Here is a 113,744-nt window from a genome sequence, read left to right as displayed (position 1 = left end):
AACGAAATCATCACGCTTGTAAGAGCTTTCCTCTTTAAGGGCGGCGAGCTGCATGGTCTGGTTGTTTGGTGTCTGGGTTTTGAACTGTGCCACACAGATCGGTGCAAGAGCGGTGATGACCGCATCCTTGCTTTGATTGTTGGCCATTTCGGTTGCAGCACTACCCGAAACGACCCAGCTTGCGCTAAAGCCGATAATTGTGATGGCAACCGCACCGATGACACCGCCCCAGATTGCGGGTTTTACCCAGACTGGAATTTCCATGTTCATAATATACTCCCATTGATTTTGTGAAATTTATAAACAATTGCTCGTTTTTATTTCACAAAACTAAATCACATGGGAATAATATTAGCAAATGAACTATATTTTTATATAATTGATGTGGCTGTTGTGTTTTTGAAAATTTGCGCGTTTCGATTTTTATTGTGGATTTATTTTGGTGAATATTATGTGTGTCCAAGCAGGCTAACGATCCAACCCGCCCCACCGGCAATCATCGCATAGCGTGCGGCTTTGCCAATTGTCACCAGCACGATAAAGGGCACAAAGCGCACCCGCATGATACCGGCAAACAGTGTCAGCGGATCGCCAATGATTGGCAGCCATGCAAGCAGGAGCGACCAAAGCCCGTATTTGCCAAACCAGTGTGACGCGCGATCAAGCGCACCGGGTGATACCGGGAACCAGCGGCGATCCCTGAAATGATCGATATAAAGCCCGAGTCCCCAATTGACGCATGATCCCATGACATTGCCAAGCGTTGCCACCACGACCAAAAGCCAGACGGCATAATCGCCCGATGCGACAAGGGCCGCCAGCGCTGCCTCGGACGTGCCGGGCAGGATGGTAGCGGAGGTAAAGGCCGAGAGCAGCAACGCAAAAAGCAAGGTCTGCATTCCGTCGGGGATTGGAGGAGAATGATCAGGATTTGATGGTGAATTTCTGAATATTTACCGGCTCGGCAAGAACTTCTTCGCCGCCCTCGGCAAATGCGCGCAGATAAGGTGTGTCGAAATGCAGCGCCAGATCTTCGTCAGAACGCCAGTTTTCATACGCCATCCAGATCGCCGGATCGTCGTTGGACTGGTGGATATCGTAGCTGATGCAGCCTTCTTCGGCACGTGACGGTTCGACAAGTGCGAGAAGACGTTTGCCAAGTTCGGCTTCCTTGCCCGGCTTGGCGCGTGCGATGGCGAGAACGGTAAGTTGCTGGGACATGGATGTTTCCTGTCTGATTTATATGGCAGTTTGATTGATCAGGATCATCGGGGCAGGGGCCGGATCGGGCAACAGTTAAATGCCTTTAAAAAAATAAAAGCCCGGTGCAGGGAGAGCACCGGGCTTGGCTTCGGCAGTTGCGGATCGGGGGAGGTCCCTGCCGAAGAGGGGGAGGTTTTCGATCAGACGATGTGCGAGGTTACGTCGACATTGCCGCGGACCGAGTTGGAGTAAGGGCATATTTTGTGAGCTTCTTCGACCAGCTTTTCCGCGTCGGCCTTATCAAGGCCCGGCAGCGAAACATGCAGGTCAACTGCAAGGCCAAAACCACCAGCCGCACGCGGGCCGATGCCGACAACAGCCTTGACTGAGACATCAGACGGAACTTTCGGGCCGCCCTGGGAGGATACGAATTTCATCGCGCCGATGAAGCAGGCTGAGTAACCCATTGCGAAAAGCTGTTCGGGGTTGTTGCCTTCGCCACCTGCACCGCCGAGTTCTTTTGGCGTGGTCAGTTTGACATCGAGGCTGCCGTCTTCTGTTTTCGCACGGCCGTCACGGCCACCGGTTGCACTTGCTGTTGCGCGATATTTGACATCTACAGACATGGTTTTCTTCCTTTGTTTGAACGTGATGGTTCGAAGGTTTCGATAAACCGGCTGATCAGGGCGTTGGTTCGGTTGTGCCCCAAGTGATATGTCGCCGGGTGGGTGGGGGCGCAACCGCGCCCCCGAAAGAAGTTGCAGAAAGTTCAGATCATTCGCCGTAGAAGGCGTTCTTCAGGAACTGGCTGGCCTGGGCGGTTGCGGCCTTGGCAGCCGGGGTATCGGCAACGGCATTGAGCATGACGAAATCATGGATCGTACCGTTATAGCGAACCGTGGTAACATCCACCCCGGCCTGACTGAGCTTGCGGGCATACGCTTCGCCCTCGTCACGCAGCACGTCATTTTCATCGGTGATGATCAGTGCGGGTGCCTGTCCGGCCAGCAAATCCTGCGGGGCGTGGATCGGCGTTACTTTCGGATCGGTACGGTCGGTTCCATCCGGCAGGTACTGGTTCCAGAACCATTCCATTGCCGCCTTGGTCAACCATGGGCCATTGGCAAATTCGGTATAGGATCCGTTTTCAAAATTCGCATCGGTCACCGGGTAGAACAGTACCTGAGCGATGATTTCCGGTCCTTTGCGCTGTTCAGCCAGCAGGGAAACAATCGCGGTCATGTTGCCACCAACACTGTCCCCGGCAATCGCCAGACGGGTCGGGTCGACGTTAAGCTGTTCGCTGTGATCGGCGACATATTTGGTGACAGCATAATCCTGTTCGATTGCGATCGGATATTTGGCTTCGGGTGAACGTTCATAATCAACAAAGACGACGGCGGCATTTGCCTGTACGGCGATTTCGCGGATCAGGCGATCATGGGTTTCCTTATCGCCCAGCACCCAGCCACCACCGTGGAAGTATACGACAACCGGCAGGCGGTCGGTGTTGCCTTCGGGGCGGACGATCCGGACCCGGGTTTCACCCGTCGGGCCGACTGGGAAGACGGTATCGGTGACGTCGGCGGCGCGTTTTGCAATCGGACCTGCCTGTGCGCCGGCCAGAACGTTGCGGGCGTCAGTCGGGCTGAGCGTGTAGATCGGTGCGCCACCCGAAGCGTTCAGGACATTGATGAAATTCTGAGTGTTGTTTTCGAGAACCGGATCGGCCAAAGCGGTCGTGGCGGTCAGGGTGGTTGCCAGAGCAATCGCAGCGGAGGCAACAGTCGTTTTGAATGTATTCATGATCTTGTTCCTTTAAGCTGTCTGTTTAGAGCCGCTGTGCGGCGTTTTCCGTTTCGATGATTTTGTTATAGCGAACGATTTAATCGTGCGCGATATAAATTTGAGAATACGAGCCATGCAATTAAATCGCTTGTAATTAAGTCGTGTGCGATATATTAATGTGGGTTTGATCTCAAAACGGCCCTTACGTTAAGCCGCAAAGCAGACAATCGGAGCGCCATCCGACAGCCCGGGCCGGACAAAGGAGGACGCCACCATGGACGATCATGATAGCAACGCGCTCAGGCTTGAAAACTTCCTGTGCTTTTCGGTCTATGCCGCCAGCCACGCCTTCAACCGTATCTATAAGCCGCTGCTTGACGCGCTTGAGCTTACCTATCCGCAATATCTGGTGATGGTGACCCTGTGGGAGCAGGATGACCAGCCGGTGCGCAGCATCGGTGAAAAGCTGTTTCTGGAATCCAGTACGCTGACACCGTTGTTAAAACGTCTTGAGGCGGCGGGGCTTGTCAAACGGACCCGCGATCCCAAGGATGAACGTTCGGTGCGCATCACCCTGACCGCGGCGGGCAAGGCACTGCGCCAAAAGGCGCTTGATGTGCCACGCTGCATTGGCGAAGCGGCTGAACTTGATCTTTCAACTGTCAAACGCCTGATCGATGATCTCGGCCAGCTACGCGATACGCTTGAAGCAAACGCATCGCGGAAATAGTGGAAGCAATCCGCATGTTGTGCGCTGACCCTAGCGTTTGCGTTTGTCGTGGTGATAGGTCAGTGCCCAACCCAGCACGGTCTTAACCGGTCCTTCGGGCAGGGGGCGATCCAGCGGCAGGATGATTGCCCGGTTGCCCTCGCATTGCAAAATACCTTCAAAATGACTGCGCACCCGGTCAATCAAGTCCGTCTGGCAATTGACATAGATGGCGATCTGACCGGGCGACTTTGCTTTCCAATCAGCGCGAATGGTGGAGCCCGACCGGGACGGCGTCAACCATGCGGGTTCGCCCCATTTCAGGGTTTCGGTGATCCTGCCGATTGAGGGATCATTCGCCGCCAGTTCGAAAATCCATCCCCGGACCTCCATCAACGCCGCGCCTGCTTTGCGGGGATAGGCGGCGAATTTGGCAGCCAATTCTACAGCCAGTCCGGGCGGGGGCCTTTTGGTGTTGATGGCAGCGGTTTGGGGCAATTGGTTCATGTTTCCGACCGGAATGTCTGGTTTTCTATCCCGTCAATATAGTCCGGATAAAGAAAGGGCGCGACATCCAACCGGACATCGCGCCAAGTTTGCTGTTTTAACAGCAGGGAGGCAAAGACAGACGTTCAGGCAACCAGTTTCCGAACATGCTGGCGCATTTTTGCCAGATGATTGGTATCAAGCGGCAATTGCAGGATGCTGCAATCGTCTTCCTGGCGGGCAAGGCGGGCGCGAAGCGCATCGGGGACGTTTTGCAGGCGCAGATCGACGATTTCGCCCGGTGTCACGGCAATGGCCGGGCGCACCACCAGATGGGCACAAGAAATTTCCGTTGCATTGCCCTGCCAGTTGCCATGATCCCCATCGGTCCGGGCGGCAACCGAAATTGCATGGCTTTCATAAGTGTCGTCATCGACATCATTGCTTTGCATGGCGCTCAGGAATATCTCGACCTCGCGGCTGAGCAGGGCGGCCTCGGCAGCGGTAGTGTTGGCCGCGTTATTAACTTCCTCGGCATCGGTTTTGACGTCTTCGACGCGACCGCGAATGCCGGTGATGTTGCTGGCAACGCGACGTGCGCTTTCGGAAACGAAATCGACACTGCGCGAGATTTCCTGCGTGGTGGCGTTCTGTTCCTCGATCGCGCCGACAATGGCCGATACATACTGGTCGATGCTGTCGACGATTTCGGAGACATTTGAAATTGCCTCGGCCGAGCTGTTGGAAACCTGCTGAATGCGGGCGACGCGATCCGAAATTTCCTCGGTCGCCTTTGCCGTCTGGTTGGCCAGCGATTTAACTTCGCCTGCGACCACAGCAAAACCTTTGCCGGCATCACCGGCACGGGCGGCTTCGATGGTGGCGTTCAGCGCCAGAAGGTTGGTCTGTTCGGCGATCTGGGTGATCAACTGCACCACCTGGCCGATTTCATCAGCAACGGTCTGCAAGCTGCGCATTTCGTTTTTCGAGGTTTCCGAATAGGTGACGGCATTGCGGGCAACATCAGAAAACTGAGTAATTTGCGATGAAATTTCGCCGATGGCGGCCACCATTTCCTCGGTCGCGGCACTCAATGCCTGCGCGTTGCCAGATGATTCTTCGGCCTCGGTCGCCACAGATGTTGCGAGATTGTTGGTATCGCCCGAGTTGGCATTTACAGTGTTGGCGCGCTCGACCATTTCTTCGGAACTGCCAAGGATACGGGCAAAGACCGCACCGATCGAGGACCCAAAAACACTGACCAGATGGTTGCGTTCGGCCTGACGTTGCTTTTGTTTTTCCTCGATCCGCTTATGAGCTTCTTCAAGCTCACGGGCACGGATCATGTTTTTCTGGAAAACCTTCATTGCAACGGAAATCTCGGCAACCTCATCCTCAAACCGGCTATTGGGGACGGGGGTGTCTAGCTTGCCATCGGCAAGTTCGCTAAGTGCGAAGGTCAGCCGCTTCATCGGGATCGAAATGCTGCGGCCCAGAAGTACCGCCATCAGGATGCCGAGCAATGTCGCCAGACTGGACAGAATGGCAATCATCATCTTGCCGTTGCGTTCGTCTGCAAGGGCCATATTCATAGAGGTTTGGGTAAAACTAGAAATCCGATTGAGCAGGTTTTCAATCTCGGTATTGAGGTTTTCCTGTTCCGCTTCGGTGCGGATCACGGCCTCGATCAGGCTGGCGCTGTTGATGTCACCTTTAGCGACGCTGTCAAAGATGCTTTCGACATGATCTTCATACACGCGATGTTCCGTTTCGATCCGCTCAAGCGCGCCGGAAACAAGATCAAATTCCAGCCTTGTTTCTTCAGACAGCGAGGTTTTCAGAAATTCATCGACCATGGCGCGAGCGGCGGCAATTTCGACATCGGTCTGGGCTGCGATTTCCTCGAAATGGTGACGGACGGTGTCAAAGATTTCGGTTTCCGCATGGGCGTTGACATTGCCGATGCGCAGGGCGCGTTCCATCAGGATGGCCTGTTCGAGCTGGTGTTGGGTAATTTTCTCCAGAAGCGCATTTAGCGGCAGGTCGCGATCAGCAACTTCTTCCAGTTCGTGGCCTATTTTCGTCATGGTATAGACGCCAAATCCGCCCACCAAGACGGTCGACAGGATCAAAAAGCCGACGAGGCTGAACAGGCGGTGCGAAATCCGTAATTTCCGAATAGCGGAGATCATGAGATTTACCCTTCCCATACTGGCTTCCGGTGCAGACCGGTAAAACCGAAGTGAATTGACTAAGCGGAAGTATAGTTATTTCCGTTAGCCGCCATATCCTCATATGGGGAGGTAAATGCGATACGTGTTGTTTTTTGACTGATAATTAAATCACGGGTTGCTTTCGTGCGAGAGGGCCGCTGCTAGATGCTTTGGAACAGAAGCCAGATCGCCGCACAACCCAGCACGACATGCTGGATCACCATCGCGGGCGCAATCAGGGCAAGGGTTCCGGTCAGTGTTCCCCATGCGTGAAGAAGGCGGGCAATCACGAAGGCCGCCGCAATCAGCCAGATGATGCCCGATGTTGCCAGAACAGCCTCGAGTGCCAGGACAACCAGAATGCAGAACGGGGCGTTTTCGGCAAAGTTGCCATGAGCCCGGATCCGGCGCAGCAGAACCTTGTCCCCGCCATCGCCAAGCGAAAGTTTAAGATCGCGCCGCCGCAGGGAAACATTCAGGCTGAGCGCAATCAACATCAGGGCAAAGATGCCGGTCAGGCAGACGGTGACGGGGATCGGCAGCATGAGTGTGGTCCTTTATAGTGTTATGATGGAACAAAGCTTTGCCCGATTGGCGGTCGGATGCAAGGGCTGCATGAAAACAGGCCGGATATTTCCGGCCTGTCTAGGATGCGGACTGGACGACTGTGTTCGGGATTATTCGGCAGCGCGCAGCATTACCGGTTTGTCGGCCGCATATCGGATGCCCGTGTCCGGTTCGTCATTCTGGGCACGTTTCATGGCGGTGATGAACTCGCCGATTTTGCCGTTCAGGAAATCGGCCTGATGGGCGGTGTGATCGGCATTGTCATGCACCGTAACCGCGCTGCTGCCGACGTTCGTCACGCTGGACTGAATGGTGGTGACATTTTCCGAAACACGCTTGGCACTTTCGGACACGAAATCGACATTTCGTGCAATTTCCCGCGTTGTGGCATTTTGTTCCTCGACCGCACCGACGATGGCGGTCACGTAGTTATCGATGCTGCCGATGACCGTGCCGATATTGTTGATGGCTTCGGTGGAATTGCGCGATACGCTTTGAATACGTTCGATCTTGCGGGTGATTTCATCGGTGGCCTTGGCCGTCTGATTGGCAAGGCTTTTGACTTCGCCTGCAACCACGGCAAAGCCCTTGCCCGCATCACCAGCACGGGCCGCTTCGATGGTGGCGTTAAGCGCCAGAAGGTTGGTTTGATCTGCGATCTTGGTAATCAACTGAACGACCTGGCCGACTTCATCTGCGACTTCCTGCAAGTTTCGCATTTCCGCCTGTGAGGTGGCAGAATGCTCAACCGCATTTTTCGCAATGCCCGAAAATTGCGTGATCTGGGATGATATTTCGTCGATGGCGGCGACCATTTCCTCGGTCGCGGCACTTAGTGACTGAGCACTTGCCGATGATTCTTCGGCTTCGGTGGCGACCGCACCGGCAAGTGATCCTGCCTGTCCGCTTTGGGTTTGCATCATTTCGGCACGTGCCAGAACATCCTTGGCACTTTTGACGATATCGGCAAAGGTTTCGACAAGGGTTTCGCAGAATTCCTTTACCAGACGGTCGGTTTCAGCGCGTCGTTTCTCATCACGTTCCCGCCGGGCTACCTGTTCGGCTTCAAGCGTGCGGGCCTTCATCATGTCGGCCTGAAAGACCCGCATTGCATCAGCCATGTCACCGACTTCGTCGCGGAATTTGGAAGCCGGAACCGGCGTATCAAGCTTGCCCTTTGCCAGATCGGCAAGCGCATTTGTCAGGCGACGCAAGGGCAGGGTGATGGAGCGGCCCAGAAGCCAGGCCAGTACAATGCCCGACAGCAAGACAATACCGGACAAAGCGGTAATCAGTGTCTTGCCCATCCGTTCATCTGCAAGGGCGGTGTTCATGGAGGCGGCGGTATAGGCCGCGACTTCGGCGACAAGATTTTCAATCGCGGCATCAAGATCGTTTTGCAACCCTTCGGTGGTGATCACGGCGTCAGCAACATCCGACGGGCTTGCGCCATTATCGAGTGCTTTGAAGATATCGTTTACCTGTGTTTCGTAAGTGCGGTGATCGGTTTCGATACGGGCAAGGGCGGCTTCGACACCGGAAAATTCTGTTCGGGCCTCGTCGCTGATTGTATCTGCCAGATAGCTGTTGACCATCTGATGGGCCGTTGCGAGCTCGCTATCGGTCTGTTTTGCCAGTTCTTCAAAATGATGGCGGAGGTCGGCCTCGGCCTCGGTTTCGGTGGCGGCATGGGCATCGACATTGCGATAGCGCAGCGTTTTTTCCATCAGAATGGCTTGTTCGAGCTGATGCTGCGTGATTTTTTCAAGCATCAGGGTCAGGGGTAGATCGCGGGCGGCAACCTGTTCAAGTTCGTTGCCTATCACCGTCATCTTGTAAATCCCGACGGATCCGATCAGGCAACTGAACGCCAGAAGTATGGTCGCCAGTCCGGCCAGGCGATGAGTGATGCGAAAATTTCTGAACATGATGAGGCGACCCTTGAAGCCATAACTATTCGGGGATTATTACAACGTGAACACACTCATGCAGTTTAGTAGCATGTGCTAATTCTATTTTTGATTACAAGAGTATGTCCGGGAGAAATACAAGCTGAAAAAGTCTGATTATTGACATGAGACAAAGTCGCAAAACCAACGCTTTGTCTTCATGGACAGATTAGAATTTTTTCAGATGTCATTTTGCCGGTTTCGGGATAGATACGGCGTGGCGGAGCGCCGAACAAGGAGCGGAATGGATAAAAAGCATTCCGATTCTGCGCCGATTTCTGGAACCGAAAGGGTACGAACACGTTTTGTCCCGGGTAAGAGCTTTGCCGACAATCAGGATGGCAATATATTGCCATGATTGTCTGTCATTTCCGGCAATTCCTTCGAATGTTCAGTCTATTGTATAACAAAGAGGGCAAAATTGCATAATTACGACACGAGCATCCCGCATGCTGCTGGTCAGGAGTCCGAACATCGTTTCGGGACGGACGGTATCCGTCCGATGGATCGTCCCAGTCGCATCACCCGGTTTTTCATGGGGATTGTTTCCCGCGCAGAACGGTTGAACCGGAAATATGCAAAGTTCGGCAATCCGGCAGTTTATGACAATGCAACCTTTCCCTGGGCTGCGGAAATCGAAAAAGAATGGCCTGCCATCCGCGAGGAGCTTGACCAAATTCTGCGGCGCAAGGACGAGTTGCCGTCGTTCCATGACATTTCGACGGATGTCAAAGAAATCTCCAGCGATGCGGATTGGAAAACCTTCTTCCTGTTGGGGTTTGGTTTGAAGTCCGCGCAAAACATCCGGGCTTGCCCCGAAACCTGGCGGATCATGAACAAGATCCCCGGCCTGACGACAGTAATGTTTTCAATATTCGAACCGGGAAAACACCTGCCGCCGCATCGCGGCCCCTATAACGGTGTGTTGCGGATGCATCTTGGCCTGATCGTTCCGGATCAACCAGATAAGCTTGGCATTCGGGTGGGCAACCGGACATGCCACTGGGAAGAGGGCAAAGTGCTGATTTTTGATGATTCCTATGAGCATGAGGCATGGAACCATACGGATCAGACGCGGGTTGTACTGTTTGTCGATTTCGTCAAGCCGATGAAATTTCCCGCCCGGCTGGTGAACTGGTGCCTGATGAACCTTGCGATTTTCACGCCTTTCATCAAGGAAGGGCTTGATAACCACAACAAGTGGGAAAAGAAGTTCTATGCCGAAGCCGAAAAAATGCGTAACCAGACAGATAACTGATCGTAAAGCTTGCCTTGTTGTCTTGACCTAGCGGGCAAGCTGCTGCCGGAGCCACTGCCGGAATGTCCTGAAAGCCGGGCTGTTTTTGCTGTTTGCCCAGCACAGATAATAGTGGCGCGTATTCTGTTCGGACCATGTGTCATCGCCAAGCAATTGTATCAGACGCCCACTGGTCAGATATGGTGCGGCGTATACATGCGGGAGCCACGCGACGCCATGCCCGTCTAGTGCCGCGACGAGTGTCAGCGCGCTGGGCAGTCGGGTGATCCTTGTATGCGCCTGATGGGCAACGCCATGATCATCGAACCAATGCGACATTTCGATGTCCCTGTCCTCGTCAAGTATCCATGGCAGCCCGACCAGGTCCCGGGGCGTTTGAACAGAAACAGATTCAAGAAGCGAAGGGGCCGCGACGACGACATCCCTGCTTTCAAGAAGCCGTTCGCTGTTAAGTCCGGGCCAGTTGCCATCGCCATGCCGGACCGCGGCATCGAAATCTCCGTGTTCAAGATCATGTATGGCCGCATCGGCATTGATACGCAGGTCGATTTCCGGGTGACGTTTTAGAAACTCGCCAAGGCGCGGCAGAAGCCAGTATTGGGCGAAATGCGGTGTCACCGTGATGTTGAGGATATTTTCATCGCGCCGATATTGTTCGATGTCACCGGCAATTGCCCTGAAATTCCGAAGCAGATTTTCGGCCAGATCGGCGGCTTCGGGCAACATGACCAAGCGGTTACCCGACCGGGTAAACAATTTACGTTGCAATCGGTCTTCAAGACCGCGCAGATGCTGGCTGACGGCACCATGAGTCACGCTCAGCATTTCCGCAGCCGCCCCGACAGAGCCGGTTTCGTGAACTGCGGCGAAAGCCCGAAGGGAATTCAGCGGCAGCCACGCAATATCGTTTGACTTTATCATGATAGAAAAACTAACAGAAGCGCAGCTTTTCTGGCAAGCATGGATACTTCTGAAATGTTAGATTTATGGCATCGAAAGGCGAAGGAGAAGACAAGATGTCATGCAAATTTTCTAACAATCGTATCAAGGATGTCTCTCGCCATCCGGTTTCTGCCTTTGGTGCGGATCAGGAATCCCTTCACCAAATTCGCGAACAGGCAAGAATTGAGCGGGTAAAAGTTGTTCGCCAGGGTTTTGCAATGTTGAGGCGAGCCATATTCAGGCACCTTAACCCGGCAAATCACAGTCGCGGCAGCGAGGAAGCCCGTGAAATTTCTGACAGGCGATGTGCAGGCATTTGAAGCCCGCGGTGGTGACTTCAGTCGAAGTCTTGTGCCTCTAAAACCGAGACATTCCGAAACGACTGAAATCACGTAGCGGTTTTCGGAGCAAGGGTCCACTATCCGGACCGACGCTTTAGATATGGCGCAACCGGTCAAGGAAGTTTTTGACCTGGGTGTCGAGATTGCGGGCCTGTGCGGCAAGTTCGGTTGCCCCGGCCTGAACATTGGATGCGGCATCTCCGGTTTGTTGGGACGTGTTGCGCACAATCCCGATAGAGGATGATACCTCGTTCGTGCCCGCTGCCGCCTGTTGCACATTGCCCGAAATTTCGGCGGTTGCGGCACCCTGCTGTTCGACTGCGGCCGCGATGGCACTGGTGATTTCATTGATATTGGAAATCGTTTCAGTGATTTTTTCAATCGCGCCCACGGTATTGTGGGTTTCAGACTGGATCGATCCGATTTGCTGGGCGATATCCTCGGTCGCTTTGGCGGTCTGGTTGGCAAGGTTTTTGACCTCGCTTGCGACGACGGCAAAACCTTTGCCGGCTTCGCCCGCACGCGCGGCCTCGATGGTCGCGTTCAGCGCCAGAAGGTTGGTCTGGGACGCGATATCATTGATCAGGCTCACAACCTGACCGATGCGATCAGCGGCCTCGGCCAAGCCGGTAACCATGGCGTTGGCACGCGATGCTTCATCAACCGCATTGTTGGCAATTTCCGATGATCGTGCGACCTGCGAACTGATTTCCTGAATGGAAGCGGAAAGTTCCTCGCTCGCCGAGGCGACGGTCTGGACATTGGCACTGGCCTCGTCGGCGGCAGCGGCAACCACGGTTGCCTGCTCGGAACTTTCATCGGCCGCACGGCGCATCTGGCGGGATACCTTTTCCATGTCGCCCGCGCTATCGGTAACTTTTACAACGATGGAGCCAACCGATTTTTCGAACTCTTCAGCCATCTGAAGGCGGGTGCGGTTTCGTTCCTCGCTGGCGCGGTGTTCGGCTTCGCGTTTATCACGTTCGGCCTGCTGCATGCCTGCCGATGCCTCCTTGAAAGCTTCCAGCGCCTTGGCAATTGCACCGATCTCGTCGGAACGGTCATGATAGGGGACCGTGACATTGAAATTGCCCTTTTCCAGATCGGCAATCACACCCGCAACACGGGTCATCGGACGGGCAACCATGGCGTTGGTCGATAGCAGGATCACCGCAATCACCACAATCAGCAGAACCACACCACCGATCAGCGTTGCATTGCGCAGGCTGTCAGCCGGGGCAAAAACGGTTTCGAGCGGCACGTTGACAACCACACCCCACTGATTGGGATATCCCTCGATGGCGACCGGCACGATCAGGTGCATGATTTCGCCGTCATCAATCTGGCGCGACTGGCCCGATTTCATCGCATCGAGGATAGCGGCATCGGTAGTTTTGGCAGCATCCAGTTTGGTTCCCCGAATATCGGGATTTTCATGTGCAACCCATGTGCCCTGGGCGGAGACAAGATTGACGGTACCCGTACCAAAGGGGGCGAGTTGGGCAAACCGTTCGGAAAGTGCATTCAATTCAAGATCGACGCCCATCACGCCAAGGAACTTTCCGCCGCTGTCCTGCACCGGATAGACAAATGATGTCAGAACCACATCGCGGCCCTGAATGTCATAGGTGATGGCATCGGTCAGGTAGGGCTTATTGGTGCGTTTGGGTTCGGTGTAATATTCATTGACCTCTGGATTATCGAGCCCGGTCAGGTGGTAGGGGGTGATGCCGCCACCGAAGTTATAATAATAGGTGACGTATTTTCCGGTGCCGTCGCCAAACGGTTCGCCTTCGCCCTTGTAATCGGCATCCTTGCCATCAAGGGCATCGGGTTCAAATCCCGACCACGCCCCGGCAAGTGACGGGTTGTCGATCAGCGTGCGATTGAGGATTTCGTTATAGGCCTTGCGATCTGCGCCGCCCTGTTCACGGAGTGCACGAAATGCACCGGCAAGGTTTTTGGCAACCAGCATGCCGCCATTGAGCACGCGGCTGGCCTGCTCGGCGTGGAACTGTCCGACAGCACGGGCTTCGCCCACGGTAAGTTCTTCGGTTGTTTTGCTGGTTTGAGCCGTTTGCAGGAAGATGCCGACGATCAGGCAGAAGGCGATGGCAAGTGCGCTTACGCAGGTCAGCTTGGCGCCTAGAGACAGGTTGGAAAATCGCATTTAAAGGTCCCCTCAGATAAACCTATACCTCTGAAGTAATCCTGGTGGTCCGTCCCTGTGCTGCCTTATTCAAGGACTTGGCAGCTTTTGATAAGGGATGGTACCACGCAACCTATACTTTCGGTAAGGGGGAATTATCTGATTTGATGGCTTTTAAATGCGCGATTGTTTTATGAAATTTTCGCGTTGTGGTGTGTAACTGCGAAAAGTTGTTCGGCGGGTACAGGTTTGCTGAACAGGAAGCCCTGCAATTCGGAGCAACCCTGGGCGCGAAGGAAGTCCCGCTGTGCGGCGGTTTCGACCCCTTCGGCGGTAACTTTAAGCCCAAGGGTGCGTGCCATGGCGATCATGGCCTCGGCCAGGGCGGCATCATCGGTATTTTGTGGAATACCGTTAATAAAGGCGCGGTCAATTTTGATGCGTTCAATTGGCAGGCTTTTGATGGATCGCAGGCAGGAATAGCCGGTACCAAAATCGTCGATCGCGACCGAAACACCGACTGCACGCAATTCATGGAGCGTATCAATCATGATGTCTTCGTCCTGGATCATGCTTTCGGTGACTTCGATTTCCAGCCATTTCGGATCAAGTCCGGTATCGGTCAGAACACTTTGTACCGCTTTGGCAAAGCCCGGCGAGCGCATCTGACGAACCGAAACATTGATCGCGATGCGGATCGGATCTTGGCCTTCATTCTGCCAGCGGCTTGCCTGTGCACAGGCTTCTTCGACAACCCATTGGCCGATTTCGACAATCAGTCCGCTTTGTTCGGCGACCGGGATAATTTCGGCCGGGCCCAGCAGGCCGTTTTCCGGATGGTTCCATCGGATCAGAGCTTCAGCCCCGGTCATTTCACCAGTATGGGCATCGACCTGCGGCTGGTAGTAAAGGCTCAATTCGCCCTTTTCAAGGCCGCGTCTGAGTTCGAGGCTGCGGGTCATATAATGCGTGGCACTTTCGGTCATTTCCGATTTGTAAAACGCATAGGTACGGCGCCCCTGATCCTTGGCGGCATACATGGCGGTATCGGCCAGCCGAATAAGATCCTGCGGCGAATGGGCATTTTCGGGATAAAGGGCAATGCCGATACTGGCGGACAGTGTCAGTTCGTGACCGACGATGTAGAACGGCTTTTGCAATTCATGAATGATCTGGCTGGCAAGGTTGCCCGCGGCAGCCTGGCTATGCATGTTTTCGCGCACGATCAGGAATTCGTCCCCGCCAAGGCGTGCGATCGTATCGGTGCGATCAGTCAGTGCCTTGATGCGGGTTGAAACAATCAGCAGGACCTGGTCCCCGGCGGCATGGCCCAGCGTGTCGTTGATGTTCTTGAAATCATCGAGATCAAGGAACAGACAGGCGACAACCGCCCCGGTCCGCTCACAGCGTTCAATCGCACGGTTCAGGCGGTCAGTTGCCAGCAACCGGTTGGGAAGGCCGGTAAGCCCGTCATATTGGGCCAGATAATGCAGCTCCTGCTCTGCCTGCCGGATAGCAGTACGGTCGGAAATCATGGCGACGAAATGGGTCAGAACCCCGTCATCATCCTCGACCGCGATGATCTGCATCACGATTGAAATCGGGTTGCCCGACATATCGCGCGTATCAATCTCGCGGTGCCAGTGGCGGCGTGTGCGCAGCGTATGGAACAGTTCCTGATAGAAGGCAGGCGGAAACTGTTCGGGCACGATCATATAGGGAGGGGTGCCGGTCACAGTCAGGGGATCGGCACCGGTGATCTGGCAGTAGGCACGATTGGCACTGGTGATGTTCAGGTCCGGATCAAGGATCAGGATACCATCCTGGGTCGTTTCGAAAACCGTCATTGCCTGACGGAGTTTGTCATTGGTGATGCGCTGATCGGTGATGTCCTGCATCACACCGATGATGCGCTGGGTGCCCTTGCGGTCATTGATATAGGATTTACCGCGCGCCCGGAACCAGCATTGATGGCTGTTATCGTGGGATTGGCCGCGAAATACGATGTCGTAAAATTCGCCATTCAGGACGGCGTACTCAAATGCCTTGCGGACCATGTCCCGGTCTTCGGATGAGACACGTTCAAGGAAACCATCCCAGCTTTCGGTGATGGTTTCGGCATCATGTGTCTCGCCGGGGATGAATTTTCCAAGACCGGTGCTGTGCATTTTGCGGGTGGAAACATCAACTTCCCAGCAGCTCATCTGGGCAGCATGCATGGCAAGTGACAGCCGTTCCTGACTTTCGCGAAGGGCCAGTTCGACTTCACGGCGTTCAAGAGCCATTTGGATGGTTGCGTGCAGTTCGCGTTCGGAAAACGGTTTTAGCAAAAAGCCGTAGGGACGGGTTTTTCGCGCACGTTCCAGTGTGGTGTCTTCTGAATAGGCGGACAGATATATGATCGGGATCATCAGATGTTCAGGAATACCCGCCGCGGTTTCGATGCCGTCGAGATCGCCGTCAATGCGGATATCCATCAGGATGATGTCGGGCGCATCGGTTTCAATCGCCTTAAGGGCATTGATCCCGGCGCTATGGACCGATGTCCTGTCATAGCCCAGCCGCGCAAGCTGTTGGCGCAGATGCAGTGCGACGATCCGTTCGTCTTCAACAATCATGACATGGATCGGTTTGCGCATGGCGATCCTCAATCCTTTATCGTGAAGCGAATAGTGATACGGGTAGGACTGCCGGTATGAACCTCGAGAGTCCCGCCAAGCTGATCGGTCAGCAATTCCACCAGTTGCAGGCCAAGCCCGTTGCTGCTGTCGATACAGAAATTTTCCGGGAATCCGACACCGTCATCGGTCAGGCTGAGTTCTATCTGGTTGGGGGCGATTTCGGTTGCAAACAGGCTTATTTTACCCATCCGGTTACCGGGGAATGCATGTTTGAGCGCATTGGTGATCAGTTCGTTGGTGATCAGGCCACAGGGAACTGCCGTTCCGATCGGAAGTGACACCGAACCCAGATCGCGTTCGAAATTGATGCGGTCGGGATCGGTATTGAAGGTCACCAGCAGCGAATTGATCAGTGCATCGCAGAAATAGTTGAAATCGACGCGCGAGACATCCTCGCTTTGATAAAGGGTCTGGTGAATCTGGGCCATTGACCGGACGCGGTTGCAGCTATCGCGCAGGATTTCACGTGCCAGATCGTCCTTGACGTTTGCGGTCTGCATATCAAGCAGGCTATGGACGATTTGCAGGTTGTTTTTGACCCGGTGATGAACTTCCGAAAGCAGGATTTCCTTTTCCTGCAGGGATTTTTCAAGCCGTTCCTGACGGCTTTTACGATCAGAAATATCGACAATGGCAGCCAGAACCTGCACGCGGTCGCCTTCGGCAATAGGGTTCAGGCCGATTTCGACGGGAAACTCGCTGCCATCCTTGCGCAGGGCATAAAGATCCCGCCCCGGCCCCATTGGACGCGGTCCGGGGGCGGCGATGAAGCTGTTACGAAGGCCTGCGTGATGATGGCGGAACCTGTCAGGAACAAGCACATCGACCGGCTGACCGAGTAATTCGTCGCGCGCATAGCCGAACACCTTTTCGGTTTCGGCATTGACCATCTCGATAAGCCCGGTGGCATCAACCAATATCATCGCGTTCGGCGCATATTCTACAACGCGCCGGAAACGGTGATCCTCCTCGAAGGCGGTATGTTGTGCCGTCGCCGTACTACCCGAGCCATCGGCGTGCGGTGTCGACAAATTTCCTATGTCTGACGTCTCAGCCAATCAGCGTTTCTCCCGTGCATGGCGATAAATCGCCTGAACTGGTGGTATGTCCACCTGATTGTCGCCAGTTTCGATGACCCACTCCCGGATCTGTTATTGTTTTCTGAGTGCACGGATAGTTTGTTCATATGTCCATATCTGCGTTCGTTACGTGGTTTTCAACCACTCGTCGGTGTAGGTTTATATCTTTTCGCATTTTTGGGGTATGTTGCTGATCTGATAAGCGAATTTTGCGCATCTCATCGCCAGTACTCTCTGCCAGAGTAGGAATGAACAAGGCGCTTTACCTGTGAAATTGCGCGTTGCAGCCCGGTCATGCCCGATCCGGGCTTGATCTTGCGGGCCTGCGGGGATAGCTTCGCGCACGCGCGAAATCCGGGTGATTTCATGCGTGGCCGGATTTCCAGATAGTTCAACGATACAACTGACAAACAAGGTTTCAAAAATGACAGCCGATCTTCGTGATGCCGCACTAAACAGCAACGTCTGGGCTTTTCAGGAAGCCCGCAAGCTGGTTGAGCGGTATAAACAGAAGAAGCCTGAGAAGGGTTATGTGCTGTTTGAAACCGGTTATGGTCCGTCGGGCCTGCCGCATATCGGGACCTTTGGCGAAGTTGCGCGCACGACCTATGTGCGTCGCGCGTTCGAAACCATGTCCGATATCCCGACCAAGCTGTTCTGCTTCTCTGATGATATGGATGGCCTTCGCAAGGTACCCGATAATATCCCGAACAGGGACATGGTCGCGCAGCATCTTGGCAAGGCGCTGACCAGCGTGCCGGACCCGTTCGGTACGCATGAGAGCTTTGCGCATCATAACAATGCGCGTCTTTGCGATTTCCTTGACAGCTTTGGCTTTGATTACGAATTCAAATCTTCGACCGAATGCTATCGTTCGGGCATGTTCGATGCGGCCCTTCTGCGTCTTCTGGAGCGGTATGATGCGATCCAGAAAATCATGCTGCCGACCCTTGGCGAAGAGCGTCGCGCGACATACAGCCCGTTCATGCCGGTCGAAGAAGGTACCAACAAGGTCCTGATGGCCAAGGTGACCGAGCTTAACGTTGAAGCCGGGACCATCGTTTATGAACATCCCGAAACCGGCAAGCTGGTCGAAACCCCGGTCACGGGCGGGCGTTGCAAATTGCAGTGGAAGCCGGACTGGGCGATGCGGTGGTATGCGCTTGGCGTTGATTACGAAATGGCGGGCAAGGACCTTATTCCGTCGGTCGAACTTGGTAACAAGATCGTCAAGGCGCTTGGCGGTATCCCGCCGGAAGGCTTCAATTACGAGCTGTTCCTTGACGAGAACGCGCAGAAAATCTCCAAATCCAAGGGCAACGGCATTTCGATGGAAGACTGGCTGAAATATGCGCCGGAAGACAGTCTTTCGCTGTTCATGTTCCAGAAGCCGAAAACAGCAAAGCGCCTGTATTTCGATGTCATCCCGAAGACGGTTGATGAATATCTGACCTTTGCCGACAAGCTGAAAACCGAAACCGACCCGGAAAAGCTTTTGCAGAACCCGGCATGGCACATCCATGAAGGCAAGGCACCGGAACGTGATATTCTGTTGTCATTCGGTATCTTGCTGAATCTTGTTTCGGTTTGTAATACCAGCGACCCGGAACTGCTTTGGGCATTCATTTCGCGTTATGCCAAGGGCGCAACGCCGGAAAACGCGCCCTATCTCGACAAGCTGGTCGGCTACGCGATCAACTATTACAACGACTTCGTCAAACCGACAAAAAAATACCGTGCCGCGACGGATGCCGAAAAGGCAGCCCTGACCGAGCTTCGCGATGTGCTCAAAACCCTTGATGCCGACACCGATGGTGGTGACATCCAGACGCAGGTATTCGAGGTGGGTAAAAACCACAATTATGAAAACCTGCGTGACTGGTTCAAGGCGCTTTATGAAATCCTGCTGGGGCAGGAACAGGGGCCGCGTATGGGCTCGTTCATCGCGCTTTACGGTATTGATGAAAGCATCCAGCTGATCGACCGTGCGATTGCCGGTGAAGAACTGGGCGCTTAAGCGTTCGGGTTTAAAGACTGCCGTGAAATACCAAGCGACCCGTCATCTGGCGGGTCGCTTTTTGTTTGATCCGGTGTCATTTCGTTCAATAAGTTTAATGGCATATCCCGGATGGTGATGCTTTTGCATCTGACCAAGGTGGAGTTGACGATGGGTTTCTGGCAAAAGGCGATGATTTCGGTGGCATGCAGCCCCGCACTAAGACGTATGGGCGAGGCAGTTGGGCGGAAAACCGGGCTGGCGGCGCAATTTGTGAGTGGTTCCGATGGAGCCGATCATGTGGCACGAGCACGAGAACTGGACGGGCAGGGTATCCGGATTTCCAGTTTTTATCTGGGCGAATATGTCACAGACCCGGTGCAGGTCACGCGCACGGTTACCCAGCTTGCCGATCTGGTCCCGAAGTTGAACGAGGTTGGGCTTGATGTCCATGTTTCGGTTGATCCGTCGCAGCTTGGTTATATGCAGGACCCGGCTTTGTTGCGGAACAATGCGCAAAAACTGGCCGGGATGATTGGTGAAATCGCGGCCGGGCGAAATGACGAACGTTGCCGTCGCCTTATGATCGACATGGAAGATTTCGACATGATCGATGATACGTTGGCGTTGCATGATCAATTGCGTGATTTGGGTCTTCCGGTTGCCCAGACCTTGCAGGCACGGCTGTTTCGGACCGAAGGTGATCTGAGGCGGAAGATTGATCAGGGCGCGATGGTGCGTCTGGTCAAGGGGGCGATGGCCCCGCCTGCCAGTGTGGCTTTTACCCGACGACCCGACATTGATGCCAATTACCTGAAGCTGGCAGATATGATGTTGTCCGACCGGGCGCGTGAGACAGGATTTTTCCCGGTTTTCGGCTCACATCATCGCGAGCTGCTGGATAAAATTGCCAGCCTTGCCGACGCACGTGGCTGGCCACGCGATGCATTTGAATTTGAAATGCTTTACGGTGTCAATCAGCCGTTGCAACGTGATCTTGTTTCGCGTGGTTACCGGTTGCGGCTTTATGCCCCGTTCGGAGAAGACTGGTGGGCCTATGCCTGGCGGCGTGTCGGAGAAAATCCGCGTAACCTTGGCCTGCTGTTACGATCCGGGTTTAATCGTTAAACATGCCGGTCTGCCATCTGGTTGCCAGAATGATGGAATTGAATTTCAAACGAAATCAGGAATTTCCATTCACCGGTTTCATCGGTAGAATGCCGGTAAATGATAGTCAATATCAACGGGCAAACATCGAAAGGATGACCGCATGAATATGGTCAAGATCATGATGGCGGGTGCAATGGCGATGCTGCTGTCGGCTTGCGCGACAGGCCCGCGCGTCTATACCGATGCCGATCCGGCGGCCGATTTTTCGCGTTACCGGACCTTTGCCTTTTATGAGTCAGCCGGAAAGTCGGACGAAAAATACGCCACCCTGCATGGTCAGCGGATCGAGGATGCTGTCAGCGCCGCGTTAGAGGCGCGGGGATACAGTGTTGATATCAATACACCCGATATTCTGATCAACTATCATCTCAAGACCGAGGAAAAAACGCGGACATCGCCGCCGGTCTATTACGGGGGATATTACGGCTATCGCAGCGGGATGTATGTTGGCTGGCCGGGTTATGTCGAACCGGGATATGTTGACAATTATACCGAAGGAACGATTACGGTCGATATGGTGGATCGCCGGACAGACCAGATGATCTGGGAGGGCACGGCTATCGGGCGCATCGATAGCGAGTTTCGCAATAATCCCGATCTGGGCGTGCGCAACGCCGTCGCCGCGATCTTTGGCAAATACCCCTATGTCGCGGGCAGCAGTGTACCGGTGATGCCTGCTGCACAGTAGGCCGAGGTTGGTGGATTTGGATAGGGAACGGGCCGGGTTTATACCGGCCCGTTTCTGTTAGAGTCGCGAAGTGACATCCATGCTGGCATGCAGGATGCGTACGATCAGGATGCCGTCCTGCTCCTGAACATAAACAATCAAATGCCGGTCATATGGATGAATGCGCACAGGCGGATCAAATTCCGTGTGCTCAGTGCCAAGCAGCGGGTGATTGGCCAGCATTTGCATATGCCGATCCATACCATCAAGGTATTTTCGGCGTTGTGGGATACCCCATTCGCGCTGGGTATAGCGGCCGATTTCGACAATGTCGGTTTGTGCGGCCCGACTGACGCGGTAGTCAGGCATCTGTTGCGTCAAGATCGGCTTGAAGGGCATCCATGCTGAAGTTTTCGACGATACCGCTTTCAATTCCTTCGCGAATCATTTTTTGCATCAGCGCACGTTTTTCGGCCCGCTCCTGATCGCGGCGGATCAGATCGCGGACGTAGTCGCTGGCATTGCTGTATTTGCCTGTGTCCGCCTGTGCTTCGACCCATTCTTTCATGAGCTCGGGCAGGGATACATTCATCGTCGCCATGTTATCCTCCATTGGCGTGATTATCCCATTTTTTGGCAAAGTTTGTCAAAAGCAAAGCGGCCGGAGGGCTGTCACCTTTCCGGCCGCGTTATTGATCATGTCCGTTCGATTAGCTGTTTTCAGCAAACGCCCAGTAAAGTTCCTGTGCGCGTTTGGTAATCGGGCCGGGTTGCAGGTTGCGGTCGTCGAGTTTGACGCAAGGTGCGACCTTGTAATAATTGCCGGTGCCAAAGATTTCGTCGGCATTTTCAAGTTCGGTGTAGGTCACGGTTTTTTCGGTAACCTCGACCCCGTCTTCGCGCAGAAGCTTTATCACGCGCTGGCGGGTCAGGCCGTTCAGGAACGTGCCGTTGATCACGGGTGTAAACACCTTGCCATCCTTGGCGTAGAACAGGTTGGCGTATGAAAATTCCGCGACATTGCCGATCGGGTCCAGCATTACGCCGGTATCGAAACCGTCCTTTGTGGCCTCGGAAACCGCGCGGCCGACATTGGGATAAAGGCAGGATGCCTTGGCCTCGGTCGGAGCACTTTCGGGTGAGGGGCGGCGGAAGCTTGATTTGCGGGCGGTAAAGCCGGTTTTGATCGCGTCGGGCAGGTCGGATACCGAAATGCACAGCACAAATTGCGCGCTTTCGGGTGTCGGGGCAAGGAAGCCTTCGCCGCCATAGACAATTGGTTTGATATAGAGGGCGAGCGACGGATCGAATTTCTGAACGCCTTCGCGGACAAGGGCGACGATTTCATCGGTGGTGATTTTCGGGGCAAGACCCATCAGTTCAGCCGAGCGCAGCACACGGGCGCAATGGGGCACAAGATCGGGCATCTTGCCATTAATGCGGCGCGCACCGTCAAAGACCGTGGAGGCCATCCACATGCCGTGGGTCTGCGGACCGATAATCATCGGATTGCCTGCGTGCCATTCGCCTTTGTACCAGGTCCATGTCGTGACGGCTTTGGTGTCTGCGGTGGTGGCGTGACCCATTCTTCTTGCTCCTGATCGAATTTCGGGTGGCATTTGCATGTCGCGAGGCGATGCAAGGCATCCAGAATAGGGTCTTTGCGTGATCATGGTCAAAGAAAACTGACAGGGGAAATGCCGGTTTGATGCCGTTTTTAAGGAAGTTGCGATAAATGACAGTTCTGTGAAATATCCCGCATCATGCACACGTGTGCGTTGGCGGATCAGAGGGGCTGTGCTATGTGTTTTGCCGTAACGGGGCCCGTGAAATCAGGGTGTAAAAACATTTTGGCCCGGTATGACGAGGGAAATGTCGGGGATGAGCGAGGCAAAACACAATCGCGCAAACACAGACGGGGCGGAACCCGGCCGTGATATGCAGCATATTGTGACCTCGGCCGATGTTGCGCGCGAGGCCGGTGTTTCAAGATCCACCGTTTCGCGCTGTTTGTCGGGCGACCGGCGGATATCGGATGCGACCCGCAAGCGCGTGCAGGAAACCGCCAACCGGCTTGGCTATCACGTCAATAAAATTGCCCGGTCGATGAATACGCGCAAAAGCGATCTGATCGGGTTGGTGACATCGGGGCTTTCCGATCCGTTCCGCGTTGAATTTCTTGATAAACTGATACTCGCCATTCAGCAGTCCGGTTATCGTCCGCTGGTGATTGATGTGTCCGACCCGGCCCAGATGGGCACATCGATGATGCATCTGTTGCAATATCAGGTGGCCGGTGTGGTTGTGACATCCGGAAGCCCGCCGCCCGAGGTGGGCGTGCATTTCCTGAAACGCAATGTGCCGGTCGTTCTGGTCAATCGCGCCGGGCGGCTTGAGGGCGCGGATGTTATCAATTGCGATAATGTGCGTGGCGGCGAAATGGCCGCTGACCTGTTGCTTGAAACCGGGAAAACCCGGTTCGGGTTCCTGAATGTCAAAGGCGGCACATTCAGTGGTAATGTTCGCGGGGAAACCTTTGTGTCGCGCATCGCGCCGCGCTTGGCGAATGGGGATATCAGCTTTACCCCACTGGTCTGCGACAGTGCCGATTATGACGGTGGCTTTAACGCCGCGCTTAAATTCCTGGCAACACCCGAAACCGCGCCGAACGCAATTTTCTGTGCCAAGGACCATATTGCTTTGGGCCTTCTGGATGCAGCCCGGTTTGAACTTGGCCTGCGGGTGCCCGAAGATATTGCCGTGGTCGGGTTTGATGATATCGCCGCAGCCCGGCAGGGGGCCTATCAATTGACCACTGTGTGCCAAAGTGCCACGAAGCTCGCCGAAATGACGGTGGATCGGTTGCGCCAACGCATCCGGGGCGATGCCCTGACCGATCAACGGCTGATCCTGCCGGTTGAAATGACACGCCGCCGGACGGCCTGAGCCGATCTTTATCGTAGTTTTCCGGCCAGTTTTTCCTCGATTTTTATCCAAAACGGCTGACTCGCGGTGTTTCTGCGGATCATGCGCACACGTGTGCCATTGATTTCGGGCTGGAACCATTGTGTTGGGCAGCGTGTGAATTTGTGTGGATCATTTTCCGGGTTGATAAAATAAATAATTAAATCAGCCCATTAATGGGTTTTAGGGAGCGCTTTTTCTCCTTAAATGGAATTTTTCTGTCATTTTTTGGAATTTATGATTAAATCATTCCAGCACGTGATTTGCGCAATGGTAATGCACACGTGTGCATTCAACGAAATGCAAACCGGGAGGAAACCCAAATGACGATCAGAAATTCTCTTTTTGCCACTGTCGCGATTTCAGGCCTGATGGCGGTTGCGACCACCGGTTCGGCCAATGCGGCGGGTCGGCTTAATGTCATCTGCTCGGCCGATAATGAATGGTGCGAGATGATGGAAACCGCGTTCGAACTGGAACATGACATCGATGTATCGATGGTTCGCAAAAGTTCGGGCGAGGCTTATGCACAGGTACGTGCCGAGGCTGCCAATCCGAAGCTTGATATCTGGTGGGGCGGGACGGGCGACCCGCATCTTCAGGCCGCTGCCGAAGGCCTGACCGAGGTTTATGAATCCCCGCAACTGGGCGATTTGAACGACTGGGCAGTGCGTCAGGCCAAGAATGCCGATTATCGCACGGTTGGCGTTTATGCCGGGGCGCTTGGCATCGGATATAACAACGATCTTCTGGCAAAAAAGGGCCTGCCGGCACCGAAATGCTGGGAAGATCTGAAAAACCCGGCCTATAAGGGTGAAATTCAGGTCGCCAACCCGAATTCTTCGGGGACGTCCTATACCGCGCTTGCCACACTGGTGCAGCTGTTTGGCGAGGAAAAAGCGTTTGATCTGCTGAAGGAAATCCACAAGAACGTCAACCAGTACACCAAATCGGGTTCCGCCCCGATCAAGGCGGCTGCGGTTGGGGAAACCACAATCGGTATTACCTTCATGCATGACATGGTCGCCCAGATCAAACAGGGGGCGAACCTGACGGTGGTGTCGCCGTGCGAGGGGACCGGTTATGAAGTGGGCTCCATGAGCATCATCAAAGGTGCACGTAACCTTGAAAATGCGAAAATCTGGGCCGAATTCGCATTGTCACCGAAAACCCAGTCGATTGCCGAAGACGCGCACAGCTATCAGGTGCCGTCCAACAAAGAATCCAAAATTCCCGATGGCGCACCGCGCCTGACCGAATTGAAGCTGATCGACTATGACTTCGCGAAATACGGGGATGCGGAAACCCGCCGTCATCTTCTGTCGCGTTGGGACGAAGAAGTCAAAACCGCGCCGCAATAAGCGCGATCTGCCTTAACGGTTCTGTCCGTCCGGTGTGACCATCGGACGGACAGGGCCAGACTTCCCAATTCGGCGTGCAGGAGAGTTTCGGTGAACCGGATGCTTTGGTTCTGGCTGGTGATCGGCTGGATCGGTTTTGCAATTTTACCCTGGTATCAGCAGGAATACGGGTTCTGGACCCTGGAATGGCTGTATGACGGCTATCCGATGTATGGCGATTATTCGCCTGCGATCCTGCAAGCGACCTTCCATCAAAAATTCTGGCTGTTGCCGATTGCGGCATTTCTGCTGGCACCACTCGCACTGGCGCGCGCCGGGCGCGATCATCCGCATTATGCCCGTATCCTGATTTCATGCGGGCTGGGTGGCTTGGTCTATCTGGTCGGGCAGGGCTTTTTTGTCGGTATTTCCGGCTGGGGATTTGGCTGGCTTGATGCGATATTCGGCCCGCTTGATGTCCGGCAATATGGCCTTGGCTATGGCGCGATGTTTACCGCGGCCTGCCTGCTTGTAATGCTTTGCACCGGTCTTGCCGCGGCGGGGGCGATGCGGGGCGATGTGTTTGTCACATCCGCCATCGGGACGGTTATTGCGCTTGTCGGGTTGTTTGTATTCTTTCCGGTTGCGCGCATTTTCATCGGATCGTTTGTCGATATTGATGGCAACCTTTCAGGTGTGGCCTTTATCCGCAATTTCTTTGACGACAGCATCTGGGGGCTGGGCTGCCTTGCCGGGGGTGTTTGCGGGGTTGCGTGGAATACGGCGTTTCTGGCGGTTCTGACCGCTGTTTCAACCACTTTGCTGGGGCTTTCATTTGCGCTTGTCGTGACGCGGACCGGGTTCCGGTTCAAAAAGCCGCTTCGGGTTTTGACGGTACTGCCGATCATTACCCCGCCATTCGTGATTGGTCTGGCATTGATCCTTCTTTTTGGCAGGTCGGGGGCTGTTACGCAGTTCTTTGCTGATCTGCTCGGGGTGGAGGCAGGGCGCTGGCTTTATGGCCTCCCTGGAATCTGGCTGGCACAGACCCTGTCCTTCACCCCGATTTCTTTTCTGGTGCTGATCGGTGTGGTTGAAGGTGTCAGCCCGTCGATGGAAGAAGCATCGCAAACCCTGCGGGCCGGGCGTTGGCAGACATTCGTTAATGTGTCGCTGCCACTGATGCGGCCCGGTTTGGCCAATGCCTTTTTGCTGGCTTTCATTGAAAGCATGGCCGATTTCGGCAACCCGATGGTCCTGGGCGGCAATTACGAAGTGCTGTCGACCGAGATATTCTTTGCCATTGTCGGTGCACAGAACGATGCCGGGCGTGCTGCCGTTCTGGCGATGATCTTGCTGTTCTTCACACTTTCGGCCTTTGCCGCACAGCGTTTCTGGCTGGGCAAGAAATCCTATGCCACGGTGTCGGGCAAGGCCGATAACGGGGCGCATGTCGGGCTTAATCCCGGTATGCGGCTGGCGTGCTATTTCACCGCCATTCCGTGGGCGATCTTTACGGTCGTGCTGTATGGCATGATTTTCTATGGTAGTTTTGTCAAACGCTGGGGCTTTGATAACAGCCTGACGTTCGATAATTACGGCGATGCGTTCGGTGTCGGCTGGAGCGAGCATGGCATCGTTTGGGCCGGCGCGGCATGGGACAGTTTCTGGACCACGTTAAACATCTCGGCGATTGCGGCACCCCTGACCGCAGCGGTCGGGCTGACGACGGCCTATCTGTTGGTGCGGCAGAACTTCCGGGGCAAAAGTGCGTTTGAATTTGGCACGATGTTAAGCTTTGCCATCCCCGGCACTGTGATTGGTGTCAGTTATATTCTGGCGTTTAACGTGCCGCCGTTCGAATTGACCGGAACGGGTGTGATCCTTGTGATCTGCTTTATCTTCCGCAATATGCCGGTCGGGGTGCGCGGCGGGATTGCCGCCATGAGCCAGCTTGACAAAAGCCTTGATGAAGCATCCCTGACGCTTGGGGCCAACAGCTTTACCACGTTCCGTCGTGTGATCCTGCCGCTTCTGCGCCCGGCGATTGTTGCGGCACTGGTTTACAGCTTTGTGCGTGCGATCACGTCGGTCAGTGCGGTGATCTTCTTGGTCAGTGCGGACCACAATATGGCGACATCCTATATCATCGGGCTTGTGGAAAACGGGCGATACGGCGTTGCGATTGCCTATTGCAGTGTCCTGATCCTTGTCATGCTGACCGCGATCCTTGTTGTGAACGGCCTGATCGGGCAACGGCGTTTGCGCCGCGAGGACCGGGTTGAGGCAACACCGGACAAGTCAGCGACAGGAAATCTGAGAGAGAAGCATTCATGAAACTGAAAACGCGTGCGGGTTCGGTCGTATTCGACAATGTCACCAAGACCTATGGTCACGGGGCAGTTACCGCGATCGACAATGTGTCTTTCACCATCAATCCGGGCGAGCTTGTCACCCTTCTGGGGCCAAGCGGCTGTGGAAAGACCACGACCCTTCGGATGATTGCCGGGCTTGAACATGCGACAAATGGCCGTATCCTGATTGGGGGCAAGGACGTCACACAGCTTCCGGCGACGGACCGTGATGTCAGCATGGTGTTTCAGTCCTATGCGCTGTTTCCGCATATGACGGTGGCCGAAAATGTTGCCTATGGGCTGAGTGTCACCGGCGTTGCCAAGGTCGAGGCCCGGGAAAAGGCCGAGGAAGGTTTGAATCTTGTCGGTTTGGGCGGTTACGGCAGTCGCCTGCCATCCGAGCTTTCGGGCGGGCAGCAGCAAAGGGTTGCGGTGGCGCGTGCGCTGGTGCTGGAACCCGAAGTTCTGTTGCTTGATGAGCCGTTATCAAACCTTGATGCCAAGCTTCGCCGTCATGTGCGGACCGAAATCCGCGATTTGCAGCAGAAACTTGGCCTGACGGCGGTTTATGTGACGCACGATCAGGAAGAAGCATTGGCGGTGTCGGACCGGATCATTGTGATGAACCGGGCGGTGATCGCGCAGCAGGGCACGCCACGCGAATTATATGAACAGCCGCAATCGGAATTTATCGCCGACTTTATCGGTGATGCCAATCTGGTCGATGGCGAGATCGTCAATATCGATGGCAATCACGCCCGCGTCGATATCGGGGGTGCGCAATGCAATTTGCGTCATCGCGGGCAGGCAAAGGGACCGGTCCGGGTTGCCGTGCGGCCCGATGCGGTGCAACTGACCGGATTGGCGGCGATTGCGGGTGATGCGCATGTCATTGAAACGTCGCTAAAAGGTCACATTACGCATGCAGCCTATCTTGGTAGTCAGATGCAGTATTCCGTGGCAACCCCGATTGGCGAGCTGTTTGTGATCGATCACCGGATCGATACACCGATCATCGCGGGCGAAGAGGTTGCCATCGGCTTTTCTGAACGCGGCATGGCCGTCGTTTCGGCAGAATAATCGATCAACAACAAAACTGTTTCAGGCAGGGACAAAGTGGAAAAAGCATTCTCGGGAATTGATATCGAGGCACGGTTTGAACATGCGCGCGACGTGATCCGCGAGGCGGGTAAACGCGCCATGGAATATTATGAAGGCGACGCTGCCGATCTTGCGATTGAAACCAAAACCAACGCGCTTGATATGGTGAGCATTGCGGACAAAAACGTCGAGGCAATCATTCGCGACCGGATCGGTGATGCCTTTCCCGAGGATGGGTTCCTTGGTGAGGAAATGGGCATCGAGAAGGGTGACAATGACTGCCTTTGGGTGATTGACCCGATCGATGGCACGGCGTGTTTCGTCAATCAGATGCCGACATGGTGCATTTCAGTCGCTCTTATGATCGGCAAGGAAGCCGTCATTGGCCTGATTTATCATCCGTGCAATGACGAGCTTTTCAGTGCGGTCATCGGCGACGGAGCGCGTGTGAATGGCGAACCGGTCAAGGCCAGCAATGCCAAACGGGTCAGCGATGGCGTGATGGGGATCGGCATGTCACATCGCCTGCCCAGTAGCTCGATCGTGCCGGTGATCGGCCAGTTGCTGGACGAGGAAGGCATGTTCATCCGCAACGGATCATGCGCGTTGATGATGGCCTATGCCAGTGCCGGGCGTCTGATCGGTTATTACGAGCCGCATATCAATCCGTGGGATTGCATGGCCGGGATTGTCCTGATGCGTGAGGCGGGCGGCTGGTGCAATGATTTTCTTGATCTGCCCGATGTGCTTGAAAATGGCGGGCCGATATTGGCCGCCGGGCCCAATGTTGCCAAACATCTGGCGGATATGATCGGGATTTCGTATCGGGGCTGATTACACCTGATTAAGCAATATTGAATGCATGATGACCGGTGCCGGGGTTTAGCCCCCTGTGCCGGTCAGTTGCTGTTTGCGTTCAGACAGCATGCGGTAATCAAGGCGTGCGAGTTCATGGTTGATGGCCTTGATATCCAGCGGCTTGGTGCAATGGGCATCCATGCCCGCCTCGCGAAATTCGGCCAGATTGTCGTTTGACGTGTCGGCGGTCAGGGCCAGAACCGGGATGGTTGCCTTGACCGGGTCGGCAAATTTGCGGATCTGGCGGGTGGCTTCGATCCCGTCCATGACCGGCATATGCACATCCATCAGAACCGCGTCGAAATCCTGTTCCTGCAACAGGTTGAGGGCTTCCTGCCCGTTGGTGGCAACACTGATTTCATGGCCCTGCTGTTCAAGCAGTTTCTGGGCGAGAATGCGGTTGATCTGGATATCTTCGACCAGAAGAAGTTTGCGCCCCAATACGCGCGGCTTGTCCGGATCGGCAAGGCCGAGCTGACTGTCGTCTTCGGCGTCGCTGCCGAGTTTTGGCGCATCCGTCAGCGGCAGGTTCAGGTCAAACCAGAAGGTGCTGCCCCTGCCCTCGGTGCTTTTGACATCAATCGTGCCGCCCATCGCAAGGATCATTTTCTGACAGATGGCAAGGCCAAGACCGGTACCGCCAAAGCGGCGCGTTGTCGATGTGTCGACCTGTGTGAAGGCCTCGAAGATCGAGCGTAATTTGTCGGCGGGGATGCCGATCCCCTCGTCGCGCACAGCAATGCGGAATGCCATGCGACCGTTGGCAATTTCCTGCGGGGTTGCGATGACATGGATATCGCCAGACCGGCTGAACTTGATCGCGTTGGAAACGAAATTGGTCAGCACCTGCTTGATGCGGACCGGGTCGCCGGTTACCCATCGCGGCATATCGGCCGGGATTTCAAGATGCAGGCGGTTATCCTGATTGCGTGCCGGAACCATCATCATGGAAACGACTTCCTCGCATATCGCGTGGATGTCGGTCGGGACTTCTTCAAGGACAAGTTTGCCCGCCTCGATCTTTGACAGATCAAGAACATCCCCGATCAGAGACAGAACATGCCGCCCGGCACCGTTGATCGTGGAGAGGTAATTGCGGACGGTTTCGGAGGGTTCGTGTTTGTCGATCCCGTCGCGGGCGAGTTGGGCGTAGCCCAGGATCGAGGTCATTGGCGATCTGAATTCGTGGCTCATATGGGCGATGAATTCGGATTTTGCACGGTCGGCCTGCTGCGCCTGATTCATCGCGTTTTCGGCTTCCTGCCGGGCATTTTCAAGTTCCAGGGTACGCTGATAGACCAGATCGACAATCCGCCTTTCCGTCCGGGTCAACGAGCGCAGATAAACCATCAAAAGGATGCTGATGGTCGCACCGAACACAAAGATCGCCCAGGGCTGCCAGTATAAAAGCCCGTTCAGGCGTGCCCCGGGGCCGTGCAGGACAATCGTCCAGTCACGGAAACCAAAGGTAAAGGTCGATACTTTGGGGTTGTAGCCTGCCGTGATTTCGTCCGCGATGTGGCTCATCGCGTAGTCGGGTCTGCGGTTGGAATAGATCAGTTGATGACCTGCGGGTGCATCCAGATCGGCCAGATGGATTTCAAAATCCGATGGCAGGCGCGCAATGCGTGCCGCGCGCGTGATCATGTTTGTCAGGCGCAGCACACCCACGGCAAGACCAAGCGGTGCCGCGCCGGGATTGCGCCGGTTCGGGACATTCAGAAAGGCAAGGGCTGTGACCTCGGACGAGGCGGACTGAACCAGTTTGACCGGCTCGGTCAGGGTAATGTTGCCGGTACGGATGGCGGTTTGCAGGGCACGATTGCGGATTTCCTCGCTTGAAAGGTCAAAGCCGATCACGTTTTCATTGCCGGATCGCGGAAAGATATAGAAAACCGGGAAATAGGCATCGCGTTCCGGTGCCGGTTGCATTTGGCCATCGACCAGACTGCGGATTTCAAAATTTTCAACCCCGCGCAGCGATGCGTTTTCCTCGATCAGGGCACGGGCGCGGCCTTCGATATAGGGTACCCATTCCAGCGCCCCGACACCCGCGCGCCGTTCCACCCACGGGCCGATCATGGCGTTAAATGTGTGGAATGACACGTCACCATGCACGTCAAACAGGGTGCGAACCGCAATCAGGCTGTCGGTGGCACGGCCGAGTTCCTCGCGAAGGGATGCTTCGAACGCGCGGCGATATTGTTCGGTCTGGGCATCGGTGGCCTCGTTGATCTGACCGAACGTGTACCACGCCGCCAGCCCGGATATTGAAAACCCCAGCAGACCGACAATCAGCGCAAGATTGCGGCGCAGCCGGTGAATATCGTTTGAAATCCTGCCGTCGCGGGTGCGCGAGGTGACGATGTTGATTTTTTCGATCCCCGCACCCAGCAACAGGGTGCCGATGGTGACCACGATGACATAGCTGTAAAGGTTTGCCAGCCCGACATTCATATTGATGTTGAGAAACGTGCTTTCGCCCATTGCGGCAAAAACCACGATATCAATCACGACAAGGGCATTGACCAGTGCCGCGCCAAGCAGCCCGAACCGGATGGCCCCCCACAAGACAAAGGGCAGGGAGACAAAGATGAACAGATATTCTGGCTTGGCGATCAGCGGCGTGGTTTGCACGGCAGATGAAACAATGATAGTTGCGACGCAGACAAAGGCAAGTTCGGCATAATAGGCCAAGCCGTTTGCGCGCCATTTCTGATGGATCAGGCGCAGGACCAGCGGCCCGATCACCAGTGCCCCCACCAGATCGCCAAGCCACCAGCCGTGCCAGATGGTGGTGAACTGATCGAAATTTCCGATTACCGTCAGGCTGAGGCTGAGCGTGCCACAAAGGGCGGCAAGTGCCGGGCCGCCGATCCCGCCGATGGCAATCAGGCCAAATATGCCGCGCGCGGACAGAAGGGGTGTCTTGCTGCAAAATCTGACGATCAGAAGCGATGAAAGGGTCGCGGCCAGAGTATTGCCGGTCGCGATCAGAATGGCCGTTTCCGGCGGCGCGGATGTTGTCAGATTGACAAGAAGTGCGCCGAGAAATACCGCCGGAAAATACCGCCATCCCCACGCAACCAGGGCGCCCAACGCAATCCCGGATGGGGCCCAGATCAGGGTGACGCTGCTGCCGTAAAAGGGAAACTGCAACCCGGCATAACCGAAAACGAAATAGGTTAGCGTGATCGCCGCAAAGCGGATGATATGAACAGGGCCCAGACGCAAATTCGATCCTTCCCGGGGTTGGGGCGCTATTGCTTCAGATGGGAAATCATACGCAAAAAGGAATATCCCAACCGCATTGTTTCAGATCGATTATCACGCAAATTCCCCGATGCACCATCCCCATTTGAGGAGATTGCAAAGGGTGGGGTGCTTTTACTGGCTGACCCAAAGGACGCGCGCGATCCAGTCGATGTCGCGGGCCTCGACATAGCGGTCTTCATAAGCCGGGTTGAGCGATTTGAGTTCAACCCCCATCGCCCCGCGGCGGACCAGTTCCTTGGCCATGACTTCGCCCGATGTGGTTTTCAGAACCACGCGATCCTGCGGGCGGATATTTGATGCCGGGGAGACGACAATCAGATCGCCATCGCGAAAGACCGGGGCCATGGAATCGCCTGCAATCCGAAGGCCATAGGCGGTCGGATCGTGCAGGGCGGGAAAGGTGATGTCTTCCCATGCGCCGCCGACCGGATAACCGGCATCATCAAAAAAGCCGCGATTTCCGGCCTGGGCAAAGCCGATGACCGGCACGCGCCCGGCCCCGTTGCCATCGACAAGCTGGGCGAATTCCTGAAAGGTAACATTGGCGACCGACAGCACCTTTGAAATGCTTTCGGTTGAGGGCCAGCGTGGCTTTCCCTGATTTGTCGTGCGTTTGGACCGGTTGAATGTGGTGGGGTCAAGCTGCGCCAAACGGGCCAGTCCGGAGGGGGACAGCCCGTTATCTTCGGCGATCTTGTCAAGCGCGCCCCATATCTGTTCTTGCCGGATCATGCGTCATCCTAGCAGGATGAAAGGGCGACCGAAAAGGAACAAATTCCTTTCATGCACGAAAGTCGAACCAAAATCGCGAAGCACCTGAAAAGGGTATCGACCCCGGCAATGGATGCCGGGGTTTTGTGTTTCGCAGAGGGGCTTAAGCCGTGGCGTCATGCACCGGAACGTCTTTCGATGATTTCAGCAGATCGATGCTGTGGATGCAGTCGGCTTTGGCTTTGTAGCCCTCGCTGCTCATCGCGATTTTAAGGCCGTTGCGCGCGATATAGGTCCAGCGCCATTCGCCTTTCTTGTCCTTGTAAAGCTCGTAACGCGGGGACGGGGGATTTGCCATGGGAGACTCCTGACTGTCAGTGGATCGGCATGCAGTGGACCGCATGGCCGGTGATGGAAAACTGCCCGGTCGGGCATCCCCGGTCAGGCATCCATGAAGACAGATCAGAAGCGGTTTTGTGATGAAACGGGGCAGGAAGGGCGCGGGATTAGCGCAGAAGTGCAATCCCGTCATCATGGCCCGCCAGCAGGATCACATCCTTTTTCGACGGTGCCTTGCATTTCGTGGCCGGGCGAAGGGCGAGCAGGGAGGTCGCAATTTTCTGCGCGCCGGGGGAGAGGAAAAACGCATCATCCGGCCCCAGTTCGCGCGAGCAGAAAAGGGCGGCGTCACGCGGTTTTTTGGCGGCAATGAACAGCTTTTCAAACGCATCGACAAAATCGGTCGATACTCCCATTGCTTCCTGTTCCGTCATTTTGATGCTGGCCCAGCTCATGGGAGTCTCTCGTCTGGTTGTGGATATCGGTAAGGCCATTATTCATCCGGTGACCGCCAAGTCGAGCATTTTTGCGGCTGTTCGGGTAATAGGAAATTAATCCTTTACAATGAGAACAAAAAGGGATTATAGCTTGTGGATCAACACCGGAAGTGCATCCGGAAATAGCTTTGATGCGGTCAGAATGGCGGAAAACGGCATATAAGCCGGGTTTTGCACGTATCACGTTGGCAATCTTTACATATCCGGCAATTGGCGGTTTTGCGCAGTCGATGATGCGCAAAAGGGGAGATTTGCACGCTTTTTCGGGGTGTTGATGCGAGACAGGCAGATCAGCAGGAGGGCGAAATGAGTGAACAGAGACTTTTTCCCAAGCCGATAGCGGACCGCGTGACGACCCCGTTTTCCAGCGCCATGCAGGCGTGGTTCTGGTTTGTGCGGTGCCAGGCGTCACGGATCGAAGGGGCGCGTGTGGTGGCGGATGCCAGCGACGTTGTGCGCCCGTGCGACCCGGATGATATTTATAACGCGGTCATGCGGTTACGGCGTGAAAATGTGCTGGATGACCGGCATTTGCAGGTGATCGAATATTACGGGCTGGTGGAACGCACGCCCGATCCGCGCGATGGGCGTGAAAAGCCGAAATATGATCTTTGGTGCGATGCGATGGCGGCCTTGGAGGATGTGCTGATTGCGCGTGATATTGTCCTTCCGGGGGCCGAGGATGCCTTTCACCATCCCGAGAAAATGATCAAAATGACGGGGGAATTGCCGCCATGCAGACTTTGACCCGAGAGGCGATCACATCTGCTTTGGCGGCGGCGAAACAGCCCGCATATGCGGGTGCAAATCCGCCAACCGAACCCGTCATGCGCGATGTGCTTGTGGTGTTTGCCGATGCGCCTGAAAAGCGGCTTTTGCGGTGGCTGAAACCCGGTTTCCGGCATTGTTTCGTGCTGATGTCGGGCGGACGTGCCGGGGAGTGGATCTGCCTTGATCCGCAAAGCCACAGGATCGCGTGCGATGTCTGGCATTATTCGGTTCTGTTCGACCCCGAAGCCCATTACCGGGCGCGCGGATTTGACTGCATCTGGGTCAGTTATCCGGCGGAAGTGCCAAGGCGGGTGCGATTGGGCGCGTTTACCTGTGTCGAGTTCGTCAAACGGTTGCTGGGCATTTCCGGGTTCTGGATCGTGACGCCGCATCAACTTTTTTGCGCGATAAAACGTGCGGAAACAAAGGCTTATGGTGGGAGAGTGTTTTTTTCTGAAAAATGTTCTTGATTTGTTCTTTTTCTTGTGCCATAAGGGAGAAGTCAACACCACAATTGCGCCCGCATCGCTTCACCGCGTTGCGGGCGTTTTTGTTTTCAGCCCCGGCTTGGGGCTTTTTTGTTTTAGGGCTCCGGTTTGGGGCATTTGGTTTTTCAGGTCCCGTCTATGGGATGAGGCAGAGGGAGGCAAAGGGGCATCATGGGCAGTCTGTTTTCGACACCAAAACCAGCAGCGCCACCGCCAATTGCCACCAGTCCGTCCGCAAATCCGCCGTCCGTCGATGACGTGGAAAGTGCGGCAGAAGCGGCACGACGGGCGCGGTCCGAGGCACTGGAGCGGCGACGCTATGGCCGGGCCGGTCTGATCGGTACGGGGTTTCGCGGGTTGCTTTCGGACCGGATCGACCGTGCGGCGGGCGGCAAAAATCTTTTGGGGGACTAGGCGATGACAGAACGGCAGAACCGCAAAGCGCACCCGGTCCGCCCGGCGCGGAAGACGGGTGTGGCGGCAAAGCGTCCGACGTCTGATCGGGCCGTCACCGATGGGGCGGCGGGCAACGGCGCGGAGACGCGGCGTGGTGATGGTCTGGTTGGAGCTGGCCGGGTTGGGGGGACTGGCCGGACGGGAACGGACAAGGCCGAAGCCAGGCCGGAGGATGTCCGCCTGTCGAGAGCAGACCAGACGGCGGCGGGACTTGGCCGGATGGCGAAGGAGCCGGTGGGCCGTCTTGGTGCTGGTGCGGGTGCGGGGGCGAGAGCCGGGGCACGCAGCAATGCCGGAACCAAAACCGTGACGATTGCGATTGCCGATTTGCGGGCCCGGTTTCGGGCGGCGATGGGGCAGAAGCGCGGTTGGATGCGCCATTGGCAGGAATGTTATGAATTCGCCCTGCCGCAACGCAACGGGGCGAGCGAGCAGCCGGGAGCATCCGGCGGGGTGTCTGGTGGGGAAAAGAAGTTTGATCGGGTGTTTGATGCCACGGCCCCGGATGCGGTCGAGCAGCTTGCGGCCAGCCTGATGGCGGAAATCACCCCGCCGATGGGCGGCTGGTTCACGTTTGAGCCGGGCGGCAATGTAGCGGATGCGGATCGGGACATTCTGACCGCGCGGCTGGCACGGGCCGCGAGCATTTTGCAGGGGCATTTTGACCGGTCCAATTTTGCGGTCGAGATGCATCAGGCGTTTCTTGATCTGGTGACGGCGGGGACGGCCTGCCTTCGACTTGAAGCGGATGATTTCCTAAGCCCGTCGGCGTTTCGGTTTGGCGCGGTGCCGCTGCGTGAACTGGCGTTCGAGGAACGCAGTGACGGCAGAATGGATGCGGTGTTTCGCAAGCTGTCGCTGAGCCGGGACGAGATTGCAAGGCAATGGCCAGACGCGCGGTTGCCCGATAGGGATCGGGATGAGGGGCAGAGCCCGAAACGATACGCGGTGGTCGAGGCGGTTCTGCCCGATCCGGGGGCGTTTGGCGGTTATCAGCTTTGCGTGTTTTTTGAGGATGGGGGGCGGGTTTCGGGTGGTCTGGCCGGCGAAGATGGGGTGATCCATCGGGACCGGTTTGACGTGTCGCCCTATATCGCGTTTCGCTGGATGAAGGCACCGGGCGAGGTTTATGGCAGGTCGCCGGTGATGAAGGCGCTGCCGGATATCAAGACGGCGAACAAGGTGGTGGAGCTGGTGCTTAAAAACGCATCCATCGCGGTGACCGGCATCTGGCAGGCCGATGATGACGGGGTTCTGAACCCGGCGGCGATCCGGCTTGTACCGGGAAGCATCATCCCGAAGGCGGTGGGCTCGGCGGGGTTAACGCCACTTGATGCGCCGGGGCGGTTTGATGTTTCCGATCTGGTGCTGTCGGATTTGCGTGATCGTATCCGACGGTGCCTTCTGGCTGATCGGCTGGGGCAAAGTGACCAGCCCGGCATGACCGCGACCGAGGTTCTCGAACGGGCATCGGAAAATGCCCGGTTGCTGGGGGCGACTTATGGGCGGTTACAGGCGGAACTGCTTTATCCGCTTATTCGCCGGGCGATCCATATTCTGGTGCGGCGCGGCGAGTTGCCCGACATGCCGCTTGACGGTGATGTCGTGCAGTTGCGCCATAGCGCGCCGCTGGCGCAGTTGCCCAAACGGGTGCAGGCCGGGCAGGCGATGGATTGGTTATCAAGGATTGCGACGCTGGGGCCGGAGGCGCTGGGCGAAGTCGATATGCCGCACATGGTCCGCTGGCTTGCCGATCAGTTCGGGGTGCCGGACCATTTGCTCAGGCCGATGATGCCGGTTTCGCCGCCGGTCGAGCCATCACTTGAGGCGGGCGTTATGGAGGATGCGGTATGAGTGGCTGGGACTGGTTTGACGGCTTGGCCGCCGACGACGAAACCGAAGAGGTGGATCGGGTGCATTGGCGGCAATGTTTTGGCACGAGCGCGGGGCAGAAGGTTCTGGCGGAGCTTGAACGCAGCATCCTTCGAACCGCGTTTGGCCCGCAAAGCCCGGATCGTGCGATCTGGATGCGTGAAGGGCAGCGGGCGCTTGTTTTGCAGATGGCGCGGCTTGCAAGGGGCAGCGTAAACGGAGGCGCGGCGGATAATAAGGGATGACAGGCCTGTGCCTTGGCGGAGATCAATTTTGTTGAGGAGCATGCGGCACGATGGACTCCCGCGTTCGCGGGAGTGACGGGGAGAGTGGAGTGACCTTTGCCTTCAACCGTCATGCCCGCGAACGCGGGCATCCAGACTTGGTGCCGCATCGACGATGGGGAGTGTGCGGCGCGAGGGAGTGACGGCGTCATTTGCCTGACCGTCCAGACCTTGCCGCCCCGCGCAGCGTTAATCAGGAAAAATCGTATTTTTATGAACAGTAATCCGGCAGCGAAGCGGCTGCGCGGAGAGGGGAGAGTGTATCATGACCATTGAGCAGAACCTGACGCGGTCAGAAGCCGGGCAGGGGGCGGAAGATAATCTGTTGCGTCCGGCCGATGTGGCAGGCGGTGTAACTGAGGTGTTGGAAGATTTGGCAGGGGGCGGGGTTTTGGATGTCGGTGCCTTGCCGGAAGGTGAGGTTGATGTCGATGAAGCCATCACGGCCATTGATCCGGCGAGCATTCCCGAAACGCCTGAGGGATATGAGATTACCGTTGATGACGTGTTGGGGGCGGTTGATCCGGCGGTGAATGCGCGGTTGCATGAAGCGGGATTTAGCGGGGCGCAGGCGCAGCTTGTTTATGATCTGGCGGCCGAGGTGATCGGGCCGTTAGTTGGCGAGGTCGAGGTCGCAGGCAAACGTGCCGCGGATCGGGCCGCCCTGGCGGCCGAGTTTGGCGGGGTGGAGAACTGGAAGCGATTGGCCCCCCGGATTGAGAAATGGGGGCGCGAGAACCTGCCCGAGGCGGCGTTTGAGGTTCTGTGTCAAACGGCAGATGGGGTGCGCAGCATTCATCGGTTGATGAGTGGCGGGACGGAGCCGGGATTGAGTGCCGGACGGCCAAGCGATGCGACGGGTGACCTGCGCCATGATATTCGGGCGAAAATGAATGATCCGCGATACTGGCGCGACCGTGATCCGGCGATGGTGGCCGAGGTGCAGGCAGGTTTTGACCGCCTGCATGGCATTTCCTAGTTCACCTGATAGCGGCCATCGGTTTTCTGGACTTCGGGGGGGATGCGGGTGCGCTCGAACGCTGCGTAAACGTCATAAAGCCCGGGGGCCGGGACGCTGGCGAAGGCGTCTTCGGTAAGGGTCACGGCATCATCCATGTTCTGGCGTTTTTCAAAGACGTGGACCGGTACCTGTGCCTGACCGGCGCGAAGGGCTGTGTCGATCAGCATATAGACCGGCTCGATATCGCCGTTTTCAAGGGCGATGCCGCCCGTGCCCTCGCAATTGCCGCGAAGGGCGGGTTGGGCGGTTTGGGCCTGTTGCTCGATATCCTCGGGTGTACCCGATGTTAACGGTGTCAGGGCGATTTCAAGGTGATACGGGCTGTTGGGGGCAAGGTCGTCGCGCGTGACATGGTAAACGCCAAGATCGGCAGCATTGCCGATGGTGGCACTATCGGCACCGGTGGAGTTTCCATCGCCGTCACTGGCGTGGGTAATGGCATCGGCATCACAGAAATTATAGCGGGTAAACAGGCGGTAACGGTTGTTTGCCTTGAGCCAGACTTCGATATCGCGATCTGCATTGAAGACGCGCACGAAAACCGGTGCGCCAATTGCCAGATCGGCGTTGGACAGTTCGGCTTCGAGATCGGGGAGAACCCGGTTGCGGATATTTTCCGCGCCAAACCCGGCAAGGGCCGAAACCCGGCTGGTGAAATCGTTGAAATAGCCGGGAACAGGGGTATAGGGCAGCAGGGTATAACCCGCTGCCCCAATCCCGATCAGGGCGATGGTGGCAAACAGTTTTGCGCGCAACGCAAACTCCAGATCATCAATTTTGCAACAGGTCCGGCCAAACCGGACAGGTGTTCGAAACCGGCCGAGCAGGCGAGGTTCCGAACGACAACACCAAACCACTCAACCATGACCGCAAGATGACCGGTTCGGGGTGCAAATAAGGCGGAATTGCCTGATTTGCAGCGCTGTCGGGCTGTTTCATCGCCACGGTGGTCGGAAAATTGTTTTAGGGCAGAAGGATACAAAACCAATGAGCGTGACAATCGATAAAAGCTTTGTCGATCATTTCCAGGCCGATGTGCATCAGGCCTATCAGCGGATGGGATCGAAGCTTCGCAATACGGTGCGGGTCAAAAACAGTGTGAAGGGGGCCAGCACGGTTTTCCAGAAAGTTGGCAAGGGCAAGGCCACCACCAAGGCACGCCATGGCAAGGTGCCGGTGATGAATGCCGAACATGAGGCGGTGCGCTGTGACCTTCGCGATTATTATGCCGGTGACTGGGTCGATGCGCTGGACGAGCTTAAGACCAATCACGATGAAAAGATGGTTCTGGCCAATGCCGGTGCCTATGCGCTGGGTCGCAAGACCGATGATCTGATCATCAATGCACTGGCAAGCAGCGAGGACCTTATTGATCACAATGAGACCGGCCTGACCCTTGGCAAGGTGATGGCAGCCTTTGAAGGCATGGGCAACCGCGATGTGCCCGATGACGGCCAGCGTTATGCGATTGTCGGCTGGAAACAGTGGTCCGAATTGCTGCAGATCCCGGAATTTTCCAATGCCGATTATGTCGGCGATGATGACCTTCCATGGAAGGGGACGCAGGCCAAACGCTGGCTTGGTACGCTGTGGATGCCGCATTCCGGGCTTCCGGTGGCGGAAGGCATCCGGTCATGCTTCTGGTATCACAGAACCGCCATTGGCCATGCGATTGGGGCGGATGTGCAGTCCGACATTACCTGGCACGGCGACCATGCGGCACATTTCGTCAACAATTCCATGAGCCAGGGGGCGGTGCTTGTTGATGATGCCGGGGTGAGCTGCATCCGGGCCAAAGAGTAAGCCGCGGCTTCTGACGATTTTCCATACAGATAACGGAGACCAAAATGGCAGAAGGTTTTAAAGCCAGAAACCTGAGTGTTCTGGCCTATGCCAACGGCTTTACGCTTTGGCATTACATCACCCCGGATTTCGCCGCCGATGTCGATACGGCGGGTTACTTTGCCGATGCACGCGACATGCTGCGGGTTGGTGACATCATCATCGCCAATACCAACCGCGATGCCACCATGTCAGGCGGATTGTTCGTCGTGGCGAGTTCGGGGGCTTTGGGTGTTGATGTCCGCGATATGACGGCGATTGGCAGTTCGAATACGGACTGATCCGGGCCGCCCGGCCAGGTTTTGGCGGTTTTACCAACAGATTTTTACGTTTTTCCTCGACCCGTTTCTGCCCCGGCAGGAGCGGTTTTTTTATGTCCAACATTTTATGTCCAACAAAGGAGAATGCCCATGCAGGGTTCCAAACCAGTCGAATGCGAAGTTCTTAACGTTATCCAGGCGGCAGGTATCTGGCCGGATTGTGATGACAAAACGCAGCTTTTGCAGGCGATCAATACGCTGATTTCGGGTGGCGGCAATGGTGGTGGCGGTGGTGCGACACCGCTTGGCACGGTACTGCCGTTTGCCGGTGCGACGGCACCGGAGGGCTTCATGCTGTGCGATGGCACCGAACTTCTCGCAAGCGAGCATGCCGATCTGTTTGCCGTGATCGGTACGGTTTATGGCGAAGGCGAAGCGCCGGGCAGCTTCAAGCTTCCTGATCTGCGGGGGCGTACCGCGATTGGTGCCGGTCAGGGTGTTGATCTGAGCGATCGTGTGCTCGGTGCTATGGCCGGGGCAGAAACCCATCAGCTTACGGTTGATGAGATGCCGAGCCATAATCACACGCAGAATGTTCGAAATGATGTTGCTGGTGCAGGTAGTCGAAATGGTCTTGCAGGGAGCCCTCCGCACGCGACAGTGGACGGTTTCCTCAATGCGACCGGCGGCGATCAGCCCCACAACAACATGCAGCCTTTCGTGGTGCTGAACTACATCATCAAGGTCTGATTTTACTCAATTCCTTCGACCCGGCAGCATTCCGCTGCCGGGTTTTCTTTTATCCAAAACGGAGAATATCCATGCAGTGTAATACACCGGTTGCCAGCGAAGTTCTGAATGTTGTTCTGGCGGCCAATATCGCGCCGGATCGTCAGGATGACACCCAGCTTTTGCAGGCGATCAATACCCTGATTGCCAATGGTGGTTCGGGCGGTAACGGCGGCAATGGCGGCGGTTCCGGTGCCGAAATCGGCTCTGTCACCGCCTTTGCCATGCCGACCCCGCCGGAAGGCTGGCTGGTCTGTGACGGTTCGGCGGTTTCGCGGACCGACTATGCTGATCTTTATGCCGTGATTGGTACCGTCTGGGGTCATGGGGATCAGATTGCCACCTTTAACCTGCCCGATCTTCGCGGCGAGTTTGTTCGTGGTTTTGATGCCGGGCGTGGTGTGGATGCGGATCGTGTGTTCGCGTCATATCAGGATGATGAAACGAAAGCCCATTCTCATTCAAATAATGGGCAAACCGGTGTCATAAACACCTACGGTGATACACATCCTTATCGTCTGGCTCTTGCCGGTTCGGGCACTTTTGCCGCAGGGGAGACTGGCGAGTTTGGAGGAGTGGAAACTCGTCCGCGTAACATCGCCATGACCTATGCGATCAAGGCGTTTTATCCGGTTGCCTGATCGGGTTTCGCCTTTCGAATAACGCACTTTTCTATTGCCCCGGTAGCGCAGGTTGCCGGGGTTTCTTTTGATCTGAATGAAAGGACTTCACATGTGTAACTGTAACAAGATTACGATCTGCACCGAATTCGATCCGGCCCAGATTGCCGGCATTCAGGTACCGATTGCGTCCATCCATGCCTTTGCCACCCTGACCGTTCCGGACGGCTATCTGGTCTGTGATGGTGCTGCTGTTTCGCGCACCGACTATGCCGATCTGTTTGCGGCACTCGGCACCGTATGGGGTGCAGGTGACGGCACCACGACTTTCAACATTCCTGACCTTCGCGGCGAGTTCATTCGCGGTTTTGATGCCGGGCGCGGCGTGGATGCAGGGCGTGTATTCGCTTCGTTGCAGGAAGATGAGTTCAAATCACATTCACATACTAATATCGCAACAGGAGTGAATTCTGTCAGTGGCTCGTTTGGATATCTTGCCGGGAATGGTGAAGGTGCGACTGGGGTATCAGGTGGTGCCGAAACCCGTCCGCGCAACGTTGCGGTGACCTATGCGATCAAGGCGTTTTATCCGGTGGCGGCTTCGGCCTGATATCTGACGGATGAATGATGGGCGGGGTCCGGGTTTCCGGGCCCCGCTTTTACCTGTTGCACGAAGGACTGGATTCCCGCCTGCGCGGGAATGACGGCAGGGAAAAGCTCCTTTCCCCGTCACTCCCGCGAAAGCGGGAGTCTATCGTGCCGCATCCTTAAAACCGGCGCTAAGCCTGCCGTCCGATGGTTTTACTGCGCCCCTTTTTCCGCCAGATATCTGGTGACCTGGGCGGCGGCGCGGGCGCGTTGTTCGTAGGTAACGGAGGGTGCAGCGACTTCGATCCAGGTTTTGGCTTCGACATGATCGCGCGCAGCCGCGATGGAAAGATAGTACCAGGCAAGTTCGAGGTCTTCGGTGGTGTATTCGCCGTAATAATGCATCCGGCCCATGGCGGCAAAACCGTTGGTATCGTCAAGTTCGACGGCCTTCTGATACCAGGCAATTGCGCCTGCCGGGTCTTCGGGGCCGCCGATGCCGTATTCGAGGAAATGGCCGTAATAGTAAGGGGCATCGGGATCGCCGTTTTCAGCGGCGAGCTTCATCCACTTCCGGGCCAGCACCGGATCGGGTTCAATCCCCTCGGCACCGGACTGGTAGATGGCGGAGAGGTTGTATTGGGCATAGGCGTCGCCGTCGGAGGCGGCTTTTTCATACCATTCGCGTGCGCGGGGGATGCTGACATCGACCCCGATGCCATGCAGATAGCAATCGGCCAGATTGACCATGGCAGACACATCGCCCAGATCGGCGGCGCGTCGATAGTGATAGGCGGCTTCGGTGGCGTCGGGGGCAACGCCCGATCCATTGAGATACATGATGCCAATCAGGTTGATCGCGCCGGCATGGTTATGATCCGCCGCCTTGCGGGCCAGTTCCATCGCACGGGTGAAATCCTGCGGCACGCCATCGCCATGATAGGCGGCCAGCGCGTCGGCAAAGAGCGGTTCGGATGCGGTGGCCGGGGCTGAAACAGGAGCAGGAGCAGCAGGAGCCGGTTCGATCACGATGGATCTGGAGGATGTAAAGCGTTCGGTTATCGTGCCGTTGGCATCCATGGTCCGGTTGGTGAAGGGGCAGGGTTCTGATGCCGGGTAGGTCGTAATCGCATCGCCGTCGGCCAGAACCGCGATGGCCGGGGCGTAACCCTGTTTGGCAGCGCAATTGTACCAGCCTTCGGCTTCTTCGAAGGCATCAAAGAAAAGGAATTGTCCTTCGAGATATTCGGCCAGAGCGAACTGTGCGGCGGGATCGCCATTCATGGCGCGGGCACGCAGGGCGTCTTCATCGCCATCGTAGCTGTTTGCGGTGTCGGAAGTGTCTGGTGCGTTTTGCTTCTGGTCGGCGGTGTAACCGGCCCCGGTGTAATAGCATTCGCCGGTTTCGCTGATATTGAAATTGGCGTTGATGTTTTGCAGCTGATCAATGGCGGGCTGGTCGCCCTGCAGGGCAGCGCATTCAAGCAGGCGGGTGATGGTGAAGTGTTCATCATCGTCAATGTGGCCGTCCTCGGCATAGTCGTAGGACAGTATGGCGCCCAGTATGCGCTGGGCCTCGGCATCGCCTGCGTAGGACTTGCGCCAGTATTCCCGGATCAGGGGATCGTCATCGGTGTTCTGGGCGATTTCCGCAGCAGGTGCCGGAATGGATGCCAAGGCCGGGGCCAGTTCAGACAGGCCCAAAGTGCCCGCGAAAACAAGTGATGCGATATACGGGAACCGGGACATTGGTGCTCCATTCAAATTGCCCGGCCCTGTCACGGTCGGTTGATACGGATTTTGACAATATTTCAACGATATCGGCAACCGGGAATTGAAGGGAACGCGATATGGCACTGAGCGACATCGCACTTTGTGCGCGCGCATTGGTGATGATCGGGGCAGCACCGATTGTTTCGTTTGAGGATGACACCGCCGAGGCCGAGGTGGCGGGGATGCTTTATCCGGTCCTTCGGGACGGGATGCTGGCGGCGTATCCGTGGCGGTTTGCCGCACGCGGCGCGTGGCTGGCGCGGACGGAAAGTGAGGATGCGACCGGTTCGGGTGACGGGATGTTTGTCCTGCCGGGTGATTTTATCCGGTTGCTGTCGCTTGAGACGGATGGCGGGGCGGTGCCGGAATTTGAGCTGGTGCAGGGGGCGGTGAGGTGCGGGGCGGATCGGGCGTACTTACGCTATGTCGGGCGAATGGCGGAGGGGGCATTTCCCGCGTTTTTTGATCTGGCGCTGATCACACGCCTTGCGGCGGAGTTTTGTGTACCGCTGACCGAAAGTACGTCGCGGGCGGAATATCTGTTTAAACGCGCCGAAGACCAGTTTCGCAGCGCGAGGCTGGCCGATGCGCAGCAATCAACCCCGCGGACGATTGGGGATTTTACCCTGATCGGGGCGCGGGGATAGGGGTTTTGGGATTGACCGGAGGTGATGGTTATGGCGCGCAGGGTACTGGAAAAGACGACATTTTCGACCGGTGAACTGGCGCCGGAATTGTGGGGGCGATCAGACCTTAATGCCTATGGCAATGGGGCGGCGCGGTTGCGCAATGTGTTCATTGAACCGAGCGGCGGGGTGCGCAGACGGCCCGGTATCGCGTTGATTGATGCGGTGTCCGGCCCGGTGCGGTTGATCCCGTTCGAGTTCAATACCGAGCAGACCTATCTGCTGGTGTTTGGGGATTATCAGGGCACGGTTTATCGCGATGGGGTGGCGATTGTCGGGTTTGAAACGCCGTTTGGAATTATCCACCATGCGCTTCTGAACTGGACGCAAAGTGCCGATACGCTGCTTGTCACCCATCCGGAGGTCGAGCCGATGCGCCTGACCCGCAAAGGATCAGACGACGGGGCGGGGACGTGGGAGCTGACCAACTGGGCGTGGCGCGAAACGGCGGTGAAGCGGTTTCAGCCATACTATAAATTCGGTGATCCGGCGGTTTCGATCACGCCATCAGGGACCAGTGGTACGGTCAGCATCACGGCCAGTTCGGCGCTTTTTGAGGCCGGGCATGTTGGCACGCGCTGGCGCATTCAGGGGATCGAGGGGCAGATTGCCGGGGTTTCGAGTGCGACACTGGCAAGCATTACCTTGAAAGAGGTGCTTCCGAATGCCAGCACGACACAGGATTTTGAGGAACAGGTGTTTTCGCCGGTTCGCGGCTGGCCGCGCAGCGTGACGTTTCATCAGGACCGGATGGTGATTGGCGGGTCGCGGGATTTGCCCAACCGGTTGTGGATGTCGAAATCGGGGGATCTGTTCAATTTCGATCTGGGCGAGGGACTGGATGACGAGGCGATTGAATTTGCCCTGCTGGCCGATCAGGTCAATGCGATTACCGGCATTTTCGCAGGCCGCCATTTGCAGGTTTTCACCAGCGGGTCGGAATGGATGGTAACGGGGGACCCGTTGACGCCAGCCAATATCCAGGTCACGCGCCAGACCCGGATTGGCAGCCGGGCGGATCGCACGGTGCCGCTGGTCAATGTTGACGGCGCGACGATCTTTGCCGCGCGCAGCGGCCGGGAATTGCGTGAATTTCTGTTTACCGATGTCGAGCAGGCCTATGGGGCAGCGGATTTGGCGCTTTTATCGCGCCATCTGGTGCAGGGCCCGGTTGATCAGGCATTTGATGCCGATCACAGGCTTTTACATGTGGTGATGGGCGATGGCAGCCTTGGCACATTGACCCTTTATCGCAGCGAGGCGATTACCGCCTGGTCGGCGCAAAGCGTTGAGGGTGCGGCATTTCGCGCCGTCGCGGTGGCGGGCGGGCAGGTTTACCTTTGCCTTGAGCGGAACGGGAAATTTTACCTTGGCCGGTTTGATGAGGGTTGCGGGCTTGATCTTTCGATCGCCGCAGAATTGACCGAAGGCGAGGAACCGCGCCGCCATTGGGGCGGGCTGGATGATCTGGAAAATGTCACGCTGGCCGTGTGGGCCGATGGGCGGCTTTATCGCGATATTACGGTGTCGGGCGGCACGATCAGTTTGGCTGATGCGGTTTCAACGGTTGTGGCCGGATTGCCGTTTACCCATGAAATTGCCGCCCTGCCACCCGCCGGGTCGGATGGCACGCAGGCACATGGCGGTAATGCGTTGCGGCTTGTGTCGGTGACGTTTCGGGTGCAGCAGACCGAACAGTTGCGCGTTGATACCGGGCGGGGATTGCGCGATGTGGCGCTGGGTAGAGGACGGAGCGAGGACGCGGCTTATAGCGGTGATGTCAGTTTACGCGCGCTTGGCTGGCGGCGTGGCAGTGCCGGGCGGGACAATAATGGATTATGGCGGATCGCCGGGGATTTTCCCCGGCCTTTTTTATTGCTGGGGGTCGCCAGCGAATTGGGGGTGAATGACTGATGGGCGCGTTTGCATCCTATGCACCAATAGCACTTTCTGCCCTGCAAACCGGGCAGCAGATTTCATCAAACCGGGCGGATCAGAAAAGCCGCGCGGCCCAGACCGAAGCCAACCGACAGGCCGATATTGCCAGCATCAATGCCAGCGAGACGGAGCGTGCGCGCGAACGGGCCGAGGAATTGCGGATCCGTCAGGCACGGCTTCGCGCACGCCAAGGGGCGGCGGGGCTTCAAAGCGGGGCGGCGGGATCGGCCAGTGCGGTTCTGGCCGGTTTGGAAAAACAGGCGTTGTCGGAAACGCAGGCCGATGCGGATGCGGCGGCGCGCAGACGGGCGGAGGTTAACCGGCAGGCAAGCTATCGTGAAACATCGCTTTTGCGGTCCGGGCAGGATGACACGGTCGCCCGATTGAATGCGTGGTTTGCCCGGCGGGACGGGTGGTGAGGCGTGAGGTTTCCACAGGGGGATAAGATGGGCGCGGTATTTAAGGGGACTGGCGGGGCGAGTGTCGGGTTTGCGGGCAACGGGGAACGTACGGTTTTTCCGTTTCAGTTTGCGGTTTTTGGCGGTGATGATGTGGCGGTGCGCGTTGATGGAAAGCCGGTCACCACCGGGTTTCATGTGGCGTTAAATGACGCCGAAGAAGCGCCCGGCGGCGCGGTGATTTTTGAGGTCGCGCCAAAGGTGGGGGCCGCGATTTCGATCAGTCGGCATTTGCGGTTACGGCGGTTGAGTGCCTATGGCAGCTCGGCATCGCCCCGCGGGGATGCGGTGGATCGGGATCTGGATTATCTGACGGCGGCCCTTGGCGATATTGACCGGGCGATGGTGGGTAGTTTGCGGCTTGATCCCGCCGATCAGGACAAGGGCGATCTGGCGTTGCCCCGTATTGCGCCCGGTCGGGCCCTGGTGTGGAACGATCAGGGCGACGGGCTGGCGAACGGGCCGGAGGCAGGCGAAATTGCAGCGGCGGGGCAGCATGGTGCGATGGCGCAGGATGCGGCGAACCGGGCCGAGGCCGCAGGAACGCGGGCGGAAACCGCGCTTGCAGGGTTTCAGAAGCAGATGGCGGGGGCGGCGTTTGACCTTGATCTGCGGGCACAAAACGTAACGCTTTGGCAGGATGAACGCCGGATGCCGGTGATTGATGCGCCAGGTGACCGGATCATGGATATCCGCGAGACGGGGGCGCTGGTGCGGTTATCGAATGGCGGGCGGTTGAGCCTTCCGGGGGTGAGTGCCGCGCGCAACGGGGTGCGATACCGAGTGGTCAATGGCGATGGCACGATGGTCGATGTCAGTGCGGCCAGTGGGGATCAGATTGCGCCGCTGGATGGGGCGGCGGCGCGCAGTGTTCATGCCCTGCCGATCCGGGGGGATTGCGTTGATCTGATTTGTGATGGGACGCGGTGGTTTGCCGCATCAATCCGCGAGGGCGGGCCGGTGGTGAAGCTTTTGCGCACAAATGCTCAGGATATTCCGGCGGGTGGTTATTTCATTGTCGAATGGGATCAGGTGGCGGAGGACAGCCACGGGCTTTATGACGCCGCCCTGCATGGGGTCGGGAGCCTTCCGCCCGGTTTTTACCATGTCGATGCCGGGGTGAATTTTGCCATTGGGGCGGAGGCGGTGGCGGTCAGTGCCTATGTCGAGCGGCAGGGGGCATCGGGATGGAGCACGCATTTGCAGGCGTCCGACATTGCCGGGGCGGGGAGCAATGCGACGCAGAGTGTGCGGGTCAGCGGCATCGCCCGGATCGGGATTGCGAGCGATAATGCGCTTCGGCTGCGTGTGCGGCATTCGGACAGTGTGACGCGCCAGATTGCGGCGGGGGCGGTGATGAGCTGGTTTCATCTGTATCGGATTGGCGGGTAGGTTTTGAGGCTGCGGCACGGCTGACTGGATTCCCGCGTTCGCGGGAATGACGGGTTATTGGGAACAGGCCTTTCCGCCTGTTCGTCACTCCCGTGCAGGCGGGAGTCCATCGGGCGGCGGGCTCTGTGATCCAAACGATATTTCATTTATTCAGGGACGGAGAATGCAAAATGGGCATGCGATATGCGCCATTGGAAAGCTGTCTGCGCGTGACGCGGGCGAGCCCGAAGATTGTGCGCGGACCGGACGGGGTTTTGGCCACGATTGGGGCAGATATTCCCGGCCATGATCATGACGGGTTGGGCCGGGCGCGGGGGCTTTTGATCGAGGGGGCAGCGAGCAATCTGTTGCGCTATTCCGCCGCGTTTTCCAATCCACTTTGGGAGAAGGACGCGGGGGTGAGCTTGGCGACGTCCGGGGTTGCGGCCCCGGATGGGAGTATTACGGCCACACGGCTTGACCTTCCGGGCAACACGGCGGGGCTTTATCAGCGGGTCGATGACCTGATCGCGGGGGAGGTTTACAGCTTTGGCATATGGGCGCGGGCGGTATCGGGCGTGGCCGATATTACGCTGGGCGGGGTGAACGGGGCGTCAAACCATGCGGTGAGCCTTGATGAAAGCTGGCAACGGGTGGGCTTTGGCGAGGCCGCATCGGGCACCAGCCGCTATCCGAAAATCAGCACCGCGATTTCGGGTAATCCGGCATCGATCCTGATCTGGAATGCGCAGCTTGAGGCCGGGCCGGTTTCGACCAGCGATCTGATCAGTAAGGGCATCCCGGCGGCACGGGCGATGGATGATGTGATGCTGGAGCCGGGCGACTGGTTCCGGGGCGCAACCGGGCGGGGGACGTTTGTTTTTGATCTGGAATTGCCAGCGGCCTGGGATGGTATCTGGCGGATCGTGCAGATGCATTCGGGGAGCCTTAACGATGATCATCTTGATCTTGGCTATGACAGTGCGGCGGATCAGTTGCGGATTTCATTGCGCAAGGGGGGCGTGCCGATCCTGAGCCAGTCGCTTTATGGCGGGCTTGTGCCGGGCGCGCGCACGCGGATCGTGCTGGCGTGGGCGGATGATGGGGTGGCGGTCGCCAAGGACGGGGCGGTTTTGAAATCGCCCGGTGGCTTTGCCATGCCGCGCAGTCTCAACACGATCCGGCTGGGGAGTTATGCCGGGCAAAGCGGGGCGTTAAACGGGCATTTGCGCGGGATTTCTTACTGGCCGGAACGGTTGGGGGATGAACGCCTGATTGCCCTTTCGGAAAATTCGGGAAACTAACCCCATGGAAGCCAAATCGGGAACGGAGGACAGGATGGAGGAACTTGAGACGGTGCGGGCGGAGTTTTTGCAAAGCCTGCCCGGCGATATCAACCGGGCGCGCAATGCCTATCGCCGGATGGCGCAGGCGGCAGCCCTTAAAATGGATGCCAAAAGCTTTGCCGCCCATCAAACGGCGTGCAAGGCGGGGCTTTCGCATCTTGAAGGATTGATCAAGCTGCTGCGCTGGGCGTCCGGCCCGGATGCGGCGGAGAATGAGAAGGCAAAGTCGCCTGCGATGGAAGAGGCGGAGATCAGGAAGCTGATTGCCGAGGCACGGGGGGCGTTGGCGGGGTAAAAAGATTGATACCCAAGTAAATCAGAATTCCCTACTTTTAGAGGGCGAATTGTAGCGGGAGATTGGTTTTGAAGCCGAATATCGAAATACCGGACCGCCTTTACAAATACCGAGCATTCAGTGATTTGACAGTTCAGGCGCTTGTGTCTGATCAGCTGTTCTTTGCAGACCCATCACAATTTAATGACCCTTTGGATGCTCGCCCAATTCTTCGAAGCGATTTAAAAGTTTGCGAACTTGAGGAACTCCTCCGGGATCTTGTTACCGCGAGGGTAACAGCTGAAATGGAGGCTGCCGCTCGATCTTTGAAGATCAAAATCGGCACAGCAAAAGAGCATATCGAGAAACTTAGTCTTCATGAAGCTGAGAAGATTATCGGGCGAATTTGCCTCATGTCGGAAGAAAGGTCGAAGCATAGGGAGCGTGATCAAATCAGTATGCTTAAGCACGATATTCGAGAAGAACTTTTGAAGACATATTCTGATGGGGTCTTTTGTCTGGCAGAGAAATCTGACTGTCCTTTGATGTGGAGCCATTATGGCGATCAGCACAAAGGGATATGTTTGGGATATTCTGTTCCGGAAGCTGCCATTTCTAAAGTTTCGAAGGTTGCTTACGATAAGAACAGGGTAGTGGTCGTCCGCGATATTGCTGCGATGCTGGCAGGAAATGATGAGGCAAAGCAGCGTGTTGACCGCGCGGTTCGTTTTTGGAAAGCATCTGAATGGAAATATGAAAAAGAGTGGCGGGTCATCGGGGACCGCGGTTTGGCTGAGAATATTCTTGAACTTGATGAAATCATCTTTGGGTTAAGGTGTGATGATGGGGTCAAGTTTTCATTCATTCAGGCTATGAAGAGGCGTTCCCGCAAGGTCGAGTTTTACGAGATCAAAGAGAATGGCCGTTCATCTAAGCTAAAAAAGAACAAGCTAGATGTTGATGGTTTTGCCCCGAGTTTTCCAGTGCGTTCCCATGATTTGAGCGAGTGGTTCAAGAATCCAACCTTCTAAGTGCTTTTATATATGTCGGTCGCATCGACATAAGTCATTAACGTGTCGAAATTTTTCGGTTTTATCGACATGACGTGACGTGCGGCGTACGCGGCACGGCTGACTGGATTCCCGCGTGCGCGGGAATGACGGTTTTGGGGGAGGTAAGGCCTTTCCATCCTTTCGTCACTCCCGCGTAGGCGGGAGTCCATGGGGCTGCGGGCTCGGTTGCTGGTTTTGTTATCCGGTCATTTGCCATTTGGCATAAAAATGCTATATTGATGCCAAATGGAGGTGCGATATGGAATTCGCGATTGTGGAGCCGGTCGGTGCGCGGCCGGATCGGGCGGTGATTACCGAGGATGAGGCGGCGGCGCTGGCGCGGGCCACGGTTAGTCTGTTTGGTGTCTGGGACCTGAGCGATCAGGAAGCGCGGGTTTTGCTGGGCGATATGCCGGCGCGCACATGGGCGCGGTGGAAGAAGAAGGATATCGGGCGGATTGATCGTGATTTGCGCACGCGCATGGCGATGCTGATCGGGATTCACAAAGGGTTGCGATATCTGTTTCGCGAACCGGCACGGGGTTATGCATGGATCCGCAAGCCCAATGCGGCGTTTGGCGGGCAATCTGCGCTGGAGATCATGTTGCGCGGCGAGATCATGGATATTGCGGATATCCGAAGTTACCTTGATGCGGAGCGTGGTGGCTGGTGAGCAGGAGCAGGCATGTTGCGTGGCCGCAATGCGTGCGGATCATCCGGTCGATCTATCCGCCGATTGACCTGTTTGAAGACATCGCCGATCCCGCCGATTGGGAGGCCCTGGCATCGGCGGAAGCCAAGATGAACCCGCGCATTCGCGACAGCATCGGTAATCTGGCCAAGGTGCCGGTCGAACGCCGGGTATCGGGGCCGGGGGCGAGTTATGTGATGGCGCCGTTTGTCCATTGTTCACCCTATCGCCCCGGCCGGTTTTCCGATGGCACATACGGGCTTTATTATGCGGGGGATGGCCGGGCGGTGGCGATTGCCGAAACCGTGCATCACCATGCGCGCATGATGCGGGCGACCGATGAGGAGCCGGGCTGGACATCGCAGTTTCGCGAGCTGGTCGGGCGGATTGATCATGTGTTTGATGACGTAAGCGATCGGGCGGATCTGCTTGATCCCGATGATTATTCGGCATCGCAGAAATTTGGGGCGGAGCGACGGGCAGCGGGATCGGACGGGATTTATTGGCCGAGCGTGCGGTTTGACGGTGGGTATTGCATCGCGGCGTTCTGGCCCGATGTGGTGCCGATCCCCGTGCAGGGCGATCATTTTTCCTATCACTGGAACGGGGAGGCGGTCGATTATGTTCGTAACCTTGCCAGTGGGGAGACTTGGCGGGTGATTTAGGGGCGGGTTTTCTAGGGGCCGGTTTTGTAAAGCCGGATGGTTTTGAGGTTGTGGAAAGGCTGACTGGATTCCCGCGTTCGCGGGAATGACGGAAGTTGAGGTGACATTTCCCTCCCTCGTCACTCCCGCGAAGGCGGGAGTCCATGAGGCGGCGGGCGCGGTGGCTGCACCGTTTCGTGATGCAGCCAGCCGGTATCAGACGTTATTTGAGTGTGACATGGGCATGTGACGGGGCGTGATCGGCAAGGGCTTTGGCGGCGTCCGCCCACGAGGTATTAGCGGGATCAAGCGCAGATTTGAGATAGGCCAGCGTCATGCGTTGGGTGATGGCGAGGCGGTCGGGGTCTTCGTCGTCGGTTTCCTTCGCATCATAACCGGCAATGCCGCCAAGGCCGTGTTTGCCGCCAATGAGGGTCAGCAGGGCATCGGCACCGGGGCTGTGGTGGAACGGGTCGGTGTGCCAGGCGGGGCCGCGGGTCGTCAGGTGCGGGTTGTCATCGGCATCGCCCGCAACGACGAGGGTTTTTGTCGTCAGGTGGCTGAAATCGGGGTTGAGCGACGTGTAGTTTGCGCGCGCAAAGTCGCTGAGGCTATCCCCGCCCTTGCCGGGGGCGGCCAGAAGGACGCCGACCGTGATGCGCGGTTCGATCAGATCGACATTCTGTGCGGCCGGGTCGTTGATATCGGTCAGACGCGCACCAAGCAGCATGCCGACGGTCTGCCCGCCCAGCGAATGGCCGATGGCAGCGATTTTGGAACGGTCCAGCCGCCCGGCGATGGCGGGAAACTGGTCCTCTATCGCGTCAAGCTGATCAAGGATGAGCTTCATATCCTGCACGCGTGAGCGCCAGAAAAACGGCGCACCCGGTGCATCGGCCGGAAGGCCCGCGACCTTGGAATTTCCATGGGTCGGCTGGATCACGACAAAGCCGTGCGCGGCATAGAAATTCGCAAGCGGCGCGTAACCATCCTTGGACGGGATATAAAGCGACGGCCCATGACCGTGCGACAGCAGAAGGATCGGAAGGTCGCGATCATTCGAGGGCGGGGTGAGCGGCGCGGTGATGCGCAGTTCAAGCGGCAACCCGCGATCCGGGGCCGGGAGGGTGACCGGATTGATGCGCAGGGTCGGAAAGGACGGGCCGGTCGGGATATGGCGGGCATCGGTAAGCAGATTGTTCATGACTTGGTGCCTTGTTTTGCTTGGCGAAGGTCGGGGGCTTCGCCTATATAGAAAAACGGAACGTTGATCCGATAATAAACGGAACTTTGTTCCACTTGATGAATTGTATATACGGAACGTTGTTCCGCATATCAAGGGCAATTGCGTGCGGGGTCTTCGGACCGGCGGCAACAGGGAAGATTTGAGTGACAGACGACCCGACAAAACATGACCTTGAAGGCGAGGCACCGAAGCGGCGCGTGCGCGCCGATGCCAAGCGTAACGAGGATGCGGTGCTGGAGGCGGCCAAGGCGGTTTTTGCGACCGCGGGCGTCGATGCGCCGGTGCGTGAAATTGCAACCAGGGCCGGGGTTGGTGTGGGGACGTTGTATCGCCGTTTTCCGACAAGGTCCGACCTTGTGGCGGCGGTTTTCAGGCGGGAGGTTGATGCCTGTGCGGCGACGGCGGAAACGCTTGCGGCGGATTATCCGCCGGGCGAGGCGCTGGTGCGCTGGCTTAACCGCTATACCGATTTTATCGCGACCAAAAAGGGGCTGGCGGCGGCATTGCATTCCGGCGATCCGGCGTTTGATGCGCTGCCCGATTATTTTCGCGCGAAGTTCGAGCCGGTTCTGATGTCGCTTCTGGAGGCAGCCGCGGCAGCGGGCGAGGTGCGGCGCGATATTGCCGCCTATGACCTTTTGCGCGCGATTGGCAACCTTTCGGTCGCAGGTGTTGGCGATGAAGCGGGGGCTGCGCATACGCGCAGCATGGTGGAGCTTCTGGTGGACGGGTTGCGGTTTGGCGCGGTGAAGGTGGAAAGGTAGGGCGGAGGCCGCCGGTTTTATCCGCAGGGCATTTCTACTCTGCCGTCACTCCCGCACAGGCGGGAGTCCATCGGGCTTGCAGGTTCGGCTGGAGGTTTTGAGGCTGTGGCACGAAGGACTGGATTCCCGCCTTCGCGGGAATGACGGTTTATTGAGATACGGTTTCCACCTGTTCGTCACTCCCGCGCAGGCGGGAGTCCATCGGGCTTGCGGGTCCGGTGGAAGGTTTTGAGGCTGTGGCACGAAGGACTGGATTCCCGCGTTCGCGGGAATGACGGTTTATTGAGATACGGTTTCCACCCGTTCGTCACTCCCGCGAAAGCGGGAGTCCATGGTGCGGCAGGTATAACGGGACAGAGGCCGGATGGCCTTTATGCGTTCAGGCTGTCGAACAGGTCGTTCCAGTCGGGATTGTGTTTTTCGATCAGGTCGAGCTTCCAGGCGCGGCGCCATTTTTTAAGGCGCTTTTCGCGCAGGATGGCGTTTTCCATGCTGTCATGCAGTTCAAAATGCACGAGTTGCCCGACATCGTAACGTTGGGTGAAGCCCTTATCCGTGGCTGTGCGATGTTGCCAGATGCGGGCGCGCAGATCGGCGGTGACGCCGATGTAAAGCGTGCCGTTGCGGTTGCTGGCGAGGATATAGACGCAGGGCTGTTTCATCGTGGAAGGATAGCAGGATTTGGCCGGATGGCGGAGCTTTTGGTGATGCTGAAGGGTGGTTCTGGTTGCCGGGTTTGAGAATGCGGCACGAAAGACTGGATTCCCGCGTGCGCGGGAATGACGGCTTTGGGGATGGGCGTTCTACACATTCGTCACTCCCGCGAAAGCGGGAGTCCATGGTGCGGAGGGTTCGGTGGTTGGGGTAGAGGACGTGGCCCGCAAGGTCTGGATTCCCGCGTGCGCGGGAAAGACGGCTTTGGGGATGGGCTTTCTAAACATTCGTCACTCCCGCGAAGGCGGGAGTCCATGGTGCAGCGGGTTGAGCGATGAGGGGGATCGGGCATGGCGCAGGTGATTGATCGGGGGCGGGCGAGATGTGCCGGGTTTGGCGAGTTTGTCTGGATCTGGAATGCGATGATGGGGCTGGGGTTGCCGGGGCATCATCGCGATATGGCGGCGTGGCTTGAGGCGTGCTGGAAATCCGGGAAGGGGCAGCTTTTGCTGATGGCGTTTCGCAATTCGGGCAAGTCCACACTGGTCGGGCTGTTTTGCGCGTGGCTTTTGTATCGCGATGCGGATTTGCGCATTCTGGTTCTGGCAGCCGATCTGGGACTGGCGAAAAAGATGGTGCGCAATGTCAAACGCGTGATCGAGCGCCATCCGTTGCTGGCGGGGCTGTTGCCCGAAAAGCGGGTCGATTGGGGCACGCAGCGTTTTACGGTTGAACGACCGGGCGTGTTGCGTGATCCGTCGATGCAGGCGGCCGGTATTGGCGGCAATATCACCGGGTCGCGGGCCGATGTGGTGATCTGCGATGATGTCGAGGTGCCCAAAAACAGCGATAGCGCCCATAAACGTGCCGAACTGCGCGAAAAACTGGGCGAGATTGCCTATGTCCTGTCGCCCGATGGCACGCAGATTTATGTCGGCACCCCGCATAGCTATTATTCGATCTATGCCGACGAAATCCGGGCCGAAACCGGAGAATCCGCCCCGTTTCTGGCGGGGTTTGAGCGGTTCTGCCTGCCGATTTTGGACGAGCAGGGGCAATCGAGCTGGCCGGAACGGTTTCCGATCCTCAAGATCGAGGACATCCGAACCCATACCGGGGAGCGCAAATTTGCCAGCCAGATGATGCTGGAGATGGTCGCCCCCAGTGACGGGATGCTCGACCCCGCGCGGTTGCGCCGTTATGGCGATGATGCGGTGATCGCGCAGGCCAATGGCGCGCTTCGCCTGTCCATCGGGGATCGGCAGATGATGGCGGGCGCGTGCCATTTTGATCCGAGTTTTGGCAAAAGCGGGGGTGTACCTGGTGGCGCAAATGAGGGCGCAAAGGGGGGTGATGGCGCGGTGATTGCGTGCGTTTATGTCTGTGATCAGGGCGAATACTGGCTGCATGATATGGCGTGGCTGACATTTGATGCCACACGCCTGCACGAAGCCGATGAGGCCAGCCAGATTTGTGCCGGGGCGGCGGCGTTCATCAAGGCGCATCATTTGCCATCCGTCCGGGTGGAGACCAACGGGGTCGGGCGGTTTTTGCCCAACATCCTGCGGCGGGCCTTAAAGCAGGCCGACTGGGCGGCAAGTGTGGTCGAACATCACGAGGCGCAAAACAAGGACGCCAGGATCGAGGATGCATTTGGCGCGGCGTTGAGTGCCGGGCTTTTGCATGCGCATGCGCGTATCTGGCAGACGCCGTTCATCCGTGAAATGCGCGAATGGCGTCCGGGCGAGGGCCGGGGACGCCGCCGGGGCAAAACGGGGCAGCATGATGACGGGCTTGATGCGGTTGCGGGGTGCCTTATTCATGAGCCGGTGCGCCTGCCGCGGGTGGAAAAAGCCCGGTCGGAGGGCGACTGGCGGCCATCAGGGGCAGCATTTGCGGCGCAAAAGACGTTTGAACCGTAAAATATTCCGTGAATTCACAAATGCTTATGCACATCGTCGATCACAAAAGCGCGATATTCATGGAAAATTCAACTTTCATGCTTACGTTAACTATATGAAGGAATAGTTTTACGGAAATTTATCTATACCAAAGGCGTATATTTGACGAAATGATTTGCCTGCCGGTGCGATTGGGCCGGACCTATTTCCGCTCTGCGGCGTTGGTCAATTTATAGACTGGTTTACAAGTTGCTCCTGATTTCAACCGGAGCGCGCCGTCTGTGATCCCTTGAAGGAGGGCCTGACCATGAGGAGCATTCCAAAACTCATCGCCGTGACAGTTGGTGCGATTGCGGTCGCCACCCTGCTTGCCATGCCAGCCAATGCCGCATCCCCTGTCTGCGGAGACCGGACCAAGGTGCTTGACAGTCTGAGTGCCAAATATGCCGAGGAACCGGTTGCGGTCGGTGTGACCGCCAATGGCGGCGTGATCGAGGTGCTAAAAGCCCCCGATGGCAAAACCTGGACCATCCTGTTTACCTCGCCCAACGGGGCAAGCTGCCTTGTGGCATCGGGCGAGGCCTGGCAGGAACTGGAAGTGAAACTGAACGGGCCCCATGCCTGAACCGGTAGCGCGGCAAGATCGCTGCGCGACGGCTTCAGGAGCGCATTCGAGCGCGCATGGTGCGGCCTGTGTCGGGATGCCCGCCGGCCGATTGTGGCCGGGGTGGTGCCGGTGAGACCTGAGCCTGAGACCTGAACCCCGAACCCTGAATTCGGATGACATTGCGCCTTTTGAGTTTCGACGAGTGACCTCCTTGACTGACCCGCAAGCCTTTCGGTTTGCGGGTCTTTTTTGTCAATCTGTGATCAGAACCGGTTGCGGTTAAATCGGGCGATCATCAGAACGATGATCGGTACCAAACCGCAAAAGGCAACAATCGGCCAGGCACTTTGTCGGGGCAGCAGGGTGACTGCAAGGGTGCCAAACCCGCCAAGCAACAGACCGCCAAGACAGAAATAAACCGCCGTGACCGTGCCTGCGATGTGATCGAAACCGCGAAGCGCGCCATTGGGGGCGACGGATACCGCCATCGAAATACCGACCCCGATCAGCCACATCGGCGCGATGAAGCCCATGATCGATCGGGGTATGAGGCTTTCGGTCAGGGCAAGTATTCCGGCCCCGGTCATCAAGCAGAACATGCCTGTCGCCATGATCCGCGCGATGCCAAAACGCGGCACCAGCCGCCCGACCAGACGGGCGGTTGCCATCATGGCAATCGCGACCGAGGCAAAGAGGAGGCTGAACAGGGTTTGTGACAGGCCATGCCGCCCCATCAAAAGCCAGGGTGCGACCGAGAAATAGACAAAGAAGCTGCCCATTCCGGCCCCGTAGGACAGGGTGTATTGCCAGAAATGAACCCGGCCAAGCGGGGCAAGAAGATCACGCCAGCGAAGGCCGGTTTCGGTTCGTTGCCGGGTTTCGGGCCACAGGAAAAAGGCGGTAATGACCGCAAACGCCATGGTAAGGCCGAGGAGCGCGAATATCGCCCGCCAGCCCAACCATATTTCGACAAGAGCGCCGAGCAATGGTCCGATGGCCGGAACCATCGCGAGCATGGATCCCAGCAGGCCATAGATGACGTTGCTTTCATCGCGTCCGGCATAGATATCGCGCACGGTGGCAAAGGTCGCGACCAGACAGGCCGAAGCCCCGGCCGCCTGTACAAGACGCAGGGCCAGAAACACATCGCCGCGTGTGGCAAGGGCAAGGCCAACCGATGCCATGACATAGGCCATCGCGCCGCCCAGCAATACCGGTCGACGACCAAAACGGTCCGATAGCGGACCAAAGACAAGCTGCCCGGCCCCGATCAGGACCAGATAGAAAGTCAGGGTCAGTTGGATCAGAAGCGGGCTGGAGCCAAGAATGCCCGCCATGCGTGGCACCACAGGCAGATACATATCCATGCCAAGCGATGCCAGAAGATCGAACGGAGATAACAGAAGAACAGTGGCGGTAAGCGAATACCGCCAAGACAAGATATCAGAGCGCATCAAGCCGTTTCCTTGAAAAAGGGATCGGGCAGCGCTCCCAGAGCCAACTGGTTCTGAAAGAACGCCGCAACAACAAAAACCAAAGGGGTTGCTGCGGCTTATCTGTCGGCTTTTTTACTGGTGCTCATGGCGGGTGTCTCCTGTCTGGCGGCAGCATAACGGGTGAAGTTCGGCGGGGAAAGAGGGTTTTGAGGATGCAGCGCGAAGGACTGGATTCCCGCCTGCGCGGGAATGACGGGGCCTGAGCCAGATCCGGCAGTAACGAGACAACAACGACCGGCCCGTATGGCGTGACAGCGATGCGGGCCTTTTTCATGCGCGATTTATGCAAAGGGGCAGGAGGATGTGATGAGCGGACCGGTTGATCTGATCTGGTGGATTACGGCGGTGGAAATCCCGGCGGTGGCGGGGCTTTTCTGGCTGACCTGGCGGATGCGCGGCGAGTTTTCCGACCGGCTTGAAAGCCTGCGCGCCAGTCACGATGCGGAGATGATCGAACTTCGCGACGGGCTGGCGGATTTCAAGCTGGATGTGGCACGAAACTACGTTTCGATCCCGTACCTCAAGGATATTGAAAAACGCCTGACCGCGCATCTGCTGCGGATCGAGGCGAAGCTTGACCACAATGTACCGGCGGCATGAGGCCGGGCGGAAAACAGGATAAGGAAACAGCGATGAATGATGTTCTGACGATGGATGCGATCACCGACCCGCACATTTTGCCGGTCGGTGATGTTCTGGCGCGGACCCTTTATGGCGAGGCGCGCGGCGAGGGATTGAGCGGGATCGAGGCGGTGGCCTGCGTGATCCTGAACCGGGTGGCATTTGCCAAAGCGCGCGGGCGGTATTGGTGGGGCAATACGGTGTCGCAGGTATGCCTGAAACCGGGGCAGTTTTCGTGCTGGAACGCGGGCGATCCGAACCGGGCGAAGTTGCTTAAGCTCAGTGTGCGCGACCCGGCATACCGGCTGTGCAAACGGGTGGCGACACGGGCAATGGCCGGGGAAATTGCCGACATGACGATGGGGGCGACGCATTATCACACCCATGCGGTTGATCCCTATTGGGCGCGGGGGCAGGTGCCGGTGGCCGAGATTGGCGGGCATCTGTTTTATCGCGGGATTAACTAACCCGATGGTCGTTATTGCCATCATGGCGGGCTGCAAAGCCCCACCTCAATTGGCGATAAAGGCCCCGGACCACATATGGGCGATGTTCTGGAACGGGACGGGCTGGGTGAAATAGGACAGCGGATCATTGATATAAAGCACTGCTGTCGGCCCCATCGGGGTTTGCACCCATGCCATCCCGCGCAGCACCACGACATGCCCGGAAAAGGGGGTGTTTTGCAGTTTCAGGATAATCGGACGCCCCGATGCCAGGGTGTTGTAAAGCACCATCGGATGGGCGGGCATGCCATAACCGGCGACATTGTTGCTGACCATGCTCAGCAATTGCATGATTTCGGGATCGTGTCCGGTGCGGATGCATTGCTGTGCCAGCATCGGGTTGGACATCACGAGCGCTGAATTGCAGCAGGTCGGTTGCGACATGCCGTTTGCGACAGAAACAAGCTCGCACTGATACGGGGATGTATTGGGATGGGTCTGGTTTTTCCAATGCGCGATCTGTTCGACCACGGCGACCCAGCACCAGACCGGTGTCTCTTGCGGGATATTGACGATACCAAGGTCGATCGGCGGCGGGAGCTGCTGCGCATTGGCCTGATTTATCCCCAGAAACAATAGCATTGCGGCAAGAAATCTTTTCATGACGGCCCCCTGATATCCCCTGCATTCAAACGCGAACATTAGAATTCATAAATAAATCTATTGGTTTTTTATTTTCGCGTCAATTTATTCAGGGTTGTGTTGGCGGGGTAAGGAAACTGGCGAAACCGGCATTTTTAAAAGGAAGGAGGTATCACGTGATACCAGCATTACTGGCGCAGATCGGCCTGCCGCTTTTGATGAAGGCGGTCGGCGCGGGGCTTGACACCATTGATCATCCGGTCGCGAAAACCGCGGCCGAGGGGCTTAAACAGGTTGGCGATGCGGTGACAAAGGGGGATGTCACCCCGGCGCAAATTGCCGAGGCCAACCGCCATTCCGAACGCATGGCGGAAATCGAGCTTTCGCGGGACCGGGGGATTTTGACAACCATCAACCGCACCATCCGGGCCGAGGTGCAAAGCGAGGATGCGTTTGTGCGCCGCTGGCGACCGAGCTTTGGCTATGCCGTCGCACTGACCTGGATCATGACGATGGGATCGATTGCCGCCGCCATCATCCTGACCCCGCTTCAGGCCCCGGCGATTATTGCGGCACTGGTCAATACCAGCCCGATCTGGGGCATTGCGCTGGGCGTTTTGGGGGTCAGTGTGGTGAAGCGGAGTGCGGATAAGAAGATCGGGGAGGGTGGCGCGTGACGGGGTGGTGGCCTGTTTGCGATGGTGGGGGTGGGTTGTATCGGGTTGTTTCGGATGGTGTGGCTGATATGATCGACAATGCACCGACCCTTTGAACCTGATCCGGATCATGCCAGCGAAGGGACGGGACCGCCTTGGTCTTTCCCTTGCCGGTCGCTGCAGACGAGGCCGCCATGCCTGATAAGCCTTTATCGTCTCCATCATCACCATCACGGCCGATTGCGGCGACAATTGCGGTTGTCGTGCGCGATCAGCAGGTTTTGCTGGTGCGCCGCGCCAATCCGCCCGATCAGGGCATGTGGGGATATCCCGGCGGCAAGATTGATGCCGGGGAAACCCTTGCACAGGCCGCATTACGCGAACTTCACGAGGAAACCGGCATTTCGGCGGAAGCCGTTGGTGTTTTGACGGCACTTGATGCCTTTGATCGCGATGCGGACGGGCAGGTAAAACGCCATTTCATCCTGATCGCGATGCTGTGCCGCTGGAATGGTGGGGAGCCGGTTGCGGGGGATGATGCACTGGAAGCGCGCTGGTTCCCGGTTGTTGGTCTTGAGGAAAGCGGGCTTGAACTGAGTCAGGATGTGGCATGGGTGGCGCGGAAGGCAGCGGGTTTTATGGTGGAGGGGGAGTCTTGACTTTCGGTATTCTGATGCCGGTGGTTATCGCGACGTAAGTCAATATATGCCCAATATAAGGCATTGCCCTTGGGTTTGCGTGAGGGGCTATGTGGTTAAGCGGAGTCCGAATAAGAGTGGAGGATGATGACATGTTAGCTTTTTGCGATACTTCTTCACGGATATAGCGCAAGGTGTTTGGAAAGGTGTGCCTTAATAAAGCTATCTTCTTGAGGCAATATTTGTTGGTCAGCGTGATCGTGTTGAGCATTTTGCCCGTTGCATGCAATCGTATTTAGTGATGGGATGTTGTTTATCTGAAAGCTTCAGGTGATCCTTAAATCTGGCGTGAAACTTCGATTCTATCGGAAAAATGCTGTTGTTGCTCAATGGTAGGTTGATTCTGATTACGGTGCTGTTTGCATGAATGCTAGAGGGGCTGTTGCGCAACCGCTGTTGCAGGATGTTAACTGTTCAGTTGAGGGAGTCGTTTCCCTTGCTGCATTTGCCGCCTCGGTGGCAGGGGTGGAGAACAGTCATGTGAAAATCGATTGCTCTATCGCTAGCAGAATAGATGGCAATATGGCTGCGGCTCTCGGAGGTGTAGTTGCTTTGTTGCAAAGTCGTGGAAATATCGTCGACTTTGTGAGGCTGAATGACCCCGTTCGCCGGGTCTTGCAGAGAAATGGTTTCCTGCAACCCAAGCTAGTTGATCGGCAAGGTACTTCTATTCCTTTCACAAGATTCACTCTTAACGAGTCAAAGAAGTTCGCGGGATTTGTCGAGGACAACCTGAAAGGAAAAGGAATTCCCAACATGACGGATTTGTTGAGGCGTACCTTTTTGCAGGGAATAAACGAAATATATAACAATTGTGGGCTTCACTCGAAAAGTGCTTTGGGTGTTTTTGCCTGTGGTCAAGCTTCCCCAAAGGTTAGGCAAGCTCTTGAATTTGCTGTTGTTGATATGGGGCAGGGCTTTCGACACAATGTATCGCAGTTCTTAGGGCGTGATATCGAAGCTAGTCAGGCAATTGGGTGGGCAATGGAGGACGAAAACACCACGCGAGCTGGGGATATTCCCGGCGGCTTGGGACTGAAGATTGTTCGTGAATTTATTATGCATAACAATGGTAGCTTAACTATCACTTCTCATGATGGATATTGGTGTCAAAATGGACACGAAATAACTCGTAGGCAGTTGCCAAAGCCTTTCCCGGGAACGATGGTTAACATAAAAATAAATACAGCAGACCGTCGTGATTACATGCTCTCTGAAGAATTAGATCCGAACGACTTTTTGTAGGAGTTGAGGATGATGGCGTTACAAAAGATCAAGATATTAGATTTAACAAATGACCCGAACTTCGTTGATACGGAGGATGGCAATAAGGTGCATGAGTTGGTGGCGACGGCTTTCGAAAGAGGGGATAATGTAGAACTTTCTTTCGTGGGGGCCTCTCAAATAATAACTGCTTTCACGAATGCGGTTATAGGCCAATTGTATAATGAATTCCCGGAAGATATGATTAAAAGAAAATTGAAAATAGTAGATGTTCCAGAAGGGTTTGGTGGTACTATTGTTAGGTCGATTAATAGAGGGAAGAGGTTTTATGAAAATAAAGATGAAATTGGAGAGATAATGAGCCATTATGAGGGGTAGTATCTCATGGGATATTGCAGCGTTGAAGATTTAGGAGGTGTTTCTTTAGATGGGAGGTATTTTTTTGATACTAATGTTTTAATATATTTGTATGGCCCGTTCTTGGATGTTAGAGACCCAAAGTACAAATTTTATGTTTCTGTTCAAGATAATATACTAAAAAATCGCGGTGAAATTTTTGTTAGTCCAACTGTTATATCTGAATTTGTAAATACTTATTTGAGGTTGGTTTTTTCTCTTTATAATTCAACTAATAACAGTGCTTTAAAATTCAAAGATTATAGGAATACTAATGACTACATTGATAATGCTCAAGAAGTTGATGGGCAGATAAATGAAATACTAATGATATCTAGCCTTTTGTGTGATATTGTTTCTATTGATAATATTGTTAAATTCTGTGATCGAATTCATTCCAATAAATCAGACATGAACGACGAAATGATATCATTTATGTGTCAGAAAAACGGGCTTGTCTTGATTACTCACGACAAAGACTTCATTGGGTGCGGAGTGGATATTTTAAGTAATAATAAAATATATAAGTAAATTTACTAGGTTATCTGATTATTTATTTGGGGTGTGTGATTTATTCTTTTCAGGCAGTAAAGGTATTTTTCTCTCTGAAAGAAACTCACCCGGCGTTGCAAGGGCTGCATCATTGCGCAAACAGGCTGCGAAGCGTGGCATGATGGAGGCAGGGCGGCCTCTGTGGGCTACATGGCGACCCAGTATTGCTTCATTTATGCGGAGCCCCAAGCTCCTTAAAGAAGCTCCCCGCATCCTGCCCCTGACCCTCGATAATCTGTTTTAGTCCCGTGCGGATGCCATCGACGGCAGATTGCGGGACAATTTTCCGCACGATCCGGTCTGCGATATCCGCCGGATCGTCGCTGGAAATCTCGATATGCTGCGCAAATCTCTCGTAAACCCGCATGCGTGCCAGAAATTTCTGGCGTTCTTGATGTTCGTTCAGGCCAAGCCCGCGTTCAGATTGACGCTTTGCCACAATGTCTGCTGCCTTTTGACTGTCGTGCGAGGGGGTGAGCAGAACCGTTGTTCCTAGGCGCTCTACAGCTTCGCGATTTGCCTCAACCACTTCTGCGGCTTCTTCGATGATGAGGAAGCCGGACGACAGTGAAATGACGGTGTCGCGTTGGCAATTCTGGACGATTTCGCGAAAGCAGCGCGCGTTCGCAATCACATATTCCCGATATCCATAGTTCGCGATGAAAACGCGAATATTTTCAACCTGTTCGCAAAAGTAATCATCGAGGTCAATGCAGTCATATCCAAGCCGCGGCGCAAGCTGTTTGGCCGTCTTTGTTTTTCCAACGCCGCCGGGGCCGATCAAAAAGATGAAATCTTTGGGGATATGTATGGCTGCGGTCCTTTTGGGGTGTCTTAACTGCGATCGGATCAGCCAATAAGTTACCACGATACGCCGCATGGATCACAACAATCCCGAGGCAGGCAGTACACCCTGAAACAAACCCGCCGACCCCGCGTTGCAGGGACAACGTGATTTTGCAAACAGGCAGCGAGGGTTGGCATGACGGACACAGGGCCGGGTTCCGTGGGCGGGATTGTGGCGCGGATCCGGGATCGGGCAGCGGGGCGGCGCGCGGTTTCGGTCGAGGATATGGTGGCCGTGCTGGGGCGGCGGAGTTATGGGCCGTTCCTGTTTGTGCCGGGCCTGATCGGGTTGACGCCCCTATCGGGTATTCCGATGGTGCCAGCGGTTTTGGCGGTGATTGTCGCACTTTTTGCCATTCAGATCGTTCTCGGGCGGTCGCATTTGTGGTTGCCGGGTATCCTGGGTCGCCGGTCGTTTGACGGGGCCAGCGTCGCCGAGGCGATGCGCCGGATCGAACCGGTGGCGGGGAAGCTTGATCGCTGGTTTTACGGGCGGTTGCCGGCCCTGACCGGGCGGCATGCGGTGCGGGTGGCGGCGGTGATCTGCCTGCTGCTTTCGGCTGTGGTGCCGTTTTTTGAAATGATACCTTTTGCCGGGATCGCACCGATGAGCGCGATTGCCGCCTTCGGGCTTGCGATCCTTGTGCGTGACGGGGCTTTGATGCTGTCGGCGATCATCATCACGGTGGCGGCGGTCGGCGGGTTTATGGCAGTTCTGATATAGTTCACAGCGCGCGATTGATGCCATATTGCGCAAAGCGGGGACGCGCCCTACATTCCCCGGATGACAAACACATCACATACCATGATTTACCGCGTATTGGGTTCGGACGAATGGGCCGAGGCGCTGGCGACCGGGCATTATGCCGGGGCACCGCACGATATTGCGGATGGCTTCATCCATTTTTCCACCATCGATACGCTGGCGGCGACGCTTGCGCTGCATTACCCGAAACGCGGGGGATTGCGGCTTTTGCATGTGCCGGTCGAGGCGGTCGCGGACAAGCTTAAATGGGAACCGACGCGCGGTGGCACGCTGTTCCCGCATCTTTATGATCAGCTTTCGGTCGAGCATGTTGCACGCGTTGATGACCTGAAACTTGATGATAACGAAGTTCACATCCTGCCGGAGGATCTGCGCCCCGACTATATGAGCAGAGGATAGTTACAGCCGACGATAGACCCGCCCGCCGCCGCGCTTTTTGCCGGTATCCTCGACAGTGGGGAAATATCCGGCCCGCACGGCTTGCAGAAAATGGCGGCCGATGCTGACCTTGTCCCCGATATAAAGCGTATCCCAGCCGGGGCCGTAAATTTCCGGAAAGTGAAATTCACCGGGATCGCGGGCGGCGAGGCGGCTTTGCAGCCGGGTGATTTCGGAGGCATCCATTGGGGGTTTCATCTGGGGCCTCCTTTTTTTGTCGGTGGCTTTCCTTCAGATAGTTTTCAGGCGGGCATAAAGAAAGGGCGATGCCGGGATGGCACCGCCCTTTTGCGTCGAGGAACAGGCCGCCCCGGAAACCACCCCCCGTTGAGTCAAGGGACTGGATTCCCGCCTGCGCGGGAATGACGGAGATGGGCCGGAAGCCGTTTCTGCAATCAAACCCTATCGATCAGACCAGTTCGCCGAGCGTTGCCGGATCAAAGCCCAGCAGGGCGTCGGTTTTGTTGTCGCGCACCTTGGCGGTCCAGGCGGCATCGGTGATCAGCGCACGGCCGACCGCGATCAGGTCGAATTCGTCGCGTTCCATGCGGCTGACCAGTTCATCAAGCCCTGCGGTGGCCGAACCTTCGCCGGCAAACGCGGTCATGAAATCACCGGAAAGCCCGACAGAGCCGACCGAAATCGTCGCCGCCCCGGTCAGTTTTTTCGCCCAGCCGGCAAAGTTCAGGCCGTTTTCGCCGTCCAGTTCGGGGAATTCCGGTTCCCAGAAACGGCGTTGGGACGCATGGATGATATCCACCCCGGCATCGACCAGCGGGCCAAGCCAGTCGGTCATTTCATCGGGGGTTGTTGCCAGACGGGCCGCGAAATCCTGCTGTTTCCATTGGCTGACACGCAGGATGATCGGGAAATCCGGGCCAACGGCGGCACGCATGGCGGCGACGACTTCGCGCGCAAAGGTCGCGCGTTCGCGGATGGTTTTGCCGCCAAAGCGGTCAGTACGCAGGTTGGTGCCCGACCAGAAGAACTGATCAATCAGGTAACCATGCGCGCCGTGAATTTCAAAGGTATCAAAACCGGCATTTTTGGCATCAAGGGCGGCCTGGGCGAAGGCGGCGATGGTGTCGGCGATATCGGCATCAGACATGGTATTGCCGCGCGGCTCGTTCGGCGCGACAAGGCCCGACGGGCTTTCGACCGGGGTATCGGGCACCCATTCGGTCTGGAAGCTTTTGACCGATCCGGTATGCCAAAGCTGCGGACCCATCTTGCCACCGGCACCATGTACGGCATCCGCCACGGCCTTCCAGCCGGAAAGCGCATCGGCGCCGTGGAAGAACGGAATGCCCGGATCGTTGCGCGATGACGGGCGGTTGATCACTGTGCCCTCGGACAGGATCAGGCCGACACCGCCTTCGGCGCGCTTGCGATAATAATCGGCATTGACCGGGCCGGGGATGCCGTCAACCGCGTGCGAGCGCGTCATCGGCGCCATGACGATGCGGTTGGAAAGCTCCAGGGTTTTCAGCTTGAAGGGTTGAAAAAGAACATTGGTATCTGACATCGGCTATCCTCCGATTGGAATTGGGTGTATGGTGGCTACTAGATATACGGTGTATACCTACTGTCAATCAGGCACCTTGAAGTTACCAGGTATACTTGAGGAAACCTGGATGGCCCCAAGCCGGAGGAAATGAGGTGGAAATGCCATGGTAATGAAAGAATGTTCGATCGAGATGTTCCGCTCGAACTGTCCGAGCCGGGAGCTTCTGGACCAGATTGCCGATAAATGGTCGATGATGATCCTGGCGGTGCTGGCCCACGGACCCTTGCGGTTTAACGCGATCAAGCGCGGGCTTGAGGGGATTACGCAGAAGGCGTTGACGCAGACGCTGCGCAAGCTTGAACGCAATGGCATTGTCGCCCGCCACGTGATCGCGACATCGCCGGTCGCGGTCGAATATGAAATCACCGATCTTGGCCGGTCGCTGGTGGAGCCGTTCAAGGCGCTTTATACGTGGACGCGCGATCATTACGACGAGGTGGAAAAGGCGCGGGTGGCGTTTGATGCGCGGATGGAGGAGCGGGTTTAGGAGCCCATGCCCCAACCGCCGCCTTGGGCGACGAAGGTGTCACGGGTTTTCTTGCCTGACAGGAAAGCCGCAAATGTCAGAAATAACTGACAAAAACGTCGGTTTCGGCATTTTCCCCTTAAAAGTAAGATATAGCTGACATTTGACGGTGGATGCGGGCGTGACAGGTGGCTTTAACGCCATTGATCCTTGCCCCATCCTCCCTCACAGCGTAAGAACAAGGCAGGTATTTACAAGCACGGAGCAGGTCGCGTGGGGTGGTACAAGTCACTGGTTTTGCCGGTTGTGCGCTGGATTGATGCGGAGACCGCGCATGGTCTTGCGATTTGCGCGCTGAAAAACAATCTGGTGCCGCGCGATGATGATGCGCTGGATGCCACGCCGATCCTTGAGACCGAGGTTTTCGGGCGCAAATTTGCCAATCCGGTCGGGCTTGCCGCGGGGTTTGACAAAAATGCCGAGGTCCCCAATCAGGCGCTTTCGCACGGGTTCGGCTTTGTCGAAATCGGATCGGTCACCCCCGAACCGCAACCGGGTAATCCCAAGCCCCGGCTTTTCCGGCTTTATTCCGACCGGGCGGTGATCAACCGCATGGGCTTTAATAACGAGGGTGCCGCCGTTGTTGCCGAGCGCCTGCGCAAGCGCGCACGCAAGGGCATTCTGGGTGCCAATCTTGGCAAAAACAAATATTCCGAGGACGCGGCGGCGGATTATGTGAAGGGTGTTGCGGCCCTTGGTCCCTATGCCGATTATCTGGTGGTCAATGTGTCCTCGCCCAATACGCCGGGTCTGCGGGCATTGCAGGGACGTGCGCCGCTTGAGGCGCTTCTGACATCGGTCCTTTCGGCACGCGATAGCCATGCCAAGGGTGTGCCGGTGCTGCTGAAGGTCGCGCCGGACCTGACGGAGGAAGACAAGGCCGATATTGCTGCGGTGGTGTTGAAGCTCAAGCTTGATGGCATGATTGTTTCGAACACCACGATTGACCGGCCGGTCGGGCTTAATTCCTATGATCAGGATGAAAAGGGTGGTCTTTCCGGCCCGCCGCTTATGGAGCCCTCGACCAAGGTTCTGGCCGATTTTTACCGCCTGACCGAAGGCAAAATTCCGTTGATCGGGGTGGGGGGGATTGCATCGGGCAAGGATGCCTATGAGAAGATCCTTAATGGGGCGTCGCTGGTGCAGCTTTATTCCGCCCTTGTCTATCACGGGCTGGAGCTTGTGACCGATATCAAGGAAGACCTTGCACGGCGGTTGCGTAAGGACGGTTTTGCCAGTGTTGCCGATGCGGTTGGGGCGGCCTATCCGGAGATTTCCGGGCGCAGCGCCCCGGTGGATGAGGCGCGCGCGGCCAAGGCGGCGGTGACGGCGAAGGCGGAACCCGCCAAGGCCGAGGTGGCGAAGGTGGCTCCGGCGGCTAAAACGGCAGCTAAGAAGCCAGCGGCGAAGACTGCTGCCAAGAAGCCTGCATCCAAGCCAGCGGCGGCGAAAAGCAAGGCTGCGCCGAAGGCGGCACCAAAGGCCGAGCCAAAGTCCGGGCCCCAAAACGGACCGACGGAATAGGATTTACCTGTGGCAATCTGGACTCCCGCGTGCGCGGGAGTGACGGTTTGGGTGGGATGGCTTTGGGCTTTCCCGTCAAGCCCGCCGCGAGGATGACGACGATTTTAACATGAAGTGGAATGCGTGAATGACGGTTGGCACCAGCTATCAGATGATCAACGGCCTGTCGGAAGTGATCGAACAGTACGATGCGGTGATCCTTGATCTTTGGGGCGTGGTGCATGACGGGGTCACGCCCTATCCAAGTTCCATCCTGGCGATGGAGGCGCTTAAAAAGGCCGGTGTGCCGGTGGCCCTTCTGTCGAACGCGCCGCGCCGGTCCAGCGTCGTGGTCGCACGCATGGAAGATATGGGTATCGCGCGCGACCTTTATGGCCCGGCGGTGGCATCGGGCGAGATCGCCTATAGCCAGCTTCTCGCACGGACCGATCCTTGGTATGCGAAGCTTGGCCGCAAGGTCATGAGTGTCGGCCCGGTGCGCGATATGTCGATGTTTGAAGGCCAGGATGTCGAGATGGTCAAGACGGTTGAAGATGCCGACTGGCTTCTGGTGACGGGGCCGAATGACGATTATGACGCGGTTTCGGTTTATGAGGATCTGCTGCATGCTGCCAAGGCGCGCGACCTTCCGATGCTGTGCCCGAACCCGGACCGCGAAGTGATCCGCGGCGGGGATCGCATCATCTGTGCCGGTGCGATTGCCGCGCGTTACGAGGTGCTTGGCGGCAATGTCCGCTGGGAAGGCAAGCCGCTGGCGAGTGCCTATGATTTCTGCCTGCAACTGTTTGACAAGGGCCCGGATGCGAAGCTTCTGGTCGTCGGCGACAGCCTTTCGACCGATGTTGCCGGATCAAACAATGCCGGGCTTGATGTCGCACTCGTGACCGGCGGCATCCATGCCGAGGAACTTGGCGCACCGCGCGGAACATTGCCCGAGAAAGGCAAGCTTGATGCCCTGCTGAACGCGACCGGGCGCAGCATTACCTATGCGGTTGGGGATTTTTGTTGGTAAACGCCTTTTACAGGCCCGAATTAGTCGAAGCATTGCGACTGCTGTCCGAGGCGTCAGATGTCGTGGAGCGACATGGTCATAATCGGCCCGTGCTTGTCGGTGGTGCGGCTGTTGAACTGGCGACACTTGGCGAGCTTGTTTCCGGTGATCTTGATATCGTAACAGCCTGGCAGCAGGTGTTCGAGGATGCCCTTGAGGCTGTCGGCTTTGAGCGCAGTGTCGGGCCGGGATCATTTTCCCGCGGGTTTCAGCACCCGAAGCTGAAAGTCGGTGTCGAGGTTGTTGATAGTAACCTCATGGATGGGCGCGGGAGCTATGATCGTGTCTATCTGCTTCGGCTGGATGCGGACCATAGCGTTTCGGTGATTTGCATCGAAGATTTGATTGCAGATCGCATGGGTCAATACAACAGCCCGCCGCACTATGCTTCAGATATGCTTGATCAGGCTGTACGCCTGTACCAGCTTGCGTTTGAGCTTGATAAACCTTATCTTGATAAACGTATCGTCGAGGAAACTTCAGGCGATTTCGATTTGAATTTTCTGGAAAAACACGTGAATGCGCGAAATCACGATTGAAGAATTGGCAGCACGCATCAGCCAGAAACGGGCCGAATTGGGCCTGTCTGGCAATGGTGACGTGCAGCCAAATTCCGGTCGTCGGCGCACCCAAAGCAAGCGTAATCTGTTGCGCAATATTGCCGAGCTTGCCGCAAGGGACGGGCGAGAGCCGCCTTTTAAGGCGAATTACTGATTTGCTGTAATTCCGTTTGCACCCGCCTTTCCCGTTGGAAGGCGGGTTTTGTTTTTGTGGTTTCGGGATTGCGGTGGCAGAGTATTGGGGCGTCAACAAACCGGAAAAACCATGCTTCTGACAGATGACATTCGCGATTATGCCGGGCGGGCGGTTTTGTGCTGGCTGGCGAGCGTTTCCGAAGACGGGCCGTCGGTCAGTCCGAAGGAAATCTTTGCCTGTTATGGCGAGGACCGGATCATCATTGCCAATATCGCATCCCCACAATCGGTGAAGAATATCCGCCATGACCCGCGTGTCTGTGTCAGTTTCGTTGACGTGTTTTCGCAGAAGGGCTGGCAGCTTTACGGGCGGGCGGTGCTTCTGAAGAACGGTGATGACGGTTTTGCCGAGCGGCATGTGATCCTGCAGGGCATGGCGGGCGATGCGTTTAAGGTCGGCATGGTGATTGATGTGGCAATTGATCAGGCGCGCGAGATTGTTGCGCCGAGCTATCGGTTCAGGGCCGATGTTAACGAAGCCGACATGCGGGCCGGGGCGATGGCGACTTATGGGGTGAGACCGGTGGATTAGGCCCTTTGTCCTTTGGCGGCGTTTGAGGATGCGGCACGGAGGACTGGATTCCCGCGTTCGCGGGAATGACGGTTTGGGGGAGCATCAGCTTTCGGCCACGCGCTTTTCGCGGAAGATGATGAAAATGCCGCTTCCGGTAATAATCGCCGCACCGACAAAGGTCAGAAGATCGGGCGTTTCGCCCCAGAAAAACCAGCCAAGTCCGGTGGCCCAGACAAGGGCGGTGTAATCAAACGGGGCGACGGTTGGAGCATCCGCCACCCGGAAGGCCTGGGTGATCAGGGTCATGCCGCTGGTGCCGACAAAGGCGATGGCGATGAAAAGCCCGATATCCTCGGCTCGGATCGGGGTCCAGAAATACCAGACGGCACAGGCACTGAGCAGGGTGCTGGTGAAGCTGAGGTAAAACAGAAGCGTCCACATGCTTTCGCGGGGATCAAGCAGGCGCGCACTTAGCATCAGAAGCGCATAGGTAAAGGCGGTCGCCACCGGCAAAAGCGAGACGGGCTCAAACGTTGCCGCACCGGGGCGCACGATCACCAGAACACCCAAAAAACCGACCATCACGGCCACCCAGCGCCGCCAGCCGACCCGGGCAATCAGCACCGATGAAATCGCGGTGATGAAAAGCGGGGCGACAAAGGCAAGGGCGGTGGCCTCCGCCAGTCCCATCAGATGGATGCTGGTGAAGAACATGATGGTCGCGGTGATCCAGATGACGGTGCGCATGAAATGCACGCCAATGCGATTGGACCGCAGGCCGCCAAGCCCGACCATTTTTATGGCCAGCAGGGCGGCAAAGGGCAGGGCAATCGAATTGCGCAGAAAGATGATCTGGATCGGTGAATAATGATCCATCAATCCCTTGGCCAGGGCATCATTGACACACAGCAGGGCGACACCGGCACACATCAGAATGATGCCGGTCAGGTTGTGCTGGGGCTGTTGTGCATTCATGGTTCGTGGCGCTTTCCCTGTGTGATGGTGGGTTATCGCAATCACCATCTGTTTTCTGAGCTTTAGGGCAAAGTGCCGGTTGAGGCCAGCAAAGAAAGCGGTCGGTGGGGCTGCGGGTTCGATGGGTGGTTTTGAGGATGTGGCACGAAGGACTGGATTCCCGCCTGCGCGGGAATGACGGTTTAGGGGGGGCTATGCGCAACTTTATCGTCACTCCCGCGAAAGCGGGAGTCCATGGGGCCGCTGGTTCTGTGTTGGGGCTTGGGTTGTTTCAGACAAACAAAAAAACGCCGCCCGGTAAAGGCGGCGTTTTGCGTTTGGGACGCGAGATGCCGATGGGTCAGATCGCGGTGGCGCGGTTGGCGTCGATATAGATTTCGCGCAGCCGCTTGGCGATCGGGCCCGGTGTGCCATCGCCGATTTTCTTGCCATCGACTTCGGCGACCGGGCAGACAAAGGCCGAGGCCGAGGTCGAGAAGGCTTCCTTCGCGGCATAGACTTCATCGACCGTGAACAGGCGTTCTTCGACCTTGAGCTGCAATTCTTCGGCACATTTCAGGACGGCCTTGCGCGTGATGCCATGCAGGATATCGTTGGAAAGCTGGCGGGTGACGATGACGTTATCCTGCGTCACGATATAGGCGTTGTTTGACGAGCCTTCGGTGACATAGCCATCGAGCACCATCCACGCATCATCAGCCCCCTTGGCGGCGGCTTCGGTTTTAAGAAGCGACGCATAAAGAAGCTGCACGGTTTTGATGTCGGACCGGCGCCAGCGGACATCCGGATAGGTCAGGATTTTCTGGCCGCGTTCGGCCAGCGGCGATTTGATCAGGGATTTGGACTGCGTGAACAGAACGACGGTTGCCGGGGTGTCATCCTTGATCGCGAAATCACGGTCACCGGCCGACCCGCGCGAGATTTGCAGGTAAACCAGGCCTTCGGTGATGTCGTTGCGTTTGACCAGTTCGCGGTGGATTTCAAGCAGTTCGTCGATATCGGCCTTGTAGGTGAAGCCCAGTTCCGAGAGCGAACGCGCCAGACGGGTCATGTGACCGTTAAAATCGATCAGCTTGCCATCGAGTACCGAGGTGACTTCATACACGCCGTCGGCAAACAGGAAGGAACGGTCAAAGATCGAAACCTTGGCTTCATTTTCCGGCAGATAGTCGCCGTTCACATAAACAGTACGCATGTCATCTTCCTGTCTGTTCGGGAACCGTCGAAAGGCGATACCGGAAATCCGGTTTCCGGGGATGGCCGTTCGCGCATGTTAAACCATATACCCATTTCGATAGCACAGAGCGGGCGGGTTTGTCGCGCGACGCTTTGGTTGTTGCGTATAAAAGGTGGAAAATTGCCTTTGCGGCCTTTCGAATGCCGCAATGTCGCATATATATGCGTTCATTGGCGCGCAGAACCGCAGAACATTCGATGAAAAAATGTTGAAATAGTCTATTGACCTGAACTTAGCTTGAGGTTCTATGGTCCTGCTCCAGAAACGGAAGTCCTGATTACATCACGCCCCAAACGGACAAGACACGGAGCCCCCGATGAATACGCATCTGCCGATAAGTGCCCCCAAATTCGATGATGCCGCGATCACTTCCAGCGTGCAGAACGCGATTGACGCAAGCTGGGCGAAGCCCTTTCCGCTGCCTGAGCCGCAGGTTGATCTGGACGCCTATTTCGCCCGGATCGGCTATGACGGCCCGCGCGAGGCGACGCTTGAGGTTTTGCGCGATCTGCATGCGCTGCATCCCGCCCATATCCCGTTCGAGGCGATCAATGTGCTGTGTCGCAAGGGGGTGAGCCTTGCGCCAGAGGATATTGACCGCAAGATCATTCTTGAAGGACGCGGTGGTTATTGTTTCGAGCAGAACGGCCTTTTCCGCCGCGTGTTGCGCAGCCTTGGTTTTGAGGTCGAAAGCCTCGCCGGGCGGGTATTGTGGGGCTATAACGAGGGCGATGGCCCGCGGCCGCGCTGCCACATGGCGATGCGCGTCACGCTGGATGGCGAGGCGTGGCTTGTTGATGTCGGGCTGGGCGGCTGTGTGCCGACCGCGCCGCTTTTGCTGGGCGTTTCGGTGCCGCAGGTCACCCCGCATGATACCTTCCGGGTGCGGGAACGTCATGGCCGTTACCTGACGGAGCTTGAACGCGACGGGGTGTGGAAGCCGGTGCATGAGGTCGATATCGTCCCGGTCGAGGATATCGATTACGAGGTGATGAACTTTTACGCCAGCACCCATCCCGAAAGCGGCTTTGCCAAGGTTCTGATGGTGGCGCGAAGCGCCCCGCATGCAAGGTTCACGCTGCTGAACAATCGCCTGACCATTCGGTTGCGGACGGGCGAGGAAGAGGTGCATCACCTGTCAGTCGGCGATGTCGAGCAGACATTGACCGATATTTTCGGCATCAGCGTTGATCCGTCGTGGCGGACCTACCTTGAAGATGTGGTTGCCAGTGCGGAAGCCGTGCGCAAGCAGGGGTAATGAAGCCGCTAAATCAGCATTATCAGGGGCCGTGGCAAAGTGCTGCGGCCCTTTTTGCAGGCCGGGTCAGTAATTGACCGACAATTCATGGCGGTTCATCAGGCTTTCGAATGTGCCGTTCTGTTTGACCTTGGCGAGGGCAGCGTTAAAGCGTTCAAGCAGTTCGGTGCCGTTCGGATAGTCCTTTGAGGTCATCAGAAACAGGCCAGCGCCCGGAAGCAGCGGTTTTTCGAGGGTATAGAATTTTTCAACTTCTTCGGGTGGGAAGAGGCTTCGGATTACATGCCAGCCGACCGAGCGCGCGGTGGAAAACAGGTCAATCCGGCCCAGTTGCAGCATTTTGAAATTCTGTTCTTCGGTCAGGGCATATTCGACGTTTAGCCCGGCTTCCTCAAACCATGGCTGATAATAATATCCCTGTATCCCGCCCAGGCGGTAGGAATGCAGGTCGGCCAGAGTTTCATATCGGATGGCGGGTTTCGCACCCTGTGCGTTATAGGCGAAAAACGGGGAATCCTCGATATAGAGTGGGTCGGAGAAATTGAATTTCCGGTCGCGTTCTTCGGACCAGCGATAGGGCAATGTGCCCCATGCTTCGAGATTTTCAACATCCTGTTCGCCGCGCTTCCAAGGTCTGAAATGAAATTCGAAACGGACATTCATTTCTTTGCCGATGGCGCGAAACAGATCAGGCAGGAAGCTTTCGCGCGCCGTGGCATGGGTATAGGGCGGATAATCGTTGGTGACGATCACCAGCGTTTCGGTGGTTTCGCTTGCGCGTGCCTGTATCTGTGTTTGAGCCAGCAGCAAAAAGGCCGCTGTCAGCCAGACTTTGCGAAAGAATGTCATCCGTGTCCTTTTCCCGGCGGCACCGGGTGATTGGTTGCGGTGTTCTGTCGTTGCCGCAATTCAACCGTGTGTTCCATTGTATATGGGTGGGGCAAAAGGACTTTGCAGGGGGATGTCCGGTTTTCCGATATCCCGGGAAATAAAAAAAACGCGCCGCATGGGGGATGCGGCGCGTGAAGTTGGGCAGATGTTGAGGGAGGCAGGCGTTAAGGATCAGTTGGCGTTGGCGGCCTTCAAGATCAGGTCGGCAACTTCCTTGGGGTGGGACACCATGACGACGTGGGAGGCGCCATCAATCACGACGGTTTCCTGTGAATTGGCGCGTTTCGCCATGAATTCCATTGCGGCGGGCGGGATGTTTTTATCGGCCGTGCCATAGATGTGGTAGGACGGCACATCCTTCCATGCGATATCGCCAGACGGTTCGTTCAGCGCAAAGTCGGTGACCGGGCGTTGGGCAGTCGCCATCAGGCGGGCTTTTTCAGCCGGAACGTCGGCGGCAAATTGCGCGTGGAATTTTGCCGGATCGATATAAAGGTCATTCACACCGTTGCCGAGTGGAACCGGGGCCGCCAGGGCCTCGCCCAGGGTGCCGCCGGGGAATTTTCCGGCCAGTTCGGCAATGGTTTCACCCTTTTCCGGGGCGAAAGAAGCGACATAGACCAGTGCCTTGACATTGGCTGCACCGGTTGCGGCGTTGCTGATGACCGGCCCGCCATAGGAATGACCGACCAGAACGACCTCACCCGGAATGCTGTCGATAAGTGACCGGGTATAGGCGGCATCGCCCGAAACACTGCGCAGCGGGTTGGCGACGCTTATGACGCGATATCCTTCGTCCTGCAGGATCGGCGCGACACCATCCCAGCTATCAGAGGCGGCAAAGGCGCCGTGGACCAGAAGGATGGTCGGTTTGGTATTGGCGGCATTCGCGGCCGCCGTGTCAGCGGCAAAGGCCGGAGATTGCGCGGCCATCAGACCGAAGGCAAAGGCAGTCGCCTTGAGCAGGTTTTTCACATTCAGCATTTTCATCTTCCCTTTTCCCGGTTTCGCCGATGACCGGCCAAACGTTGTTTCGATGAGATGCTTGTAGCTGTGAATTTATGATCGTGCAATATTAAATCGTGTGCGATTTAATCACGTGAGATCACATGAGCGTGAGGTCGGTATTGTGGCGGAGGTGCTGGTGGAGGTAAGGGCGGCAGGACACATTATCCGTTACTCCCGCGAGGGTGAGAGATTACGGTGCTGCGAGTTCGGTGGGCGGTTTTGAGGATGTGGCACGAAGGGCTGGATTCCCGCGAAGGCGGGAGTCCATCCTGCGGCGGGTCCGGTGTGAATACTTCGGGTGCGGTGGGGCTCAGAACTTCATCCTGAACCCGGCACCGAAGGCATGTTCGTGGCTGTTTTCCGAGATCGAGGGCTGGTAATCGGCGTAAAGGGTCCAGCCGTCGTCATCGGCAAGGGCAAAGCCGAGATTGCCGACCAACCGGTCGCGGTCGGTTTCGCTGCCCGAGACGGTGAAGGACGGGGTTCCGGCAAAGGCGAGCGTGGTGCTGTTGGAAACCGGGCCGATATGATGATCCCATCCCAGACGGAATTGCGGGATCAGGGTTTTGCCATCGCCGGTATCGATCATGCCGGCAAAGCGCACGCCAAGGCTTGCGGTGCCTGAAAGGTCGTCATCGGCCGCGCGCGAGATATTGGCAGAATCTGCCCCGGTTTCGGAAAAGCTGCCATAGCGGTTCCAGGTCACGCCAAGCCCGCCATAAGGTTCCGCCCGCCAGTTCGGGGCAATCGCAAAGCCCTTTGCCAGTTCGAGATCGGCATTAAGCGCATTGTCGGTGTAGTCCGCCGTGGCGGTGCGGTCGATGCTGCCGAAATCAAGGTTGCGGCTGCTGTCGATGCCAATGCGGGTCCATCCGGCCTGCCCGGACAGGCGCCAGTCATCGCCGAGATCGTGCATGCCATAGATCCCGGCCATTAGATTGGCGGAATCAAGGGTGGCATCACGGCCACTTTGGCGACTGTTGCCATCGGCATAGCCGAAATAGATGCCAATGGTGGTGGTTTCCGACAGGCGGGTGTCATAGCCGCCGATCATGCCGGCCCATTTGTAATCGGTGGTATCGATATTTTCATCGCCATCAACCCGGCCTTTGCCGCCAATCGCCTGAAGCCAGATGGCAGAACCGGTCTGGGATATGCCGTCATTGCCAAGGGCCAGAAGGGGTGTGTCCGCATCGGTTGCGATATGGTCGGACGCCGCCGGGCCGGCGGAAGCAAACCCCGCCAGTGCGGCGGGCGAAAGTGTGCCTGCGGCGACGAGGGTTCCGGCCGTGCTGCTGTTGCTGTTAAGGGCGGCCAGACGACCGCCGATCTGCCCGCCCGCCTGTCGGGCGATCTGGCCGTTGATGGCGGTGGTGCTGGCGTGAACGTCGCCGGAAAGCTGTTCGTAGGCGCGCTGGACTTCGGCGGTGGTCAGCCCCTGAAGGGCGGCACGGATGGTGGCACCATCAGCCCCCGGAAGATCATCGATGACAGCGGCGACCGCCGACTGGTTGCCGGTGACGGCATGATCGGTAAAATCGGTGTCGTTGCGTGTGAGGCTAAGGGTTACATCGTTGCCGGTGCCGCCACTATAGGCAACAGAGGCATCATAAAAGGCAAGCTGGTTATTGATGCTGTTGAAAGTACCGACAACTGCATCCACCCCGTCATTGGCGATGATGATGTGGGTATAATTGTCCTGACCGGACATATCATTATCGGGCAGGCCAAGAATGCGAAGCGTCGCGCCGCCAAGATCAACCGCCCCGTTGACGATCACCTGATCGGCATCGCCTGCGGCATTGACTTCGATCGCGAGGATCGAGCCACTGTTAAGGGTATAGTTGCCATTGACGGTCTGGGTTCCAATCGAATTGCCCGGGGCGTGAATACCGCCTGATTGCAGAGTGGTCGCCCCAACAGGACCGGTCCCGCCAAGGGTGGCGCCGCTCCGGATTGTGAAAGCCGAGGAACTGGCCGCGCCATTGACCAGCAAGGTGCCGCCCCAGACGGTGGTGGTACCGGTATAGGTGTTGGTCCCTGACAGGGTCAGTGTTCCTGCCGCCACTTTGATGACATTGCCAGCGCCGGAAATGACACTGGCATAGGTCTGGTTATCGCTGCGATTGAAGATAAGTGTTCCGAGGCTGGTGACGTTGAAGTTCCCGCCAAGGGCCCCGGTGGTGCCGCCATTGCCGATCTGCAGGATTCCCTGTCCGACATAGTTGTTGCCGGTAAAGCCAGATGAATCGCCGGTCAGGATTTGCGTATGGTTGCCGTTCTTGTTGAACTGCCCATTGCCCGACATGACGCCAGAATAAGTACCGGAACTGGTGGATGTGATGGTGAAGGTGCCGGTATTGAAGATATTACCGATGAGCTGCCCGCCATTGACCGAGGTGATGCCGGGGTTATTAAAGGTGCCGTTATTGGTCAGCGTGGCCCTGATCGTCATGAAATTGTTGTTGGTCAGTGTGCCGGTGCTGTTCAGCGCGCTGTCAACGTTGAAGTCGTTGTTATTGATCAGTGTGCCGTTATTGGTGAACGTGCCGTTATTGGTCAGCGTGCCGTTATTGGTAAACTGGGTATTGTTGATCAGTGTGCCGTTATTGGTCAGGGTGCTACCACCGCTATTCTCAAGTGTGGCGTTATTGGTGTAAGTGCCGCCACTATCGATCGTCCCACCGTTGATGACAACGATGCCCGTGGCAGTCTGGCTGTCGCCATCGGGAACGTGGATCTGTGCAAAGGCAATCTGTGGTGCGGCAAGGGCGATTAGTCCCCCGGCAAGCGAAAGTCCGCAAAGCACAGTGATATCGCGCAGCGCAGCACGAAGGTGGCGCATCGATAGTGGATTTTGCATGGTTATCTGCCCGTTAGTCCCAGATGGTCCCCAAGTCGGGCAGTTTTGTTTCCGGGTTGTTTCCCGACTGTCCCGTGTTCGGCTTTAGGCAGCGGGGAAAAGATACGCAACCGGAAAGAGACCAACGAACATGCAGTTTCGACGAACCGACAAAACGGCACATCAAAATCAATCAGATAGGGTATTTGGCGGCGGGACTGGATGGGGCGTGGCTGAAAGCCCTATATGCGATTCAGACGCCGAGCTTGCTGCGCAGTTCCTGGCGGTAGGGGCGAGAGACACTTTGGGTTTCATCAAGAATACGCAGGCTGACCTCCCATCGGTCGCCGCTGCTGCCGGCATGGCGATTGAGTTCCGCGACATGATGCAGATTGACAACCGTGGTGCGGTGGATGCGGTGAAAATGGCCCGGTGGCAGCATTCCCGCCCAGACCGAAAGCGGGCGCAGATCCGTCATGGACGACCCGTCCGAGAGAAATAGGGTGGTATAATCCCGTGCCGACCGCAAACAGACGACTTCTGCCATTGTGACACCCCGGACCCGACCAAAGGTGCGGATATAGATCAACGGATCAGCCGACAGGCGGGCAACCGGTTGTCTGTTTTGTTGAGCGGGGGTGTTGTTGCCATAGCGCGCAAGCGCAATCAGGTTCGCGCAACGGTAAAGCTGTGATGTGACTGCGCCATCCCAATGCGTATGTGTGCGGGTGGCATCAAAACCGATACAGGCGCGCAGGCGGCCTTCGAAAAAGACCGGGATGCAAAGGACGCTTTTATCATGTTGGCGCAGCATTTCGGCCTGAAGATCGCGGGCGGGACGCGGCAGGGTGCTGACATTGTTGATCATGATGGCCTGATTGGCGGACAGGAACTGTTGCAGCCAGGCGATCATGGTAACGGGGGTGTCCTGCAGATCGGTGACATGCGAGGTAACGGTTTCGCGGCTCCATTCGTGGGTGTTGCGAAAGCGCAAAAGCGTTGCGTCATATTCGAACATCCATGCCCGGTCCGCCCCGGCGGCAAGTCCGGTCAGTTCGAGAATGCCGGTAATTGCCTGATCACAGGGTTCCGCCAGCAGCATCTGTGCCGTTTGGAAAACCCATTCGTCGCACCGGGCATCCTGAATGTTCAGGCAATCGGGCGACAATGGCAGGTCGGAAATTTCGAAAGACGGGCGCGCTAAAACCTGCGTGCCGGAATGCGACGCGTCCAATAGCATGGCTTGTGTTACCCAACCTGATTTTTTTCAGATGGTTACACGTTTGCGAGTGGATCGCAAGAAGTCAGTTATAAGCCCTTCAGGTCAACTTCAGGTATGGCCGACCGGGATCAGAATTTCATTCTGAACCCGGCACTGGCGGCATGTTCGCGGCGGCTTTTGGAGATCGAGGGCTGGTAATCTGCATAGAAGCTCCAGCCATCGTCATCGGCAAGGGTCATGCCGAGATTGCCGACCAGTGTATCGCGGTCGGTTTCGCTGCCTGCGACCGTGAAGGAGGATGTGCCGGTAAAGGCCAATGTGGTGCTGTTGGCTGTCGGGCCAAGGTGATGGTCCCAGCCAAGCCGGAATTGCGGGATCAGGGTTTTGCCATTGCCGGTTTCAAACATGCCCGCCATCCTTAGCCCGAGGCTTGCGGTTCCGGTCAGGGTGCTGTCAGATGCACGTGACAGATTGGCCGATCCGGCCCCGGTTTCGGTAAAGGCGTCATGATCGTTCCAGAGCACGCCCAGCGCGCCATAGGGCACAACCCGCCAGTTATGGGCAACGTCAAATCCCCTTGCCAGTTCAAGATTGGCATTGAGCGCATTGTCGGTGTAATCCGCCGTGGCGGTACGATCAATGCCGCCAAAAACAAGATTACGGCGGCTGTCATTTGCCGTTCGGGTCCATCCGGCCTGCCCGGAAAGCCGCAAATCATCGCCAAGGTCACGCGTGCCATAAAGCCCGGCCATGAAATTGCGACTATCGAGGGTGGCATCCCGGCCAGCCTGACGGTTCCTGGCGTCGGCATAACCGAAATAGACCCCCAGAATGGTGGTATCGGAAAGCTGTGTGTCAAAGCCGCCAACCATGCCGGTCCATTGGTAATCGGTGGTGTCGGCATTGCCATCACCATCAATCCGGCCGGTTGCGCCGATGGCCTGAAGCCAGATGGCGGACGTCACCTGTGGTGCATTTTCAGCCCCCAGCGAGAGCATGTTTGCATCACTGGCATATATCTCACTGTCACTTGCCATCGGGCCGGAACGGGCAAAGCCGGTAAGCTCGGCGGGGGACAGGGTGCTGGCGGCAACGAGGGAGCCACTGGTGGTTCCGGTAACGCCGCGGTTGCGATTTAGATCGGCAAGGCGTGCCCCGATCTGGCCGGTGGCCTGATGGGTGATGCGGTCATTCATGGTGGGGCCCGCGGCAAAGATATCGCCTGAGAGCTGTTGAAAGGCGTGCTGTGCCCCGGCATTCGTCAGGCCGAGAATCGCGTTGCTGATGGTGGTGCCGTCCGTGCCCGAAAGGTTGCCGACCTGGCCTGCGACGGCTTTTTGATTGGGGGTTGTGGCAATGTCGGTAAAGCCACTGGCGTTGCGGGTCAGTGTCAGGGAGACATCATTGCCGGTGCCGCCGACGGTGGAACGGGCGGCGTCATAAAAGGCAAGCTGATTGTCAATCGTTGCAAAATCGCCGGTAATCGCATCAACGCCATCATTTTCGATGATCACGTAATTATAGGTGGTTTGACCGGAGAAATTGTTCCCCGATACGCCTTTGACCCGCAGTGTCGAGCCGGTGATATCGACCGTGCCGGTCACGATGACCTTGTCGGAATTGCCAGCACTATCCACCTCGATCTCGAGGATTGAACCGGCATTGAGGACATAGGCGCCATTGACGGTCTGGGTGCCGATGGAATTGCCCGGCGCGTGAACGCCGCCCGACTGTAAGGTCGTCGCCCCTACGGTGCCGGTGCCGCCAAGGGTACCGCCGTTCTGGACCGTGAAGGCCGACGACGTGGCAGAGCCGTTAACCGACAATGTGCCACCCGAGACAGTCGTGGTGCCGGAATAGGTGTTGGCCCCGCTGAGTGTGACGGTGCCGGTGCCGGTTTTGGCAAGCGCCCCGGTTCCGGCCAGAACGGCGCTGATCGTGCCCGACTGGGTCGCGAAAGTGCCCGATGATGACAATGTGCCGTTTGACACGGTTGCGCCATTGAGTGTGATGGTGCCGGTGCGGGTCTGTGTTGTCGTGCCGAGATCAAGCGTTCCACCGGTGAGGTTAAGTGCGCCTGCGGCATCCCCGAGTGTTCCCGATCCTGACAGGGTTAATGTTCCCGCCGAAAGGTCCGTTGTGCCGGTATAGGTGTTGGCCCCGCTGAGCGTGACGGTGCCGGTTCCGGTTTTGGCAAGCGCCCCGGTCCCGGCCAGAACGGCGCTGATGGTGCCTGACTGGGTATCGAAGGTGCCCGATGATGACAATGTGCCATTTGACACGGTTGCACCATTGAGTGTGATGGTGCCGGTGCGGGTCTGTGTCGTCGTGCCGAGATCGAGCGTGCCGCCGGTCAGGTTCAGCGCACCTGCGGCATTTCCGAGTGTTCCCGATCCTGACAGGGATAATGTGCCCGCCGAAAGATTTGTTGCGCCGGAATAGCTGTTGGCGGCACTGAGTGTCAGGGTGCCTGCGCCGTTTTTGGTCAGTGCCCAGCTGCCGGTGCCGCCCGATCCGGCCTGATCGGTGATGGTATTGGCAAGGGTTTGTGTGTTGCCGGTATCAGGATTGAAGGTCAGGGTGCCGCTGCCTTGCAGGAAAACACCATCGCCAAAGGCAGAGCCGTCCTCGGCCGTGCCCGCCGCACCGGTTCCGCCGTTTCCGCCGGTGACAGTGTTGTTATTGACGGTCAGGGTTCCGGCGATGGTCAGGGTTGCGCCATCCATGACAAAGATGGCACCCCCGGCACCAAGGCCACCACCCCCGGCCGCCTGAGAGATGGTACCGCTTGAGACACCGTTGCCCGCGCCAAATCCGCCCTGACCGACATCGGCGACGCTGCCAAGGCCGCCACCGCCGCCGCCGCCGCCAAAACCGCCATCGCCCCGGAATGCGCCACCCCCGCCGCCAAAACCGCCATTACCGGCTTTGCCGCCGCCGCCGCCAAAGCCGCCATCGGGGTCGTCGGTAAACGTGCCATCAATGCCGTTGACACCGCCGCCGCCGACCGACTGGTCGCCGGAACCGCCGCCGCCGCCATTGTTGCCACCCGTACCGCCACCGCCACCTAAATTGGCGCCATCCCCACCGGCACCTTCGCCCTGGGCGATCCCGTCACCGCCATTGCCACTATTTGATCCACCGGTTGCCCCGCTGCCAAGGCCGCCGCCGCCGCCGTTAGTGCCACTGACAACCGTGCCGCCATCGCCCCCCATGCCGCCGCCGCCGCCGGTGACCCCACTTGCGGTTTGTGCACCGCCATCACCGCCGGTTGCGGCGTTGTTTTGCGCGACAAGGTTGCTGATGGTGACATTGGCGCCGTCCTTGACGAACAGGGCCCCACCAAGTCCGGCACCGCCGCCTGCGGCCTGGCCTGCATCGCCACCAGATGCAACCGCATTCTCGATGGTCAAGTCGTTGATTGCCACGGTGCCGGAATACACAAGCAGGCCGCGAAACGCGTTATTGCCACTCAGCGTATTGCCATTGCCGTTCAGCGTGATGTTGCTGTTTAACGCGTTCAGGTCGCCGCTGGTCAGCGTGATGGTGCCCAGACCATTTTGGACATCGATGGTGTTGGTGCCACCCGCAGCGTTGGCATCAAAAATCGCCTGCCGCAGGGAACCGGCACCGCTGTCGGCGGTGTTGGTGACATTGAACGTTGCGGCCTGTGCCGATCCGATTGGCGCGGTGGATAACAGGATCAGGGGGACAAGACCGTATCGGGTGTGCGCAAAGATACCGCGCCAGCACGAGAATTGACGTGCCCGCCGGGATGGTTGATGCGGATCCATGTAACAGCACGCCTTTGGTCATGAGAAATAAGAGGTTCCCATTCCTTTGGGCGACTTTCGCAAAGGGCACAACCCGCTATCTGAGAGCGTGGACTTTATTCTGCGCAATGTGGATAAGGGCTTGCGCAAAGTGGATAATTGGCAGGTTTTTTTGATAAAAAGACCATCCGTCGGCGGGGCATGGCCGCCACGCGCCCGGATCAGTTTGCCGGTCTGGCATCGGCCCTTTGGGAAAGATCGTCAAGATAGGCGAGAAGATCGGCGATGGTTTCAGGGGTGAAGGTGAATTCCGGCATGGTCAGTTGATCGTGCGACACGGTGATGCCTTCGGCAAGGGCCTCTTCGAGGTTTTCAATCGGCCAGCGCTGACCGAAGCTTGCCAGTGGCGGGGCGGTGGTGATCGCCGGGTCGGGATAGGGATCACCGGCAAATTCCATATGACAGCGCAGGCAGGTCTGTTCGGCAATCGCCTTGCCACGAGTGATATCGCCCTGTTCCTCGTCGCGATGGGCAAGCTGGTTGCTGATCAGCAGGAAGGCCGCGGCGGCGACCCCGGTGATCAGGATGACAAGGCTTCGTTTGCGTATCATGGTGGTTCCCTCTTTCGTCTTTGGCGGGAGTATAGCGCCATTTGGTAAATGAAGTTTTTCGAATGTGCAGGCGGGATGTTGCGAAAGATATTGATAATCAGTCTTAATATCTGCTAGTGAAGCATCGTTGTTTGTGCCGTCCCGAGGAAATACGGCTTTGTCCGCGAACCCCAACGCCCTTGTTCTTTTCATGTCGCATCGCCCGGCGCTGGTGAATTATGCCAGCAGCATCACGGGTAATCGCGTGCAGGCCGAAGACCTGGTGCAGGAAGCCTGGTTGCGGTTTGACGCGGCATCGGATCGGCGGCTGATCGAGGATGCGACGGGATATCTTTACCGGATCGTGCGCAACCTGGCGCTGGATAGCAAACGCAGGCTGGCGCGGGAAAACCGCGTGACCAGTGCCGGGGATTTTGACGAGGTGGCCCGGATATCGGCCGATATTGCCCCGGACCCGGAAACCGTCGCCCTTTACAAGGATGAATATGCGATCGTGATGGCGGCGATGGACGAATTGCCCGAACGCACCCGCATTGCATGCGAGATGCATCGGTTTGGTGGCGCGAAGCTTAAGGAAATTGCCGCCTTCCTCGATATTTCCGTGCCGCTGGCGCACAAGCTGGTGGCGGACGGGATCGAGCATTGCAAACAGCGGCTGGATCAGGCATGAGCCGGGTTCACAATATTTATAGAAAAAAGTTCCGCAAATGCGTTTAGTAGTTGTAGGAACTTTAGCTTTGGTTCTTTTCGGGGCAGGCCGGTGCGCACCCGCAATCTGCGATACCGACCGGGAATAGAGACGAGAATGGCAGCGAACACAGATGCGATCCCGCCGCAGGCCTCACGGGAGGCGACCGACTGGCTGATCCTGTTGCAGGAAGAGCCGGACGATCAGGATATTCTGCGCGCATTTGCGGAATGGTGCGAACGTGACCCCGCACATATGCAGGCATGGAATGCCACGCGCCGGACGGCGGATGTGATGGCGACAGGCGCGCCTGAGCATGCTGATCGCTGGCAGCCCTTCGTTCGTGAGATGCGAACGGGCGGTGAAGGATCGTTCGTTTCATCATCATCGCGCAAAGACAATGTCGTGCGCCCGGCTTTCGGGCGGCGAAAGATGTGGCTTGTTGGCGGGCTTGCCATTGCCGCATCGCTTTTTGCAGCAGTAATCGGGCCGGGGATCGTTACCCGTGCCGTCACCGGCTGGCAGGCCGATTATGTGACCGATACCGCCGAGATGCGCACCATCACCCTTGCCGATGCCAGCACGGTGACGATGGCACCCGAAAGTGCGATCCGGGTGCGTTACGAGGCGGGCGAGCGCCATATCGACCTTTTGGGTGGCGAGGCGTTTTTTGAGGTCACCCCGGATGCCGAACGGCCCTTTACGGTTTTTGCCGACGAGGTTGGCGTGACGGTGCTTGGTACCGGGTTTGACGTGCGGCGCAATGAGGCGGGCACGGATGTTGCGGTCGAGCATGGTCTGGTGCGGGTCGGGTTTGATCAGATCACCCCGCCGGTCGCAGAGTTGCTGGAAGCCGGGCAAAGTGCCAGCGTGACATGGCAGGGGGCGGTGGCGCGTGGCCAATTGCCTGCAGGTCAGGTTGCCGCGTGGCGGCAGAACCAGTTGATTGCTCAGGATCAGCCGCTGGGTACCGTGATTGACGGGCTGCGGCGCTATTATCCGGGCCGGATCATCATCACCGATGATGCGCTGGCGACCCGGCCGGTTACGGGGGTCTATAACCTTGCCGATCCGCTGGCGGCCCTTCGCGGGATTGCACGGGCGCAAAATGCGGTGGTGCGGCAGGTGACGCCGTGGGTTTTGCTGGTGTCGGCATCCTGAGAACGGCCTGAAACAGGCCGTTTGACAAAAATCTGAAAAATTTTCCGAAGTTTTTTTGAAAAAAAATCCCCGAGGCACGTTTTGTGTTTTAAGCGCAAATGAGAAGCGTTTTTATTCTCATTTGTGATCATGTATATGACGCAGAACGGAGATCCATGGAATGACCACAGGGGGTAAGGCGGGTATGCGGAGCCGCAGCAGACAGACGGTTTTTGCAAGCGCGCTTTTGGTGACAAGCGCATTGGTGCCGGTATTGGTCGCGGCACCGGCGATGGCGCAGGCACAGGTGGCGCAAAGCGGGGCGGGGGTCCTTGCCGCGTCACATGCATTTGAGATTCCGGCGCAATCCATGACCAGCGCGCTGGCCCTGTTCGGGCAGCAGTCCGGTCTTCAGATCACGGTTGATGGCGCACTTGTGCGCGGGGTTGATGCGCCAGCGGTCAGCGGCAGCATGACATCGCAGCAGGCGCTGGACCGGCTGTTTGCCGGAAGTGGCCTGACCTATAACATTTCCGATGACGGCACCGTGGTGGTCGAGCAGATCGCAACCGGTGCGGCGGCGGCAGAAGGCGAGGTTCTTGATCCGATCCGAATTGAGGGCAATGCAGAGGGGGTCTATGGCCCGATGGGGCCGACACGCGATAGCGTTGTTGCCAGCCGGTCGCGCACGGCATCGAAAACCGACACGCCGATTCTGGATGATTCCGCCGCCGTTTCCGTGGTGACGCAGAAGGAACTGGAAACCCGCAATGTGCAGGATATTCAGCAGGCGGTCGCCTATAGTGCAGGCGTGCAGGCGGGCGAATATGGATCGGATGTGCGGTATGACTATATCCGTATCCGCGGTTTTTATTCGTCGCTTTCGACCTATCGCGATGGATTGTCGTCACGGACCTATAACTTCACAACCGCCCGTCAGGAACCCTATGGCCTTCAGCAGGTCGATATCCTGAAAGGATCGACATCAAGCCTGTTTGGCATGAACGGGCCGGGGGGCTTGGTCAATCTGATTACCAAACGCCCGCAGGACGAAGCCGGTGGCGAGGTTTTCACGACCCTTGGCGAAAACCATGTGCGCGGTGGCGGGGATGTGACCGGCCCGGTCGCGGAAGACAGCAACTGGACCTATCGCCTGACCGGGCTTTGGCAGGATGCGGAGCGCGAACAGGATTATTCGCAGGATGACCGTGTGTATATTGCGCCGGCCTTTACCTATAAGCCGAAGGCGGGAACGGAACTGACGATCCTGACCAGTTACAGCAACCGCGAAAGCAGTCTGGGTTATGGCTTCCCGGCCGGGATTGAAACCAGCCGCAATGCGTTTTTCGGTGAACCGGATTTCAACACTTTCGATACCGAAGAAACCAATATCGGGTATGAGTTCTCGCACCAGATTACCGACAAGCTGCAATTCCGCCAGAACGCGCGTTACACCCATGTCGATCTGGATTACGAGACGGTTTACCTGCACGATACCACGCCGCTTGGTGACCGTTGGGCTTTTGCGATTTATGGCGAGCTTGACCGTTTTGCCATCGACAACCAGATGCAGTACGACACTGCACTGAATGAAACGTTCGACAGCAAGACGTTGGTGGGGTTTGACTACAACCGCGATCAGAACCGCGAACAACGCTACGACGGAACGGCATCGCCGATTGATCCTTACAACCCGTCTTATTGCGGGCTTTCGTGCATCAACTTTACCAGTAACTCGGACACGGAAATCACGCAGGCGGCTTATGGGCTTTATGCGCAGGAACAGCTTACGATTGCCGATGACTGGATCGCGACCGTGGGTGGGCGTTTCGATTATGTCCAAAGCGATACCGATACACTTAGCAGCGGGGTAACCGAGGAACGCGATGACCATAAATTCACCTCGCGCGTTGGCCTGACCTACAAGGCGACGGACGAGGTTTCGGTTTACGGGAACTATTCGGAATCCTTCCAGCCGGTTTACGGCAGTGCGGCTTCCCGCCCGGACGGGACCGCGCCACAGGAAGGCACGCAATATGAGGTTGGCGTCAAATATCAGCCGACTGCGATTGATGCGATGTTTACCGCGGCCCTGTTTGACCTGACACAGGAAAACGTTTCGCAGTGGAATTCCACCACGTCGACCTATCAGCAGATCGGCGAGATCAATTCACGCGGGTTGGAGCTTGAAGGCAAGATGTCGCTTGATGAGCGGACCAATCTGACGCTGGCCTATACCTATCTTGATGCCGAAATCAAAGACGATGTTGTTGCGGGCAATGTCGGCAATCGTCCGTCAAACGTTCCTGAACATAATGCATCGGCGTGGCTGGATTACACCATTCCGGAACATGGGGTGTTTGGTGACCTGACCCTTGGTGGTGGTGTCCGTTTTGTCGGGTCACGCTATAACAACGATGCCAATACCGATCTGCTGGGATCGCATACGGTGGTTGATGCCATGGTGAATTACATGGTGACGGACAATGTCAGCCTTGCGGTCAATGCGACCAACCTGTTTGACCGGGAATATGTCGCGTCCAACACGTTCGGCAGCCGTTTCTATGGCGAGGGCCGCACGGTTCTGGCGACGCTGAAATATAGCTGGTAAGATTTCCGATCCGTAAAGATGCAGGCGGCCGTATCCCCGTGATACGGCCGTTTTGCATGGCGGGGTTGCTGGTTGGTGTCTCTATCGGAAAACGGAAACCTTTGGTAGAATTCCGCAACGTTCCGGGAGGACATCATGGATCAGCGTCTTTTGGGTAAAACGGTTCTGGTATTTGGTGGTGGCTGCTGTGCGCCGGGATGGGGAAATGGCAAGGCGACGTCCGTGCTGCTGGCCCGGGCCGGGGCGAAGGTGGCGGTGGTTGATATCAACAAGATCGCCGCAGATGAAACCGCATCGCTGATCGAGGAAGAAGGCGGCGAGGTCATTGCCTTGACCGCCGATATCACCAAACGCGATCAGGTTGATATTGCGGTTTCGACGGCACGCGGGTCGCTGGGCGAGATTGATGTACTGGTCAATAATGTCGGGATGGTGATTGGCGGCGGGCTTGAACGGCTTGACGTTGAAGACTGGCACAGCGCGTTTAAGACCAATGTCACCGGGTTTTTCCATAGCTGCCAGGCGGTGATGCCCGCGATGCGCAAACGCAAAAGCGGATCGGTGATCAATATCGGATCGGTCAGCGGGGCGCGGCAGATGGGGATTGATTATCCGGCCTATGCCGCAGCCAAGGCGGCCGTTGCGCAATTCACCAAATCGCTTGCGGTGGAATATGCGCCGCATCATGTGCGGGTCAATGCGGTGGTGCCGGGGCTTATTCATACGCCACTGGTCGAGGCATCGCTGGCACGGCTTTATGACGGGGCCGAGATCAACCGCATTCTTGAAACCCGCAATGCACAGGTGCCGATGGGGCATATGGGCGATGCGTGGGATGTGGCAGAGGCGGTTTTGTATCTGGCATCGGACGGGGCGAAATATGTCACGGGGATCGAGCTTGTGGTTGATGGCGGGTTAAGCTGCACCACACGGTGATGGGCGACACGGTGACGGGCCATGAGGTGAACTGGTTCACCTGTAGCGGATTTGTGATTTGCCCGATCCGCGTGATTGCAGAAAACTTTTCGCAATCTTGCCGCCAGCATCATGATTTCCGCCCCGGCCCATCCGAAACAGGGAGCTTACGATGAACCGTTTGACTGCCAAAGATTTCTCGCCGGAACTGCTTGAACTTTATGATTTCTATGCGCATGGGATCATTTCGCGCCGCGAATTTCTTGACCGGGCCGCGAAATATACTGTCGGCGGGGTCACCGCAATGTCGGTTTTGGCGTCGCTTAGTCCGGATTATGCGCTTGCGACACAGGTCGAGTTTACCGATCCCGATATTGTCGCCGAATATATCATGTATCCGTCGCCCAACGGCCATGGCGAGGTGCGGGGCTATCTGGTGAAGCCCGCAAATCTGACGGGCAAGGTGCCCGGCGTGGTGGTGGTGCACGAAAATCGCGGGCTTAACCCCTATATTGAAGACGTTGCGCGAAGGGTGGCCAAGGCCGGCTTTATTGCCCTTGCCCCGGATGGGCTGACATCGGTTGGCGGATACCCTGGCAATGATGACAAGGGGCGCGAATTGCAGCGTCAGGTCGACCCGACCAAGCTTATGAATGATTTCTTTGCCGCCATCGAATTCCTGACCGCGCATGAGGCGACGACGGGTAAAACCGGCATAACCGGTTTTTGTTATGGCGGGGGTGTTTCGAATGCGGCGGCGGTGGCCTATCCGGAACTTGGTGCTGCGGTGCCGTTTTACGGCCGTCAGGCGGACGTGGCTGATGTGCCGCGCATTCAGGCGCCGTTGCTGTTGCATTATGGTGAACTGGACGAGCGGATCAATGAAGGGTGGCCTGCTTACGAGGCGGCATTAAAGGAGCATAACAAGGTTTATGAGGCCTATATCTATCCAGGCGCCAATCACGGGTTCCATAATGATTCCACCCCCCGCTATGACGAGGAGCAGGCCAAGCTTGCCTGGGATCGCACGATTGCGTGGTTCAATAAATATCTGAGCTAGGCGCGTTCTGCGTTCTGGCCCGCACGTTCATCTACAGCCCGGTGGTGACTATTCCGCCGGGCTGTTTTGTTTTCGGCTGTCTTGTTTGGTGGGCTTGACGGGAATGGCTTTTACGATACATCATAAGTTACATGATTCGATGTGGCTTGTGATGAAGGAGCATTTCCGATGCAAAACGCGACCGAACGGCCGGAAAACCCGGTTGAATTCTGGGAAGATCATTATCGGACAAAAAAGACCGACTATTCGGGTAATCCGGGGGAGTTGCTGGTGCGGTATGTGGCCGACCTGACGCCGGGGCGGGCATTGGATATCGGCTGTTCGCATGGGGATGATGCGCTTTGGCTGGCCGGGCGGGGCTGGGATGTGACGGGGGCGGATATTTCGCAAACCGCGATTGCGCGGGCGCAGGAGCGTCTGGTGGGGAGTGATCTTGCGGGGCGGGTGCGGTTTGTCGCCTGCGATCTGGAACGCGAGATGCCGGACGGGGAATATGACCTTGTCACCGCATCCTATTTTCAGTCGCCGGTAGCCCTTGCGCGGGCCGACATCCTTCGGCGTGCGATGGCAAAGCTGGTGCCGGGCGGATATTTCCTGTGTATCGCGCACGCATCGGCCCCGCCGTGGCGCAAGGGAAATGGTGAACACCAATTCCCGACCCTTCAGGAAGAGCTGGACGGGCTTGAGCTTAAACCCGGTGAGTGGATTTTGCACAAGGCCGGGAATGTGACGCGCAGGATGACCGGGCCGGAGGGGCAGGTTGCAGAAGTGATGGATATCGTACTGTTTTTGCAGCAACCGTCATTGTCGCTTTAAAGAGTTGCGGCTTTGGCGATATGGACCGTAAGGAACTTATGTCTCTTAGGCGGTTTTATCACGTTTTCAGTGTCTTTAGACGCGGATCGGCAGGAAGCTGCGCAGGGCGGCAATGACTGCCTGTGGGGATTCTTCAGGTAATAAATGTCCTGCGTGGATCGTCATTCCCGTGACGTCGTTAGCCCACTGCGACCATATTTCGATTTGGGGCTTGGCCGTGTTTCGGGGATCACTCGTTGGCCATAGGACCTGGACCGGGCATAAGAGCTTTTTGCCGCTTGTTCTGTCGATCCGGTCAAGGTCCGTATCTTCGTTCATTGCTGCCCGGTAGTCCTCGCAAATGGCGTGACGTACTTTGGGATTGCGAAAGGCTTCGCGATAGATGGCAAGTGCCTGTGGCTCGATATTGTCAAGGCCGTTGGCCATTGTGGCCAAGCTGTGTTCGATGAAGGCATCGGGTGCTGCTGCCAGAAGTTTTTCAGGTAAACCTGCTGGTTGTGACAGGAAAAACCAATGGAAATTCCTGGCGGCGAATTGGTGATCAACAGCAGACATTGCGTCAAGCACCGGAACAACCGCAAGGGACGAGAAGGCCGTCACCAAATCCGGGTAATCCAGAGCAAGACGAAATCCTGCACGTGCCCCGCGGTCATGCCCGACAACCGCAAACTTCTGATATCCAAGATGTTGCATCAAGGCCGTCAGGGACCGGGCCACACGTTGTTTTGTCCAGCGTGGTTTTGTGGTGCCGATCTGACTTGCGCCATATCCTGGCAAATCAGGAATGATAAGTGTCCATGAGCGCGCAAGATCATGAGCGATTTTTCGCCATGCGATATGGGTCTGAGGATAGCCGTGCAATAGCAGCAATGGCGCGCCATTTCCGCCAATTACGCCAGCAAACCGAACATCATCAACCGTAACATCCAGCCGTCGAAAGCCGGGGAAAAAAGACATGGATGCCGTTTTATCGGTGAGTAAATCCATTGTGTATCCTGCGAAGCATTCGGTTCTTGGGTGCGCCAATGCACGTTCTGATGATTATTTGTAGTGATCGATACAAATAATCTCTTGCGTCAGGAAGTCAAGTTATGTTTAGTGATCGCTACAAATTGTCATTTTTACTGCGGGCGTGAATGGCCTTGCAAACAAAGGATGGAAAGCAAAATGGCGATGAACAGGCGCGACCTGATCAAGAGTGCCGGTATGATGGGCATGCTGGGAATGGCATCAGCGGTTGCTGCACCCGCAAAAGCTGCGGATGCCTCTGAAGGACTTGTCGGCAAGGGGGCATCAAAGTTCATTCTGGTGCATGGTGCGTTTCATGGGGGGTGGTGTTATGGCCGAGTTGCCGCGCTTTTGCGCAAGGCGGGGCATCAAGTTTGGACGCCTTCATTAAGCGGTATGGCCGAGAATGCGCATCAATTTTCCGGATCGATCAATCTTTCGACCCATATCGAGGATATTGTTCGTCTGATTGATGTTGAAGACATTGATGATGCCGTGTTGTGCGGGCATTCCTATGGTGGAATGGTGATTGCCGGTGTCGCGGATAAACGGCTAAAAGCGATCCGCTCGATTGTTTATCTGGATGCTTTCATGCCGGCTGATGGACAGTCGTTATTTGACCTTGATGCGCCGGGTGCCGTGCAAGCTCATTTGAACAGTGCCGCCAATAATGGCGGCTATACAATCCCGCCTATACCGTCTTCGATCTTTCGGGTGAACGAGGCCGATCAGGCCTATGTGGACAGCAAATGCACCGCGCAGCCGCTTGCGACATTCAGCGAGCGCATAAAACTTGGTGGCGATTATCAAAGGGTTGCGAAAAAAACATTCGTCTATGCCGAGGGATGGAAGGATATTTCGCCGTTTGGCGGTGCTTACGAAAAGGCAAAGACAGATTCCGGTTTTGTGACGCATAAAGTGCCGTGCGGGCATGATGTCATGATCGATATGCCTGATCATTTGGCAAAGATTTTGGTTGATGCCGTATAGCGAATCTTCTGTGTGTCTGCCGCTTTGTTCTGTTGAAGCGGCAGACACACTGTGATTGCCCGTCAATTCCTTGCCTTTTTGGGGTGTCTTGTATTTAGTGACAACCATGAACAAACAACCAGTATCCAGACGGAAAGGCCCCCGCAGTTTTGATCGCGATGAAGCGGTCAAAACTGCCATGCACCTTTTTTGGCGTCATGGATATGAAGCCGTTTCGATTAATGATCTGACACGGGCAATCGGTATTGCGCCGCCCAGTTTATACAGTGCGTTTGGCAGCAAGGCCGGATTATTCCGCGAGGCTCTAGAGCTTTATGATGGATTGCCCGGTGCGCTTGATGGACTGACCGAAGCGGCGACACTTGAGGATGCGATCAGTGGATTGCTGCACCGGGCGGTGGAGGTGATTACAGATCCCGCACGTGAAGCAGGCTGCATGATTTCTACGGGAATGCTCGAATATGGGGCCGATCACGCGGATATTGCGGCGTCTTTATCCATGCGACGAAGTCAGATGCAATCACGTATTGCAGAAACGCTAAACCGTTGGCTCGACAAGAAAACGGCGGATGCCAAGGCGTTTTATTTAGCCACCGTCATGCAGGGAATGTCGGTGCAGGCTCGTGATGGTGTTGCACGTTCTGATCTTAAGCAGATGATAAATGAGGTGCTGGCCGGTTTGCGCTTGTAAGTCGAAATGATCGCAGCATCCGGAATGATGCGCGCATTATTATACCAGAAGCGAAAAGGGCGGGATCATGTGACCCCGCCCTTTGTTTTTTATTCGCGGAACTTTTCGCGGGCCGGGGCACCGCCGCGACCGCGTTTGAGGCTGGGCAGGGCCAGCATGGCGAGCACGAAAAGCCCGGTTGCCAGTTTCAGGTCGGGCGGAGGCATCCCGGCGGCCAGGCACAGCGACACCAGCTGATAATAGATGATCGCACCGACAAACGGGGCGAGGAGCTGTCGGAAGACGCTGTGTTTGCCAACAATCGCCTCGCCGATCATGAGTGCGGCCAAGCCATTGATCAGGATGCCAAGGCCCATATTCACATCGGCAAAGCCCTGTGACTGGACCATAAGCGCGCCGCTGGTGGCCGAAAAGGCGCTGGCAAGGCCAACACCGCCGATGGTCGAAACCCAGACGGAAATGCCTTGGGCCTCTGCCATGGCCGGGTTGGCGCCGACAGCGCGCATGGCCGTGCCCTTTTCGGTTTTGAAAAACCAGTTGAGCGCCACAAACACCGCCGCCCCGATGATCCCGGCAATGATGATCTTGGCCGCCGGGAAGCCGGGCGTGACGAAGGGTGCCCAGTCAAAGACCGAACCGGTGCCAAAGATCGACAGGTTCGATTTGCCCATGATGCGCAGATTGATGCTGTAAAGCATCGTCATCATCAGGATCCCGGCCAGAAGCGTGTGGATGCGGAACCGCAGATGGATGAGCGCGGTACAGCAACCAGCAGCAAAACCGCACAGAAGGGCGGCGATGATCGCCAGGGCCGGATTGATTCCGGCGGCAATCAGAACCCCGGCAACACAGCCGCCCAGCGGATAGGCGCCTTCGCTGGTGAGGTCGGGGAAATGCAGGGTGCGAAACGGGATCATGATCCCCATGACGACGAAAGCCAGAATAAGGCTTTGGGCCAATGTCACGGGTACGAGTGCCACATAGCTTGTGAAGGTCGAAGAAAGGAATTCCATCATCAATCAGGCCCCCAGCAACATGGCATCGGATTTGACCGAGAAATGATCGATCAGCTTTGCCACCGTGACATCGGCCTTTTCTTCGCCGCCGATTTCCAGTTTGACCTTGCCCGCGTCCAGCATGATGACGCGGTGGCCGTAATCAACCGCGTGCTGCATGTTATGGGTGACCATCAGGGTGGTGAGTTTAAGCGCATCAACCGCGCGCACGGTTGCCCCCATGACAAGATCGGCAGTGCGCGGATCAAGGGCGGCGGTATGTTCATCAAGCAGCAGCAGATCGGGCGATCCGCCGACCGCCATGATGAGCGACAGCGATTGACGTTGCCCGCCAGATAGCAGTTCAACGCGGGTATCAAGCCGGTTTTCAAGGCCAAGACCCAGGATTGACAGGCGTTCCTTGTAATCAGCAAGACGTTTGGCATTAAGCCCACGGGCAAAGGTGCGGCTTTTGCTGCGCAGTTCGGCCAGAAGCATGTTTTCGGCAACCGTCATGCTGGCAGCAGTACCCAGCATCGGATCCTGAAACACACGGGCAATGCGCATGGCGCGTTTATGCACGGGCGTGTTGGTGACATCATCGCCATTGATCAGGATCTGGCCGCGATCAAGGGGCATCGCGCCGGAAACGGCGTTTAGCATCGTGCTTTTGCCCGCCCCGTTGGAGCCGATGACAACACCGAATTCGCCGGTTTGAAGTGTCAGCGAAAGATCATCAAGCGCGACTTTTTCGTCGGGCTGGCCTTTGTAAAAGGTTTTTCGTGCAGACCGGATTTCAAGCATCCGTATCCTCCGTAAAGCAACATTGGCGCCCCCCGGTGATACCGGAATGCGGGGCGCCAAATGTCATGTGAGGCCGGATCAGATTATTCGACGACGCAGCCGCAATTGGCGAGTGCCTCGGGAATGGTGATGCCAAAGGCATCGGCGGCTTTTTTCGAAATCAGTGGCTCGTGATTGACATAGGATGGTTTGGACGGTGCGATGGATGCCGCGTCCTTGCCATTGAGGATTTCCGCCGCAATGATGCCGGCACTTAAACCGACCTGCGCATAATCGACCGAGAAGCTGGCAGGCACGGTGCCATTGGCAACGGCCGAGCTATCGGAATTGACAATCGGAACGCCGATCTGGCGCGCAGCCGCCGAAACCGCGGCAATCGCCGGCTGGATCAGGTTTGATGCCGGGGTATAGATGACATCGGCCTTGCCAGCGACCGACGTGATGCGCTGCTGGATATCATTGACGTTATCAATGCCGACCGGAACGACTTCAAGGAAGTGCGCCGGGGCCAGTTCCTGGACCTTTTCAAGCAGGGCGACGTCATTGGCTTCGCCCGGGTTATAGGGCAGGGCAAGACGTTTGGCATTCGGCAACAGCAGTTTGGTGAATTCCAGAACCGCGTCGATATCCTGCAAGTCCGATGCACCGGTCATGCCTTCATCACCGGCTTCCCAAGACGGGACCAGCTTGGCGGCGACCGGGTCGGTCACGGCGGAAAACACGATCGGAATGCCCGATCCGGCCAAGGCTTTTTTGGCGATCTGGGAAACCGGGGTGGTAACGGTAAAGATCAGTTTGGGATTTTCGGCCTGCAATTTGGCGATCATCTGGGGCACCAGAGACGCATCAAAATTGGTGTGGCTTTCGGAATAGACAACATCGGTTCCCTCGGCAAAGCCGCCGCTTGCCATGCCTTCCTTGAAACCGGCGATGGCGGCGTTCAGCTGCGGATGTTCACCGAAATTGGCAATGCCGACCCTGATCGGTTCGGCAGATGCGGTGCCGATGGCCCCCAGCATCGCGCCAGCAATCAGAAGACCGGAAAGCGGACCGGATTTGAAGATTTTCATTTTTTACGAAGCTCCCTGATTTATCAGGCCGGTATGTGGCAGACCGACCCTGCCAACGGATCATGCGAAGTTCGTCACGGCCCGTCAACAGGATGTCACGCGCAGCACTGTAGAATTATCAGGGAAAGGTGATGTTGTTATTCGGCGGCCCGGGATGCAGGCGATTGTTCTCGCGCCATATCGCGGTCGGTGGCCGGCGGCATGCCAAACATGCGGCGATATTCGCGTGTGAACTGCGACACGCTTTCATAGCCGACATCATAGGCGGCACTGCTTGCGGTCATGCCTTCGGCCATGATCAGGCGGCGAGCCTCGATCAGGCGGAGCTGTTTTTGAAACTGCCGCGGGGACAGCGAGGTTACGGTTTTGAAATGCTGGTAAAACGAGGACGGGCTCATGCCCGCAGTTGCGGCAAGACGGTCCACCGGCAGAGGTTTGCTGAATTCTTCGCGCAGGATGGCGACCGCGCGTGCCACGCGCTGGGTATGGCTGTCGGGCCAGCCAAGTTGGCGGATGGCAGTGCCATGCGGGCTGGTCAGAAGCCAGTAATGCAATTCGCGGATCAGGGATTGATGGAGCATCGGAACGGCATCGGGACGATCAAGCAGACGCATCAGGCGAAGGGCGGTATCGGCGACCTCGGCATCGGTGGGGGCGACAATGACGGCGGCATCATCGCTTTGCGGCGGGGTGCCCATCTGCAATGACAGGTCGGCAATGACCGATGGATCAAGATCAAGCACCAGCGACATATAGGGCGCATCGGAACTGGCATCGGTGATCTGGCTTACGGTCGGGACATCCGCCGTGATCAGAAGGGTATCACCCGGGCGCAGGGTGAAGGTCCGATTGCCAAGGGCAACCTGTTTGCTGCCCTGAAGGATCAGGCAAACCAGCGGGCGGGAGATGGCATAATCCAGCCCGCTTGGCGTGACGGACCGGATGGTCGTCAGGCCGGGAATGGGTGTCTGGGCCAGTCCGCTGTCGATGGCGCGGGTATCAAGCCATGACCGGACCGAGGTGAGAAGCGCGTTTGTCATGCCGTGATCCTAATCCCGATTGATATCGTCGTAAATATGGTTTGGAGGATTAGGCTAAGTATACCGAGGTTCCGGCAACGACGGGCGGGAGGGGGCAGCAGTATAACGGACAACACCAAACAGCGTGAACCAACATCACCAAACCAAGGAGTTGTCCGATGACCAAGATTTCAATTGTAACCGGTTCCAGCCGCGGCCTTGGCCGCAATACCGCCCTTGCCATTGCCCGCCACGGCGGGGATGTAATCGTGACCTATCACAGCCGTTCTGATGATGCCGATGCAGTGGTTTCGGAGATTAAGGCAATGGGCCGGAAGGCATTGGCCCTGAAGCTTGATGTTGCTGACATTTCCAGCTTTGCCGGTTTTGCCGAAAATCTGCGCACCGGATTGCGCGACGTCTGGGGCCGGGAAACGTTTGACCATCTTGTCAATAATGCCGGTCATGGCGACATGGCATCGATTGCCGAAACCACCGAGGCACAGTTCGACAAGCTGGTTGATGTGCATTTCAAAGGGGTTTTCTTCCTAACGCAGGCTTTGTTGCCGCTGATTGCCGATGGCGGGCGGATCGTGAACCTGTCTTCGGGGCTGACCAAGGGGGCATTCCCCGGATTTTCCGCCTATTCGGCGGTCAAGGGCGCGGTCGAGGTGCTGAGCCTTTATATGGCCAAGGAATTTGGGGCACGCGGCATTGCGGTCAATACGGTCGCCCCGGGCGCGATTGAAACCGACTTCCTTGGCGGTGCGGTGCGCGATACCCCGGATCTGAACAAGGTATTTGCCGAAATGACGGCACTTGGCCGGGTGGGCGTGCCTGATGATATCGGGCCAATGATCGCCAGCCTGCTGTCAGAAAACAATCGGTGGGTCAATGCCCAGCGGATCGAGGTTTCCGGCGGGCAGGGTATCTAAGCCCGGTCAGGAACCGACTGCAAAGGCCCGGCTGGAAATCGAAACCGAATTTCCGGACGGGTCTTTCATATTGGCGAACTGATAGCCATCCGCCTGATGGATCGGTCCGACATCAACGCCGTGGGCAACCAGTTGTTTGCGGAAGGCGTCGACATTCTTGACGTCAAAGACCAGTTTGATGAGGGACTGGCCTTCTTTCTGTCCCTTGCCCGCAGGATGGAGCATCAGGATCAGCCCATCTGTTGCCGGGCGCAGTTCGACAATGCGGTCGCCCTCGTGACGGATCGCGCGATAGACAAAAAGATCGCCATAGAAGCGGATCATTTCATCGATTTTTTTTGTGTAAATAACGACCCGGTTGCAGGTGATTGGCATCTGGGTTTCCGTTCGCCCCAAACTGTCAGCTGCCACTTGTGCCGCTGAATACGGTGATGCCGTTGACGACAATCCGGCCATCACGCAGCAGTTCCACGTCGTAATTCGTTGTGCCCTGTGTGCCCGGTTCACCGGCAGCAAGGCCATCGACGGCAAAGGGTACCAGCGCGCCCAGCAAAGTCGGGCTTTGCGGGGTGCCGATCAGGTCCTGAAGGCGTTCGCGCCCGATCAGATCAACGTCAAGCTGACCGGAAAAGCCGTAACGCGCGGCCTTTTGGGCGATGAACTCGCCCTTGCCGAGTGCCTCGAGGCCGCGGCCTTCGACATAGATTTCGTCAATCTTGACCGGGGCACCATTATCGGCGGCCTTTTGCCACAGATCATTGGCGATCTGGCGGCGGGCAGCGCGCGGAGCAAGGCCGGTCATCATGTCGTTAAAGCCCTTTTGCAGGATCGGCCGGGCTTCGGACCAGGGCAGACCGGTGCTGCTGCTTTTGATGCGCACGGTGCGCGGTTGCAGAAGGCTTGGCAGCCAAAGGCCGTCATGGGCGTAATCAAGATGGGTTTCATCGTTTTCGCCGGGATAAAGCAGGAAGCTTGTGGATTTGACCGAGCCACGTTTTTCCCGGTTCGGGCCGGTCCATTCGGCGGCCTGCCAGGAAATGCGAGCTTCTTCGGGCATCCAGCGAATGACAAGGCCATTCATCAGCCAATGTTTGCGCGTCACCGGTTCATCACCGATCAGGAAATCCGCCGAACCGGTGAAGTTGACCGGCACACCGTTAACATGGTCCCAGCGCAGGCTGCCAAGTGCCTTGCGCATGGTCAGTTCGCGCTGGTCACTGGTGGCTTCGGCCAGCATTTTGCCGCGTTCGGGAAGTGTTACGCCGATATCGACCTGATTGGCGATATCGGTGTCGTTCATCGTGACCCGGACATCATCAAGGACCAGTTCACGCGCCGAGCTATAACCGCTGAGATCAAGGCGGACGTCGTCATAGGTGAAGATGACGGCACCGTTGCTGTTTTCCGCCGACATTTCGGTGGCGGAAATGCCGTTTTGCATCAGGATCGCATCCATGATTTCGCGGGCCTTTTGCGTTTCAAGTGCAAAGGCGGTTGCGCTGGTTGCGCAAAGGGAAATCAGTGAAACACCAATGCCGATGACAATACGGCGTGCAGGCATGATCGGGGCCCCCAAGGGTAATGGTTTGAACCGTTCCATTGTTTAGCGCAAATTTGGTGAAGATGGGGCAGGGATTGTTGCAGGCTGCCTTCAGGTTGCCCTGAATGGCCCAAGTGTGAAGTGTATCACATCAGCTTGGCCGGGTGATCTGCGATTTGCATATCCGCCGGGATCAGTCGATGGCGCAGCCGATTTTGTCGCGCTTGCTTTCGACGGTCACGCCACACAGGAAGACATCGACGGCGCGTTTGACCCTTATTGTGATCTCTTCCTCGCTGAGTTTGGGTGGAGAGATCATTTTCATGACCTGATTCTGCCAGTCGCCAACAATCATCGCATCGAAGATTTCGGCGTAATGATCGGGATCGTCGATGACAAGATTACCAAGGTCGTTCTGGCGTTTCAGGTAGTTTGCAAGGCGTTTTCGGGTGCTTTCGGGGCCGACTTCAAGGAACTTCTCAACCATTGGTATGAAATGCTGTCCTTCGGAGAACAGAATCTGCGTGAAGCGAACGGCTTCCTCGGTTAGTATCTTGGTCGATAGTTTAAAGGCGAAGTCCGTCAAAGCGTCACGAGGAGGGAGATTGGATTCCAGCGAAATATGCAATTCCGCGGAAAATTCCATGCACCGTTCTGTCATGACGGCTGTCAGCAGCCCATCCTTTCCGCCAAATGCCTCGTAAAGAGTTGTACGTGAGCCACCGGATCGAGAAATTACGTCATTTAGCGTAACGCCAGAGAAACCTTTTTCCAACAGAAGCTGCCATGCAGCATCCATCATCGCGCGTCGCCGTGCGAAGCCGCGACTGGATTGTTTTCCTTGGGTTTCTGACGTTTCGCTCATGGTTTTTCGATCTTTGCTATCGACGTTGTTTTTGGCTCTTGATCGTGCAGCGCACAATGTGTACTGTACCGTACAGTATTTAATAATTCAATGGCAAAGCTGCCTGATATTCCCCCGACAGGGCAGCGCTGCTTACAGGACTGTGAGAAGGAAAATCATTTTGTCGATGCGATCTTGTTTGAAACTTGCAGGCGTTGCTGTGCTTGCATTGATGGTTGCGGCCTGTGACGAGCAGAAAGAAGCGCAACAGTCGGATGCCAGCGCACAGCAGCAGCCACAGGCAACGCCGGTTGGTACCGTGACGCTTGAAGCGCAGACCGTCGGTCTGATCGAGGAAATGCCGGGTCGTACCGTTGCCTTCCGCAAGGCTGCCGTGCGCCCGCAGGTCGATGGTATCATCAAGGAACGCAACTTTACCGAAGGCGCGTTTGTTGAAGCCGGTCAGCAGCTTTATATGATTGATCAGGCCGTCTATATGGCGGAACTTGATGCGGCACAGGCGGAACTTGCCCGGCAGCGTGCGACCCTTGATCAGACGACCAAAACCCGCAAGCGTTACGAAAGCCTTGTGAAAACCCAGGCGGTTTCCGAGCAGACCTTTGACGACGCGATTGCCGCAGAAGCGCAGGCGAAAGCAGCAGTTGCCGCCGCACGTGCACAGGTCGACCAGGCACGTATCAATGTCGAATACACCACCGTAACCGCCCCGATTTCGGGCCAGATCAGTGCATCGGATGTGACCGAAGGTGCGCTTGTGACGACCAACCAGACGGATGCGCTGACCACGATCACGCAGCTTGATCCGATCTATGTCGATGTGACGCAGGCCGGTGGCCGGTTGATGAAGATCAAGCAGGCGATCCAGAACGGCCGCATCCAGGGTGTTGAAGACGGCAAGATCGAGGTTTCCCTGATCATTGATGCGACCGGTGTTGAATATCCGCATACCGGGACGTTGCAGTTTTCCGACGTAACGGTGAACGAAACCACCGGGACGATCCGCCTGCGCGCGGTATTCCCGAACCCGGATGGTGTGCTGCTGCCGGGTATGTTCGTGCGCGGACAGGTGCGTCAGGGCAAGCTTGAAGGGGCCTTCCTTATCCCCCAGAAGGCGGTTATGCGCCGCCCGGATGGCTCGGCCTATGTCTATACCATCGGGGATGGCAAGGTTGTTTCCAAGGATATCCAGATCGAACAGTCGCAAGGCGAGAACTGGCTGGTGACGGATGGTGTCGAGGACGGCGAACAGCTGATCGTCGATGGCATTCAGCGTATTGCACCGGGTGCACCGGTGACGGGACAGCCTGTCGAGACCGCGAATGCCGCCCAAGGTTCAGCCCAGTAAGCTGAAGATTAAGGACGATTTCTAATGGCAAAGTTTTTTATTGATCGCCCCGTCTTCGCCTGGGTTGTGGCCCTGGTGATCATGCTGGCGGGGGGGCTGTCCATTCTGCAGCTGCCGATCGAACAATATCCGTCGATTGCACCGCCATCGGTGCAGATCGAGGCGACCTATCCGGGGGCTTCGGCGGAAACCGTGGAAAACACGGTGACGCAGGTCATCGAGCAGGAAATGAACGGGCTGGATTACCTGCGCTACATGTCGTCGAACAGTAGTGCGACGGGTAGTGCATCCATCACGCTGACCTTCGAACCCGAAGCTGATCCCGATATCGCGCAGGTCCAGGTGCAGAACAAGTTGCAGGCCGCCATGTCGCGCCTGCCAAGCGAAGTTCAGCAGCAGGGCATCACGGTTTCGAAATCGAGCGGTTCGTTCCTGATGGTTCTGGGCTTTGTGTCGGCTGATGGTTCGATGAATGCCGAAGACCTTTCGGATTTCGTGGTTTCGACCATCGAAGACCCGATTGCGCGTGTGAATGGTGTCGGTTCGGTTCAGGTGTTCGGTGCCCAGCACGCGATGCGTATCTGGCTCGACCCGAACAAGCTGATTTCCTATAACCTGACGGTTTCCGATGTCAGTGCCGCGATTGAAGCCCAGAATACCGAAGTCACCGCCGGTCAGATCGGTGGTGCGCCTTCGGTGCCGGGGCAGCAGATCAATGCGACGATTACCGCCCAAAGCAAGCTGCAGACGGTTGACGAGTTTGCCAATATTCTGCTGCGCGTGAACACGGACGGATCGCAAATCCGTCTGGGCGATATCGCCCGTATCGAGATCGGCGGCGAAAGCTATGACGTGATTGCGCGTTATAATGCGCAGGCCGCAACCGGTATCGGTATCAACCTTGCGACCGGGGCCAATGCGCTTGATACCGCCGAGGCGGTCAAGGCGCGCGTCGAGGAACTCAAGCCCTTCTTCCCGCAGGGGATGGAAGTGGTTTATCCCTATGACACGACCCCATTCGTCAAGGTTTCGATCGAGGAAGTGGTTCACACCCTTTTTGAAGCCATCGTGCTTGTTTTCGTGGTGATGTTCGTGTTCCTGCAAAACTGGCGCGCGACCCTGATCCCGACGATTGCGGTGCCGGTGGTTTTGCTGGGTACCTTCGGGGTGCTGGCGGCGTTCGGTTATTCTATCAACACGCTGACCATGTTTGGCATGGTGCTGGCCATCGGCCTTCTGGTTGATGACGCCATCGTGGTGGTCGAAAACGTTGAACGTGTGATGCATGAAGACGGTTTGCCGCCGCGTGAAGCGACGCGCAAATCCATGAGCCAGATTACCGGCGCACTTGTTGGTATTGCGCTGGTTCTGTCGGCGGTGTTCGTGCCGATGGCCTTCTTTGCCGGGTCGACCGGGGCGATTTATCGCCAGTTCTCGATCACGATCGTTTCGGCGATGGTGCTTTCGGTGATTGTGGCGATTGTCCTGACACCGGCACTTTGTGCGACCATGCTTAAACCGTCCAAGGGTGATCCGCATGCCAAGAAAGGTTTCTTTGGCTGGTTCAACCGCGGGTTCGACAAGACCAACAACTTCTATCAGGGCAGTGTCGGCCATGTTGTGAACCGCAAATGGCGCTATCTGTTCGTGTATGGCATTCTTGTCGGCTGTCTGGCCTTCCTGTTTGTGCGTCTGCCGGGCTCGTTCCTGCCGGACGAGGATCAGGGGATCATGTTCTCGATGGTTCAGCTGCCAGCCGGTGCCTCGCAGGAGCGGACGGTCGAGGTTCTCAAGAAGCTTGAGAAGCACTTCATGGAAGACGAGAAGGAAGTGGTGAACGGTATCTTTACCGTGGCTGGCTTCTCGTTTGCCGGTAGTGGCCAGAATGCGGGTATTGCCTTCGTCAACCTGAAAGACTGGTCGGAACGTAACGAACCGGGCCAGTCGGTTGCGGCGGTGATCGGGCGGGCCTATGGTGCCTTTGCCCAGATCCGCGAGGCCATGGTCTTTGCATTTGCCCCGCCGGCGATTATCGAGCTCGGTACGGCGAACGGTTTTGACATGCAGTTGGTTGATCGTGGCGGCTCGGGGCATGATGCCCTGATGGCGGCACGCAACCAGTTGCTTGGCATGGCGGCACAGGACCCGCGCCTTGTGGGTGTTCGCCCGAACGGCCTGAATGACATGCCGCAGTTCGACATCAATATTGATCAGGAAAAGGCAAGCGCGCTGGGTGTTGATATTGCCGATATCAACCGCACGCTTGCAACCGCCTGGGGGTCGAGCTATGTCAACGACTTCATCGAAAAAGGCCGTGTGAAGCGCGTCTATATGCAGGCAGATGCGAAATACCGCATGATGCCCGAAGACCTTGATCACTGGTATGTCCGCAACAGCCATGACGAGATGGTACCGATTTCCGCCTTCTCGACCACGCAATGGACATATGGGTCACCACGTCTGGAACGCTTTAACGGTCTTTCGTCTGTCAATATCCAGGGGCAGGCGGCACCGGGCGTTGCATCGGGTGATGCGATGAAGGCAATGGAAGAAATCGTTGCCAAGCTTCCGGGCGGCATCGGCCTTGAATGGCAGGGGCTTTCCTATGAAGAACGCGAGGCAGGCGAACAGGGCCCGGCCCTTTATGCCCTGTCGATGATCGTGGTCTTCCTGTGCCTTGCGGCGCTGTATGAAAGCTGGGCCATTCCGGTTTCGGTGATGATGGTCGTGCCACTGGGCGTTTTGGGTGCCGTGATTGCAGCTTTGCTGCGCGGGCTTCCCGATGACGTTTACTTCCAGGTCGCGATCCTGACCACCATCGGGCTTTCGGCCAAGAACGCCATTCTGATCGTCGAGTTCGCACGCGAACTTTATGATCAGGGGATGGGGCTGCTTGAAGCCACGATCGAGGCCGCGCGTCAGCGTCTGCGTCCGATCATCATGACTTCGATGGCCTTTACGCTTGGTGTTCTGCCGCTTGCGATCAGTACCGGTGCCGGTGCGGGGGCGCGTGTTGCGGTGGGTACCGGGGTTATGGGCGGCATGATTGCGGCAACGATCCTTGCGATCTTCTTCGTGCCGCTGTTCTTCGTGCTGATTGTTGGTGCCTTTGCCAAGAACCGTTCGAAACGAGGTGACGTCAAGGCGGCCCACGAACATCCGGCCGAATAAATCAAAAAGCAAAGCCGGTCTGATTTAACAGACCGGCTTTGTCGGCGCGCTCGCGACGGTTGCAGACTTGTCTGCGCAGTCCCCCGACCCCGCCGTTGCGCGTGCGTAAGAAGGGCTGGTGCATTGCACCGGCCCTTTGTTTTGTCTGCTGACGGCGTTGGCGTCAAGTCGCTTGCGCGCGGTATGGATTATTCTTTGGTCAAGTGCTTGAAAATTTGCCAATAAAAAAGCCCCCGAGGTGGGGGCTTTTGCATCTGTTTGGCGGATGATTTGTTATTTCCGCACCAGCACCGCCAAAAGCTTATCCAGAAACTTTTCGCAGCGCGCGAGCTGGTCGAGTTCGATGAACTCGTCGGGTTTGTGGGCCTGTTCGATGCTGCCGGGACCGCAGACGACGGTGGGGATGTCGCCCATTGCTGAGAAAACGCCGGCTTCGGTGCCAAAGCTGACCTTGCCGGTGGTGTTGGCACCTGTCAGTTCCATGACCAGTCTGGTGACTTCCTCGTCATCGCCGGTGGCGAGGCCAGGCATGTCGGACACGACTTCGATTTCAACCCCGACATCGTCATAGGTTTCGCGCATTTGCGGGATCAGGGTATTGTCGAGATAATCGAAAATCAGGTCCTTAAGCTCGTTACGGTCATGATTGGGCAGATTGCGGAATTCGAAATCGACATAGCAATTCTGCGGGATGATGTTGAGCTGTGTGCCGCCATGAATCACGCCGCTATGGAAGGTCGTATGGTTGGGAACAAACTCGTCATCATGCGGGCCTTCATTGCGGAATTTTTGGCCAAGGCGGCGCAGGAAGACGACAAATTCCGATGCAAATTCAACTGCATTGACCCCTTCGCCCGGAAGGGACGAATGACCCGACCGGCCGGTGAAATGCGCGCGGGCGGAATATTTGCCTTTATGCTGGGTGATGACCTGCATGTTGGTCGGCTCGCCCACAATGCACATGGCGGGTTTGTGGGGCAGGGCATTGATCGCTTCGACCAGGCTGGGCACACCAAGGCAGCCGACTTCCTCGTCATAGGTGAAAGCCAGATGGATCGGCACGCGCAAATCGGCATTTTTGAAGGTTTCCGCCTTGGCCAGCAGACAGGCCAGAAAGCCCTTCATGTCACATGCGCCGCGGCCATAAAGCCTGTCGCCGCGGATATCGGTGGTGAAGGGATCGGATGTCCAGTTCTGGCCTTCGACCGGAACCACGTCGCTATGGCCTGACAGGATCACGCCGCCATCAACCGCGGGGCCGATGGTGGCGTAAAGGTTCGCCTTGCTTTTGGTTTCGTCAAATACGACCGCGCACAGATAGCCGAGGTCCTCAAGATAGCCTTGCGCCTGTTCGATCAGGGCAAGGTTCGGGGTCAGGCTGACACTTGGATGGCTGATCAGTTTGGCGAGCCAGTCAAGGGTTGCCGCAGACGGCATGGCGGTGGTGTTGGCGGCACTCATTCGACGAACTGTTCCTTAAGAATGCGTTCTTCCAGATTGTGTTCGGGATCGAACAGCAATTTGATTTTCATGTTGCTGTCTTCGCGGATGATCACGCGCGAGACATCGCGAACCTCGGTATAGTCGGCCACGGCGGAAACCGGACGTTTTTGCGGGTCCTGTACATCAAAAACAACTTCGGCCCCGTGCGGCAGAAGTGCCCCGCGCCAGCGACGCGGGCGGAACGGACTGATCGGGGTCAGGGCCATAAGGCCGCTTCCCATCGGCAGGATCGGACCGTGTGCGGACAGGTTATAGGCCGTACTTCCAGCTGGTGTGCAGACCAGTGCGCCGTCGCAGACCAGTTCGGCCAGCCGTTCAACCCCGTCGATCTTGATGCGAAGTTTGGCAGCCTGTCGCGTTTCGCGCAGAAGCGATACTTCGTTGATCGCAAGCGCACACATGCTTTCGCCCTGCATGGTGTGGGCTTCCATCTGCAGCGGGTGCAGTTCGACGGTCTGGGCCTCGGCAATGCGTTCGGGCAGGTCCATTTCACGGAATTCATTCATCAGAAATCCGACCGTGCCCCGGTTCATGCCATAGATCGGCACCTTGCGGCCCATATAACGATGCAGGGTTTCAAGCATGAAACCATCGCCGCCAAGCGCTACAATGACATCGGCGGTGTCCGGCGAAACATGGCCGTAGCGATGTTTCAGGCGATACATCGCGTCCTGGGCAATTTTGGTGTCGGCAGCGACAAAGGCGATGGAATGAATATGCATCTGCTTTCCGATCGAATGCGATCCTGTCATCGCATGCCACCATAATCGTGTCAGGGTGGCGTTTGGCCTGGTCTTGATACGCGTTTCCATGCCGTTTCCGGCCGGATATGGGAACCGTATTAAGGCCCCGCAATCCCGTAATAGAGACTGGTTTGCTTGGAATTGCAAGGGGCTGGATCATCTGGCGCGCGGGCATCCTGTGTGCAGGGTCACGTTGGGTGCAATGTGCTCTCGTATTGACGTTGGGGCAAAAACAGGGGAACCTTGGGCAGCCTTATCAAACATGGCACAAGATATAAAAATCATGAGCAAACCGCCCTTTAGCATTACGTCCGCACTGGCCCGGATTTCCCATCCGGATGACCCGGTCGATGAAGGTGCGATTGAAAATGCCATTGCCGAACATGGCCAAAACGCGCTGACAACGCGTCAGCCCCGCAATCCGCAGGCAACCCGCAAGCTGATCCTTGATGCCGCATTCTATGAAATCCGCATGGCAGGGTTTGCCGGGGCATCGATCAACCGGATTCTGGACCGTACCGGCACGACCAAGGGCGCGCTTTATCATCACTTTCCCGGCAAGGCAAAGCTCGCCTATGCCGTGATCGAGGAATGCCTGCCGCAATATATTGATGATGTCTGGCTAAAACCGCTGGATGGCGAGGAAGACATTCTGCCGGTCATGATGGGGCAGGTCGATAGCCTTGGTACCAAGGATGCCCCGAAACTGCTTGAAGGTGGCTGTCCGCTGGCGCGGCTGGCGTCGGGGGCGGCGGAACTTGATGAAAATCTGCGCAAGCGGATTGATGGGGTTTACCGGTATTGGCGGCGGGGGCTGGCGCTTCATCTGGGCCATGGGCAGTTCAATAAAACCATCCGCACCGACATCGAACCGTCCTCGGTGGCGGAATTCATCATCGCCACCTTGCATGGCTTTCTGACCCGCCCGCCTGCATTGCGCAACAGCGAAACCCACGATGCATTTGCGCGCGAATATGCGCGGTATCTGAACGGGCTGAGACCTTAGCGTTTAAAGGCAAAAGGGCTGCTCAATTAACGGTGTTTCAATATATAACAAAAAATAACTGTTATATTAGATTAATTGACATTGTATACGTGGTGATTATATAAGTTTCACAGATTTCTAATTCACCAAATCGGAGACAGGCCCCATGCGTTCTCTTATTCTTTCTGCCGTTGCGGCAGTGGCGATTGTCTTTGGCGGCGCGGCAGCACAGGCCGAGCGCCTGACGGAAAAGCCGCTGGTCGATGCCGCATGGCTTTCCGATAATCTGGAAAACCCGTCATTGGTGGTTGTCGATATCCGCTCGTTGACCAAAGAAGGCAGCCCCTATGATGCCGGGCATATCCCGGGTGCGGTTTTCGCGCCTTATGGCAAGTTCGGCTGGCGCGCCAAGGTTGGCGATGTTGTCGGCCAGTTGCCGCCGGTTGATGTGATATCGGCCCGGATCGGGAGCCTTGGCATTGATAATGACAAACAGGTTGTTGTCGTCCCGGCCGGTCAGAACAGCTCGGATTTCGGTTCGGCCACGCGTGTCTACTGGACCTTCAAGGTGCTGGGTCATGATGCCGTGACCATCCTTGATGGCGGGCAGCGTGCATGGGAAGCCGCGGGCAAGCCGGTCTCAAACGAGGCGGTAGCACCGCAGACTGTGGCCTTCAATGCCAATTTCCGCCCGGAGCTTCTGGCGACGGCCGATGATGTTGCCAAGGCGCGTGAAAATGGTGTTGCGCTGGTCGATGCACGCCCGGTTTCGCAATATAAGGGCGAAAGCAAGAGCGGTGTTGTCGCCCGTGCCGGTGCTATTCCGGGGGCGGTCAATATTTCGCAGTCCGAGTTTTATAATGATCAGCAGGGTGCGTTTGTCGCATCCGATGTGATCGAAGGGCTGGTGGAAAATGCCGGTGTTGCCAAGGACGGCGCAGAAATCACCTATTGCAATACCGGCCATTGGGCATCGGTTGCGTGGTTTGGCCTTTCGGAAGTGATGGGCAACAAAAACACCCGCATGTATGACGGCTCAATGACCGAATGGGCGGCTGATCCGTCGCGCGAAGTGGTCATTCCGGAATAATTCGGAAATACGGCATAGCGCCCCTATAATACATCATGTTTTGACGGAACCGGGGCCTCCCGGTTCCGTTCGTTTTCAGGTTTTCTGTCAGATAGAGCGTCACCACCATGTCTGAAACGACCCTTAATGTCCGTGCTTCGGGCTTTAGTTTTGACAAAGGGCCCGCAGCCGTCACGGCCATCCTGTTTGTG

At 56.8% G+C, this 113,744-nt stretch carries 110 protein-coding genes (2 of these 110 only partly in view); 63 read left to right on the top strand and 47 right to left on the bottom strand.

Annotation, left to right across the window (positions count from 1 at the left end; all coding sequences use genetic code 11):
* The 5 genes from AUP42_RS16995 to AUP42_RS16975 form a co-directional block, all read right to left on the bottom strand.
* Positions 1–270 carry the 5' portion of a hypothetical protein gene (locus AUP42_RS16995; protein WP_062952770.1) on the bottom strand. Its footprint begins 93 nt before the window's first position, so the window shows 270 of its 363 coding nt (coding positions 1–270); the start codon lies at positions 268–270; the stop codon falls past the left edge of the window.
* 179 nt (positions 271–449) lie between these two features.
* Positions 450–899 carry a YqaA family protein gene (locus tag AUP42_RS16990; RefSeq protein ID WP_062952769.1) on the bottom strand — a complete coding sequence of 150 codons (450 nt, stop codon included), beginning with the start codon at positions 897–899 and terminating at the stop codon, positions 450–452.
* 25 nt (positions 900–924) lie between these two features.
* Complete coding sequence (locus AUP42_RS16985; protein ID WP_062952768.1) at positions 925–1,221, bottom strand: putative quinol monooxygenase; 297 nt, start codon at positions 1,219–1,221, stop codon at positions 925–927.
* Positions 1,222–1,403: 182 nt separating this feature from the next.
* Complete coding sequence (locus AUP42_RS16980; RefSeq protein WP_062952767.1) at positions 1,404–1,829, bottom strand: organic hydroperoxide resistance protein; 426 nt, start codon at positions 1,827–1,829, stop codon at positions 1,404–1,406.
* Positions 1,830–1,977: 148 nt separating this feature from the next.
* Positions 1,978–3,009 carry an alpha/beta hydrolase gene (locus AUP42_RS16975; protein WP_062952766.1) on the bottom strand — a complete coding sequence of 344 codons (1,032 nt, stop codon included), beginning with the start codon at positions 3,007–3,009 and terminating at the stop codon, positions 1,978–1,980.
* A 256-nt stretch (positions 3,010–3,265) separates the two neighbouring features.
* On the opposite strand from AUP42_RS16975, the gene AUP42_RS16970 reads away from it, so the two are divergent.
* Positions 3,266–3,721 (top strand): MarR family winged helix-turn-helix transcriptional regulator, encoded by a 456-nt coding sequence (locus AUP42_RS16970; protein ID WP_062952765.1) that lies wholly within the window; start codon positions 3,266–3,268, stop codon positions 3,719–3,721.
* A gap of 30 nt (positions 3,722–3,751) precedes the next feature.
* Here AUP42_RS16970 and AUP42_RS16965 read toward each other — a convergent pair whose 3' ends face one another.
* The 4 genes from AUP42_RS16965 to AUP42_RS16950 all read right to left on the bottom strand — a co-directional run bounded on the left by AUP42_RS16965 (position 3,752) and on the right by AUP42_RS16950 (position 8,894).
* A complete protein-coding gene (locus tag AUP42_RS16965) occupies positions 3,752–4,141 on the bottom strand; it encodes a DUF1801 domain-containing protein (RefSeq protein WP_231858326.1) in 390 nt (129 codons plus the stop codon).
* Between the two features lie 191 nt (positions 4,142–4,332).
* Positions 4,333–6,378, bottom strand: coding sequence for a methyl-accepting chemotaxis protein (locus AUP42_RS16960; RefSeq protein WP_062952763.1), 2,046 nt, complete (start codon positions 6,376–6,378; stop codon positions 4,333–4,335).
* Positions 6,379–6,560: 182 nt separating this feature from the next.
* On the bottom strand, positions 6,561–6,944 hold the full coding sequence (locus AUP42_RS16955) for an MAPEG family protein (protein ID WP_062952762.1): 384 nt from the start codon (positions 6,942–6,944) through the stop codon (positions 6,561–6,563).
* A gap of 132 nt (positions 6,945–7,076) precedes the next feature.
* Complete coding sequence (locus AUP42_RS16950; RefSeq protein ID WP_062952761.1) at positions 7,077–8,894, bottom strand: methyl-accepting chemotaxis protein; 1,818 nt, start codon at positions 8,892–8,894, stop codon at positions 7,077–7,079.
* A gap of 442 nt (positions 8,895–9,336) precedes the next feature.
* Between AUP42_RS16950 and AUP42_RS16945 the strand changes: the two genes are divergently transcribed.
* Positions 9,337–10,173, top strand: coding sequence for an aspartyl/asparaginyl beta-hydroxylase domain-containing protein (locus tag AUP42_RS16945; protein WP_082824822.1), 837 nt, complete (start codon positions 9,337–9,339; stop codon positions 10,171–10,173).
* A 27-nt stretch (positions 10,174–10,200) separates the two neighbouring features.
* Here AUP42_RS16945 and AUP42_RS16935 read toward each other — a convergent pair whose 3' ends face one another.
* The 4 genes from AUP42_RS16935 to AUP42_RS16920 all read right to left on the bottom strand — a co-directional run bounded on the left by AUP42_RS16935 (position 10,201) and on the right by AUP42_RS16920 (position 17,344).
* Positions 10,201–11,094 (bottom strand): LysR substrate-binding domain-containing protein, encoded by an 894-nt coding sequence (locus AUP42_RS16935; RefSeq protein ID WP_062952759.1) that lies wholly within the window; start codon positions 11,092–11,094, stop codon positions 10,201–10,203.
* A gap of 456 nt (positions 11,095–11,550) precedes the next feature.
* A complete protein-coding gene (locus tag AUP42_RS16930; RefSeq protein ID WP_062952758.1) occupies positions 11,551–13,626 on the bottom strand; it encodes a methyl-accepting chemotaxis protein in 2,076 nt (691 codons plus the stop codon).
* 170 nt (positions 13,627–13,796) lie between these two features.
* Positions 13,797–16,244 carry an EAL domain-containing protein gene (locus AUP42_RS16925; RefSeq protein WP_062952757.1) on the bottom strand — a complete coding sequence of 816 codons (2,448 nt, stop codon included), beginning with the start codon at positions 16,242–16,244 and terminating at the stop codon, positions 13,797–13,799.
* Positions 16,245–16,252: 8 nt separating this feature from the next.
* Positions 16,253–17,344: a sensor histidine kinase gene (locus tag AUP42_RS16920; protein ID WP_231858325.1), complete on the bottom strand. Its 1,092-nt coding sequence runs from the start codon at positions 17,342–17,344 to the stop codon at positions 16,253–16,255.
* Positions 17,345–17,789: 445 nt separating this feature from the next.
* Between AUP42_RS16920 and AUP42_RS16915 the strand changes: the two genes are divergently transcribed.
* The 3 genes from AUP42_RS16915 to AUP42_RS16905 all read left to right on the top strand — a co-directional run bounded on the left by AUP42_RS16915 (position 17,790) and on the right by AUP42_RS16905 (position 21,219).
* Positions 17,790–19,382: a lysine--tRNA ligase gene (locus tag AUP42_RS16915; RefSeq protein WP_062952756.1), complete on the top strand. Its 1,593-nt coding sequence runs from the start codon at positions 17,790–17,792 to the stop codon at positions 19,380–19,382.
* 150 nt (positions 19,383–19,532) lie between these two features.
* The gene (locus AUP42_RS16910; RefSeq protein WP_062952991.1) at positions 19,533–20,489 is read left to right on the top strand and encodes a proline dehydrogenase family protein; all 957 of its coding nucleotides are present in this window, start codon (positions 19,533–19,535) and stop codon (positions 20,487–20,489) included.
* Between the two features lie 142 nt (positions 20,490–20,631).
* Positions 20,632–21,219: a DUF4136 domain-containing protein gene (locus AUP42_RS16905; protein WP_062952755.1), complete on the top strand. Its 588-nt coding sequence runs from the start codon at positions 20,632–20,634 to the stop codon at positions 21,217–21,219.
* Between the two features lie 57 nt (positions 21,220–21,276).
* On the opposite strand, the gene AUP42_RS16900 is transcribed toward AUP42_RS16905, so the two are convergent.
* The 3 genes from AUP42_RS16900 to AUP42_RS16890 form a co-directional block, all read right to left on the bottom strand.
* A complete protein-coding gene (locus AUP42_RS16900) occupies positions 21,277–21,567 on the bottom strand; it encodes a type II toxin-antitoxin system RelE/ParE family toxin (RefSeq protein WP_062952754.1) in 291 nt (96 codons plus the stop codon).
* The gene (locus AUP42_RS16895) at positions 21,560–21,799 is read right to left on the bottom strand and encodes a type II toxin-antitoxin system ParD family antitoxin (protein WP_062952753.1); all 240 of its coding nucleotides are present in this window, start codon (positions 21,797–21,799) and stop codon (positions 21,560–21,562) included. Before AUP42_RS16895 ends, AUP42_RS16900 begins: the two co-directional genes overlap by 8 nt.
* Positions 21,800–21,908: 109 nt before the next feature.
* Positions 21,909–22,784: a branched-chain amino acid aminotransferase gene (locus AUP42_RS16890; RefSeq protein WP_062952752.1), complete on the bottom strand. Its 876-nt coding sequence runs from the start codon at positions 22,782–22,784 to the stop codon at positions 21,909–21,911.
* 295 nt (positions 22,785–23,079) lie between these two features.
* On the opposite strand from AUP42_RS16890, the gene AUP42_RS16885 reads away from it, so the two are divergent.
* The 5 genes from AUP42_RS16885 (at position 23,080) to AUP42_RS16865 (ending at position 29,791) form a co-directional block, all read left to right on the top strand.
* The gene (locus AUP42_RS16885) at positions 23,080–24,144 is read left to right on the top strand and encodes a LacI family DNA-binding transcriptional regulator (RefSeq protein ID WP_062952751.1); all 1,065 of its coding nucleotides are present in this window, start codon (positions 23,080–23,082) and stop codon (positions 24,142–24,144) included.
* 341 nt (positions 24,145–24,485) lie between these two features.
* On the top strand, positions 24,486–25,523 hold the full coding sequence (locus tag AUP42_RS16880) for an ABC transporter substrate-binding protein (protein ID WP_062952750.1): 1,038 nt from the start codon (positions 24,486–24,488) through the stop codon (positions 25,521–25,523).
* Between the two features lie 99 nt (positions 25,524–25,622).
* A complete protein-coding gene (locus tag AUP42_RS16875) occupies positions 25,623–27,839 on the top strand; it encodes an ABC transporter permease (RefSeq protein ID WP_062952749.1) in 2,217 nt (738 codons plus the stop codon).
* A complete protein-coding gene (locus AUP42_RS16870; RefSeq protein ID WP_062952748.1) occupies positions 27,836–28,936 on the top strand; it encodes an ABC transporter ATP-binding protein in 1,101 nt (366 codons plus the stop codon). The genes AUP42_RS16875 and AUP42_RS16870 overlap by 4 nt, the downstream gene beginning before the upstream one ends.
* A gap of 36 nt (positions 28,937–28,972) precedes the next feature.
* Positions 28,973–29,791 (top strand): inositol monophosphatase family protein, encoded by an 819-nt coding sequence (locus AUP42_RS16865; protein WP_062952747.1) that lies wholly within the window; start codon positions 28,973–28,975, stop codon positions 29,789–29,791.
* Positions 29,792–29,839: 48 nt separating this feature from the next.
* On the opposite strand, the gene AUP42_RS16860 is transcribed toward AUP42_RS16865, so the two are convergent.
* The 4 genes from AUP42_RS16860 to AUP42_RS16845 all read right to left on the bottom strand — a co-directional run bounded on the left by AUP42_RS16860 (position 29,840) and on the right by AUP42_RS16845 (position 34,596).
* Positions 29,840–33,049: a CHASE domain-containing protein gene (locus AUP42_RS16860; RefSeq protein WP_231858324.1), complete on the bottom strand. Its 3,210-nt coding sequence runs from the start codon at positions 33,047–33,049 to the stop codon at positions 29,840–29,842.
* 153 nt (positions 33,050–33,202) lie between these two features.
* Positions 33,203–33,823, bottom strand: coding sequence for a LexA family transcriptional regulator (locus AUP42_RS16855; RefSeq protein WP_062952746.1), 621 nt, complete (start codon positions 33,821–33,823; stop codon positions 33,203–33,205).
* A 142-nt stretch (positions 33,824–33,965) separates the two neighbouring features.
* Positions 33,966–34,160, bottom strand: coding sequence for a YegP family protein (locus AUP42_RS16850; protein ID WP_062952745.1), 195 nt, complete (start codon positions 34,158–34,160; stop codon positions 33,966–33,968).
* A 148-nt stretch (positions 34,161–34,308) separates the two neighbouring features.
* Entirely contained in the window at positions 34,309–34,596 is a 288-nt protein-coding gene (locus AUP42_RS16845) for a hypothetical protein (protein WP_062952744.1), read from the bottom strand.
* A gap of 348 nt (positions 34,597–34,944) precedes the next feature.
* Between AUP42_RS16845 and AUP42_RS16840 the strand changes: the two genes are divergently transcribed.
* From AUP42_RS16840 to AUP42_RS16815, 6 genes are all read left to right on the top strand, one after another.
* Complete coding sequence (locus tag AUP42_RS16840) at positions 34,945–35,385, top strand: hypothetical protein (RefSeq protein ID WP_062952743.1); 441 nt, start codon at positions 34,945–34,947, stop codon at positions 35,383–35,385.
* The gene (locus AUP42_RS16835; protein ID WP_062952742.1) at positions 35,373–35,879 is read left to right on the top strand and encodes a hypothetical protein; all 507 of its coding nucleotides are present in this window, start codon (positions 35,373–35,375) and stop codon (positions 35,877–35,879) included. Before AUP42_RS16840 ends, AUP42_RS16835 begins: the two co-directional genes overlap by 13 nt.
* Positions 35,880–36,068: 189 nt before the next feature.
* The gene (locus AUP42_RS16830; RefSeq protein ID WP_062952741.1) at positions 36,069–36,311 is read left to right on the top strand and encodes a hypothetical protein; all 243 of its coding nucleotides are present in this window, start codon (positions 36,069–36,071) and stop codon (positions 36,309–36,311) included.
* A gap of 3 nt (positions 36,312–36,314) precedes the next feature.
* Complete coding sequence (locus AUP42_RS16825) at positions 36,315–38,207, top strand: portal protein (protein WP_062952740.1); 1,893 nt, start codon at positions 36,315–36,317, stop codon at positions 38,205–38,207.
* On the top strand, positions 38,204–38,470 hold the full coding sequence (locus AUP42_RS16820; RefSeq protein ID WP_062952739.1) for a hypothetical protein: 267 nt from the start codon (positions 38,204–38,206) through the stop codon (positions 38,468–38,470). The genes AUP42_RS16825 and AUP42_RS16820 overlap by 4 nt, the downstream gene beginning before the upstream one ends.
* 304 nt (positions 38,471–38,774) lie before the next feature.
* Positions 38,775–39,488 (top strand): capsid assembly protein, encoded by a 714-nt coding sequence (locus AUP42_RS16815; protein ID WP_062952738.1) that lies wholly within the window; start codon positions 38,775–38,777, stop codon positions 39,486–39,488.
* Here the strand turns inward: AUP42_RS16815 and AUP42_RS16810 are convergent.
* A complete protein-coding gene (locus AUP42_RS16810) occupies positions 39,485–40,285 on the bottom strand; it encodes a hypothetical protein (RefSeq protein WP_062952737.1) in 801 nt (266 codons plus the stop codon). The two genes, AUP42_RS16815 and AUP42_RS16810, sit on opposite strands and share 4 nt — an antisense overlap.
* Before the next feature lie 232 nt (positions 40,286–40,517).
* Between AUP42_RS16810 and AUP42_RS16805 the strand changes: the two genes are divergently transcribed.
* From AUP42_RS16805 to AUP42_RS16785, 5 genes are all read left to right on the top strand, one after another.
* The gene (locus tag AUP42_RS16805) at positions 40,518–41,333 is read left to right on the top strand and encodes a phage capsid protein (protein WP_062952736.1); all 816 of its coding nucleotides are present in this window, start codon (positions 40,518–40,520) and stop codon (positions 41,331–41,333) included.
* Between the two features lie 44 nt (positions 41,334–41,377).
* The gene (locus AUP42_RS16800) at positions 41,378–41,653 is read left to right on the top strand and encodes a hypothetical protein (protein WP_037991859.1); all 276 of its coding nucleotides are present in this window, start codon (positions 41,378–41,380) and stop codon (positions 41,651–41,653) included.
* 129 nt (positions 41,654–41,782) lie between these two features.
* The gene (locus AUP42_RS16795; RefSeq protein WP_062952735.1) at positions 41,783–42,382 is read left to right on the top strand and encodes a phage tail protein; all 600 of its coding nucleotides are present in this window, start codon (positions 41,783–41,785) and stop codon (positions 42,380–42,382) included.
* Between the two features lie 71 nt (positions 42,383–42,453).
* Positions 42,454–43,062, top strand: coding sequence for a tail fiber protein (locus AUP42_RS16790; RefSeq protein WP_062952734.1), 609 nt, complete (start codon positions 42,454–42,456; stop codon positions 43,060–43,062).
* A 91-nt stretch (positions 43,063–43,153) separates the two neighbouring features.
* Positions 43,154–43,651, top strand: a complete 498-nt coding sequence (locus AUP42_RS16785) for a phage tail protein (RefSeq protein ID WP_062952733.1) — start codon at positions 43,154–43,156, stop codon at positions 43,649–43,651.
* A gap of 191 nt (positions 43,652–43,842) precedes the next feature.
* Here the strand turns inward: AUP42_RS16785 and AUP42_RS16780 are convergent, their stop codons facing one another.
* Positions 43,843–45,378 (bottom strand): tetratricopeptide repeat protein, encoded by a 1,536-nt coding sequence (locus AUP42_RS16780; protein WP_062952732.1) that lies wholly within the window; start codon positions 45,376–45,378, stop codon positions 43,843–43,845.
* 101 nt (positions 45,379–45,479) lie between these two features.
* Here AUP42_RS16780 and AUP42_RS16775 point away from each other — a divergent pair, with 101 nt between their 5' ends.
* The 9 genes from AUP42_RS16775 to AUP42_RS16735 all read left to right on the top strand — a co-directional run bounded on the left by AUP42_RS16775 (position 45,480) and on the right by AUP42_RS16735 (position 53,883).
* Positions 45,480–46,049 carry a hypothetical protein gene (locus AUP42_RS16775; protein WP_062952731.1) on the top strand — a complete coding sequence of 190 codons (570 nt, stop codon included), beginning with the start codon at positions 45,480–45,482 and terminating at the stop codon, positions 46,047–46,049.
* A 30-nt stretch (positions 46,050–46,079) separates the two neighbouring features.
* Complete coding sequence (locus tag AUP42_RS16770) at positions 46,080–48,002, top strand: hypothetical protein (RefSeq protein ID WP_062952730.1); 1,923 nt, start codon at positions 46,080–46,082, stop codon at positions 48,000–48,002.
* On the top strand, positions 48,002–48,445 hold the full coding sequence (locus AUP42_RS16765) for a hypothetical protein (RefSeq protein WP_062952729.1): 444 nt from the start codon (positions 48,002–48,004) through the stop codon (positions 48,443–48,445). Before AUP42_RS16770 ends, AUP42_RS16765 begins: the two co-directional genes overlap by 1 nt.
* A 27-nt stretch (positions 48,446–48,472) precedes the next feature.
* A complete protein-coding gene (locus tag AUP42_RS16760) occupies positions 48,473–49,876 on the top strand; it encodes a hypothetical protein (RefSeq protein WP_062952728.1) in 1,404 nt (467 codons plus the stop codon).
* Between the two features lie 170 nt (positions 49,877–50,046).
* Positions 50,047–51,159: a phage head spike fiber domain-containing protein gene (locus tag AUP42_RS16755; RefSeq protein WP_062952727.1), complete on the top strand. Its 1,113-nt coding sequence runs from the start codon at positions 50,047–50,049 to the stop codon at positions 51,157–51,159.
* A gap of 4 nt (positions 51,160–51,163) precedes the next feature.
* Positions 51,164–51,496 (top strand): hypothetical protein, encoded by a 333-nt coding sequence (locus tag AUP42_RS16750; RefSeq protein ID WP_062952726.1) that lies wholly within the window; start codon positions 51,164–51,166, stop codon positions 51,494–51,496.
* 68 nt (positions 51,497–51,564) lie between these two features.
* Positions 51,565–52,506, top strand: a complete 942-nt coding sequence (locus tag AUP42_RS16745; protein ID WP_062952725.1) for a DUF2971 domain-containing protein — start codon at positions 51,565–51,567, stop codon at positions 52,504–52,506.
* 280 nt (positions 52,507–52,786) lie between these two features.
* Positions 52,787–53,200 carry an MbcA/ParS/Xre antitoxin family protein gene (locus tag AUP42_RS16740; RefSeq protein ID WP_062952724.1) on the top strand — a complete coding sequence of 138 codons (414 nt, stop codon included), beginning with the start codon at positions 52,787–52,789 and terminating at the stop codon, positions 53,198–53,200.
* Positions 53,197–53,883: an RES family NAD+ phosphorylase gene (locus tag AUP42_RS16735; protein WP_231858323.1), complete on the top strand. Its 687-nt coding sequence runs from the start codon at positions 53,197–53,199 to the stop codon at positions 53,881–53,883. The genes AUP42_RS16740 and AUP42_RS16735 overlap by 4 nt, the downstream gene beginning before the upstream one ends.
* A 202-nt stretch (positions 53,884–54,085) precedes the next feature.
* Here the strand turns inward: AUP42_RS16735 and AUP42_RS16730 are convergent, their stop codons facing one another.
* A complete protein-coding gene (locus AUP42_RS16730) occupies positions 54,086–55,066 on the bottom strand; it encodes an alpha/beta hydrolase family protein (RefSeq protein ID WP_062952722.1) in 981 nt (326 codons plus the stop codon).
* 185 nt (positions 55,067–55,251) lie between these two features.
* Between AUP42_RS16730 and AUP42_RS16725 the strand changes: the two genes are divergently transcribed.
* Positions 55,252–55,872: a TetR/AcrR family transcriptional regulator gene (locus tag AUP42_RS16725; RefSeq protein ID WP_062952721.1), complete on the top strand. Its 621-nt coding sequence runs from the start codon at positions 55,252–55,254 to the stop codon at positions 55,870–55,872.
* A gap of 371 nt (positions 55,873–56,243) precedes the next feature.
* On the opposite strand, the gene AUP42_RS16720 is transcribed toward AUP42_RS16725, so the two are convergent.
* The gene (locus tag AUP42_RS16720) at positions 56,244–56,534 is read right to left on the bottom strand and encodes a GIY-YIG nuclease family protein (protein ID WP_062952720.1); all 291 of its coding nucleotides are present in this window, start codon (positions 56,532–56,534) and stop codon (positions 56,244–56,246) included.
* 342 nt (positions 56,535–56,876) lie between these two features.
* Between AUP42_RS16720 and terL the strand changes: the two genes are divergently transcribed.
* Together terL and AUP42_RS16710 are read left to right on the top strand one after the other, a co-directional pair.
* Positions 56,877–58,448: a phage terminase large subunit gene (gene terL / locus AUP42_RS16715; RefSeq protein ID WP_062952719.1), complete on the top strand. Its 1,572-nt coding sequence runs from the start codon at positions 56,877–56,879 to the stop codon at positions 58,446–58,448.
* A gap of 286 nt (positions 58,449–58,734) precedes the next feature.
* Positions 58,735–59,052, top strand: a complete 318-nt coding sequence (locus AUP42_RS16710; RefSeq protein ID WP_062952718.1) for a hypothetical protein — start codon at positions 58,735–58,737, stop codon at positions 59,050–59,052.
* A gap of 245 nt (positions 59,053–59,297) precedes the next feature.
* Here AUP42_RS16710 and cml read toward each other — a convergent pair whose 3' ends face one another.
* Positions 59,298–60,488: a CmlA/FloR family chloramphenicol efflux MFS transporter gene (gene cml, locus AUP42_RS16705; protein ID WP_062952717.1), complete on the bottom strand. Its 1,191-nt coding sequence runs from the start codon at positions 60,486–60,488 to the stop codon at positions 59,298–59,300.
* A gap of 348 nt (positions 60,489–60,836) precedes the next feature.
* On the opposite strand from cml, the gene AUP42_RS16700 reads away from it, so the two are divergent.
* Positions 60,837–61,130, top strand: coding sequence for a hypothetical protein (locus tag AUP42_RS16700; RefSeq protein WP_062952716.1), 294 nt, complete (start codon positions 60,837–60,839; stop codon positions 61,128–61,130).
* 32 nt (positions 61,131–61,162) lie between these two features.
* Entirely contained in the window at positions 61,163–61,618 is a 456-nt protein-coding gene (locus AUP42_RS16695) for a cell wall hydrolase (RefSeq protein ID WP_062952715.1), read from the top strand.
* A 45-nt stretch (positions 61,619–61,663) separates the two neighbouring features.
* On the opposite strand, the gene AUP42_RS16690 is transcribed toward AUP42_RS16695, so the two are convergent.
* Positions 61,664–62,260, bottom strand: a complete 597-nt coding sequence (locus AUP42_RS16690; protein ID WP_062952714.1) for a papain-like cysteine protease family protein — start codon at positions 62,258–62,260, stop codon at positions 61,664–61,666.
* 155 nt (positions 62,261–62,415) lie between these two features.
* On the opposite strand from AUP42_RS16690, the gene AUP42_RS16685 reads away from it, so the two are divergent.
* The 5 genes from AUP42_RS16685 (at position 62,416) to AUP42_RS16665 (ending at position 65,744) form a co-directional block, all read left to right on the top strand.
* Positions 62,416–62,916, top strand: a complete 501-nt coding sequence (locus AUP42_RS16685) for a 3TM-type holin (protein WP_062952713.1) — start codon at positions 62,416–62,418, stop codon at positions 62,914–62,916.
* Positions 62,917–63,089: 173 nt separating this feature from the next.
* A complete protein-coding gene (locus tag AUP42_RS16680; protein WP_062952989.1) occupies positions 63,090–63,554 on the top strand; it encodes an NUDIX hydrolase in 465 nt (154 codons plus the stop codon).
* A gap of 402 nt (positions 63,555–63,956) precedes the next feature.
* Entirely contained in the window at positions 63,957–64,838 is an 882-nt protein-coding gene (locus tag AUP42_RS16675) for a hypothetical protein (protein ID WP_062952712.1), read from the top strand.
* A gap of 9 nt (positions 64,839–64,847) precedes the next feature.
* The gene (locus tag AUP42_RS16670) at positions 64,848–65,195 is read left to right on the top strand and encodes an STAS-like domain-containing protein (protein WP_062952711.1); all 348 of its coding nucleotides are present in this window, start codon (positions 64,848–64,850) and stop codon (positions 65,193–65,195) included.
* 6 nt (positions 65,196–65,201) lie between these two features.
* Entirely contained in the window at positions 65,202–65,744 is a 543-nt protein-coding gene (locus AUP42_RS16665; RefSeq protein ID WP_062952710.1) for a type II toxin-antitoxin system VapC family toxin, read from the top strand.
* Between the two features lie 190 nt (positions 65,745–65,934).
* Here AUP42_RS16665 and AUP42_RS16660 read toward each other — a convergent pair whose 3' ends face one another.
* Positions 65,935–66,549, bottom strand: coding sequence for a shikimate kinase (locus AUP42_RS16660; RefSeq protein WP_197468305.1), 615 nt, complete (start codon positions 66,547–66,549; stop codon positions 65,935–65,937).
* Between the two features lie 198 nt (positions 66,550–66,747).
* Between AUP42_RS16660 and AUP42_RS16655 the strand changes: the two genes are divergently transcribed.
* Together AUP42_RS16655 and AUP42_RS16650 are read left to right on the top strand one after the other, a co-directional pair.
* Positions 66,748–67,335 carry an exopolysaccharide biosynthesis protein gene (locus AUP42_RS16655; RefSeq protein WP_062952708.1) on the top strand — a complete coding sequence of 196 codons (588 nt, stop codon included), beginning with the start codon at positions 66,748–66,750 and terminating at the stop codon, positions 67,333–67,335.
* Positions 67,336–67,395: 60 nt separating this feature from the next.
* The gene (locus AUP42_RS16650; protein WP_231858322.1) at positions 67,396–67,776 is read left to right on the top strand and encodes a DUF952 domain-containing protein; all 381 of its coding nucleotides are present in this window, start codon (positions 67,396–67,398) and stop codon (positions 67,774–67,776) included.
* On the opposite strand, the gene AUP42_RS16645 is transcribed toward AUP42_RS16650, so the two are convergent.
* Together AUP42_RS16645 and AUP42_RS16640 are read right to left on the bottom strand one after the other, a co-directional pair.
* Entirely contained in the window at positions 67,777–68,013 is a 237-nt protein-coding gene (locus AUP42_RS16645; RefSeq protein WP_231858321.1) for a DUF1413 domain-containing protein, read from the bottom strand.
* A 211-nt stretch (positions 68,014–68,224) separates the two neighbouring features.
* Complete coding sequence (locus AUP42_RS16640; protein ID WP_062952706.1) at positions 68,225–69,340, bottom strand: NADH:flavin oxidoreductase; 1,116 nt, start codon at positions 69,338–69,340, stop codon at positions 68,225–68,227.
* 145 nt (positions 69,341–69,485) lie between these two features.
* Between AUP42_RS16640 and AUP42_RS16635 the strand changes: the two genes are divergently transcribed.
* The 6 genes from AUP42_RS16635 (at position 69,486) to AUP42_RS16610 (ending at position 73,770) form a co-directional block, all read left to right on the top strand.
* On the top strand, positions 69,486–69,869 hold the full coding sequence (locus AUP42_RS16635; protein WP_082824815.1) for a winged helix-turn-helix transcriptional regulator: 384 nt from the start codon (positions 69,486–69,488) through the stop codon (positions 69,867–69,869).
* A 252-nt stretch (positions 69,870–70,121) separates the two neighbouring features.
* Positions 70,122–71,432 (top strand): quinone-dependent dihydroorotate dehydrogenase, encoded by a 1,311-nt coding sequence (locus AUP42_RS16630; protein ID WP_062952704.1) that lies wholly within the window; start codon positions 70,122–70,124, stop codon positions 71,430–71,432.
* A gap of 127 nt (positions 71,433–71,559) precedes the next feature.
* Positions 71,560–72,444, top strand: coding sequence for a TIGR01459 family HAD-type hydrolase (locus AUP42_RS16625; RefSeq protein WP_062952703.1), 885 nt, complete (start codon positions 71,560–71,562; stop codon positions 72,442–72,444).
* A complete protein-coding gene (locus tag AUP42_RS16620) occupies positions 72,438–73,022 on the top strand; it encodes a hypothetical protein (protein WP_156484642.1) in 585 nt (194 codons plus the stop codon). Before AUP42_RS16625 ends, AUP42_RS16620 begins: the two co-directional genes overlap by 7 nt.
* Positions 73,003–73,197 (top strand): hypothetical protein, encoded by a 195-nt coding sequence (locus AUP42_RS16615; RefSeq protein ID WP_062952701.1) that lies wholly within the window; start codon positions 73,003–73,005, stop codon positions 73,195–73,197. The genes AUP42_RS16620 and AUP42_RS16615 overlap by 20 nt, the downstream gene beginning before the upstream one ends.
* A 111-nt stretch (positions 73,198–73,308) precedes the next feature.
* A complete protein-coding gene (locus AUP42_RS16610; protein ID WP_062952700.1) occupies positions 73,309–73,770 on the top strand; it encodes a pyridoxamine 5'-phosphate oxidase family protein in 462 nt (153 codons plus the stop codon).
* Positions 73,771–73,854: 84 nt separating this feature from the next.
* Here AUP42_RS16610 and AUP42_RS16605 read toward each other — a convergent pair whose 3' ends face one another.
* Both AUP42_RS16605 and AUP42_RS16600 read right to left on the bottom strand, forming a co-directional pair.
* Positions 73,855–74,727, bottom strand: coding sequence for a DMT family transporter (locus tag AUP42_RS16605; RefSeq protein WP_062952699.1), 873 nt, complete (start codon positions 74,725–74,727; stop codon positions 73,855–73,857).
* Positions 74,728–75,067: 340 nt separating this feature from the next.
* A complete protein-coding gene (locus tag AUP42_RS16600; RefSeq protein WP_062952698.1) occupies positions 75,068–75,922 on the bottom strand; it encodes a D-amino-acid transaminase in 855 nt (284 codons plus the stop codon).
* 358 nt (positions 75,923–76,280) lie between these two features.
* Between AUP42_RS16600 and AUP42_RS16595 the strand changes: the two genes are divergently transcribed.
* On the top strand, positions 76,281–77,222 hold the full coding sequence (locus AUP42_RS16595) for an arylamine N-acetyltransferase family protein (RefSeq protein WP_082824814.1): 942 nt from the start codon (positions 76,281–76,283) through the stop codon (positions 77,220–77,222).
* A 66-nt stretch (positions 77,223–77,288) separates the two neighbouring features.
* Here AUP42_RS16595 and AUP42_RS16590 read toward each other — a convergent pair whose 3' ends face one another.
* The 6 genes from AUP42_RS16590 to AUP42_RS16565 form a co-directional block, all read right to left on the bottom strand.
* Positions 77,289–78,071 carry a substrate-binding periplasmic protein gene (locus tag AUP42_RS16590; RefSeq protein WP_062952697.1) on the bottom strand — a complete coding sequence of 261 codons (783 nt, stop codon included), beginning with the start codon at positions 78,069–78,071 and terminating at the stop codon, positions 77,289–77,291.
* Between the two features lie 213 nt (positions 78,072–78,284).
* Entirely contained in the window at positions 78,285–79,103 is an 819-nt protein-coding gene (locus tag AUP42_RS16585; protein ID WP_197468304.1) for an alpha/beta fold hydrolase, read from the bottom strand.
* A gap of 328 nt (positions 79,104–79,431) precedes the next feature.
* Positions 79,432–81,984 carry an autotransporter outer membrane beta-barrel domain-containing protein gene (locus AUP42_RS16580; RefSeq protein ID WP_062952696.1) on the bottom strand — a complete coding sequence of 851 codons (2,553 nt, stop codon included), beginning with the start codon at positions 81,982–81,984 and terminating at the stop codon, positions 79,432–79,434.
* Positions 81,985–82,216: 232 nt separating this feature from the next.
* A complete protein-coding gene (locus tag AUP42_RS16575; RefSeq protein WP_062952695.1) occupies positions 82,217–83,203 on the bottom strand; it encodes a GAF domain-containing DNA-binding protein in 987 nt (328 codons plus the stop codon).
* Positions 83,204–83,313: 110 nt separating this feature from the next.
* Positions 83,314–86,979, bottom strand: coding sequence for an autotransporter outer membrane beta-barrel domain-containing protein (locus AUP42_RS16570; protein WP_062952694.1), 3,666 nt, complete (start codon positions 86,977–86,979; stop codon positions 83,314–83,316).
* A gap of 200 nt (positions 86,980–87,179) precedes the next feature.
* Positions 87,180–87,569: a c-type cytochrome gene (locus AUP42_RS16565; protein ID WP_062952693.1), complete on the bottom strand. Its 390-nt coding sequence runs from the start codon at positions 87,567–87,569 to the stop codon at positions 87,180–87,182.
* 157 nt (positions 87,570–87,726) lie between these two features.
* Between AUP42_RS16565 and AUP42_RS16560 the strand changes: the two genes are divergently transcribed.
* The 6 genes from AUP42_RS16560 (at position 87,727) to AUP42_RS16535 (ending at position 94,799) form a co-directional block, all read left to right on the top strand.
* Complete coding sequence (locus AUP42_RS16560) at positions 87,727–88,239, top strand: sigma-70 family RNA polymerase sigma factor (protein ID WP_082824813.1); 513 nt, start codon at positions 87,727–87,729, stop codon at positions 88,237–88,239.
* 135 nt (positions 88,240–88,374) lie between these two features.
* Positions 88,375–89,418, top strand: a complete 1,044-nt coding sequence (locus AUP42_RS16555; protein ID WP_062952692.1) for a FecR family protein — start codon at positions 88,375–88,377, stop codon at positions 89,416–89,418.
* A 160-nt stretch (positions 89,419–89,578) separates the two neighbouring features.
* Positions 89,579–92,008, top strand: a complete 2,430-nt coding sequence (locus AUP42_RS16550) for a TonB-dependent siderophore receptor (protein ID WP_062952691.1) — start codon at positions 89,579–89,581, stop codon at positions 92,006–92,008.
* Between the two features lie 135 nt (positions 92,009–92,143).
* Complete coding sequence (locus AUP42_RS16545; protein WP_062952690.1) at positions 92,144–92,944, top strand: SDR family NAD(P)-dependent oxidoreductase; 801 nt, start codon at positions 92,144–92,146, stop codon at positions 92,942–92,944.
* Positions 92,945–93,095: 151 nt separating this feature from the next.
* Complete coding sequence (gene yghX, locus AUP42_RS16540; protein ID WP_062952689.1) at positions 93,096–93,983, top strand: YghX family hydrolase; 888 nt, start codon at positions 93,096–93,098, stop codon at positions 93,981–93,983.
* A 168-nt stretch (positions 93,984–94,151) separates the two neighbouring features.
* Positions 94,152–94,799, top strand: coding sequence for a class I SAM-dependent methyltransferase (locus AUP42_RS16535; protein ID WP_062952688.1), 648 nt, complete (start codon positions 94,152–94,154; stop codon positions 94,797–94,799).
* A gap of 75 nt (positions 94,800–94,874) precedes the next feature.
* Here AUP42_RS16535 and AUP42_RS16530 read toward each other — a convergent pair whose 3' ends face one another.
* Complete coding sequence (locus AUP42_RS16530) at positions 94,875–95,786, bottom strand: alpha/beta fold hydrolase (RefSeq protein ID WP_062952687.1); 912 nt, start codon at positions 95,784–95,786, stop codon at positions 94,875–94,877.
* Between the two features lie 180 nt (positions 95,787–95,966).
* Between AUP42_RS16530 and AUP42_RS16525 the strand changes: the two genes are divergently transcribed.
* Together AUP42_RS16525 and AUP42_RS16520 are read left to right on the top strand one after the other, a co-directional pair.
* On the top strand, positions 95,967–96,797 hold the full coding sequence (locus tag AUP42_RS16525) for an alpha/beta fold hydrolase (RefSeq protein WP_062952686.1): 831 nt from the start codon (positions 95,967–95,969) through the stop codon (positions 96,795–96,797).
* A gap of 106 nt (positions 96,798–96,903) precedes the next feature.
* On the top strand, positions 96,904–97,488 hold the full coding sequence (locus tag AUP42_RS16520; RefSeq protein ID WP_062952685.1) for a TetR/AcrR family transcriptional regulator: 585 nt from the start codon (positions 96,904–96,906) through the stop codon (positions 97,486–97,488).
* An 89-nt stretch (positions 97,489–97,577) separates the two neighbouring features.
* Here the strand turns inward: AUP42_RS16520 and AUP42_RS16515 are convergent, their stop codons facing one another.
* From AUP42_RS16515 to AUP42_RS16500, 4 genes are all read right to left on the bottom strand, one after another.
* Positions 97,578–98,504 (bottom strand): ABC transporter permease, encoded by a 927-nt coding sequence (locus tag AUP42_RS16515; protein ID WP_197468303.1) that lies wholly within the window; start codon positions 98,502–98,504, stop codon positions 97,578–97,580.
* 3 nt (positions 98,505–98,507) lie between these two features.
* Entirely contained in the window at positions 98,508–99,287 is a 780-nt protein-coding gene (locus AUP42_RS16510; RefSeq protein WP_062952684.1) for an ABC transporter ATP-binding protein, read from the bottom strand.
* An 83-nt stretch (positions 99,288–99,370) separates the two neighbouring features.
* A complete protein-coding gene (locus AUP42_RS16505; RefSeq protein ID WP_062952683.1) occupies positions 99,371–100,357 on the bottom strand; it encodes an ABC transporter substrate-binding protein in 987 nt (328 codons plus the stop codon).
* A 137-nt stretch (positions 100,358–100,494) separates the two neighbouring features.
* Positions 100,495–101,397, bottom strand: coding sequence for an AraC family transcriptional regulator (locus tag AUP42_RS16500; RefSeq protein WP_062952682.1), 903 nt, complete (start codon positions 101,395–101,397; stop codon positions 100,495–100,497).
* 158 nt (positions 101,398–101,555) lie between these two features.
* Here AUP42_RS16500 and AUP42_RS16495 point away from each other — a divergent pair, with 158 nt between their 5' ends.
* Entirely contained in the window at positions 101,556–102,311 is a 756-nt protein-coding gene (locus tag AUP42_RS16495) for an SDR family NAD(P)-dependent oxidoreductase (protein WP_062952681.1), read from the top strand.
* 6 nt (positions 102,312–102,317) lie between these two features.
* Here the strand turns inward: AUP42_RS16495 and AUP42_RS16490 are convergent, their stop codons facing one another.
* From AUP42_RS16490 to AUP42_RS16480, 3 genes are all read right to left on the bottom strand, one after another.
* Positions 102,318–102,686: a VOC family protein gene (locus AUP42_RS16490; protein ID WP_062952680.1), complete on the bottom strand. Its 369-nt coding sequence runs from the start codon at positions 102,684–102,686 to the stop codon at positions 102,318–102,320.
* Between the two features lie 25 nt (positions 102,687–102,711).
* Positions 102,712–103,872 carry a hypothetical protein gene (locus tag AUP42_RS16485; RefSeq protein WP_062952679.1) on the bottom strand — a complete coding sequence of 387 codons (1,161 nt, stop codon included), beginning with the start codon at positions 103,870–103,872 and terminating at the stop codon, positions 102,712–102,714.
* Positions 103,873–104,044: 172 nt separating this feature from the next.
* A complete protein-coding gene (locus AUP42_RS16480) occupies positions 104,045–104,716 on the bottom strand; it encodes a TetR/AcrR family transcriptional regulator (RefSeq protein WP_062952678.1) in 672 nt (223 codons plus the stop codon).
* Between the two features lie 166 nt (positions 104,717–104,882).
* Here AUP42_RS16480 and AUP42_RS16475 point away from each other — a divergent pair, with 166 nt between their 5' ends.
* Positions 104,883–106,061, top strand: coding sequence for an efflux RND transporter periplasmic adaptor subunit (locus AUP42_RS16475; RefSeq protein WP_062952677.1), 1,179 nt, complete (start codon positions 104,883–104,885; stop codon positions 106,059–106,061).
* Positions 106,062–106,085: 24 nt separating this feature from the next.
* Positions 106,086–109,232 (top strand): efflux RND transporter permease subunit, encoded by a 3,147-nt coding sequence (locus AUP42_RS16470; RefSeq protein ID WP_062952676.1) that lies wholly within the window; start codon positions 106,086–106,088, stop codon positions 109,230–109,232.
* A 273-nt stretch (positions 109,233–109,505) separates the two neighbouring features.
* Here AUP42_RS16470 and argE read toward each other — a convergent pair whose 3' ends face one another.
* Both argE and AUP42_RS16460 read right to left on the bottom strand, forming a co-directional pair.
* Entirely contained in the window at positions 109,506–110,693 is a 1,188-nt protein-coding gene (argE, locus tag AUP42_RS16465) for an acetylornithine deacetylase (protein WP_062952675.1), read from the bottom strand.
* Positions 110,690–111,457: an NAD kinase gene (locus AUP42_RS16460; RefSeq protein ID WP_062952983.1), complete on the bottom strand. Its 768-nt coding sequence runs from the start codon at positions 111,455–111,457 to the stop codon at positions 110,690–110,692. Before AUP42_RS16460 ends, argE begins: the two co-directional genes overlap by 4 nt.
* A 304-nt stretch (positions 111,458–111,761) precedes the next feature.
* On the opposite strand from AUP42_RS16460, the gene AUP42_RS16455 reads away from it, so the two are divergent.
* The 3 genes from AUP42_RS16455 to AUP42_RS16445 form a co-directional block, all read left to right on the top strand.
* Positions 111,762–112,484 (top strand): TetR/AcrR family transcriptional regulator, encoded by a 723-nt coding sequence (locus tag AUP42_RS16455; protein ID WP_231858320.1) that lies wholly within the window; start codon positions 111,762–111,764, stop codon positions 112,482–112,484.
* 145 nt (positions 112,485–112,629) lie between these two features.
* Positions 112,630–113,553: a sulfurtransferase gene (locus tag AUP42_RS16450; protein WP_062952673.1), complete on the top strand. Its 924-nt coding sequence runs from the start codon at positions 112,630–112,632 to the stop codon at positions 113,551–113,553.
* Positions 113,554–113,660: 107 nt separating this feature from the next.
* Positions 113,661–113,744, top strand: partial view of a YeeE/YedE family protein gene (locus AUP42_RS16445; RefSeq protein ID WP_062952672.1) — the start only. Its footprint extends 1,125 nt past the window's final position; the window shows 84 of its 1,209 coding nt (coding positions 1–84); it begins with the start codon at positions 113,661–113,663; its stop codon lies off the right edge, out of view.

Source organism: Thalassospira lucentensis, assembly GCF_001613805.1.
GTDB lineage: Bacteria > Pseudomonadota > Alphaproteobacteria > Rhodospirillales > Thalassospiraceae > Thalassospira > Thalassospira lucentensis_A.
Note: the sequence above shows the minus strand (reverse complement) of the source record. Positions and strands in the feature narration are given on the sequence as shown.

What these genes read in the sequence shown, in the direction of transcription:
- AUP42_RS16990 (WP_062952769.1), bottom strand. Translation starts at nt 899, where the DNA reads ATGCAGACCTTGCTTTTTGCGTTGCTGCTCTCGGCCTTTACCTCCGCT.
- AUP42_RS16985 (WP_062952768.1), bottom strand. Translation starts at nt 1,221, where the DNA reads ATGTCCCAGCAACTTACCGTTCTCGCCATCGCACGCGCCAAGCCGGGC.
- AUP42_RS16980 (WP_062952767.1), bottom strand. Translation starts at nt 1,829, where the DNA reads ATGTCTGTAGATGTCAAATATCGCGCAACAGCAAGTGCAACCGGTGGC.
- AUP42_RS16975 (WP_062952766.1), bottom strand. Translation starts at nt 3,009, where the DNA reads ATGAATACATTCAAAACGACTGTTGCCTCCGCTGCGATTGCTCTGGCA.
- AUP42_RS16970 (WP_062952765.1), top strand. Translation starts at nt 3,266, where the DNA reads ATGGACGATCATGATAGCAACGCGCTCAGGCTTGAAAACTTCCTGTGC.
- AUP42_RS16960 (WP_062952763.1), bottom strand. Translation starts at nt 6,378, where the DNA reads ATGATCTCCGCTATTCGGAAATTACGGATTTCGCACCGCCTGTTCAGC.
- AUP42_RS16955 (WP_062952762.1), bottom strand. Translation starts at nt 6,944, where the DNA reads ATGCTGCCGATCCCCGTCACCGTCTGCCTGACCGGCATCTTTGCCCTG.
- AUP42_RS16950 (WP_062952761.1), bottom strand. Translation starts at nt 8,894, where the DNA reads ATGTTCAGAAATTTTCGCATCACTCATCGCCTGGCCGGACTGGCGACC.
- AUP42_RS16935 (WP_062952759.1), bottom strand. Translation starts at nt 11,094, where the DNA reads ATGATAAAGTCAAACGATATTGCGTGGCTGCCGCTGAATTCCCTTCGG.
- AUP42_RS16930 (WP_062952758.1), bottom strand. Translation starts at nt 13,626, where the DNA reads ATGCGATTTTCCAACCTGTCTCTAGGCGCCAAGCTGACCTGCGTAAGC.
- AUP42_RS16925 (WP_062952757.1), bottom strand. Translation starts at nt 16,244, where the DNA reads ATGCGCAAACCGATCCATGTCATGATTGTTGAAGACGAACGGATCGTC.
- AUP42_RS16915 (WP_062952756.1), top strand. Translation starts at nt 17,790, where the DNA reads ATGACAGCCGATCTTCGTGATGCCGCACTAAACAGCAACGTCTGGGCT.
- AUP42_RS16910 (WP_062952991.1), top strand. Translation starts at nt 19,533, where the DNA reads ATGGGTTTCTGGCAAAAGGCGATGATTTCGGTGGCATGCAGCCCCGCA.
- AUP42_RS16905 (WP_062952755.1), top strand. Translation starts at nt 20,632, where the DNA reads ATGAATATGGTCAAGATCATGATGGCGGGTGCAATGGCGATGCTGCTG.
- AUP42_RS16900 (WP_062952754.1), bottom strand. Translation starts at nt 21,567, where the DNA reads ATGCCTGACTACCGCGTCAGTCGGGCCGCACAAACCGACATTGTCGAA.
- AUP42_RS16895 (WP_062952753.1), bottom strand. Translation starts at nt 21,799, where the DNA reads ATGGCGACGATGAATGTATCCCTGCCCGAGCTCATGAAAGAATGGGTC.
- AUP42_RS16890 (WP_062952752.1), bottom strand. Translation starts at nt 22,784, where the DNA reads ATGGGTCACGCCACCACCGCAGACACCAAAGCCGTCACGACATGGACC.
- AUP42_RS16885 (WP_062952751.1), top strand. Translation starts at nt 23,080, where the DNA reads ATGAGCGAGGCAAAACACAATCGCGCAAACACAGACGGGGCGGAACCC.
- AUP42_RS16880 (WP_062952750.1), top strand. Translation starts at nt 24,486, where the DNA reads ATGACGATCAGAAATTCTCTTTTTGCCACTGTCGCGATTTCAGGCCTG.
- AUP42_RS16875 (WP_062952749.1), top strand. Translation starts at nt 25,623, where the DNA reads ATGCTTTGGTTCTGGCTGGTGATCGGCTGGATCGGTTTTGCAATTTTA.
- AUP42_RS16870 (WP_062952748.1), top strand. Translation starts at nt 27,836, where the DNA reads ATGAAACTGAAAACGCGTGCGGGTTCGGTCGTATTCGACAATGTCACC.
- AUP42_RS16855 (WP_062952746.1), bottom strand. Translation starts at nt 33,823, where the DNA reads ATGATCCGGCAAGAACAGATATGGGGCGCGCTTGACAAGATCGCCGAA.
- AUP42_RS16850 (WP_062952745.1), bottom strand. Translation starts at nt 34,160, where the DNA reads ATGGCAAATCCCCCGTCCCCGCGTTACGAGCTTTACAAGGACAAGAAA.
- AUP42_RS16845 (WP_062952744.1), bottom strand. Translation starts at nt 34,596, where the DNA reads ATGAGCTGGGCCAGCATCAAAATGACGGAACAGGAAGCAATGGGAGTA.
- AUP42_RS16840 (WP_062952743.1), top strand. Translation starts at nt 34,945, where the DNA reads ATGAGTGAACAGAGACTTTTTCCCAAGCCGATAGCGGACCGCGTGACG.
- AUP42_RS16835 (WP_062952742.1), top strand. Translation starts at nt 35,373, where the DNA reads ATGCAGACTTTGACCCGAGAGGCGATCACATCTGCTTTGGCGGCGGCG.
- AUP42_RS16830 (WP_062952741.1), top strand. Translation starts at nt 36,069, where the DNA reads ATGGGCAGTCTGTTTTCGACACCAAAACCAGCAGCGCCACCGCCAATT.
- AUP42_RS16825 (WP_062952740.1), top strand. Translation starts at nt 36,315, where the DNA reads ATGACAGAACGGCAGAACCGCAAAGCGCACCCGGTCCGCCCGGCGCGG.
- AUP42_RS16820 (WP_062952739.1), top strand. Translation starts at nt 38,204, where the DNA reads ATGAGTGGCTGGGACTGGTTTGACGGCTTGGCCGCCGACGACGAAACC.
- AUP42_RS16815 (WP_062952738.1), top strand. Translation starts at nt 38,775, where the DNA reads ATGACCATTGAGCAGAACCTGACGCGGTCAGAAGCCGGGCAGGGGGCG.
- AUP42_RS16805 (WP_062952736.1), top strand. Translation starts at nt 40,518, where the DNA reads ATGAGCGTGACAATCGATAAAAGCTTTGTCGATCATTTCCAGGCCGAT.
- AUP42_RS16800 (WP_037991859.1), top strand. Translation starts at nt 41,378, where the DNA reads ATGGCAGAAGGTTTTAAAGCCAGAAACCTGAGTGTTCTGGCCTATGCC.
- AUP42_RS16795 (WP_062952735.1), top strand. Translation starts at nt 41,783, where the DNA reads ATGCAGGGTTCCAAACCAGTCGAATGCGAAGTTCTTAACGTTATCCAG.
- AUP42_RS16790 (WP_062952734.1), top strand. Translation starts at nt 42,454, where the DNA reads ATGCAGTGTAATACACCGGTTGCCAGCGAAGTTCTGAATGTTGTTCTG.
- AUP42_RS16785 (WP_062952733.1), top strand. Translation starts at nt 43,154, where the DNA reads ATGTGTAACTGTAACAAGATTACGATCTGCACCGAATTCGATCCGGCC.
- AUP42_RS16780 (WP_062952732.1), bottom strand. Translation starts at nt 45,378, where the DNA reads ATGTCCCGGTTCCCGTATATCGCATCACTTGTTTTCGCGGGCACTTTG.
- AUP42_RS16775 (WP_062952731.1), top strand. Translation starts at nt 45,480, where the DNA reads ATGGCACTGAGCGACATCGCACTTTGTGCGCGCGCATTGGTGATGATC.
- AUP42_RS16770 (WP_062952730.1), top strand. Translation starts at nt 46,080, where the DNA reads ATGGCGCGCAGGGTACTGGAAAAGACGACATTTTCGACCGGTGAACTG.
- AUP42_RS16765 (WP_062952729.1), top strand. Translation starts at nt 48,002, where the DNA reads ATGGGCGCGTTTGCATCCTATGCACCAATAGCACTTTCTGCCCTGCAA.
- AUP42_RS16760 (WP_062952728.1), top strand. Translation starts at nt 48,473, where the DNA reads ATGGGCGCGGTATTTAAGGGGACTGGCGGGGCGAGTGTCGGGTTTGCG.
- AUP42_RS16755 (WP_062952727.1), top strand. Translation starts at nt 50,047, where the DNA reads ATGGGCATGCGATATGCGCCATTGGAAAGCTGTCTGCGCGTGACGCGG.
- AUP42_RS16750 (WP_062952726.1), top strand. Translation starts at nt 51,164, where the DNA reads ATGGAAGCCAAATCGGGAACGGAGGACAGGATGGAGGAACTTGAGACG.
- AUP42_RS16740 (WP_062952724.1), top strand. Translation starts at nt 52,787, where the DNA reads ATGGAATTCGCGATTGTGGAGCCGGTCGGTGCGCGGCCGGATCGGGCG.
- AUP42_RS16730 (WP_062952722.1), bottom strand. Translation starts at nt 55,066, where the DNA reads ATGAACAATCTGCTTACCGATGCCCGCCATATCCCGACCGGCCCGTCC.
- AUP42_RS16720 (WP_062952720.1), bottom strand. Translation starts at nt 56,534, where the DNA reads ATGAAACAGCCCTGCGTCTATATCCTCGCCAGCAACCGCAACGGCACG.
- terL (WP_062952719.1), top strand. Translation starts at nt 56,877, where the DNA reads ATGGCGCAGGTGATTGATCGGGGGCGGGCGAGATGTGCCGGGTTTGGC.
- AUP42_RS16710 (WP_062952718.1), top strand. Translation starts at nt 58,735, where the DNA reads ATGAGGAGCATTCCAAAACTCATCGCCGTGACAGTTGGTGCGATTGCG.
- cml (WP_062952717.1), bottom strand. Translation starts at nt 60,488, where the DNA reads ATGCGCTCTGATATCTTGTCTTGGCGGTATTCGCTTACCGCCACTGTT.
- AUP42_RS16700 (WP_062952716.1), top strand. Translation starts at nt 60,837, where the DNA reads ATGAGCGGACCGGTTGATCTGATCTGGTGGATTACGGCGGTGGAAATC.
- AUP42_RS16695 (WP_062952715.1), top strand. Translation starts at nt 61,163, where the DNA reads ATGAATGATGTTCTGACGATGGATGCGATCACCGACCCGCACATTTTG.
- AUP42_RS16690 (WP_062952714.1), bottom strand. Translation starts at nt 62,260, where the DNA reads ATGAAAAGATTTCTTGCCGCAATGCTATTGTTTCTGGGGATAAATCAG.
- AUP42_RS16680 (WP_062952989.1), top strand. Translation starts at nt 63,090, where the DNA reads ATGCCTGATAAGCCTTTATCGTCTCCATCATCACCATCACGGCCGATT.
- AUP42_RS16675 (WP_062952712.1), top strand. Translation starts at nt 63,957, where the DNA reads ATGAATGCTAGAGGGGCTGTTGCGCAACCGCTGTTGCAGGATGTTAAC.
- AUP42_RS16670 (WP_062952711.1), top strand. Translation starts at nt 64,848, where the DNA reads ATGATGGCGTTACAAAAGATCAAGATATTAGATTTAACAAATGACCCG.
- AUP42_RS16665 (WP_062952710.1), top strand. Translation starts at nt 65,202, where the DNA reads ATGGGATATTGCAGCGTTGAAGATTTAGGAGGTGTTTCTTTAGATGGG.
- AUP42_RS16655 (WP_062952708.1), top strand. Translation starts at nt 66,748, where the DNA reads ATGACGGACACAGGGCCGGGTTCCGTGGGCGGGATTGTGGCGCGGATC.
- AUP42_RS16650 (WP_231858322.1), top strand. Translation starts at nt 67,396, where the DNA reads ATGACAAACACATCACATACCATGATTTACCGCGTATTGGGTTCGGAC.
- AUP42_RS16645 (WP_231858321.1), bottom strand. Translation starts at nt 68,013, where the DNA reads ATGAAACCCCCAATGGATGCCTCCGAAATCACCCGGCTGCAAAGCCGC.
- AUP42_RS16640 (WP_062952706.1), bottom strand. Translation starts at nt 69,340, where the DNA reads ATGTCAGATACCAATGTTCTTTTTCAACCCTTCAAGCTGAAAACCCTG.
- AUP42_RS16635 (WP_082824815.1), top strand. Translation starts at nt 69,486, where the DNA reads ATGGTAATGAAAGAATGTTCGATCGAGATGTTCCGCTCGAACTGTCCG.
- AUP42_RS16625 (WP_062952703.1), top strand. Translation starts at nt 71,560, where the DNA reads ATGACGGTTGGCACCAGCTATCAGATGATCAACGGCCTGTCGGAAGTG.
- AUP42_RS16615 (WP_062952701.1), top strand. Translation starts at nt 73,003, where the DNA reads ATGCGCGAAATCACGATTGAAGAATTGGCAGCACGCATCAGCCAGAAA.
- AUP42_RS16610 (WP_062952700.1), top strand. Translation starts at nt 73,309, where the DNA reads ATGCTTCTGACAGATGACATTCGCGATTATGCCGGGCGGGCGGTTTTG.
- AUP42_RS16605 (WP_062952699.1), bottom strand. Translation starts at nt 74,727, where the DNA reads ATGAATGCACAACAGCCCCAGCACAACCTGACCGGCATCATTCTGATG.
- AUP42_RS16600 (WP_062952698.1), bottom strand. Translation starts at nt 75,922, where the DNA reads ATGCGTACTGTTTATGTGAACGGCGACTATCTGCCGGAAAATGAAGCC.
- AUP42_RS16595 (WP_082824814.1), top strand. Translation starts at nt 76,281, where the DNA reads ATGAATACGCATCTGCCGATAAGTGCCCCCAAATTCGATGATGCCGCG.
- AUP42_RS16590 (WP_062952697.1), bottom strand. Translation starts at nt 78,071, where the DNA reads ATGACATTCTTTCGCAAAGTCTGGCTGACAGCGGCCTTTTTGCTGCTG.
- AUP42_RS16585 (WP_197468304.1), bottom strand. Translation starts at nt 79,103, where the DNA reads ATGAAAATGCTGAATGTGAAAAACCTGCTCAAGGCGACTGCCTTTGCC.
- AUP42_RS16580 (WP_062952696.1), bottom strand. Translation starts at nt 81,984, where the DNA reads ATGCAAAATCCACTATCGATGCGCCACCTTCGTGCTGCGCTGCGCGAT.
- AUP42_RS16575 (WP_062952695.1), bottom strand. Translation starts at nt 83,203, where the DNA reads ATGCTATTGGACGCGTCGCATTCCGGCACGCAGGTTTTAGCGCGCCCG.
- AUP42_RS16570 (WP_062952694.1), bottom strand. Translation starts at nt 86,979, where the DNA reads ATGGATCCGCATCAACCATCCCGGCGGGCACGTCAATTCTCGTGCTGG.
- AUP42_RS16565 (WP_062952693.1), bottom strand. Translation starts at nt 87,569, where the DNA reads ATGATACGCAAACGAAGCCTTGTCATCCTGATCACCGGGGTCGCCGCC.
- AUP42_RS16555 (WP_062952692.1), top strand. Translation starts at nt 88,375, where the DNA reads ATGGCAGCGAACACAGATGCGATCCCGCCGCAGGCCTCACGGGAGGCG.
- AUP42_RS16550 (WP_062952691.1), top strand. Translation starts at nt 89,579, where the DNA reads ATGACCACAGGGGGTAAGGCGGGTATGCGGAGCCGCAGCAGACAGACG.
- AUP42_RS16545 (WP_062952690.1), top strand. Translation starts at nt 92,144, where the DNA reads ATGGATCAGCGTCTTTTGGGTAAAACGGTTCTGGTATTTGGTGGTGGC.
- yghX (WP_062952689.1), top strand. Translation starts at nt 93,096, where the DNA reads ATGAACCGTTTGACTGCCAAAGATTTCTCGCCGGAACTGCTTGAACTT.
- AUP42_RS16535 (WP_062952688.1), top strand. Translation starts at nt 94,152, where the DNA reads ATGCAAAACGCGACCGAACGGCCGGAAAACCCGGTTGAATTCTGGGAA.
- AUP42_RS16530 (WP_062952687.1), bottom strand. Translation starts at nt 95,786, where the DNA reads ATGGATTTACTCACCGATAAAACGGCATCCATGTCTTTTTTCCCCGGC.
- AUP42_RS16525 (WP_062952686.1), top strand. Translation starts at nt 95,967, where the DNA reads ATGGCGATGAACAGGCGCGACCTGATCAAGAGTGCCGGTATGATGGGC.
- AUP42_RS16520 (WP_062952685.1), top strand. Translation starts at nt 96,904, where the DNA reads ATGAACAAACAACCAGTATCCAGACGGAAAGGCCCCCGCAGTTTTGAT.
- AUP42_RS16515 (WP_197468303.1), bottom strand. Translation starts at nt 98,504, where the DNA reads ATGATGGAATTCCTTTCTTCGACCTTCACAAGCTATGTGGCACTCGTA.
- AUP42_RS16510 (WP_062952684.1), bottom strand. Translation starts at nt 99,287, where the DNA reads ATGCTTGAAATCCGGTCTGCACGAAAAACCTTTTACAAAGGCCAGCCC.
- AUP42_RS16505 (WP_062952683.1), bottom strand. Translation starts at nt 100,357, where the DNA reads ATGAAAATCTTCAAATCCGGTCCGCTTTCCGGTCTTCTGATTGCTGGC.
- AUP42_RS16500 (WP_062952682.1), bottom strand. Translation starts at nt 101,397, where the DNA reads ATGACAAACGCGCTTCTCACCTCGGTCCGGTCATGGCTTGATACCCGC.
- AUP42_RS16495 (WP_062952681.1), top strand. Translation starts at nt 101,556, where the DNA reads ATGACCAAGATTTCAATTGTAACCGGTTCCAGCCGCGGCCTTGGCCGC.
- AUP42_RS16490 (WP_062952680.1), bottom strand. Translation starts at nt 102,686, where the DNA reads ATGCCAATCACCTGCAACCGGGTCGTTATTTACACAAAAAAAATCGAT.
- AUP42_RS16485 (WP_062952679.1), bottom strand. Translation starts at nt 103,872, where the DNA reads ATGCCTGCACGCCGTATTGTCATCGGCATTGGTGTTTCACTGATTTCC.
- AUP42_RS16480 (WP_062952678.1), bottom strand. Translation starts at nt 104,716, where the DNA reads ATGAGCGAAACGTCAGAAACCCAAGGAAAACAATCCAGTCGCGGCTTC.
- AUP42_RS16475 (WP_062952677.1), top strand. Translation starts at nt 104,883, where the DNA reads ATGCGATCTTGTTTGAAACTTGCAGGCGTTGCTGTGCTTGCATTGATG.
- AUP42_RS16470 (WP_062952676.1), top strand. Translation starts at nt 106,086, where the DNA reads ATGGCAAAGTTTTTTATTGATCGCCCCGTCTTCGCCTGGGTTGTGGCC.
- argE (WP_062952675.1), bottom strand. Translation starts at nt 110,693, where the DNA reads ATGAGTGCCGCCAACACCACCGCCATGCCGTCTGCGGCAACCCTTGAC.
- AUP42_RS16460 (WP_062952983.1), bottom strand. Translation starts at nt 111,457, where the DNA reads ATGCATATTCATTCCATCGCCTTTGTCGCTGCCGACACCAAAATTGCC.
- AUP42_RS16455 (WP_231858320.1), top strand. Translation starts at nt 111,762, where the DNA reads ATGAGCAAACCGCCCTTTAGCATTACGTCCGCACTGGCCCGGATTTCC.
- AUP42_RS16450 (WP_062952673.1), top strand. Translation starts at nt 112,630, where the DNA reads ATGCGTTCTCTTATTCTTTCTGCCGTTGCGGCAGTGGCGATTGTCTTT.